At 66.7% G+C, this 102,220-nt stretch carries 85 protein-coding genes, 2 tRNA genes and 1 pseudogene; 53 read left to right on the plus strand and 35 right to left on the minus strand.

The window, feature by feature from the left end; genetic code table 11:
- Nucleotides 1–38: 38 nt before the first annotated feature.
- Together LU671_RS21700 and LU671_RS21705 are read right to left on the minus strand one after the other, a co-directional pair.
- A tRNA-Val gene (locus LU671_RS21700) sits at nucleotides 39–115 on the minus strand.
- Nucleotides 116–416: 301 nt separating this feature from the next.
- Nucleotides 417–493: transfer RNA gene (locus tag LU671_RS21705), tRNA-Val, on the minus strand.
- A gap of 202 nt (nucleotides 494–695) precedes the next feature.
- On the opposite strand from LU671_RS21705, the gene LU671_RS21710 reads away from it, so the two are divergent.
- A complete protein-coding gene (locus LU671_RS21710) occupies nucleotides 696–1,979 on the plus strand; it encodes an NAD(P)/FAD-dependent oxidoreductase (protein ID WP_203647257.1) in 1,284 nt (427 codons plus the stop codon).
- 162 nt (nucleotides 1,980–2,141) lie between these two features.
- On the opposite strand, the gene LU671_RS21715 is transcribed toward LU671_RS21710, so the two are convergent.
- Entirely contained in the window at nucleotides 2,142–2,885 is a 744-nt protein-coding gene (locus tag LU671_RS21715; protein ID WP_203647258.1) for a peptidase C39 family protein, read from the minus strand.
- 154 nt (nucleotides 2,886–3,039) lie between these two features.
- Here LU671_RS21715 and LU671_RS21720 point away from each other — a divergent pair, with 154 nt between their 5' ends.
- Nucleotides 3,040–3,216: a hypothetical protein gene (locus tag LU671_RS21720; protein ID WP_232856857.1), complete on the plus strand. Its 177-nt coding sequence runs from the start codon at nucleotides 3,040–3,042 to the stop codon at nucleotides 3,214–3,216.
- Nucleotides 3,217–3,352: 136 nt separating this feature from the next.
- Here LU671_RS21720 and LU671_RS21725 read toward each other — a convergent pair whose 3' ends face one another.
- Together LU671_RS21725 and LU671_RS21730 are read right to left on the minus strand one after the other, a co-directional pair.
- On the minus strand, nucleotides 3,353–4,105 hold the full coding sequence (locus LU671_RS21725) for a TerC family protein (RefSeq protein WP_232856858.1): 753 nt from the start codon (nucleotides 4,103–4,105) through the stop codon (nucleotides 3,353–3,355).
- 15 nt (nucleotides 4,106–4,120) lie between these two features.
- The gene (locus tag LU671_RS21730; protein WP_198745280.1) at nucleotides 4,121–4,360 is read right to left on the minus strand and encodes a hypothetical protein; all 240 of its coding nucleotides are present in this window, start codon (nucleotides 4,358–4,360) and stop codon (nucleotides 4,121–4,123) included.
- 132 nt (nucleotides 4,361–4,492) lie between these two features.
- On the opposite strand from LU671_RS21730, the gene nhaR reads away from it, so the two are divergent.
- The 3 genes from nhaR to LU671_RS21745 all read left to right on the plus strand — a co-directional run bounded on the left by nhaR (nucleotide 4,493) and on the right by LU671_RS21745 (nucleotide 7,526).
- Entirely contained in the window at nucleotides 4,493–5,386 is an 894-nt protein-coding gene (gene nhaR / locus LU671_RS21735; RefSeq protein WP_203647262.1) for a transcriptional activator NhaR, read from the plus strand.
- Nucleotides 5,387–5,541: 155 nt separating this feature from the next.
- Complete coding sequence (gene sstT, locus LU671_RS21740) at nucleotides 5,542–6,753, plus strand: serine/threonine transporter SstT (RefSeq protein ID WP_232856859.1); 1,212 nt, start codon at nucleotides 5,542–5,544, stop codon at nucleotides 6,751–6,753.
- Between the two features lie 131 nt (nucleotides 6,754–6,884).
- Complete coding sequence (locus LU671_RS21745; RefSeq protein WP_232856860.1) at nucleotides 6,885–7,526, plus strand: YceH family protein; 642 nt, start codon at nucleotides 6,885–6,887, stop codon at nucleotides 7,524–7,526.
- 1 nt (nucleotide 7,527) lies between these two features.
- Here the strand turns inward: LU671_RS21745 and LU671_RS21750 are convergent, their stop codons facing one another.
- Nucleotides 7,528–7,719 (minus strand): hypothetical protein, encoded by a 192-nt coding sequence (locus LU671_RS21750; protein WP_110738951.1) that lies wholly within the window; start codon nucleotides 7,717–7,719, stop codon nucleotides 7,528–7,530.
- Nucleotides 7,720–7,901: 182 nt separating this feature from the next.
- Between LU671_RS21750 and LU671_RS21755 the strand changes: the two genes are divergently transcribed.
- The 3 genes from LU671_RS21755 to LU671_RS21765 all read left to right on the plus strand — a co-directional run bounded on the left by LU671_RS21755 (nucleotide 7,902) and on the right by LU671_RS21765 (nucleotide 9,597).
- Nucleotides 7,902–8,366, plus strand: a complete 465-nt coding sequence (locus LU671_RS21755; RefSeq protein WP_203647265.1) for a nuclear transport factor 2 family protein — start codon at nucleotides 7,902–7,904, stop codon at nucleotides 8,364–8,366.
- Between the two features lie 222 nt (nucleotides 8,367–8,588).
- Nucleotides 8,589–8,867 (plus strand): hypothetical protein, encoded by a 279-nt coding sequence (locus LU671_RS21760; protein ID WP_198745276.1) that lies wholly within the window; start codon nucleotides 8,589–8,591, stop codon nucleotides 8,865–8,867.
- Nucleotides 8,839–9,597, plus strand: coding sequence for a zeta toxin family protein (locus tag LU671_RS21765; RefSeq protein ID WP_232856861.1), 759 nt, complete (start codon nucleotides 8,839–8,841; stop codon nucleotides 9,595–9,597). Before LU671_RS21760 ends, LU671_RS21765 begins: the two co-directional genes overlap by 29 nt.
- 177 nt (nucleotides 9,598–9,774) lie before the next feature.
- Here the strand turns inward: LU671_RS21765 and LU671_RS21770 are convergent, their stop codons facing one another.
- Nucleotides 9,775–10,836: a sigma-54 interaction domain-containing protein gene (locus LU671_RS21770; RefSeq protein WP_198745274.1), complete on the minus strand. Its 1,062-nt coding sequence runs from the start codon at nucleotides 10,834–10,836 to the stop codon at nucleotides 9,775–9,777.
- Between the two features lie 328 nt (nucleotides 10,837–11,164).
- Here LU671_RS21770 and LU671_RS21775 point away from each other — a divergent pair, with 328 nt between their 5' ends.
- The 5 genes from LU671_RS21775 to LU671_RS21795 all read left to right on the plus strand — a co-directional run bounded on the left by LU671_RS21775 (nucleotide 11,165) and on the right by LU671_RS21795 (nucleotide 15,612).
- The gene (locus LU671_RS21775; RefSeq protein WP_203647268.1) at nucleotides 11,165–12,232 is read left to right on the plus strand and encodes an ABC transporter substrate-binding protein; all 1,068 of its coding nucleotides are present in this window, start codon (nucleotides 11,165–11,167) and stop codon (nucleotides 12,230–12,232) included.
- Nucleotides 12,233–12,247: 15 nt separating this feature from the next.
- Nucleotides 12,248–13,471: a lipase family protein gene (locus tag LU671_RS21780; RefSeq protein WP_232856862.1), complete on the plus strand. Its 1,224-nt coding sequence runs from the start codon at nucleotides 12,248–12,250 to the stop codon at nucleotides 13,469–13,471.
- 15 nt (nucleotides 13,472–13,486) lie between these two features.
- A complete protein-coding gene (locus tag LU671_RS21785) occupies nucleotides 13,487–14,656 on the plus strand; it encodes an LLM class flavin-dependent oxidoreductase (protein ID WP_232856863.1) in 1,170 nt (389 codons plus the stop codon).
- Between the two features lie 321 nt (nucleotides 14,657–14,977).
- Nucleotides 14,978–15,250 carry a type II toxin-antitoxin system ParD family antitoxin gene (locus tag LU671_RS21790; RefSeq protein ID WP_186713448.1) on the plus strand — a complete coding sequence of 91 codons (273 nt, stop codon included), beginning with the start codon at nucleotides 14,978–14,980 and terminating at the stop codon, nucleotides 15,248–15,250.
- Complete coding sequence (locus LU671_RS21795) at nucleotides 15,247–15,612, plus strand: type II toxin-antitoxin system RelE/ParE family toxin (RefSeq protein ID WP_232856865.1); 366 nt, start codon at nucleotides 15,247–15,249, stop codon at nucleotides 15,610–15,612. Before LU671_RS21790 ends, LU671_RS21795 begins: the two co-directional genes overlap by 4 nt.
- Nucleotides 15,613–15,743: 131 nt before the next feature.
- Here LU671_RS21795 and LU671_RS21800 read toward each other — a convergent pair whose 3' ends face one another.
- Nucleotides 15,744–16,475 carry a class II aldolase/adducin family protein gene (locus LU671_RS21800; protein WP_232856867.1) on the minus strand — a complete coding sequence of 244 codons (732 nt, stop codon included), beginning with the start codon at nucleotides 16,473–16,475 and terminating at the stop codon, nucleotides 15,744–15,746.
- A gap of 15 nt (nucleotides 16,476–16,490) precedes the next feature.
- The gene (locus LU671_RS21805) at nucleotides 16,491–17,537 is read right to left on the minus strand and encodes an ABC transporter substrate-binding protein (protein WP_232856868.1); all 1,047 of its coding nucleotides are present in this window, start codon (nucleotides 17,535–17,537) and stop codon (nucleotides 16,491–16,493) included.
- A 319-nt stretch (nucleotides 17,538–17,856) separates the two neighbouring features.
- Between LU671_RS21805 and LU671_RS21810 the strand changes: the two genes are divergently transcribed.
- The 8 genes from LU671_RS21810 to LU671_RS21845 all read left to right on the plus strand — a co-directional run bounded on the left by LU671_RS21810 (nucleotide 17,857) and on the right by LU671_RS21845 (nucleotide 31,439).
- On the plus strand, nucleotides 17,857–19,089 hold the full coding sequence (locus tag LU671_RS21810) for an acyl-CoA dehydrogenase family protein (protein ID WP_232856870.1): 1,233 nt from the start codon (nucleotides 17,857–17,859) through the stop codon (nucleotides 19,087–19,089).
- A gap of 162 nt (nucleotides 19,090–19,251) precedes the next feature.
- The gene (locus LU671_RS21815) at nucleotides 19,252–21,033 is read left to right on the plus strand and encodes an ABC transporter ATP-binding protein (RefSeq protein ID WP_232856873.1); all 1,782 of its coding nucleotides are present in this window, start codon (nucleotides 19,252–19,254) and stop codon (nucleotides 21,031–21,033) included.
- The gene (locus LU671_RS21820) at nucleotides 21,026–22,858 is read left to right on the plus strand and encodes an ABC transporter ATP-binding protein (protein ID WP_232856875.1); all 1,833 of its coding nucleotides are present in this window, start codon (nucleotides 21,026–21,028) and stop codon (nucleotides 22,856–22,858) included. The genes LU671_RS21815 and LU671_RS21820 overlap by 8 nt, the downstream gene beginning before the upstream one ends.
- A gap of 274 nt (nucleotides 22,859–23,132) precedes the next feature.
- Nucleotides 23,133–24,281 (plus strand): LLM class flavin-dependent oxidoreductase, encoded by a 1,149-nt coding sequence (locus LU671_RS21825; protein ID WP_232856877.1) that lies wholly within the window; start codon nucleotides 23,133–23,135, stop codon nucleotides 24,279–24,281.
- An 11-nt stretch (nucleotides 24,282–24,292) separates the two neighbouring features.
- The gene (locus tag LU671_RS21830; protein ID WP_232856879.1) at nucleotides 24,293–25,360 is read left to right on the plus strand and encodes an ABC transporter substrate-binding protein; all 1,068 of its coding nucleotides are present in this window, start codon (nucleotides 24,293–24,295) and stop codon (nucleotides 25,358–25,360) included.
- The gene (locus tag LU671_RS21835; protein WP_186713457.1) at nucleotides 25,357–26,415 is read left to right on the plus strand and encodes an ABC transporter substrate-binding protein; all 1,059 of its coding nucleotides are present in this window, start codon (nucleotides 25,357–25,359) and stop codon (nucleotides 26,413–26,415) included. Before LU671_RS21830 ends, LU671_RS21835 begins: the two co-directional genes overlap by 4 nt.
- 208 nt (nucleotides 26,416–26,623) lie before the next feature.
- Complete coding sequence (locus LU671_RS21840; RefSeq protein WP_232856881.1) at nucleotides 26,624–28,864, plus strand: TonB-dependent receptor; 2,241 nt, start codon at nucleotides 26,624–26,626, stop codon at nucleotides 28,862–28,864.
- Nucleotides 28,865–28,997: 133 nt separating this feature from the next.
- Nucleotides 28,998–31,439: a TonB-dependent receptor plug domain-containing protein gene (locus LU671_RS21845; RefSeq protein ID WP_232856883.1), complete on the plus strand. Its 2,442-nt coding sequence runs from the start codon at nucleotides 28,998–29,000 to the stop codon at nucleotides 31,437–31,439.
- A 342-nt stretch (nucleotides 31,440–31,781) separates the two neighbouring features.
- On the opposite strand, the gene LU671_RS21850 is transcribed toward LU671_RS21845, so the two are convergent.
- Nucleotides 31,782–42,608, minus strand: a complete 10,827-nt coding sequence (locus LU671_RS21850; RefSeq protein WP_232856885.1) for a peroxidase family protein — start codon at nucleotides 42,606–42,608, stop codon at nucleotides 31,782–31,784.
- Between the two features lie 658 nt (nucleotides 42,609–43,266).
- Between LU671_RS21850 and LU671_RS21855 the strand changes: the two genes are divergently transcribed.
- The 4 genes from LU671_RS21855 to LU671_RS21870 all read left to right on the plus strand — a co-directional run bounded on the left by LU671_RS21855 (nucleotide 43,267) and on the right by LU671_RS21870 (nucleotide 48,363).
- On the plus strand, nucleotides 43,267–45,003 hold the full coding sequence (locus LU671_RS21855) for a type I secretion system permease/ATPase (RefSeq protein ID WP_110739527.1): 1,737 nt from the start codon (nucleotides 43,267–43,269) through the stop codon (nucleotides 45,001–45,003).
- A gap of 6 nt (nucleotides 45,004–45,009) precedes the next feature.
- Nucleotides 45,010–46,347 (plus strand): HlyD family type I secretion periplasmic adaptor subunit, encoded by a 1,338-nt coding sequence (locus tag LU671_RS21860; RefSeq protein WP_203647281.1) that lies wholly within the window; start codon nucleotides 45,010–45,012, stop codon nucleotides 46,345–46,347.
- Between the two features lies 1 nt (nucleotide 46,348).
- Nucleotides 46,349–47,677 carry a TolC family outer membrane protein gene (locus LU671_RS21865; protein WP_232856889.1) on the plus strand — a complete coding sequence of 443 codons (1,329 nt, stop codon included), beginning with the start codon at nucleotides 46,349–46,351 and terminating at the stop codon, nucleotides 47,675–47,677.
- Nucleotides 47,678–47,754: 77 nt separating this feature from the next.
- The gene (locus LU671_RS21870; RefSeq protein WP_203647283.1) at nucleotides 47,755–48,363 is read left to right on the plus strand and encodes a hypothetical protein; all 609 of its coding nucleotides are present in this window, start codon (nucleotides 47,755–47,757) and stop codon (nucleotides 48,361–48,363) included.
- 6 nt (nucleotides 48,364–48,369) lie between these two features.
- Here the strand turns inward: LU671_RS21870 and LU671_RS21875 are convergent, their stop codons facing one another.
- Nucleotides 48,370–49,152 carry a FecR domain-containing protein gene (locus LU671_RS21875; protein WP_232856890.1) on the minus strand — a complete coding sequence of 261 codons (783 nt, stop codon included), beginning with the start codon at nucleotides 49,150–49,152 and terminating at the stop codon, nucleotides 48,370–48,372.
- Between the two features lie 503 nt (nucleotides 49,153–49,655).
- Between LU671_RS21875 and LU671_RS21880 the strand changes: the two genes are divergently transcribed.
- The 6 genes from LU671_RS21880 (at nucleotide 49,656) to LU671_RS21905 (ending at nucleotide 54,554) form a co-directional block, all read left to right on the plus strand.
- Nucleotides 49,656–50,030 carry a hypothetical protein gene (locus tag LU671_RS21880; protein ID WP_232856891.1) on the plus strand — a complete coding sequence of 125 codons (375 nt, stop codon included), beginning with the start codon at nucleotides 49,656–49,658 and terminating at the stop codon, nucleotides 50,028–50,030.
- Nucleotides 50,031–50,181: 151 nt separating this feature from the next.
- Nucleotides 50,182–50,526, plus strand: coding sequence for a metalloregulator ArsR/SmtB family transcription factor (locus tag LU671_RS21885; protein WP_110739533.1), 345 nt, complete (start codon nucleotides 50,182–50,184; stop codon nucleotides 50,524–50,526).
- A 21-nt stretch (nucleotides 50,527–50,547) separates the two neighbouring features.
- Nucleotides 50,548–51,831 (plus strand): arsenic transporter, encoded by a 1,284-nt coding sequence (locus LU671_RS21890; RefSeq protein WP_069017405.1) that lies wholly within the window; start codon nucleotides 50,548–50,550, stop codon nucleotides 51,829–51,831.
- Between the two features lie 15 nt (nucleotides 51,832–51,846).
- Nucleotides 51,847–52,317: an arsenate reductase ArsC gene (locus LU671_RS21895; RefSeq protein WP_232856892.1), complete on the plus strand. Its 471-nt coding sequence runs from the start codon at nucleotides 51,847–51,849 to the stop codon at nucleotides 52,315–52,317.
- 486 nt (nucleotides 52,318–52,803) lie between these two features.
- On the plus strand, nucleotides 52,804–53,334 hold the full coding sequence (locus LU671_RS21900; RefSeq protein ID WP_203647287.1) for a hypothetical protein: 531 nt from the start codon (nucleotides 52,804–52,806) through the stop codon (nucleotides 53,332–53,334).
- A 356-nt stretch (nucleotides 53,335–53,690) separates the two neighbouring features.
- Nucleotides 53,691–54,554, plus strand: coding sequence for a sensor domain-containing diguanylate cyclase (locus tag LU671_RS21905; RefSeq protein WP_203647288.1), 864 nt, complete (start codon nucleotides 53,691–53,693; stop codon nucleotides 54,552–54,554).
- A 106-nt stretch (nucleotides 54,555–54,660) separates the two neighbouring features.
- Here the strand turns inward: LU671_RS21905 and bla are convergent, their stop codons facing one another.
- Entirely contained in the window at nucleotides 54,661–55,536 is an 876-nt protein-coding gene (gene bla / locus LU671_RS21910; RefSeq protein ID WP_332880092.1) for a class A beta-lactamase, read from the minus strand.
- Between the two features lie 205 nt (nucleotides 55,537–55,741).
- Between bla and LU671_RS21915 the strand changes: the two genes are divergently transcribed.
- The 4 genes from LU671_RS21915 to LU671_RS21930 all read left to right on the plus strand — a co-directional run bounded on the left by LU671_RS21915 (nucleotide 55,742) and on the right by LU671_RS21930 (nucleotide 57,481).
- Complete coding sequence (locus LU671_RS21915) at nucleotides 55,742–56,059, plus strand: hypothetical protein (RefSeq protein ID WP_203647290.1); 318 nt, start codon at nucleotides 55,742–55,744, stop codon at nucleotides 56,057–56,059.
- 99 nt (nucleotides 56,060–56,158) lie between these two features.
- On the plus strand, nucleotides 56,159–56,542 hold the full coding sequence (locus LU671_RS21920; protein ID WP_232856893.1) for a tautomerase family protein: 384 nt from the start codon (nucleotides 56,159–56,161) through the stop codon (nucleotides 56,540–56,542).
- 50 nt (nucleotides 56,543–56,592) lie between these two features.
- Nucleotides 56,593–56,811 (plus strand): hypothetical protein, encoded by a 219-nt coding sequence (locus LU671_RS21925; RefSeq protein WP_232856894.1) that lies wholly within the window; start codon nucleotides 56,593–56,595, stop codon nucleotides 56,809–56,811.
- 16 nt (nucleotides 56,812–56,827) lie between these two features.
- Nucleotides 56,828–57,481, plus strand: coding sequence for an HD domain-containing protein (locus LU671_RS21930; protein WP_232856895.1), 654 nt, complete (start codon nucleotides 56,828–56,830; stop codon nucleotides 57,479–57,481).
- 124 nt (nucleotides 57,482–57,605) lie between these two features.
- Here the strand turns inward: LU671_RS21930 and LU671_RS21935 are convergent, their stop codons facing one another.
- Nucleotides 57,606–58,067 (minus strand): Lrp/AsnC family transcriptional regulator, encoded by a 462-nt coding sequence (locus LU671_RS21935; protein ID WP_232856896.1) that lies wholly within the window; start codon nucleotides 58,065–58,067, stop codon nucleotides 57,606–57,608.
- 129 nt (nucleotides 58,068–58,196) lie between these two features.
- Here LU671_RS21935 and LU671_RS21940 point away from each other — a divergent pair, with 129 nt between their 5' ends.
- The 6 genes and pseudogenes from LU671_RS21940 (at nucleotide 58,197) to glsB (ending at nucleotide 64,324) form a co-directional block, all read left to right on the plus strand.
- Nucleotides 58,197–59,432, plus strand: a complete 1,236-nt coding sequence (locus LU671_RS21940) for a Zn-dependent hydrolase (RefSeq protein WP_232856898.1) — start codon at nucleotides 58,197–58,199, stop codon at nucleotides 59,430–59,432.
- 37 nt (nucleotides 59,433–59,469) lie between these two features.
- Nucleotides 59,470–60,675: a diaminopropionate ammonia-lyase gene (locus LU671_RS21945; RefSeq protein WP_232856900.1), complete on the plus strand. Its 1,206-nt coding sequence runs from the start codon at nucleotides 59,470–59,472 to the stop codon at nucleotides 60,673–60,675.
- Between the two features lie 196 nt (nucleotides 60,676–60,871).
- Nucleotides 60,872–62,041: a MerR family transcriptional regulator gene (locus tag LU671_RS21950; protein ID WP_232856902.1), complete on the plus strand. Its 1,170-nt coding sequence runs from the start codon at nucleotides 60,872–60,874 to the stop codon at nucleotides 62,039–62,041.
- Nucleotides 62,042–62,066: 25 nt separating this feature from the next.
- Nucleotides 62,067–62,624 (plus strand): annotated as a pseudogene (locus tag LU671_RS21955) (HD domain-containing protein); the annotation flags it as partial.
- Nucleotides 62,625–62,633: 9 nt separating this feature from the next.
- Nucleotides 62,634–63,140, plus strand: a complete 507-nt coding sequence (locus LU671_RS21960; protein ID WP_232856930.1) for a GNAT family N-acetyltransferase — start codon at nucleotides 62,634–62,636, stop codon at nucleotides 63,138–63,140.
- Between the two features lie 266 nt (nucleotides 63,141–63,406).
- A complete protein-coding gene (gene glsB, locus LU671_RS21965; RefSeq protein ID WP_028691427.1) occupies nucleotides 63,407–64,324 on the plus strand; it encodes a glutaminase B in 918 nt (305 codons plus the stop codon).
- 7 nt (nucleotides 64,325–64,331) lie between these two features.
- Here glsB and LU671_RS21970 read toward each other — a convergent pair whose 3' ends face one another.
- The gene (locus LU671_RS21970) at nucleotides 64,332–65,366 is read right to left on the minus strand and encodes an AraC family transcriptional regulator (RefSeq protein WP_232856903.1); all 1,035 of its coding nucleotides are present in this window, start codon (nucleotides 65,364–65,366) and stop codon (nucleotides 64,332–64,334) included.
- 283 nt (nucleotides 65,367–65,649) lie between these two features.
- Between LU671_RS21970 and LU671_RS21975 the strand changes: the two genes are divergently transcribed.
- Nucleotides 65,650–66,552 (plus strand): SphA family protein, encoded by a 903-nt coding sequence (locus LU671_RS21975; RefSeq protein WP_232856931.1) that lies wholly within the window; start codon nucleotides 65,650–65,652, stop codon nucleotides 66,550–66,552.
- 183 nt (nucleotides 66,553–66,735) lie between these two features.
- Here the strand turns inward: LU671_RS21975 and LU671_RS21980 are convergent, their stop codons facing one another.
- The 8 genes from LU671_RS21980 to LU671_RS22015 all read right to left on the minus strand — a co-directional run bounded on the left by LU671_RS21980 (nucleotide 66,736) and on the right by LU671_RS22015 (nucleotide 80,285).
- On the minus strand, nucleotides 66,736–68,013 hold the full coding sequence (locus LU671_RS21980) for a DSD1 family PLP-dependent enzyme (RefSeq protein WP_442964141.1): 1,278 nt from the start codon (nucleotides 68,011–68,013) through the stop codon (nucleotides 66,736–66,738).
- A 15-nt stretch (nucleotides 68,014–68,028) separates the two neighbouring features.
- Complete coding sequence (locus LU671_RS21985; protein ID WP_232856904.1) at nucleotides 68,029–69,423, minus strand: D-arabinono-1,4-lactone oxidase; 1,395 nt, start codon at nucleotides 69,421–69,423, stop codon at nucleotides 68,029–68,031.
- A gap of 15 nt (nucleotides 69,424–69,438) precedes the next feature.
- Nucleotides 69,439–69,795 (minus strand): c-type cytochrome, encoded by a 357-nt coding sequence (locus tag LU671_RS21990; protein WP_232856905.1) that lies wholly within the window; start codon nucleotides 69,793–69,795, stop codon nucleotides 69,439–69,441.
- 302 nt (nucleotides 69,796–70,097) lie between these two features.
- A complete protein-coding gene (locus LU671_RS21995; protein ID WP_232856906.1) occupies nucleotides 70,098–74,330 on the minus strand; it encodes a hemagglutinin repeat-containing protein in 4,233 nt (1,410 codons plus the stop codon).
- Between the two features lie 39 nt (nucleotides 74,331–74,369).
- Nucleotides 74,370–76,043: a ShlB/FhaC/HecB family hemolysin secretion/activation protein gene (locus tag LU671_RS22000; protein ID WP_442964142.1), complete on the minus strand. Its 1,674-nt coding sequence runs from the start codon at nucleotides 76,041–76,043 to the stop codon at nucleotides 74,370–74,372.
- A 799-nt stretch (nucleotides 76,044–76,842) separates the two neighbouring features.
- Nucleotides 76,843–78,168, minus strand: a complete 1,326-nt coding sequence (locus LU671_RS22005; protein WP_232856908.1) for an MFS transporter — start codon at nucleotides 78,166–78,168, stop codon at nucleotides 76,843–76,845.
- Between the two features lie 28 nt (nucleotides 78,169–78,196).
- A complete protein-coding gene (locus LU671_RS22010) occupies nucleotides 78,197–79,267 on the minus strand; it encodes a C45 family autoproteolytic acyltransferase/hydolase (RefSeq protein ID WP_232856909.1) in 1,071 nt (356 codons plus the stop codon).
- A gap of 100 nt (nucleotides 79,268–79,367) precedes the next feature.
- Nucleotides 79,368–80,285 carry a LysR family transcriptional regulator gene (locus LU671_RS22015; RefSeq protein ID WP_110739646.1) on the minus strand — a complete coding sequence of 306 codons (918 nt, stop codon included), beginning with the start codon at nucleotides 80,283–80,285 and terminating at the stop codon, nucleotides 79,368–79,370.
- A 186-nt stretch (nucleotides 80,286–80,471) separates the two neighbouring features.
- Here LU671_RS22015 and LU671_RS22020 point away from each other — a divergent pair, with 186 nt between their 5' ends.
- Nucleotides 80,472–82,193 (plus strand): amidohydrolase, encoded by a 1,722-nt coding sequence (locus LU671_RS22020; RefSeq protein ID WP_232856910.1) that lies wholly within the window; start codon nucleotides 80,472–80,474, stop codon nucleotides 82,191–82,193.
- Between the two features lie 24 nt (nucleotides 82,194–82,217).
- Here LU671_RS22020 and LU671_RS22025 read toward each other — a convergent pair whose 3' ends face one another.
- Entirely contained in the window at nucleotides 82,218–82,793 is a 576-nt protein-coding gene (locus tag LU671_RS22025) for a hypothetical protein (protein ID WP_110739648.1), read from the minus strand.
- Nucleotides 82,794–82,935: 142 nt separating this feature from the next.
- Between LU671_RS22025 and LU671_RS22030 the strand changes: the two genes are divergently transcribed.
- The 9 genes from LU671_RS22030 (at nucleotide 82,936) to LU671_RS22070 (ending at nucleotide 92,304) form a co-directional block, all read left to right on the plus strand.
- Nucleotides 82,936–83,394, plus strand: coding sequence for a GNAT family N-acetyltransferase (locus LU671_RS22030; RefSeq protein ID WP_232856911.1), 459 nt, complete (start codon nucleotides 82,936–82,938; stop codon nucleotides 83,392–83,394).
- Between the two features lie 279 nt (nucleotides 83,395–83,673).
- Nucleotides 83,674–85,176, plus strand: coding sequence for a glycine betaine/L-proline transporter ProP (proP, locus tag LU671_RS22035; RefSeq protein WP_203647303.1), 1,503 nt, complete (start codon nucleotides 83,674–83,676; stop codon nucleotides 85,174–85,176).
- A gap of 148 nt (nucleotides 85,177–85,324) precedes the next feature.
- Nucleotides 85,325–85,780 carry a (2Fe-2S)-binding protein gene (locus LU671_RS22040; RefSeq protein ID WP_203647304.1) on the plus strand — a complete coding sequence of 152 codons (456 nt, stop codon included), beginning with the start codon at nucleotides 85,325–85,327 and terminating at the stop codon, nucleotides 85,778–85,780.
- Nucleotides 85,780–88,023 (plus strand): xanthine dehydrogenase family protein molybdopterin-binding subunit, encoded by a 2,244-nt coding sequence (locus LU671_RS22045; protein WP_232856913.1) that lies wholly within the window; start codon nucleotides 85,780–85,782, stop codon nucleotides 88,021–88,023. The genes LU671_RS22040 and LU671_RS22045 overlap by 1 nt, the downstream gene beginning before the upstream one ends.
- A 17-nt stretch (nucleotides 88,024–88,040) precedes the next feature.
- Complete coding sequence (locus tag LU671_RS22050) at nucleotides 88,041–89,375, plus strand: c-type cytochrome (RefSeq protein ID WP_232856916.1); 1,335 nt, start codon at nucleotides 88,041–88,043, stop codon at nucleotides 89,373–89,375.
- A 169-nt stretch (nucleotides 89,376–89,544) separates the two neighbouring features.
- A complete protein-coding gene (locus LU671_RS22055) occupies nucleotides 89,545–90,561 on the plus strand; it encodes an XdhC family protein (RefSeq protein WP_232856918.1) in 1,017 nt (338 codons plus the stop codon).
- A gap of 177 nt (nucleotides 90,562–90,738) precedes the next feature.
- The gene (locus tag LU671_RS22060) at nucleotides 90,739–91,320 is read left to right on the plus strand and encodes a hypothetical protein (RefSeq protein WP_232856919.1); all 582 of its coding nucleotides are present in this window, start codon (nucleotides 90,739–90,741) and stop codon (nucleotides 91,318–91,320) included.
- A gap of 65 nt (nucleotides 91,321–91,385) precedes the next feature.
- Nucleotides 91,386–91,940 (plus strand): lipocalin family protein, encoded by a 555-nt coding sequence (locus LU671_RS22065; protein WP_232856920.1) that lies wholly within the window; start codon nucleotides 91,386–91,388, stop codon nucleotides 91,938–91,940.
- A 58-nt stretch (nucleotides 91,941–91,998) separates the two neighbouring features.
- Nucleotides 91,999–92,304 (plus strand): NIPSNAP family protein, encoded by a 306-nt coding sequence (locus tag LU671_RS22070; RefSeq protein ID WP_232856921.1) that lies wholly within the window; start codon nucleotides 91,999–92,001, stop codon nucleotides 92,302–92,304.
- A gap of 61 nt (nucleotides 92,305–92,365) precedes the next feature.
- Here the strand turns inward: LU671_RS22070 and LU671_RS22075 are convergent, their stop codons facing one another.
- From LU671_RS22075 to LU671_RS22120, 10 genes are all read right to left on the minus strand, one after another.
- Nucleotides 92,366–92,632, minus strand: coding sequence for a hypothetical protein (locus tag LU671_RS22075; RefSeq protein WP_232856922.1), 267 nt, complete (start codon nucleotides 92,630–92,632; stop codon nucleotides 92,366–92,368).
- 71 nt (nucleotides 92,633–92,703) lie between these two features.
- Nucleotides 92,704–93,258 (minus strand): EndoU domain-containing protein, encoded by a 555-nt coding sequence (locus tag LU671_RS22080; protein WP_203647312.1) that lies wholly within the window; start codon nucleotides 93,256–93,258, stop codon nucleotides 92,704–92,706.
- 79 nt (nucleotides 93,259–93,337) lie between these two features.
- Entirely contained in the window at nucleotides 93,338–94,120 is a 783-nt protein-coding gene (locus LU671_RS22085) for a glycoside hydrolase family 19 protein (protein ID WP_232856923.1), read from the minus strand.
- A 96-nt stretch (nucleotides 94,121–94,216) separates the two neighbouring features.
- Nucleotides 94,217–94,603, minus strand: coding sequence for a hypothetical protein (locus tag LU671_RS22090; protein WP_186732609.1), 387 nt, complete (start codon nucleotides 94,601–94,603; stop codon nucleotides 94,217–94,219).
- A gap of 31 nt (nucleotides 94,604–94,634) precedes the next feature.
- Nucleotides 94,635–94,808: a hypothetical protein gene (locus LU671_RS22095; RefSeq protein WP_225933215.1), complete on the minus strand. Its 174-nt coding sequence runs from the start codon at nucleotides 94,806–94,808 to the stop codon at nucleotides 94,635–94,637.
- A 43-nt stretch (nucleotides 94,809–94,851) separates the two neighbouring features.
- On the minus strand, nucleotides 94,852–95,157 hold the full coding sequence (locus LU671_RS22100; protein WP_232856924.1) for a hypothetical protein: 306 nt from the start codon (nucleotides 95,155–95,157) through the stop codon (nucleotides 94,852–94,854).
- Nucleotides 95,157–95,429: a hypothetical protein gene (locus tag LU671_RS22105; RefSeq protein WP_050706449.1), complete on the minus strand. Its 273-nt coding sequence runs from the start codon at nucleotides 95,427–95,429 to the stop codon at nucleotides 95,157–95,159. The genes LU671_RS22100 and LU671_RS22105 overlap by 1 nt, the downstream gene beginning before the upstream one ends.
- 87 nt (nucleotides 95,430–95,516) lie before the next feature.
- Nucleotides 95,517–96,125: a DUF2589 domain-containing protein gene (locus LU671_RS22110; RefSeq protein WP_050706450.1), complete on the minus strand. Its 609-nt coding sequence runs from the start codon at nucleotides 96,123–96,125 to the stop codon at nucleotides 95,517–95,519.
- A gap of 11 nt (nucleotides 96,126–96,136) precedes the next feature.
- On the minus strand, nucleotides 96,137–96,625 hold the full coding sequence (locus LU671_RS22115) for a DUF2589 domain-containing protein (protein ID WP_232856925.1): 489 nt from the start codon (nucleotides 96,623–96,625) through the stop codon (nucleotides 96,137–96,139).
- A 196-nt stretch (nucleotides 96,626–96,821) separates the two neighbouring features.
- Nucleotides 96,822–97,862 carry a helix-turn-helix domain-containing protein gene (locus LU671_RS22120; protein ID WP_232856926.1) on the minus strand — a complete coding sequence of 347 codons (1,041 nt, stop codon included), beginning with the start codon at nucleotides 97,860–97,862 and terminating at the stop codon, nucleotides 96,822–96,824.
- Nucleotides 97,863–98,086: 224 nt separating this feature from the next.
- Here LU671_RS22120 and glpT point away from each other — a divergent pair, with 224 nt between their 5' ends.
- Nucleotides 98,087–99,439 (plus strand): glycerol-3-phosphate transporter, encoded by a 1,353-nt coding sequence (gene glpT, locus LU671_RS22125; protein ID WP_203647318.1) that lies wholly within the window; start codon nucleotides 98,087–98,089, stop codon nucleotides 99,437–99,439.
- 177 nt (nucleotides 99,440–99,616) lie between these two features.
- Here the strand turns inward: glpT and LU671_RS22130 are convergent, their stop codons facing one another.
- Both LU671_RS22130 and LU671_RS22135 read right to left on the minus strand, forming a co-directional pair.
- On the minus strand, nucleotides 99,617–100,345 hold the full coding sequence (locus LU671_RS22130; RefSeq protein ID WP_232856927.1) for a DUF1353 domain-containing protein: 729 nt from the start codon (nucleotides 100,343–100,345) through the stop codon (nucleotides 99,617–99,619).
- 95 nt (nucleotides 100,346–100,440) lie between these two features.
- Complete coding sequence (locus LU671_RS22135; protein ID WP_232856933.1) at nucleotides 100,441–102,003, minus strand: mechanosensitive ion channel family protein; 1,563 nt, start codon at nucleotides 102,001–102,003, stop codon at nucleotides 100,441–100,443.
- Nucleotides 102,004–102,220 lie beyond the last annotated feature (217 nt).

Here is a 102,220-nt window from a genome sequence, read left to right on the forward strand (position 1 = left end):
CAAAAAGGGCGATCCTTGCGGATCGCCCTCTTCTGATTTGGTAGGCACAATTGGACTCGAACCAACGACCCCCACCATGTCAAGGTGGTGCTCTAACCAACTGAGCTATGTGCCTGTCGTGTGGTGCGCATATTAGTGATCGAATGCGTACCTGTAAAGCGTTTTTTTCAAAAAAATCAAAAACTTTGCGAAACTGCTTAATGCCAGCCCTGCCAGGCGACGCAATCCCTGTAGGAGCGGCCTTGTGCCGCGAAAGGGCTGCGTAGCGGCCCCAGTATTTTTGCGTTAAAGCAGAAATTGCCGGGGCTGCTACGCAGCCCTTTCGCGGCACAAGGCCGCTCCTACAGGGGCCGTGCATGGCCGTAGAGCACCAGAATGCAAAAAGGGCGATCCTTGCGGATCGCCCTCTTCTGATTTGGTAGGCACAATTGGACTCGAACCAACGACCCCCACCATGTCAAGGTGGTGCTCTAACCAACTGAGCTATGTGCCTGTCGTGTGGGGCGCATTCTACCCGATCCAGATACCCTGTCAACACTTTTTTTCACGCTAAGCTACTGAATCTTAAACTATTTATAGGAAGGCCAGGTTTCAGGGGGGCGTAAAGGATTTTCACCGGACGACTAGCGGGTGTTTATTATTATTGATAGCATCGGTACATTCGTTAAAAATATAAAACACGAGGTTCCTCGAGCATGGCTAACACCCCCTACCCCCAGTCCTACTACGCCGCCTCGGCCAACCCGGTGCCGCCACGTCCGGCGCTGCAGGGTGAGGTGGAAACCGATGTGTGCATCATCGGCGCCGGCTACACCGGCCTGTCCAGCGCCCTGTTCCTGCTGGAGAACGGCTTCAAGGTGAGCATCGTCGAGGCCGCCAAGGTCGGTTTCGGCGCTTCGGGCCGCAACGGCGGCCAGATCGTCAACAGCTACAGCCGCGACATCGACGTCATCGAACGCACCGTCGGCCCCAAGCAGGCGCAACTGCTGGGCCAGATGGCCTTCGAAGGCGGGCGTATCATCCGTGAGCGCGTGGCCAAGTACGACATCCAGTGCGACCTGAAGGACGGCGGCGTGTTCGCCGCGCTGACCAGCAAGCAGATGGGCCACCTGGAATCGCAAAAACGCCTGTGGGAGCGCTTCGGCCACAACCAGCTGGAACTGATGGACCAGAAGCGCATCCGTGAAGTGGTGGCTTGCGACAGCTATATCGGCGGCATGCTCGACATGAGCGGCGGCCACATCCACCCGCTGAACCTGGCCCTGGGCGAAGCCGCCGCGGTCGAGTCGCTGGGCGGCATCATTTATGAGCAAACCCCCGCCGTGCGCATCGAGCGTGGCGCCAACCCTGTCGTGCATACCCCGCAGGGCAAGGTCCGCGCCAAGTTCATCATCGTCGCCGGCAACGCCTACCTGGGCAACCTGGTACCGGAACTGGCGGCCAAGTCGATGCCGTGCGGCACCCAGGTGATCACCACCGAGCCGCTGGGCGACGAGCTGGCGCGCACCCTGCTGCCGCAGGACTACTGTGTCGAGGATTGCAACTACCTGCTCGACTACTACCGCTTGACCAGCGACAAGCGCCTGATCTTCGGCGGTGGCGTGGTGTACGGCGCGCGCGACCCGGCGAACATCGAGGCGATCATCCGTCCGAAGATGCTCAAGGCCTTCCCACAGCTGAAGAACGTCAAGATCGACTACGCCTGGACCGGCAACTTCCTGCTGACCCTGTCGCGTCTGCCGCAGGTCGGTCGTATCGGCGACAACATCTATTACTCCCAGGGTTGCTCGGGTCACGGCGTGACCTACACCCACCTGGCGGGCAAGGTGCTGGCCGAGGCCCTGCGCGGCCAGGCCGAGCGCTTCGACGCGTTCGCCGGCCTGCCGCACTACCCGTTCCCGGGTGGCCAGATGCTGCGTGTGCCGTTCAGCGCCATTGGTGCCTGGTACTACAGCCTGCGCGATCGTCTGGGCTTCTAAGACAGTTCGGGGCCGCTTTGCGGCCCTTTCGCGGCACAAGGCCGCTCCTACAGGGGATCGCATTCTTCTGTAGGAGCGGCCTTGTGCCGCGAAAGGGCTGCAAAGCAGCCCCGGCAAGTCCAAGTCGGACGCCAATTATCAACATATTGAAAGGGCTGGGTCTCAATTCCCGAGACTGGTGACCGCCTGCTTCGCCGCGATCTCCTGCCCGGCACGGGCCAGCTCGTCCGCCGCCTGCAACCAACGCTGGCGATCCACCTGGGCCGGCAGTTGCCGTGGCGACTGCAGCAGCACCGCCCAATTGCCCTCCTTGGCCCACGCCGACTCGAAATCATCGAAGGCCATCAACTGGCGCCGATGCATCCCTGAGCGCAGCAGCACCCGCTGCTTGTAGCGGTCGTAGCCGATCAGCACCGCATAGCGCGGCTCGCTCCACCAGGCCGAACCTTCCTGATAACGCAGCAGCACCGGATAGCCGGCGGCCACTTGCGCAAGCAGCGCGTCCAGGTGCTTGTCCAGCGGGTAGACCACCCGACCGTACTCGCGGGCTACCCGGGGAATGCCGGTGTCCAGCGATTCGGCGGCCTTGGGCAGGCCCAGCGCCTTGTCGAGCAGGCCCGGGGTGATCGGCGCGCCCTGTTGCGACAGCACCGCAGCCAGGGCCATCGAGCCGCTGTGGTTGGCGTTGCCGCGATAGAACGGCACGCTGCTGATCTCGACCCGCTGTGGCAGGCCCTTGAGCGCAGCCGGCGGCGTGCCGGCGCAGCCAGACAGGGTCGCCGCCACCAGGCAGGCGACCAGCAGGCGACGTGGGCCCAGGGCCCGAAACTTGGAGAGCTTTTGCAACGTGGACACTCGCTTGTTCCGCGGCCAGGCAGGCGGCGCCCGACCAAGAACCCCGATCATAGGATGCCGGCGTCCGCGGGTATAGCCCGGCGCGGTCTTGGAACGAAACGGCCCAAGGACTAGACCTTCGGTCAATGGAACGTCACAGCCGACAGGCTAGACTGAAGCTGTGTCTGGATGGCGAGCACGGCTCGCCAGAGAGAAGGAGGCACACATGAGCCTGACAATGGCAATTCTCGTGTTGGTCGGCATGTGGCTCAGCGTCGCGGCGGCCATGCTCTGGGGGGTGTTGCGCATCGTGCGCCGACATTCCCATCCTCATCACTTGCCACCACAAGCCGTGGCCAAACAGCCCGTGCGTCGCGCACGACGCCATGCCGGGGCGCATTGACCTGAAACCTTCCTGAAAAGCATCGCGGGGCAAGCCCGCTCCCACGCCCTGCACCATTCCCCACCAAGAATGATTCCTGGCGTGGAATGGTGCAAAGCGTGGGAGCGGGCTTGCCCCGCGATGGCCTCAGTCGAGATCAGCCCTCGGCCGCCTCACGCTTCAAACGTGCCCGACGCGCCAGGATGTTGAGGATCTCGATCGCCGTCGAGAACGCCATGGCCGCATACACATACCCTTTCGGTACATGGGCGCCAAAGCCTTCGGCGATCAGGGTCATGCCGATCATGATCAGGAAGCCCAGGGCCAGCATCACCACGGTCGGGTTGTCGTTGATGAACTTGGCCAGCGGGTCGGCGGCCACCAGCATCACGATCACGGCGCTGATCACGGCGATGATCATGATCGGCAGGTGCTCGGTCATGCCCACGGCGGTGATGATGCTGTCGATCGAGAAGACGATGTCCAGCAGCAGGATCTGGAAGATCGCCGCGGTGAAGCCGATGGTCACGGCGTTGCCGGCCTTGGACTCTTCCTTGGCGCCATGGGGGTCGACGCTTTCGTGGATCTCCTTGGTCGCCTTCCACAGCAGGAACAGGCCACCGGCGATGAGGATCATGTCCTTCCACGAGAACGTGTGGCCGAACACCTCGATCACCGGCTCGGTCAGCTGGACGATCCAGGCCACGGTGCTGAGCAGCGCCAGGCGCATGATCAGGGCCATGCTGATACCAATGCGGCGTGCCTTGGAACGGTAGGCCTCAGGCAGCTTGTTGGTGAGGATCGAGATGAAGATCAGGTTGTCGATGCCGAGCACGACCTCCATGGCCACCAGGGTGGCGAGGGCAACCCAGGCGGTGGGGCTTGCGGCGAGTTCCAGCAAATATTCCATTGGTCAGTCCTGCTCTCAGATGTCCTGGGTGTCTTTCTTGTCGTCTTCGGCCTTGGCCTTCTCGGCATCGCTGCCGATGGCGTCGCTCAGGGCCTGCTGGGCGGCGTCGTTGGTCTTGTCGATGGCCTGCTTGGCGGTTTCGGCGGCCTGGTCGAGCATCTGCTGGGCGGATTTCTCGGCCTGGTCGCAGCCGGACATGGCGAACAGGGCCAATACCAGCACCAACGGTGTACCAATGGATTTGAGTTGTAGCATGAGGTCCTCGCTTGTCGAATTCCGGGCGGCGCGTCGTGCGCCTGATGGGGAGGCATTCTAAAGAGGCTGAAACATCCGGAAAATTCGTTTTTTCGGCGTGTATACTTCGGTTTTTCCGAACTGAGACAGGCCATGCTCAACTACCGTCAGCTCCATTATTTCTGGGCCGTGGCCAAGACCGGCAGCATCGCCCGCGCCAGCGAGCAGCTGAACCTCACCCCGCAGACCATCAGTGGGCAGATCAGCCTGTTCGAGCAGACCTGGAACCTGGAGCTGTTCCAGCGCGTCGGCCGCCAGCTGGAGCTGACCGAGACCGGGCGCCAGGCGCTGGTCTACGCCGAGCAGATGTTCCAGATCGGCGGCGAGCTGGAAGCCATGCTGCGGGCCGGGCCGCAGGAGCAGATCCTGTTTCGCGTGGGGGTGGCCGACGTGGTGCCCAAGTCCATCGTCTACCGCCTGCTGGCGCCGACCATGGAGCTGGACGAGGTTCTGCGCATCAGCTGTCGCGAGGACAAGCTCGAACGGCTATTGGCGGACCTGGCGATCCAGCGCCTGGACCTGGTGATCTCCGACAGCCCCATGCCCAGCCACCTGGACATCAAGGGCTACAGCCAAAAGCTCGGCGAGTGCGGCCTGAGCTTCTTCGCCACGCCCGCGCTGGCCGAACGCCTCGCCCGGCCCTTCCCCGCCTGCCTGGACGACGCGCCGTTGCTGATCCCCGGCCAGGAGACCGTGGTGCGCAGCCGGCTGTTGCGCTGGTTGGCCGAGCAGCAGGTGCAGCCGCGCATCGTCGGCGAATTCGACGACAGCGCGCTGATGCAGGCCTTCGGCCAGTCGGGCAGCGGCATCTTCGTCGCCCCCAGCGTGATCGCCGAGGAAGTCTGCCGCCAGTACGGGGTGCGCCTGATCGGCCAGACCGAGGCGGTGAACGAGTCGTTCTACGCCATTTCGGTGGAGCGCAAGGTCAAGCACCCAGGGATCCTGGCGATCACCGAGGGCGCGCGGCGGGAGCTGTTCCACTGGTAACCCGACGGGTACACAGGGTGCGTGGGAGCGGGCTTGACCCGCGATTCAGGCGAAACCGCTTCGGCCAGTGATCGCGGGGCAAGCCCGCTCCCACGCTATGCCCCGCAGGTCTGTGATAAAGTCGCGCGCTTTCACGTAATCGGATTGCGCTGCACATGACCCCCATCCTCCGCCTCATCAACCGCACCGGCCTGGTGACGCAGATCTGCATCGGCCTGGTGGCCGGCATTCTCCTCGCCCTGCTCGCCCCCGCCGTGGCCCGTGACCTGGCGTTCCTCGGCAAGGTCTTCGTCAGCGCCCTGAAGGCCGTGGCGCCGGTGCTGGTGTTCATCCTGGTGATGGCCTCGATCGCCAACCACCGCCATGGCCAGGAAACCCACATCCGCCCGATCCTCTGGCTGTACCTGCTGGGCACCTTCGCTGCGGCGGTGGTGGCCGTGGCGGCGAGCATGCTGTTCCCGTCCAACCTGGCGCTGACCACCAGCGATGCCGCGCTGAGCGCCCCCGGCGGGATCGGCGAGGTGCTGCAGAACCTGCTGCTCAGCGCCGTGGACAACCCGGTCAACGCACTGCTCAACGCCAACTTCATCGGCGTGCTGACCTGGGCCATCGGCCTGGGCGTGGCCCTGCGTCATGCCAACGACACCACCCGCACCGTGGTCGAGGACCTGTCCAACGGCGTCACCCTGATCGTGCGCGTGGTGATCCGCTTCGCCCCGCTGGGCATCTTCGGCCTGGTCAGCGCCACCCTGGCGCAATCGGGCCTGGACGCGCTGCTCGGCTACCTGCACCTGCTCGGTGTGCTGATCGGCTGCATGCTGTTCGTGGCGCTGGTGATGAACCCGCTGATCGTGTTCTGGAAGATTCGCCGCAACCCCTACCCGCTGACCCTGCTGTGCCTGCGCGAGAGCGGCATTACTGCCTTCTTCACCCGCAGCTCGGCGGCCAACATCCCGGTCAACCTGGCGCTGTCGGAAAAGCTCGGCCTGCATGAGGACACCTATTCGGTGTCTATCCCGCTGGGCGCGACCATCAACATGGCCGGCGCGGCGATCACCATCACCGTGCTGACCCTGGCCGCCGTACACACCCTGGGCATCCCGGTGGACCTGCCGACCGCGGTGCTGCTCAGCGTGGTGGCGGCGGTCTGCGCCTGTGGCGCCTCGGGCGTGGCCGGTGGCTCGCTGCTGCTGATCCCGCTGGCCTGCAGCCTGTTCGGCATCCCCAGCGAGATTGCCATGCAGGTGGTGGCGGTCGGCTTCATCATCGGCGTGCTGCAGGATTCGGCGGAAACCGCGCTGAACTCCTCCACTGACGTGCTGTTCACTGCGGCGGCGTGCCAGGCCATGGAGCAGCGCAGCGCCTGAGGCCGCTGTCGCGGGTCAAGCCCGCTCCCACGCCCTGTGGGAGCGGGCTTGACCCGCGATGCCCCCGGTGATTGCTTAAGCTCGGCGCTTTACCTAGGCTAGTGGCCTTTTCCTCGCAATGAGACAGGGCCATGTCAGAACACGAATCCACCGGCGAAGGCCGTTTCAGCAGCATCGAGATCCGCGTGCTCGGCTCGCTGATCGAGAAGCAGGCCACCAGCCCGGAAACCTACCCCCTGACCCTCAATGCCTTGGTCCTGGCCTGCAACCAGAAGACCAGCCGCGAACCCGTCATGAACCTCTCCCCCGGCCAGGTCGGCCAGGCCCTGCGCGCCCTGGAGAACCAGGAAATGGCACGCCTGCAGATGGGCAGCCGCGCCGACCGCTGGGAGCAGCGGGTCGACAAGGCCCTGGAGCTGGTACCGGCGCAGCTGGTGCTGATGGGGCTGATGTTCCTGCGCGGCCCGCAGACCCTCAGTGAGCTGCTGACCCGCAGCAACCGCCTGCACGAGTTCGATGACACCGAACAGATCCAGCACCAGCTGGAGCGCCTGATTTCACGCGGTCTGGCCCTGCACCTGCCACGCCAGGCCGGCCAGCGCGAAGACCGTTACACCCACGCCCTGGGCGACCCGGCCGAGATCGAGGCGATTCTCGCCGCCCGCCAGCAAGACGGCGGCACCCGCTCCGCCAGCGCGGCGGACGAGCGCATCGAAGCGCTGGAAGCCCGAGTGGCGGCGCTGGAGGCGCGCCTGGCCCAGCTCGAAGGTTGATTCAGGGCTTTTCGGCGTCGGGGAAATTGCGGCAGCTCTTGCGTTCGGCCAGCTCCCGCTCACTGGGGCGCTGGTCGACGAACACGGTGCGGCCGTCGGCGTAGATTTCCAGGTAGCCCCAGTGCAGGTCCTGCTCGGTCTGCCCGGGCTTGGGCGGGACGAGCCACCAGGGTTCGCGGCTGATCAGGTTCATGAGTGGGCTCCAGTGGGGCTGGCGGTAACTTGTGCGGTAACTATAGACAGCCAGGCCTGGCACTCCCGCGCGGATTGTTCCTCCGAGGACAATTATGAAGTGCCCGGCGCACCGATTCTCCCTGCCCGGCGACGGGTCTAATCTCGGTCCTGCAAACCCACTTCCCGCAAGGATCGACCACGATGTCCCGCCCACCACTGCCCCCCTTTACCCGTGAAACCGCCATCGAGAAGGTGCGCCTGGCCGAAGACGGCTGGAACAGCCGCGACGCCGCCAAGGTGGCCCTGGCCTATACCCTCGACACCCACTGGCGCAACCGCGCCGAGTTCTGCAGCAGCCGCGAAGAGGCCCAGGCCTTCCTCACCCGCAAGTGGAACCGCGAACTGGAGTACCGCCTGATCAAGGAGCTCTGGGCCTTCACCGACAACCGCATCGCCGTGCGCTACGCCTATGAGTACCGCGACGACAGCGGCCAGTGGTACCGCGCCTACGGCAACGAGAACTGGGAGTTCGCCGAGGACGGCCTGATGCGCAACCGCCACGCCAGCATCAACGAGCAGCCCATCAGCGAGGCCGAGCGCAAGTTCCACTGGCCGCTGGGACGCCGCCCGGACGATCATCCTGGGCTGAGCGACTTCGGTTTCTGAGGAGCGACGCCGGATCTGCGGGGCCGCTCGACGGCCCCGTTTCAGCTTTAGGAAACGGACTACGTGAGCCTGGGAAACCGTGAGCGCAGCGTTGTGCCAGACTGCAGGGCAACTCCACTCCAGGACAGCCCGATGACCCTCCTTGATGCCTTTTTACAGTGTCGGCGCTATGATGCTTCCCATGTGCGCAAGCGGTTTCGCGTTGCGCGGAGGTGTCCAGCGATGGCAGCAAAAGCGAAGAAAGTCTCCGAACGAGACCTCGATGCCCTTGAGCAACAAATCCCCCTGCACGCCAGCGAGGCCACGCATTCGGCCTACCTGCGTGCCCTGCAGGCCAGCCAGCGCGGCGTCCTGTGTGTCGATGAGGGCGAACTGGTGCGCGTCGAGGCCGATGGCGCCCGAACCGTGCTGGGCAAGGCCAGCCCCCGGCGCAAGGTGCGGGTCGGCGAGGTGATCAGCGTGCGCAGGGTCGATGACGAGACGGCCGGCGGGCGTGCCTAGACTGCGAGTTTTCGCGGGGCCCAACGGCTCGGGCAAGAGCACCATCAAGGCCAGCCTGCCTGCGGCGCTGACACGCCTTTTCGTCAATGCCGACGAACTCGAGCACGAAGCGAAAGACACCGGCTTCATCGACCTCGCCCCGTTCGGCATTCAGGCCACCCAGGCCGAATTACACGCCTTCCATCTCAAGCATCATCTGATCGCATCCCGGCAGCTGGCTGCGCAGGCGCGGCTGCTGCAACTGCTCGATAACCGGATCGACTACCGCGCGGTGCCGGTGGACTCGTACTTCGCCTCGGTGATCGCGGATTTCATTCGCCAGCGCCTGCTGGAGGCAAAGCAGAGCTTCACCTTCGAAAGCGTCATGTCGCACCCGAGCAAGATCGAATTCATGCGCCTGGCCCAGGCCCAGGGCTATCGCACCTACCTCTACTTCGTCTCGACCGAGAACCCGCGGATCAATATCGAGCGGGTCGCCATTCGCGTGCGCGCCGGCGGGCATCCGGTCAGGGACGACCTGGTACGCAGCCGCTACGAACGTTCCCTCGACCTGCTGCCCGAGGCCATCGCCGCCAGCCATCGCGCCTACGTGTTCGACAACTCCGGCCAGAGCGCGGTTTGGCTGGCAGAAATCACCGATGGCGTGCAGCTGGAATACCGTAACGAAGAAATTCCCGACTGGTTCTTCGAATCCTATGTGGATGAAGTCGAGCGGCCGGCAGAGGTGTAACGATATCCCAAGCCATCCACGACTCCTGTAGGAGCGGCCTTGTGCCGCGAAAGGGGTGCGAAGCGCCCCCAGAACTTGTGCCTCAAGCTGATATCGCCGGGGCCGCTACGCGCCCCTTTCGCGGCACAAGGCCGCTCCTACAGGGAAACGCGCATGGGCTGTCATTCGCCACCACACTCAGCGCCCTCCGAGTTCCCCGATCTTCTCCAACCGTGCCCGCACGATATTGCGGCTGATGTTCAGCAACCGCCCGGTCTGCAACTGGTTGCCATGGCAATAACGGTACGCCGCGCGGAACACGGTCTCCTCGATGTGTTCGTACAGGTCCGGAATATTCTGCTCGAACAATGCAAGCAAGGCGCTTTCCAGGCTCACCGGCGCCACCGCGCCCGGCGCTGGCAACCCGGTCACCTCCGGCTGCCCCAGCGCCTGTGGGCGCATGTCCACCAGGTGCAGGTCCCCCGGCGCCACCTGCTGCTGGCGGCACACCAGCAGCGCATGGTGAATGGCGTTCTCCAGTTCGCGGATGTTGCCCGGCCAGCTATGCGCCAGCAGCTTGCGCTCGGCCTCGATGCTCAGGCTGGCGCGCTCGTAACCCAGGCGCCGGCAATGCTCCTCGATGAAGAACTCGGCCAGCGGCAGGATATCCCCGGGCCGTTCGCGTAGCGGCGGTAGACGGATGGTCGCCACGTGCAGGCGGTAGAACAGGTCTTCACGAAAGTGCCCGGCCACCACGGCGTCGGCCAGGTTGACGTTGGTCGCCGCCACCAGGCGCACGTTGATCGGCACCGGGGTGCGCGAGCCGAGGCGCACCACTTCACGCTCCTGCAGTACCCGCAGCAGCTTCACCTGCATGTTCAGCGGCAGGTCGCCGATCTCGTCGAGAAACAGCGTCCCGCCGTTGGCGGCCTCGAACCAGCCGGCCTTGTTCGAGGTGGCGCCGGTGAAGGCGCCCTTCTCGTGGCCGAACAGCTCGCTCTCCACCAGGGTCTCGGCGAAGGCGCCGCAGTTCACCGCGACGAAAGGCTCACCATGACGGCGACTGAGCTTGTGGATATGGCGGGCCACCAGCTCCTTGCCGGTGCCGGTCTCACCAATGATCAGGGTGTTGGCTTCGCTGGGGGCCAGGCGCTCGATGCGGCTGAGCAGCTCCTGGGAGCGCGGGTCCTTGAACACGAGCACGGTGGCGCGCACGGATTTGGTCAGCTCGCGGGCATTGGGATGGGTAATCAGCGACATGGGGGCATTCCTGGCAGTGTGTGCGCGCCCTCATAGTGCATGAAACAAGTTAGACCGAAAAATTATTAATAAATATTTATATATTCGATTAGTGAATATATAGAAAACCAATCGTTGCAGTGCTGCTGGAGCAGCAACCGGTCAGCAACGGCCTGCCTGCCGATCAGCACCCCGGACCGCGCGCCAATGCCTTCGCTGTAGCGCGTAGCCCTTGTCGCACAAGGGCTGCAGCCCTGCCCGCAGCGCCCTGGCATGCATTTCGCTCCTGCCTGACAAACGCCTGGGCCGCCCAAACACGCGGCCCGCACACTGTCGGGAGCGCAACATCATGAAAATCCTCTGGCGCCATGGCCTCGCCCTGCTCGGCCTGCTGTTGAGCCTCACCACCTGGGCCGGCGAGGCGCCCAAATCCGTGCGTATCGCCATCGTTGCCTTCACCCAGGGAGGCGTGCCGGTGTTCGGCGGCATCCCCGGGCGGGTGATCGAGGATGGCTGGCTCGCCCAGCAACTCGCCCAGCGCGGCATCAGCCTGGACTGGGTCGCCCTGCCCCACGCCGGCGCCGGTCCGCAGATCAACGAAGGCTTCAGCAACGACAGCCTGGACTTCGCCGTGCGCGGCGACCTGCCGTCGGTGATCGCCGGCGCCGGCAACGTGCCGGGCAAGCTGGTGGTGCCCGGTGGCAGCGGCAACAACGTGTACCTGGTGGTGCCGGCCAACTCCAGCGCCCGCAGCATCCAGGACCTCAAGGGCAAGCGCCTGGCCCTGCACCGTGGCCGGCCATGGGAGTTCGCCTTCAGCAACTTCCTCGTAAGCCAGGGGCTGCAACTGAACGACTTCAAGATCGCCAACCTCAACCCGCAGGTTGGCGCGGCGGCGGTGTCGGCGGGCAAGGTGGATGCGGCGGTGCTGCTCAACGAAGCCTATGCCCTGGAAGACAAGGGCGTGGCGCGCATCCTCTGGTCGACCAAGCAAGGTGCCGACGACTGGCGGCTGGTCTCGGACCTGTGGGCCACCGACCGCTTCGTCGAGCAGCACGCCGACCTCACCCAGCTGGTGGCCACCGCCTGGGTCAAGGCCGCCTGGTGGATCTCCCAGGAGCAGAACCGCGACGCCTACTACAAGTTGTCGTCCCGCGCCGGCGTGGCCGAGAGCGTGCTGCGCCGCGACGACCAGGACGACCCGGTGGCCTGGCAGGCGCGCTGGGCGCCGAAGAGCGATGCCCAGCTCAAGGCCCACTACCAGGCGCTGGCCCGCTATGCCCTGGACAACCGCCTGATCCGCACGCCCTACGACATCGGCCCGGACCTGGCCACCGGTTTCACCCGCCAGGCCCTGAGCGACCTGCAGCTCACCCATTACTGGCCGTCCCTCGACGCCCAGCTCAGCCAACACTGATCAAGAGATCCGCCCATGAAACTGCCCGTTACATTCGCCCTGGGGTTGTCAGCCCTGGCCTTGTCCATCGCCGCCGTGGCCGCCGACACCTTCGCTCCCAAGCCCGACCCGCAGCAGGGCGACGGCCGGGTCTCGGCCTTCTACACCTGGAGCAAGGCCATCCCGGCCACCCCCGGCAAGCTGCTGCGCAGCGAGCCGCTGGACAGCGCCCTGAGCCTGCCCAACGCCGCCAGCGCGCAACGCATCCTCTACACCTCGCTGGACGGCATCGACGGCAAGACGCCGATCGTGGTCTCCGGCGCGCTGTTCATCCCCAAGGGCAAGGCGCCCGCCGGCGGCTGGCCGGTGGCCAGCTGGGGCCATGGCACCGTAGGCGTCGCCGATATCTGCGCGCCGTCCTGGGCCGGCCGTTCGTACCGTGATGTGCAGTACCTCAACCGCTGGCTCGACAAGGGTTATGCCATCGTCGCCACCGATTACCAGGGCCTGGGCGTGCCCGGCGGCCACCCGCTGCTGAACAACCGCATGGCCGCCTACGGCATCCTCGACGCGGCCAGGGCCGTGGTCGCCGGCGTGCCGGGCCTGGCCAACAAGGTGCTGATCGTCGGCCAGTCGCAAGGCGGCGCCGGGGCCTTCGCTGCCGGTGCCTATGCGGCCACCTATGCGCCGGACCTGGGGGTGAAGGGCAGCATCGGCACCGGGGTGATCTACACCATCGGCGCGAAGAACGTTGGCGAGCAGGATGTGAACAAGGTCGACCCGGCGCTGGCCTACGGTTTCTACACCCTGCTGGCGGCGCAGCAGTACGACCCGAGCATCGACCCGCGCGACTTCTACACCGACAAGGCCCTGCCGCTGTTCGAGCAGGCGCGCAGCAGTTGCCTGTCCGCCCTGGTCAGCGATGTGGTCGGCAGCGGGCTGACCCCGGCCAATGCCAAGAAGGACTACCAGGGCGACCAGCTCAAGGCCTGGCTGGCCCAGGTGTCGTACCCCACCCTCAAGCTGGCGCAACCGATCTTCATCGGCACCGGCGCCGAGGACAAGACCCCCGCCGCCAGCACCCAGGTGGCGCTGATGCAGGACGCCTGCAAGGCCGGCTCCGTGGTCCAGGGCCACCTGTACAAGGGCCTGGGCCACAGCGAGACGGTCAACGCCTCGCTCAGGGACTCGATCCCGTTCGCCCGCCAGGTCATCAGCGGCCAGCCTGTCACCCCGATCTGCAACCCCAGTGTCCAGTAAGCCAGGAGCGCGACTATGAGCCTTGAATTCTTCACCCGCCTGCCGCTGCACGGCGAGACCCAGTTCCTCCCGGGCGACCCGCGCAACCGCGGCGACTGGCATGCCGGCGGCCCCAGCACCGGGGCCGTCTCGGGCTTCGCCGTGGGCGATCACTTCAGCTACATCGACTACCTCGGCCAGGTGGCCCGCGCCGCCGAGATCAACGGCTTCGGCGGCGCGCTGATGGTCAACGCGCCGACCGGCGAGGAGCCGTGGACGGTGTGCTCGCTGCTGGCCCGCGAAACCCGCACGCTGAAGTTCGTCACCGCCTTCCAACCCTACCACTACACGCCTTGGGTGGCGGTGCAGCAGGCCGCCACCTACCAGCGCGCCACCGGCAACCGGCTGGTGTGGAACATCATCAACGGCGGCTCGGACGCGATCCAGCGCCAGGTCGGCGACTTCGAAGGGCACGATGAGCGCTACGCCCGCGCCACCGAGTTCATGGACGTGGTGCGCGGTTACTGGCACAACCCCGACTTCCACTACCAGGGCCGCTACTACAGCGCCGAAGGCGGTGGCCTGCGCGGGCCGTTGAAGAAGGCCGAGCTGCCGCTGATCTGCACCGCGGGCTCGTCCGAGGCGGCCCGGGAGTTCGCCGCCCGGCACGCCGACTTCTACCTGATGCGCGCCGAGCACCCCGACGAAATCGCCGCGCTGATCGCCGACATCCGCGCACGCGCCTTGAAGCACGGGCGCCGCGATATCCGTTTCGGCCTGTCGATCGATGTCATCACCCGCGACACCGAGCACGCCGCGCTGGCCGAGGCCAAGCGCTTCCTCGACGAGGGCGTGGCCAAGGGCACGGTCAAGGCCCGCGCCGCCCATGCCGGGCTGCGCACCGCGCGCAAGCTGAGCTACGAGCACGAATACGCCGAGCAGGACGAAGCGCGGGCCTTCGACGACTTCTTCATCCATCCCAACGTGTGGACCGGTTTCGGCTACATCGGCATCCCGCCGGGCTGCGCCCTGGTCGGCAGCCACGCCAACGTGGTGGCGCGGATCCGCGAATACCATGCCATCGGCATCGACCTGTTCTTCCTCGCCGGCTACCCACACCTGGAGGAGGCCTACCGCCTCGGCGAACACATCCTGCCGCATTTCCGTGAGCAACGCGCCCCGCTCACCCGTCCGAGCCAGGCCTGACCTCGGCGCAGCCAGAGCGCTCGCTGTTCAGTGCCTGGCGCTTCGGGAATATCTGGCTAAAAGGCTGGGCACTGCCCCCTGTAGGAGCGGCCTTGTGCCGCGAAAAGGACGCGCAGCGGTCCCGGGAGCTGCGCACTGGCCTAGATTGTCGGGGCTGCTCTGCAGCCCTTTCGCGGCACAAGGCCGCTCCTACAGTGCGCCCAACCGCAGGCGCAGGTGGCCTGCAGGATGCCATAGATCGGTTGTTCTGCCGTCACCTTTGGCGTTTGAGGCAGGGATATGGCATAAATCGCCATATCCCTTCATTACCTGGAGCACAGCATGGCCACTCACAATGTGATTGTCCCAGGCCCCATGGAGCAGACCATCGAAGAACTTGTGCAAACGGGTCGCTACCAGAACTTCAGCGAAGTGGTGCGTGCGGGCCTGCGCATGCTCATCGATCACGAAGCTCAGGAGCAGGCGCGCCTCGAGGCCCTGCGTACCGCTGCCAGCATCGGCATCATGCAACTGAACGCCGGTCAGTTCGATGAGGTCGACCTGGACAATCTGGATGAGTACCTGGGGAGCCTGGGGCAGGCTGACAAAGAATGACCACAGCAACGATCCGCCTGTCTCACGCGGCTCGTAATGACATCAGCGAAATTCTTCGTTTCACCCAGGTGCAGTTCGGTGACGCTGCACGGCGACGCTACCAAGGGCTGCTCCAGGCGGCATTGCGTTCGATCAGTGAAGCACCGGAGCAAGCGGGCAGTTGCAAACGTGCGGAGGTCGCGGCTGGCCTGCGCAGCCTTCACCTGATGCATTGCCGCAGCGTGTCCAAGGCAGGACGAGTCGCACGCCCCAGGCACCTGATCCTCTATCGACAACAGATGGATCAGGTCGTCGAAGTCGTACGTGTCCTTCACGACGCGATGGAGCTGTCGAAGCACCTCCCGCAAGATATCCCCCGCTGAACGGACGACGCTCACGGGCGAGCGGAACAATCACCTCCCCCGATGCACACTCGGCGAGTGCCAGGAATAGGGGCAGTCGGGAGTGGTGAGGTTCTCGAGGATCTTGACCTCCATGCGCGAAAGGTGGGGTATCAGTTGCGACGGTCGATGCCGGGCACCAGGCCCAGTTCGCTGGCGCGCTCGTACAGGCCGCTCATCTTCCACTGCTGGGTGAGCACGCCCGGGCCGTAAGGACGCGAGCCGCCGAGGGCGTCGGCGAGCAGCTGGATCTGCGCGCCCTCCTCCAGCAGCAGGATGAATTCGGCGGTGGCGCGCAGGCCCTGCTTACCCCACACGGTGGCGCCGCCGTTGGCCTCGAGAATGGCCAGGTTGAACGGGTTGGCGGCGATCTGCTCAAGGATGAAATCCACCTCGGCCTGGCGGCGGTCGATGTACACCGGCAGCTCGCGGGCCAGCTGGTAGCGCTGCACCGGCACGTAGTGGAACGGCAGGCTGCGGTGGGTCTGGGCCCAGGCGCCGAGGTACGGGCTGTGCACGTGGGACACGGTGGTGATGTCGGCGTGGGTCTGGAACAGCTTGGTGTAGCGGCCCAGTCCTCCCTTGCCCTTGCCAAGTAGGACATTGCCGGCGAAGTCGCTGACCGTCGCCTCCAGCGGCTTGCGATAACTCCACGGGCCGCCGTAGTTCACCGACACCAGCAGTTCCTCGCCGGGTACCCGCTCGATGAAGCCGACGGTGCCGTTGGCGGTGATGGTGCGGGTTTCGCGGAACACGCTGAAGGCCGCTTCGGCCTCGGCCAGCACCTGGTCGGTGAAGGCTTGCAGCTCGGTGCTGAGGGGGCGTTCGTTGATCAGTACGGTCATGGTCGGTCTCCGGTATCAGGCGCGGCGCTGGGCCAGCAGGTCATGGGCGGCTTGCAGGGGACGGTGGTCGACCCAGTCGGCGAGGTCGAAGTCGCGTTCCAGGAAGCCATGCAGGTTGAGGAAGGTCTTCTGGGTGTCGAGGTAGGCCAGGCGCTGGGGCGACAGGTCCGGTGCCAGGGTGGTGTGGAAGTCGCCGCGATAGGCTTCGGCCACGCCCTGGCTGCCGGCGCGGGTCTCGTCCTCGAGAATGCCGTTGAGCGCGTCGCGGTTGCCGGCGGCCCAGTCGGCGGCGCGCAGGGTCTGGGCGAGGAAGCGCGTCACCAGGTCGAAATGCTCGTCGAGCAGGCTCTGGTGCACGGTGATCGGCCGCGGCGTGCCGTTGTTGATGCGGTGGCGCGGATCAGGCAGGGCATCGAGGTCGATGCCCACCACCAGGCCCAGGCGGCGGGCGGCATCGGCGGCGGCGGCGCCCTTGACGTACACCGCATCCACCTCACCGCGCACCAGCGGATCCAGGCCCGACCACAGCCGTTGCAGGCCCAGTTGCGGGGTGCCGGCATCGAACTGGTCGAGCAGCGCCACCTCCACCAGATGCACGTCATCGAAGCCCAGGCCGGCCGAGGCCAGCGCGCCTTTGTAGCCATGCAGGCTCATGGCCCGGGCGATGCTGCCGGGGCGGTTGTCGCCCCAGGCCGGCAGGGCCAGGCGCTTACCGCGCAGGTCTTCAGGGCGGCGGATGTCGCTGTCGGGGCGGACCAGGATGGTCTGCCACTCCTCGATCCAGGTCAGGCCGATCAGCCGTGTCGGCGCACCGGCGGCGCGGGCGGCCAGGGCCGGCAGGTTGCCGCCCTCGCGGAACAGGCCGGGAAGCTGGTGATCGTAATGGTGATGGCCGAGCTGGCGGGCCTCCTGCAGGGTATCGATGGGCAGGCCGTCGGCGGCGAATTCATCTTGCAGCCAGCCGAGCTTGTAGGCGATGCCCGAGGCAGTGGGTACCGGGCAGCGGGTGAACCAGAGGCGCTCCAGGGTCTCAGGTTTGGGAGTGGCTTGAGCGAGGGTCATGGGTGGCTCCTTGGACGTCGTGCAAGGACCGTTGCAGCGCTCGTGCCAAGGGCTGGGATGCCCGGAATACCGGGCTTTTCGGTGATGGCCAGGGTGGCGACTGCTGACCAGGATGCAGGATTGCGGCGCGGGTGTTGCCTGATCAGCAGAAGCGACGATCAGAGGTGCTGCTGGAGCAGCAAGGGTGCGCTGAAAGCCCGGTACTGCGTGGACTTCAGGGCTGTGGCAAAGAAGTTGCTCTGGCGTTTGCAGGCATCGCGGGGCAAGCCCGCTCCCACACCGACCCGCGATGGGCCATACACTGCCACCGAGGTAACCCATGACCACCATCGAACACCCGCCAGCCCGGCGCATCACCCGCGAATCCGAAGCCATCGACATCGCCCGCCAGGTCGCCGGCGAAATCGCCGCCCTCGCCGCCGACCCGGGCAACAACCGGCCACTGCCCCGCCGCCAGGCCGAGCTGCTGTCGAGCAGCGGCCTCACCGCCATCGGCGTGCCCACGCAGTTCGGCGGCCTCGGCGCCTCGGTCGCGACCATCGTCGAGACCGTGCGCCTGATCTCCACCGCCGACGGCGGCGTCGGCCAGCTGCTGCAGATCCACAACGTGATGCTGCGCGGCGTGCTCGGCGGCTACCCCGACGAGGTCCGCGACCGCGTGCTGGCCGATGTGCTGGCCGGCAAGCGCCTGGGCAATGCCCTGGCCGAGGTCGGCGGCAAGAACAAGTTCGCCCTCAAGACCCGCGTCGAACGCCGCGCCGACGGCAAGCTGGTGCTCAATGGCAGCAAGTTCTACTCGACCGGCGCCTACCTGGCCGAGTGGATCTCGCTGACCGCCGCCAGCGAGGACGGTGGCGCCGGCGTGCTGCTGCACCGCGACACCCCCGGCCTGACCCTGGTCGATGACTGGGACGCCTTCGGCCAGCAGCATTCGGTGAGCGGCACGGTGAAGTTCGACGAGATCGTCCTCGACGAACGCTTCGTCACCTTGCGCAGCGGGCCGATGAAGCGCACCGGCCTGACCTTCCCGCAAATCCTTCACGCCGCCATCGACAGCGGCATCGCCGCCGGCGCCCTGCAGGCGGCGGTGGATTACCTGCGCGAGCACGCCCGGGCCTGGGTCGAGAGCGGCGTCGAACGGGCCAGCGACGAGCCGCACATCATCCGCCAGGTCGGCGAATACGCCGTGGCCCTGCGCGGCGCCGAGTCGGTGCTGCGCGAGGCGGCGCGGGTGTTTGACGCCCATGAGCGCGACCCGGCGGACAAGGCGCTGGAGGATGAGCTGATCCTCTCGGTGGCCACCGCCCGGGCGCATGCCGATGGCGCCGCGCTGAAGATCGCCAGTGACCTGTTCTCGCTGCTGGGGGCCAGCGCCTCGCTGAGCAAGTGGAACCTGGACCGGTTCTGGCGTGATGCCCGGGTGCACACCACCCATGACCCGATCCGCTGGCGCCTGCACAACGTCGGTAACTACTACCTCAACGGGGTGGATCCGGGGGAGTACACGGCGGTGCTCAATGCCAAGGAAGCGCAAGGCGCTACACGTCGCTGAGAGGTTGCGCCCTTGGGGCTGCTGCGCAGCCCTTTCGCGGCACAAGGCCGCTCCTACAGAGACCGCGCGATTCCTGTAGGAGCGGCCTTGTGCCGCGAAAGGGGCGCGCAGCGCCCCCGGCGACCTCGAAGACCTCCCGCCACCACCAGACCCGAGCCCTGCATGACCTCCAGACACCCCCTCCTGCGCGCCCTGGCCATCTACCGCGAGATGCCCTGGCGCTTCACCCTGGTCACCACCCTGTACATCGCCGGCAACCTGGGCCTGGCCTGGCAGCAATGGCTGATCGGCCACGCGGTCGACGATGTCGGCGCCGGCCGCGCCGTCACCCGCCTGGCCGACGGCAGCCTCGACGCCAGCCTGGGCTGGCACTGGCTGTGGACCCTGCTGGCCATCGCCCTGGCCCGCGGCCTGCTGCAGTACGCCGCCGTGGTGCTGTCGCTGGTGCTCAGCCAGGCCCTGCTGACGCGCCTGCGCGAACGCATTCTCGAACAGGTCCAGGCCCTGCACCTGGGCTACCACTGGCAGCATGGCATGGGCGAGCTGGTGACCCGCACCACTCGCGATGCCGACAAGGTGCGCGATGCGCTGATCACCTTCTGGCGGCAGATCGTCGAGACGCCACTGGTGGTGCTGGCGGCGGTCGGCCTGCTGGGCTGGTACGACCCGCTGCTGGGCCTGGTGCCGTTGCTGCTGACCGGTGCCGGGCTGTGGCTGTTCGTACGTCAGACCGAGCGCCTTGTCACCCTTGATCGGGCAGTTGCCTCGGCGTATGACCAGGTCAGCCAGGATCTGGCCGAAGGTATCGGCGGCGTGCGGGTGATCAAGGCGTTCGGCCTCGAGCAACGGCGCATCGCTCGTTTCGCCGAGCAGGTGACACTGTTCAGCGGCCACGCCCGTGCGGCGCTGGCCTACGCCAGCTCGCGCATTCCGTTGCCGCAGGCGGTGGTCGCCCTCGGCCATGTATGGATCCTGGTGTACGGCGCCCACCAGGTGGCCGCCGGCCGCCTGGGCTTCGGCGAGCTGGTGACCTCGCTGCTGGTAGCCACCACCCTGGTGTTCCGCATCGAAGGCATCGGCCGGGTCATGCAGACCTTCGCCGACGCCCGCGCCAGCGCCGAACGCATCTGGCAACTGCTCGACGAACGCCCCGCCATCATCAGCGGTCAGTGCGCACTGCCCGAAGGGCCGTTGGGCCTGAAGCTGGAGCAGGTGCGCGTGGCCGCGCCGCAGGCCGGCCGCGACCTGCTGCACGGCTGCTCGCTGCAACTGCGCCCCGGCGAGGTGGTGGCGCTGGTCGGCGCCACCGGCAGCGGCAAGAGCCTACTGGCCAGCCTGCTGCCGCGCCTGGCCGAGGTGGACGGTGGCAGCGTGCGGGTCGGCAGCGACGCTCACGGCTGGCACGATGTGCGCGACCTCGACCTGGCGGCCTTACGCCGCCGGGTGCAGGTGCTGGCGCAGGAAAGCTTCCTGTTTTCCGACTCGCTCGCCGCCAACCTGCGCCTGGCCGCGCCCGACGCCAGCGACAGCGAGCTGCGCGAGGCCCTGCGCCAGGCCGCCGCCGAGGACGTGCTGGAGCGCCTGCCCCACGGCCTGGATACGCCACTGGGCGACCGTGGCGTGACCCTTTCCGGCGGCCAACGCCAGCGCCTGTGCCTGGCCCGCGCCCTACTCGGCGCGCCCGACATCCTGTGCCTGGACGACGCCACCAGCGCCCTGGACGCCCAGAGCGAGCGCCGCGTGCTCGACAACCTGCGCCGTCAACGCAGCCAGACCGGCCGTGCGCCGACCCTGCTGTTGATCACCAGCCGCCTGTCCACCCTGCTGCTGGCCGACCGCGTGCTGCTGCTCGACGGCGGGCGCATCAGCGCCAGCGGCAGCCACGCCGAGCTGACGGCGAACAACGCCCATTACCGCGACCTGCTGGGGATCGAGCATGGCTGAAAGCGATATCGACATCGAACAGCGCCTGGCCCGCCAGGCCCTCGACCGCGGCATGCTGGGCCGTTTGCTGCCGCTGCTGCGGCCGATCCGTGGGGCGATCCTGAGCGTGATCGGCCTGGAGCTGCTGCTGGTGTTCACCGTGTTCCTGCGGCCGTGGTTCGTCCGCGAGCTGCTCGACCGCGGGCTGATCCAGAACGCCGGCCACTGGCTGCTGGACGAGCGCCTGGTGCTGTGGCTCGGCCTGGGCCTGGCCGCCAGCTGGCTGGGCCGCTTCCTGCTGGCGGGCATCTCGCAGTTGATTGCTGGCGGTGCCGCCATCGGCGTGCTCAACACCCTGCGCGTGCAGGTGTTCGCCCATGTCCAGGCGCTGTCGGTGAGCTACTTCGACCAGACCCGCGCCGGGCGCATCATCGCCCGTGCCGACCGCGACGTCGACGCGCTGGAGCCGTTGCTGGTGCAAGGCCCGCCGGAGCTGCTGGGCGCCCTGTTGCGCTGCGGCCTGGCCGGGGTGATGCTGTGGCGCATCGAGCCGAGCTTCTTCTACAGCCTGGCGGCCACCGTGCCACTGCTGGCACTGGCCACCTGGCGCTTCAAGCGGGTGTCGCAGCGCAACTGGGCCAAGGTCGCCGAGCAGCGCAGCCGCTTCACCGCGCACCTGGTCGAAAGCGTCAGCGGCGTGCGGCTGATCCAGCAGTGCGGGCGCGAGGCCAGCAACCAGCGGCGCTACCGGCAGCTGCTGGAGGTGTTCAACCAGGCGCTGATCCGCGGAAGCCTGCGCACCGGCTGGTTCGCGCCGTTCACCGCACTGCTGGGCACGGCGGGCATGGCCGTGCTGTTGCTGGTGGGCGCCTTCGGCCTGGCCGAAGGCCGGGTGAGCGTCGGCCAGGTGGCCGAAAGCCTGTTCTACGTGTTCCTGTTCCTCGGCCCGCTGCAGGAGCTGTCGGACCTGTTCGAGCGCTACGCCACCGGCAGCGCCTCGGCGCAGCGCATCTTCCTGCTGCTCGACACCCGCGCCCAGGTGCTCGACCCCGCGCAACCACAGGCGCTGGGCCGGGCCCGTGGCCAGGTGGACTTCGCGCAGGTCGGCTTCGCCTACAACACCAGCGCACGCCCGGTGCTCGACGGGCTCGAGCTGCATATCCCGGCGGGCGAAGTGCTGGCCATCGTCGGCCCCTCGGGGCATGGCAAGAGCACCCTGGTGCAGTTGCTCACGCGCTTCTACGACGTGCAGCGCGGCGCGGTGAAGCTCGACGGCATCGACCTGCGCGAGCTGGCCCAGCACGACCTGCGGCGCAACGTCGGCGTGGTGCTGCAGGACAACGTGCTGTTCAGCGGCACGCTTCTCGACAACCTGCGCCTGGCCCGGCCCGGCGCCGACGACGCCCAACTGATCGCCGCCGCCCGCGAACTGGGTGCCGACGAGGTGCTGGAGCGCCTGCCGCTGGGCTACCACACCGAAGCCGGCCCGCTGGGCAGCCACCTGAGTCACGGTCAGCGCCAGCTGGTGTGCCTGGTGCGCGCCTATCTGGCCGACCCTGCGGTGCTGGTGCTCGACGAAGCGACCTCGGCGGTCGACGTGCACACCGAGCGGCGCATCCAGCAGGCGCTGCGCCGGCTGTGCCAGGGCCGCACGGCGATCATCATCGCCCACCGCCTGGCGACCATTCGCGACGCCGACCGGATCGCCGTGGTGCGCCATGGGCGGGTGGTCGAGCTGGGCCGGCATGCCGCGCTGGTGGAGGCCGGCGGGGTGTATGCAGGGTTGTACGCGGCGTATCTGCGCAGTGCCGGGGAGCAGGTTGGCGGAACCACGCAACCCGTGTAGGAGCGGCCTTGTGCCGCGAAAGGGCTGCACAGCAGCCCCAGGATCTCAGGGTAACGCACATATCGCCGGGGCTGCTGCGCAGCCCTTTCGCGGCACAAGGCCGCTCCTACAGGGAAATTGCGTTCCCCTGCTGCTCACCGGGCAACGGCTGCTGCCTGACTGCTGCCACAGCAGCACCCCACCCTTGCCACCCCACGCCGTTCCGGCCCTGCAGTGCCATGGCACAGCCGTTGCACCACCCTCCCCATCGACCACCTCCCCTTCAGGAGCCCCCATGACCACCGAATTCTTCTGGCGCCTGCCCCTGGGCACCGACGGCCCGCAACTCTCCACCGATCGCCACACCCGTGGCAACCCGCAGCACCGCCCGGGCCACATCGCCCCCGGCCGCCTGCCCAGCGGCGAGGCCGACGGCTTCACCTACATCGACTATATCGCCCAGGTGGCCAAGGCCGCCGAGCTGGCCGGTTTCGAAGGCGCCCTGCTGCCCACCGGCCCCGAGCCATGGATCGCCGCCGCGGCCCTGGCCCGCGAAACCCGGCGCATCCGCTTCCTGATCGCCTTCCAGGCCACCTGGACCCTGCCGGCCTACGCCGCGCAGCAGGCGGCGATCCTGCAGAACCTCAGCGGCGGGCGGCTGGACTGGAACATCATCACCGGCGGCAACCCGGCCAGCCAGCGCGCCAACGGCGACTTCCTCGAACACGACCTGCGCTACAAGCGCACCGGCGAATTCCTCGACGTGATCCAGGGCCTGTGGGCCAACGACAGCTTCTCCTACGAAGGCGACATCTACCGCCTGGAGCACGGCAGCCTGCCGCCGGGCCTGGCCCACGAGCGCAAGCCCGGGGTGTACTTCTCCGGCTTTTCCGACGCCGCGCTGGAGGTCGCCGCCCGCCACGCCGACGTCTACCTGAACTGGGCCGAGCCGATCGACAAGCTCAAGCCGCATCTCGAGCGGGTGCGCGAACTGGCCGACAAGCAGGGCCGCACGGTGCGTTTCGGCCTGCGCGTCGACCTGTTCGCCCGCGAAACCGAAGAGCAGGCCTGGCGCGAGCTGCGCCAGCAGTTCGAACGCCTCGAAGGCAAAAGCAGCGCCATTGCCAAGGGTTTCGCCAGCGGCTCCGACTCGGTCGGCGGCGCGCGCCAGGCAGCCTATCACCAGCACCTGCAGGACTTTGACGAACTGAAGCTGGCGCGCAATCTCTGGGCCGGCTTCGCCAAGGCCAAGCCCGGCCCGACCGTGGGCCTGGTGGGCAGCCACCAGAACATCGCCGAGCGCCTGGCCGAATACCGCGACGCCGGCTTCTCGACCTTCATCCTGGCGGCCAACCCGCACCTGGAAGAGGCCCTGCGCATCGGCCAGGAAGTCCTGCCGCTGGTGCAGCAGGCCGCCGCCACGCCGCTCAAGGCCAGCGCCTGAGGAGAACGACCATGAGCCAACCCCTCGACACCCTCTGGTACACCCGCTGTCCGGTGCCCACCGGCCTGGGCATCGCCGTGCAGCAAGGCTGGCTGCAGCAGGACCTGTCCGCTCTGGGTACCCGCGTGCAGTCGCTGCGCGAAGCCGACGAACAGGCCGTGCGCGAATCGCACTTCGACCACACGCTGCGCAACTCGGTGCGCCACGGCGGCAGCATCCCGGCGATCTGGGCCCGCGCCCAGGGCCGCGAGACCCGCGTGATCGGCCTGTCCTGGGCCGACGAGGCGCAACTGATCCTGACCCGCCCGGACAGCGCCATCCACACGGTGCAGGACCTCAAGGGCCGGCGCTTCGGCCTGCCCGACTGGAGCGCGGCGCAGATCGACTTCACCCGCGCCCAGGCCCTGCGCGGCCTGGAAAACGCCCTGAAGCTGCACGGCCTGCAGGTGGGCGACCTGCAACTGGTCAACTACCGCTACCACGGCACCTTCAGCGACCGTCCGGTGCGCAATGTCGCCGGCACGCCGGTGTCCACCGGCCAGGGCGAGGGCCGCAACCTGGAGCTGGCCGGCCTGCTGCGCGGCGAGGTGGACGCGATCTTCCTCAAGGGCGCCAGCGCCGTGCAACTGGCCCACGCCTTCGGCCTGCGCACCGTGATCGACACCGGCAGCCACCCCGACCCGCTGATCCGCAGCAACAACGGCACGCCGCGCACGCTGGCGGTGGACAGCCATCTGCTCGAACGGCACCCGCAGGTGGCCCGCACGCTGCTGTCCAGCGTGCTGCGCGCCGAGCACTGGGCGCAGCAGCACCCGGACGAGACCCGTCGCTACCTCGCCCGCGAAACCAACAGCAGCGAATACTGGGTCGGCGTGGCCTATGGCAATGACGCCCACCTGCGCCTGCGCACCGCCCTGGACGAACAGGCCATCGACGCGCTGCAGGACTTCGTGCAGTTCCTCGCGCGCTGGCGCTTCATCCCGGCCAGCTTCGCGGTGCGCGACTGGATCGACCGGCAGCCGCTGGACGCGCTGCTTGCCGCCCCTTCTGCCATGGACAGGAAACCCGTCGCCTTATGAGCAAGCCCCTGGAAACCCTCTGGTACACCCACAGCCCGGTACCCACCGGCCTTGGCATCGCCGTGCAGTCCGGGCGCCTGGCCCAGGCCTTCGCGCCGTTCGGCACGCGCATCCAGTCGCTGCGCGAGTCCAGCGAGCGCGAGGTGCGCGAGGCCCACTACGACCACCACCTGCAGAACTCGGTGCGCCACGGCGGCAGCATCCCGGCGATCTGGGCCTACGCCAGCGGCGTCGAGACCCGGGTGCTGGGGCTGAGCTGGATCGACGAGGTACAGCTGATCCTCACCACTGAAGAAAGCGGCGTACGCGGCATCCGCGACCTGAAGAACCGCCGCTTCGGCCTGCCCAAGTGGGCCAACGTGCAGATCGACTTCACCCGCGCCCAGGCCCTGCGCGGCCTGGAGAACGCGCTCAAGCTCGAAGGCCTGAACGTGGCCGACGTCGAGCTGGTCGACTACCCCTACGGCGGCACCTACAGCGATGAACCCAAGCAGCATTTGTACGGCTCGGAGGTGGCACTGGACACCCGCCGCGTGAGTCGGCGCAACAACGAGCTGATCGGCCTGCTGCGCGGCGACATCGACGCGATCTTCCTCAAGGGCGCCCACGCGGTGCAACTGGCCCACGAGTTCGGCCTGCGGGTGGTGGTCGACACCGGCAGCCACCCCGACCCGCTGATCCGCAGCAACAACGGCACGCCACGCACGCTGACAGTGGACACCCACCTGCTGCACGAGCATTTCGAGGCCAGCCGCACCCTGGTCGACACCGTGCTGCGCACCGAGCAATGGGCCTGGGCCAACCCCGAGGACACCCGGCGCTTTCTCGCCCGCGAGCTGAACACCAGCGAGTACTGGGTGGCGGCGGCCTATGGCGAGGATGCCCACCGGCGCCTGCGCACGGCGCTGGATGGCCGCTCCATCGCGGCGTTGCAGGACTTCAGCGAGTTCCTTCATCGCTGGGGGTTCATCCCGCGGCGCATCGATGTGCGCGAGTGGATCGATTCGAGCGTGCTGGAGCAGGTGATCGGCTCCACCTCGCGATTGGCTGTCTGATCGCATCACGGGGGGCGTGGGAGCGGGCTTGCCACGCGATTGGGGCGGCCCTGCTGCCCCAGCAACACCCGCCAAACACCCCACTGCTGCAGCATCCGCACCGGCCGCTTGAAAGACCAATAAATACGAATAAAAACAGTGTATTACGAGCTTGGCACAGTCCCTGCTCTGTCCTCCCCAACAACGCGTTCACTCGGGGAGATTCCACATGCACCAGCGCCATCCACTAGCCCGCCAGATCAGCCTCGCGCTACTGCTCGGCAGCACCGCCAGCCACACCTTCGCCGCCGACGAGAACAAGACCGAGCCGGCCCTGGAGACCGTCACCGTCACCGCCCAGCACCGCGAACAGACCCTGCAGGAAGTGCCGGTGGCCGTGTCGGCGATCAAGGGCACGCAACTGGTCGCCGACGGTGTGCGCTCGATGGGCGACATCACCACCTTCGTGCCCAACGCCTCGGCCAAGAACCCCGACGGCGACGGCCGCCCGCGCTGGTACATCCGTGGCCTGGGCACCGGCGACACCGGCGCGGCGACGGTCTACCCGGTGGGCATCTACGCCGACGACGTCTACCTCAACGCGCCCATCGCCGGCGGCGGGCCGCTGTTCGATCTGGAGCGCATCGAGATCCTGCGCGGCCCGCAGGGCACCCTGTACGGCAAGAACACCACCGCCGGCGCGGTCAACGTGATCTCGAAGAAACCGACCTTCGACACCGACGGCTATGGCACGGTCGGCTTCGGCAGCAAGAACGAGCGCATCCTCAACGGCGCCCTCGGCGGTACCCTGGTGGACGACAAATTGGCCGGCCGGGTGTCGCTGTATTCCGAGGAACGCGACGGCTTCCAGCACAACGATTTCGACGGCAACAGCTACGGCGACGTCAACAAGAAGGCCGTGCGCCTGCAGTTCCTCGCCCAGCTCAACCCGGACCTGGACGCCCTGCTGAAGATCCACAGCCGCCAGTTCAAGGGCGACGGCAGCAACGGCTCGCTGCCGGTGGGCAGCTACTACAACGTCGGCTACCAGCGCCCCAACGGCCGCGACATCTCGCTCAACGTCAACGAGGACTACCGCCTCGACCACGACGGCGCCTCGCTGACCTTCAACTGGTACCTGGGCGACTACACCCTGACTTCGATCAGCGCCTACGACGACATCCGCAACCGCTCCACCACCGACGCCGACTACACCCCCTACGAGGTCAATGGCGCCTCGATTACCGACAACCGTTATCGCCAGTGGTCCCAGGAACTGCGCCTGGCCTCGCCGGAGGACCGTTCTCTGCACTGGCTGCTCGGCGCCCACTACTTCCACGAAGACCTCGACAGCGCCTCGCAGCGCATCGTCACCCCGGGCCCGACACCCAACGGCAGCGGCTCCAACCAGGTCGGCAGCACGGCGTTTCGCGACCTGGGCTTCGACCATCGCACCGACAGCTACGCGCTGTTCGGCAACGTCACCTACGACTTCACCGACGACTTCAGCGTGACCGGCGGCCTGCGCTGGACCCAGGAGAAGAAGGACATCGACCTGGACCTGGTGCAGCTGACCCGCGCCAGCGCCAACGGCCCGCTGATCCCCATCGCCGGCGTTGGCAGCAACGGCAACCGCCAGCAGGACAAGACCTGGGAAGCCTGGACCTACGACCTGACCCCGGAATACCGCATCAACGACAACCTGCGGGTGTTCTTCCGCTATGCCCATGGCTTCCGTTCCGGCGGTTTCAACACGGGGCTTTCCACCAGCCTGGCGCAGCTGACCACGGTCGATCCGGAAGAACTGGACGCCTACGAGCTGGGGCTCAAGTCCGAGTGGTTCGACCGGCGCCTGACGGTCAACGCCAACGTCTTCTACTACGACTACTCGGACATCCAGGTAAACCTGCTGACGGTCAACAACGGCGTGCTCACCACCGCCCTGACCAACGGCGCCAAGGGCAAGGTCAAGGGCGCCGAGCTTGAGATCGAGGGTCAGCCCACCGAACGCCTGCACCTGCGCGCGGCCGTGTCGTTCCTCGACACCGAGTACACCGATTTCAAGAACACCAACCCCACCACTGGCGCGGTGACCGGTGACTACAGCGGCAACAGCTTCGTGCGCTCACCACGCAACGTGGTGTCGCTGGGCGCCGACTACACCCTGGCGCTGGACGTGCCCGGGCGCGTGGTGGCTGGTGGCGACGTGAGTTTCCGCGACAAGGAGTACTTCCTCGCCGACCGCCAGAGCAGTGCCGACGAGACCCTCAGCCAGCCGCACTACACCCTGGCCAATGCGCGCCTGAGCTGGTTCAGCGCCGACGACAAGCTCAGCGTCACCGGCTTCGTCAACAACCTTACCGACCGCCGCTACCAGGTGCATGGCCGGCCCAACGGTGGTGCCGGGCAGTACGTGATCACCTACGGCGACCCGCGCACCGTGGGGATGAGCGTTACCAGCCGGTTCTAGGTCGCCCTTTACGGCCCTATCGCGGGGCAAGCCCGCTCCCACGCCAACGCTGGCGTTGCAGGTCTGGCGTGGGAGCGGGCTTGCCCCGCGATAGGGCCGGCACAGCCCACACATCTTCTCAGCAGGAATCCCCATGCCCCACCACACCCCCTTGGCCCTGAGCCTGGCCATCGGCAGCCTCGCCGTGCCCGCGCTGGCCGCCGAATCCACCGACCGCCTCGACACCGTGGTCGTGGTCGGCACCCACCGCAGCGACCTCACCGCCCTGCAAAGCGCCGCCCCGGTGGACGTGCTCAGCGGCGAAAAGCTCCAGGAAACCGGCGCCCGCGACCTGTCCGGCGCCCTCACCGCCCTGTCACCCTCGTTCAACTACCCGCAATCACCACAAGGCGCCTTCGCCGGTTCCATCGCCCAGGGCGCCTCGCTGCGCGGCCTGGCCTCCGACCAGGTGCTGGTGCTGGTCAACGGCAAGCGCCGCCACACCAGCGCCAACGTCACCCGCCAGGGCCTGGCCAACGGCCGCGGCGCGGCGGCGGTGGACCTGAGCCTGATTCCGCTGGCGGCGGTCGAGCGGGTGGAGATCCTGCGCGACGGCGCCGCCGCCCAGTACGGTTCGGACGCCATCGCCGGGGTGATCAACATCGTGCTCAAGGAGCGCGACGAAGGCGGCAACCTCGGCTACCGCTTCGGCGGCTACGACAAGGGCGACGGCCTGCAGCGCAAGCTCAGCGGCTGGAAAGGCTTCGCCCTGCCCAACGACGGTTTCCTCACCCTGGCCTTCGACGCCGGCAGCCAGGACCCGGCCAGCGACACCCGCGACGACAACCGGATCTTCTACCCCGGCTCCACCAGCACCAACACTGCGCGCGAGCAGAACAACCGCTACCGCAACTGGCGCTGGGGCTCGGGCAATGTCTCGGACCAGTACAACTTCACCGCCAACGCCGAAATGGGCCTGGGCGATGGCCTGAGCGCCTATGGCCTGGCCACCTACGCGCACAAGAACACCGACGCCGAGAACTTCTTCGACCCGCCCACCACCCTGCGCAGCAACTACGGCAGTGTGGCCCTGGCGCGCTACCCGGACGGGCGCCTGCCGATCACTCGCTACGGCCTGGAGGACCATGCCGTCACCGGCGGCCTGCGCTACGAGGACGAGACCCTCGGGCACTTCGACCTGGCCCTGAACCATGGCAACAACCGCCTCGACTCCACCGACCGCGATGCCATCAACCCCAGCTGGGGGACGGCCAGCGCCTCGACGATCTACACCGGCCGGCGCGAGGCCGACCAGACCAACCTGACCCTGGACTGGACCCGCGACTTCGCCACCGACCTGCTGTTCAAGCCACTGACGGTGTCCGCCGGCCTGGCCTGGCGCGAGGAGAACTACCAGCTCAGCGCCGGCGACGCCCAGGGCTGGCAGAACGGGCCGCTGTTCAACACCGTCGACCCACTGACCGGGCGGCGCATCCCCGGCTACTATTCGGGCATTACCCAGGTCGACGCCGCCTCCCTCGACCGCCGGGTGATCGGCGCCTACTTCGACCTCGAAGGGCAGATCACCGAGCAACTCCAGGCCGGCTTCGCCCTGCGCAGCGAGCACTACTCCGACTTCGGCGACACCACCAACGGCAAGCTGTCGCTGCGCTACGACTTCACCCCCGAGATCGCCGCCCGGGCCAGCGCCAGCACCGGCTACCGCGCACCGTCCCTGGTGCAGTCGGGGCTGTCGTCGTTCAGCGTGCAGGTGGTCGAGCAACCGCCGGGTAGCGGCAACTGGGTCGAGGTGCAACAGCGCACCCTGCGCGCCGACAGCCCCGAAGCGCAACTGCTGGGCGGCAAGGCGCTCAAGCCCGAGGAGTCGACCAACTTCTCGGTCGGCCTGGTGTGGCGCCCGCTGGCCAACGCGTCGCTGACCGTCGACGCCTATCGCATCGACATCGACAACCGCATCACCCTGTCCGACCAACTGCCGGCGTCGGTGGTCGGGCCGATCTTCGCCGGCACGCCCTACGCCAATATCCAGAGCGCGGCGTTCTACAGCAACATCGCCGACACCCGCACCGACGGCATCGAACTGGCCGGGCACTACCAGCTCGACCTCGGCGCCTGGGGCCGGCTGGACCTCAACGGCGGCTATGCCCGCACCAACACCCGCATCACCGGGCTGGACGATGTCGGCGGCATTGCCGGCAACCAGATCATCGGCCGCAACACCCAGGGGCTGATCGAGGACGGCACGCCCAAGGACAAGCTGACCCTGAGCGCCAACTGGCAGTACCAGGGCTGGAGCGTGACCGTGGCCCAGCGCCGCTACGGCCAGTGGCAGAACCGCAACGCCGCCAACCCGGCGCTGGACCAGACCTTCGGCGCGCAGTGGGTGACCGACCTGGACGTGGCCTACCGTTTCGGGCTGGGGCTGACCTTGTCGGTGGGTGCGATCAACCTGTTCGACAGCCACCCCGACAAGCTCGAGGGCGCGCAGCTGTATGGTGTGCAGAAGTATTCGATCACCAGCCCCGAAGGGGCGCAGGGGGCGTTCTACTACACCAGCCTGAGTTATGACTTTTGAGCGGGTGTGGGGGGGCTGGTGCCAGGCGATAGTCTTGCAGCGCTCTCGAGATCGAGCGCCGCCCGCGCGGCGCATCGCGACGCAAGGCCGCTCCTACATCTGTTTCGGGCCAGTCAATCCTGTGCCATTACCGGGTACGCCTTGTGGGTATGACGCGGTTTCAGCGTGGGCACCACTGGCGCCTCACCTGTCTCAAGACATGCACCAAGGCGGGCAACCATGGCCTGACAGGTTCGGCACGTTGCAACAAATGTAGGAGCGGCCTTGTGCCGCGATGCGCCGCGCGGGCGGCGCTCGATCGCATAGGCGCTACAACTCTCTCGCCAAACACATCGCCCTCCCTCAAGACGCGAGAATAAAGTCCGCCACCGTCACACTGGTCGCATCCCCCACCCCGACCAGGCGGATGGAGTCAGGCCCACCGAAACTGACCAGCGTATCGGCGCCCACATCGGCAATGCTGACACTGACGGCAAAGCTCGCCGCGGTAATGCTCAGCGCCGTGATATCCAGCCGGTCCTGCCCCCCTGCCGGGGCGGCGTCGAAGCCGAACACCTGGTCGGTACCGAAGCCTGCCGCGAACTGGAAGATATCGTTGCCGTCGTTGGCCACCAGCGAGTCGTTGCCGGCACCACCGCTGACGATGTCGTCACCGGCCCCGCCATTGACGAAGTCGTTGCCGTTGCCGCCCTGCACGACATCGTTGCCGCCACCGCCCAGCACCGTGTCGTTGCCGTCGCCGCCGACCACCACATCGATGCCGACACCACCGTCGAGGTTGTCGTTGCCCGCTCCGGCCTGCAGCGTGTCGTTGCCGACACCGCCATTGAGCGTGTCATCGCCCTCCCCTGCGTCGAGACTGTCGTCGCCGCCGCCCCCGTTCAGGCTGTCGGCGCCGAGGCCACCGATCAGCTGGTCGTTGCCGGCATCGCCGTTGAGCGTGTCGTTGCCGGCGTTGCCGACCAGGGTGTCGTTGCCGCCGTCGCCACTGAGGGTGTCGTTGCCGGCACCACCGGTGATGACGTTGTTCAGCCCGTTGCCGCTGCCGATGAAGTTGCCGACGCCGGTGTAGGTCAGGTTCTCGACGTTGGCGCTCAGGCTGTAGCTGGCCAGCGCGGTCAGCACGGTGTCGATGCCGCCACCACCCGCCTCGACCACCACATCCGAGGTGGAGTCGACGATATAGGTGTCGTTGCCGGCACCGCCCACCATACGGTCACCGCCGGCACCGCCATCGAGCTGGTCATTGCCGGCCCCGCCGGTGAGGGTGTTGGCCAGCGTGTTGCCGAAGCCTGTGAAGTTGCCGCTGCCAGTGAAGGTGAGGTTCTCGATGTTGGCGCCGAGCTGATAGCTGAGCAGGCTGGTCTGCACCAGGTCGGTACCACCCCCAGCCGCCTCGACAACGCTGTCGCCGGCATTGTCGACCACGAAGGTGTCGTTGCCGAGGCCGCCGTCCATGGCATCCGCGCCAAGGCCACCGTTGAGGGTGTCGTTGCCGTCCTCGCCGAACAGCAAGTCAGCGTCGTCACCGCCGTTGAGGATGTCGTTGCCCGCCCCACCAAACAGCTGGTCCACCGCGCCCAGGCCATTGAGCGTGTCGTTGCCGCCCAGGCCGCGCAGCACATCGTTGCCAGCGCCGCCGGTGAGTGTGTTCGCCGCATTGGTGCCCACCAGGGTGACGCCGGTCAGCAGGCGCACCGCCGTGGTCGCGGCGGAGGTCACGGTTTCCTGGGCGCCGAAGCCGTCGGTGTAGCGCACGATCACCCGCAGTTGCTGGTTGCCCTGGGCGAAGCCCGGGGTGTAGCTCGCCGTGGTGGCGCCGGCGATGTCGACGAAGATGCCGCCCACGCCCTGCTGCCACTGGAAGCTGAAGGCGCCCAGCCCGTCGAGGTCGGCGATGCCGGCGGTCGAGGCGGTCAGCAACTGCCCCTGGTCCGGCGTGGTGTCGCTGATAAGCACCGTGCCGGTCGGCGCGTCGTTGACGTTGGCCACCGGGCCGAGGATGTCGGAGGCGGCGCGCTCGGCCACGCCGAAGGTGTCCACGTAGCCCACCTGCACCCGGACATGCTGGCCGACCTGGGGCTGGCCAAGGGTGAAGGTACTGGCGGTGGCACCGGCGATATCGACCCAGCCCGCGCCGTTGTTCATCTGCCACTGGAAGGTGAACGGCGCGCTGCCGATGCCGTCGGCGTCGACGATGGTCGCCGGGTTGGCGCTCAGCACCTGGTTCTGCACCAGCAGCCCGGCCACGGCGGGCCCGCTGCTGGGCGCGCTGTTGGCCGAGGAGTCGACGATCTCCAGGGTGCCCTTGGCGTCCTGGTACACCGCCCGCACGCGGATGTTCAGGCCGGCGACATCGTCCGCCACCCGGTAGGTGCTGCCGATCGCCCGCGAGACCTCGCCGGCGGCGACGAAGGTAATGTCCTCGTAGACGCCCGTGCCGGGGATGTTCTCCACCTGCCAGTAGTAGGCCACCGGCCCGCTCAGCGCGCCGCTGGGGTTGCTCGCGCCCTGGTTGTCGGCGTCATGCACCGCCAGGTCGCTGACCCGCAGCAACTGCCCGGCCACGGGCGTGTCATCGCGCAGACCGGTGGCATCGTCGACGATCGCCAGGTGGCCGCTGGGGCCGTTGTTCAGCGCGCTGCCCACGCCGGAAGCCTGGGCGCCGTCGGCGAACTGCAGACGCTCGATGCCGGTCAGGCGATCGACGCCGTCGCGTCCGACCACCGTGTCGGTGACGATCACCGTGTTGCCTTCGACGACGATGCGGTAGTCCGTGGCGATGCCGGAGAACAGCGCGGTGTCGTACTGGTCGGTACCGCTGAGGATCTCCCGCACGATCACCAGCTGGCCGGGGTTGTAGGTGCCCTTGAGCATCAGTGGCACCATCGGCTCCATGCTGTCGAACGAGGCGATCTCCGGCCCGCTGCCGTCGCTGTTGGCCCGCACGCTGATGCGCACGTTCAGCCACTTGTCGCCGTCGAGGATATCGTCGCCGCCACGCCCTTCGATCAGGTCGCTGCCACTGCCACCAAGGATGATGTTGCCGCCGTCGTAGAAGGTCGCGCCAACAGGCAGCAGCCCGGCCAGGCCGTTGATCAGGCTGATGTTGGTGAGGACGCTGCCGGTGGCCCCGGCGGTCGGCAGCGAGGTGGCGTCCTCGTTGTCGCCGCGCAGGAAGTCACCGTGCGCCGAGCCCGACAGGCCTTCCATGATGTCGAAGCGCACCAGCGCCGAAGCCCCCGAGCCCGGTACCGGCGGCACATCGAAGAAGCGGTCGCTGTAGTCGACGGTCACGCCCTGGGCCAGCCCCTTGAAGGTCGCCCAGTCATAGCCGGAGCCGCCGATGTAGCGATCGCCGAAACCGAGGCTGCCGACCATGATGTCGTCGCCGCCTTCACCGTTGAACTTGTCGTTCTCGTTGCCGCCGACGAACACGTCGTTGCCGATCACCGGATCGTTGCCGAGAGGGTCGAAGTTGTCGCCGGGGGCGCCGTCCGAGGTGCCCTTCTCGATCCAGTCGTCGCCTTCGTTGCCCATGTCCTGCTCGTTGGCCTTGCTGCCGAGGATGAAGTCGTTGCCCTGGCCGCCGATGGCCTCGGAAGCATCCTCGCCGGTGACGATGAAGTCATTGCCGAAGCCGCCGATGATCAGGTTGACGCCATTGCCGCCATGCAGCACATCGTTGCCGTCGCCGCCCTGGATGTTGTCGTCGCCGCCCATGTCGCTGATGATGTCGTCACCGGCACCGCCGCGCAGCTGGTCGTTGCCGTAGCCGCCTTCGATACGGTCGTTGCCGCCGTCGCCCCAGACCGTGTCGTCGCCTTCGCTGGAGACGAGGATGTCGTCGCCCTGGGTGCCGCCCAGCACGATGTGCTGGTCACCGGCATAGCGGATGTAGTTGCTGTCGGGCCCTTCGGTCAGCGGGCTGTCGCGGAACACCACCTGCTGGCCGTTGTCGCCAAGCGGGTCGGCGTTGCCCAGGCCGTCGTTGTACTGCTTGCTGCGGTCCAGCTCCAGGTAGAACCCGGGGTCGGAGAACACCAGGCCCGGCAGGTGCGTGGCCGAAGTGTTGGCCATGATCAGCTTGGCGAACGAGTTGCTTTCCAGCTCGGCGTTCATTGACAGGCCGGCGGTGCGCTCCAGGTAGTAGAAGCGGTCACCGTCCTGCAGTTTCTCCAGCTGGTTCTCGAACACGAAGTTGAAGGTGCTGCCGAGCATGCCGCCGAACGGGGTCTTGGCCTCGGCCAGGCCGCCAATCCACAGGTCGATGGCATCGACGCCGGTCACGGTCACGCCCTTGAGGTCATCGACAGTGCCCAGCACCCCGTCCTTGCCCGCCAGCGTCACGTTGGCCCAGCTGCCGCTGCCGTTGAGGAAGTCCAGGCGGTCGGACGGCGCGTCCGCGCCACCGAACACCAGGGCCAGGGCCGCGGCGCGCTTGCCGTCGAGGGTGGTGGCCGAGGTGATGGAGCCGTGGGTGCCGTAGGCGGCGATGAAGTTGATCAAGGACTCCGGGTGCTTGAGGTGCTGCACCAGGTCGACCCAGCTGGTGTACGGCTTGAGCTGGGTATCGCCGGTCTGCCCGAAGATGTCGCGGCGCACGGCGTTGAGCGAGGGGATGCCGACATCGCGGCCACGGGCGATGTTGATCGCCGGCAGGTCCAGCGGCAGGCCGAGCAGGTTGTTGCGCAGCGCCTCGGTGACGAACTCGTCGATCTCGTTGCCGGCCTGGCGGGTCACCCCGCGCACGATGGCACTGGTTGCCTCCTCGGGGGTCACGCCGCTGGCGGCGTAGGCCAGCGGGTTGAGGAACGCCGCGATCAGGCCCATCTGCTGCTCGGGGTTGGCGCTGGCCGGGTCGCCGATCACCTTGAAGTCGATGTCGAAGCGGTCGACGGTCTCGGTCAGCATCGAGTGGCCGAAGCGGTACACGGTGTGCGCGAACTCGGCGACGATCGAGGCATCGAGGTCGACGTCGTAGACCTGGGTCGGGGCGAAGAACAGGTCGACGCGCGGCTGGATGGTCCGGGCGAACTCCTCGAACACCAGGTGCTGGTACTGCATCTCGGTGCCGAACTTGGCCGCCTGGAACAGTCGCTCGCCGTTCCACACCAGGGCGTCGATCTCGGCCTGGCTGACGGGCAAGGCGCTGACCGGGGTCAGCAGCCACTCGTTGAGGAAGGCCAGGTCGCCCGAGTCGAGCACGGTGTCCTGGGTCTGCGCCACCAGCCGGTTGTGCTCTGAGTGGAAGATCGCATGCACGGCGGTCAGGCCGATGTTCTCGTTGACCCGGCCATCGCCGGCGATGTAGTGGGCGTCCAGCAGTTCGTTGTCGTAGGCCAGGTTGGCACCGGTGTGCGGATTGACCGGCACGGCGTTGCCGGTGGCGCTGTCGGCATCCGGCGCGAGCACGCCACCGATGGATACCGGCACGGCATTGTGAGCGATGTCGGCAAGGAACTGATGGCCGGTGCGCACGGCATTGGTCAGGTCGATCGGCGCCAACGGGTTGCCTTCGACCAGCACATCATCGGCGGTGCCGCCCAAGCCGTCGGCGCCCTTCATCACCACCATCGGATAGCCATGCGGCCCCTTGATGAAGTTGCCGTAGGCATCGGTGGCCAGCAGCGGCACGTTGTCGACGTCGGCGTCGGTCAGGTGGATGCCGAGGATGTCGTTGGCCTGGGCCTTGACCACCTTCCAGGTGGCCATGCCACCGATCTCGCTGTCGTCAGCGGTGCCGAACTTGCCGTCGGCGCCCAGGTCGCGGTTGGTGATAAGCCGGCCGGTGGCGATGGGGCCGCTGGCGCTGAGCTGGTAGCCGCGCAGGAACACCTGGTGCGAGGGGTGCGAGCTGTAGGTCTGGTTCTGGTCGACGAACGGCGTGGTGGTGTTGGTGTGCTCGTGAATGTCGTCGGCGTTGCCGAGGATGCCGTCCGGCCCCGGCAGGTTGGTGGCCCGGGTCAGCACCATGAAGTTGGCGGCGCCGCCCGGCACGTACAGCGGGTCGTCCGGCTGCAGGGGAATGAAGATGGTTCCCGAACCGCCCTTGGTGACCAGGTCCAGGCCGTGGTCGAAGAATTGGCCGAAGAAGGTCATCCAGGCGTTGAACGGCGCCGACAGCCCGGCATCCGCCGAGGTGTTCTCGAACAGGAAGACATCATGGTCGTCGCCGGTGCCGAACTGGCCGTCCATGCCGGGGCTGGCGACGACCCGCACACCGTCCTTGAGCTGGTCGTCGTTGCCCGGCGTGCCGAAGTCCAGCACGCCGTTGGCGCCGGGGTCGTAGGCGCTGGCGTAGGCCGCCGGGTTGTTCGAGGTCTGGTCGACGATCAGGTTGCTGATGGTGCGCGGCTCTGAGTCGAACACGTAACCGCTGGTCTGCTGGTACGACGAGCCGGGGATGGCCGGCGAGCCGGGGCCGAAGAACCCGGCGGGCGCGCCCTCGGCGGTATTGAACACCGGGTCGGTCAGGCGCGGGAAGACATTGTCGGCGGCGCCATACTCGGTATGGTCATGGCCATTGAGGTTCATCAGGTTGTTGTTAGAGCCGTCGACCGCGCGCAGGCCCAAGGGCGCGCGGATGTTGGGGATCAGCGAGAGGATGTCCTGCCCGGCGGCATCCGCTTCGGCGATCTTGATCTGGGCGAGGATGAAGTTGAGGTCGGAACGGACCATGTGCAGGCCCTCGCCCCCCGCGCTGGCATCGACCACCGGCGTCGGCGCGGTCGGCACCACCGGCGCGCCGGCCTCGACCACGGTGGTGGGCGCGCTGAACAGCACCTCGGTGGTGCCGTGGGCGTCCTGGTAGATCGCCTTGACCCGCAGCGACAGGCCGACCAGGTCCGGCGACACCTTGAACGCGGTGCCATCGGCGCTCTGGAACGCCAGGTCGCCGGCCGGCAGCAGGATGATGTCCTCGAACACACCGCTGCCGGGGTCGGCCTCGAACTGCCAGTAGTAGGACACCGAAGCATTGGCCAGGGTGCCCAGCGGGTTGCCCGCCGTGACGTTGTCGCCGTCGCGCACCCCGGCCATGCTCACGCTGAGGATATCGCCCACGGTGATCGCGCCACCGTTGCCGTCACTGAGGTTCGGGCTGCCGGTCGGCTGCGCGTTCAGCCCCGGCACCAGCACGCGCTGGGCATCGGCGAACTGCAGGCGCTCGATGTGCAGCAGGGTATCGGTGCCGTCACGCCCGGCCACGGTATCGGCCACGGTCCACACATCGTCCGCCAGGTCGGCGGTGCCGCGGGTGTCCTGGGTCACCACGTACTCGGCCTGCACCCCGGAGAACACCGCGGTGTCGAAGGCCGCGCCGCCAGTCGAGGTGCCGGGCAGGATTTCCCGGATGGCCTTGAGCTGGCCGGGGTTGTAGGTGCGGTCGAGCATGAACGGGATCATCTCGACCATGCTGTCGAAACTGGCGATTTCTGGCCCTGTGTGGTCGAGGTCATCGGCGGCGTAGACCGCGATACGCACGTTGAGCCACTTGTCGCCGTCGATCAGGTCGTCGCCGCCACGGCCCTCGATCAGGTCGCTGCCATTGCCGCCCAGCAGGATGTTGCCGGTGGCAAAGCCGGTGGTCGGCAGCCCGGCGTCGGCGAGGAACTGCGCCAAGCCGCGGATCAGCGCGACATTGCTCAGGGCGCTGCCGGTGGTGCCGCCATGGTTGAGGATGGTGACCGCATCGACGTCGTCGCCCTTGAGCACGTCGGCAAAGCGCGAACCGGACAGCCCCTCGACCTCGGCGAAGCGATCGAGGATCGACGCTGGCGAAGCGCCGACCGGGTTGAACACCCCGGCGTTCTGGTTCGGCGCGTTGCCATGGGGCTGCGCCAGCGCGGCCAGGCTCAGGTCGGCGGTGACGCCGACCTGGTCGTTCTTGTAGGTGATCCAGTCGAAGCCGGACATGCCGTCCATCTTGTCCTGGGCATCGCTGCCGACAAAGATGTCGTCGCCGCCCTCGCCGATCATTTCGTCGAAGCCGCCGCCCCCGACGAAGATGTCGTTGCCCACCACTTCATCGGTAAGCAGCGGCGCGAAGTTGTCGCCCGGCGCGCCGTCCTGGGTGCCCTTCTCGATCCAGTCATCGCCTTCGTTGCCGGTGGGCGGCAGGTTGGTCTTGGCGCCGAGGATGAAGTCATCGCCCTGGCCGCCGAAGGTGGTGCTGATGTCCTCGGTGGTGATGATGAAGTCCTGGCCGTCGCCGCCGAGGATCAGGTTGCCGGCGGCGAGCATGCTGCCGGCGACGATCACGTCGTTGCCGGCGTTACCTTCCAGGCGGTTGTCGCCGAACGAATCGGTGATGATGTCGTCGCCTGCGCCACCGAGCACGGCATCGTTGCCGGCGCCGCCCTCGAGGTAGTCGTTGCCGCCATCGCCATAGAGCGTGTCGTCGCCTTCGCCGGAAAGGATGATGTCATCACCCGAGGTACCGCCGAGCACCACGTGGTCCTCGCCGGTGTAGTGCAGGTAGTTGTCGTCCGGCCCGACGGTGTCGGGGTTGTCGCGAATGACCAGCGGCACGATCTCCACGCCGTTGATCTCGATCCCTCCGGTGGGGTCGGCGCGACCGTCGCCGCCAAGACCGGTGAACTGGTTGGCCTGGTTGACCTCGAGGGTGAAGGTCGGGGTGAGGAACACGGTGTTGGACAGGTGGGTGACATCGGAGTTGGCCATGATCAGCTTGGCGAACGAGTTGTTCTCCAGCTCAGCGCCGAAGTTAAGGCCCGCGGTACGCGACAGGTAATAGAAGCGGTCGCCGTTCTGCAGGGCCTCCAGCTGGGTCTCGAAGACGAAGTTGAAGGACGAGCCGAGCATGCCGCCGAAAGGCATCTTCTGCTCGGCCAAACCGCCGACCCAGAAGTCGATGGCGTCGACCCCGGTCACCGTCACCCCGCTCAGGTCGTCCGCGGTGCCCAGCACGCCATCCTTGCCGGCCTTGGTCACGTTGGCCCAGGCGCCGCTGCCGTTGAGGAAGTCCAGGCGGTCGGACGGCGCGCCGCTGCCGCCCAGCACCAGGGCCAGGGCGGCGGCGCGCTTGTCGGCCAGGGTGGTTGCCGAGGTGATCGAGGCGTGCGTGCCGTAGGCGGCGATGAAGTTGACCAGCGACGCGGGGTGCTTGAGGTGGTCGGCAAAGTCGACCCAGCTGATGTAGGGCTTGAGCTGGCTGTCGCCGGTCATGGCGTAGAACTCGCGGCGCGACTCGTTGAGCGAGGGGATGCCGGTGTCGCGGCCACGGGCCAGGTTCAGCGCCGGCAGGTCCAGGGGCAGGCCGAGCAGGTTGTTGCGCAGCGCCTCGGTGACGAATTCGTCGATCTCGTTGCCGAGCTGGCGGGTCACGCCACGGATGATCGCCCCGGCCGCTTCATCGGCGGTGGCGCCGCTGCCGGCGAAGGCCAGCGGGTTGAGAAAGGCGGCGATCAGGCCCAGTTGCTGGTCCGGGTTGTCCGGGTCGCTGAGGATCGGGTTGAACGCCGGGTCGAAGCGGTCGACGGTCTCGGTCAGCATCGAGTGGCCGAAGCGGTACACCACATGGGCGAACTCGGCGAGGATCGCCGGGTTGATCGAGGTGTCATAGCCGCTGGGGGCGAGGAACTCGTCGATCTGTGGCTGGATGGTGCGGGCGAACTCCTCGAACACCAGGTGCTGGTACTGCATCTCGGTGCCGAACCTGGCCGCCTGGAACAGGCGTTCGCCATTCCACACCAGCGCCGCCACCTCGGCGGGCGTGGCGGGCAAGGCGGCCACATCGTCGATCAGCCACTCGTTGAGGAACGCCAGGTCGCCCGAGGCGAGGATGGTGTCCTTGGTCTGCTGGACCAGGCGGTTGTGCTCGGCGTGGAACACGTGGTGCACGGCGGTCAGGCCGATGTTCTCGTTGACCCGGCCGTCACCGGCAATGTAGTGGGCGTCGAGCAGTTCGTTGTCGTAGGTCAGGTTGTTGCCGCCCGGGCCCATGGGCTGGGCATTGCCCACGGCACTGTCGGCATCGGCCTGCAGCACCCCGCCGACCAGCACCGGCTCGGCGTTGTGGGCGATGTCGTCGAGAAAACCATGGCCGCTGCTCACGGCATTGACCAGGCTGATGGGCGCGGCGCGGTTGCCTTCGACCAGCTGGGTGACGTCGTCGGCGGTGCCGGCAATACCGTCGGCGCCATTGCCCACGCGGATCACCACCTGCGGCATGCCGTTGGGTCCGCGCAGGAAGTTGCCATAGGCGTCGGTGGCCAGCAGTGGCACCCGGTGCACGTCGGCGTCGGTCAGGTTGATGCCGAGGATGTCGCGGGCCTGGGCCTTGACCACGGCCCAGGTGGCCATGCCGCCGTTCTCGCCGTTGCCATCGTCGCTGGTGCCGAACTTGCCATCGGCGCCCAGGTCACGGTTGGTGATCAGCCGCCCGGTGGCCACCGGGTGACCAGCCGCGTCGAGGGCGTACTCGCGCAGGAACACCTGGTGCGAGGGGTGCGAGCTGTAGGTCTGGCTCTGGTCGACGAAGGGCGAAGTGGTGTTGGGCTGGCCGTCGTCGGCGGTACCGACCACGCCATCGGCGCCGGCAGTGCGCACGGCACGCGGCAGCACCATGAAGTTGGTCGGGCTGTTGGCCACGTACAGTGGGTCGTCCGGTTGCAGCGGGATGAACACCATCTGGCTGCTGCTCTTGGTGACCAGGTCCAGGCCGTGGTCGAAGAACTGGCCGAAAAAGGTCATCCAGGCGTTGAAGCCGGCGGTCAGGCCGACGTCCGGCGACTGGTTGGGGATGAAGAACACCTCTTTGTCATCGGCGGTGCCGAACACCCCGTCGATGCCGGGGCTGAGCACCGGAGCGGCGCCGCCGTTGGCGTCGACCGCGGCCGGGTTGTTGGCGGTCTGGTCGACGATCAGGTTGCTGATGGTGCGCGGCTGGCTGTCGCTCACCGTGCCGGTGCCGGCATACGCCGCGCGGTACTGGGCATCCATCAGGCGCAGGAAGGCGTTGTCCGAGGCGCCGAACTCACTCTGCCCGGTCACCAGGTTGTTGTAGCTGCCATCGACGGTGCGCAGGCCGAACGGCACCTGGCTGTTGGGCAGCAGGTCGATGAGGCTGGCGCCCTTGGCGTGGGCCTCGGCGATGAAAATCTGCTGGAGGATGAATTGCAGGTCGGACTTGCTGAAATTGGCCATGATGGTTGACCTCTGTCTGTCGGGAGCGAGGCGCAGGCGCCCGTCGCGCCCGGTCGGTGGCGTGCACGGTCATGCAGTTGGTTTTTTTATGGCGAATACGGGTGCGCGACAGCGTTACCCGTCGTGCGGGCTACGTGCCTCGGATTCGCGAAGGTTCAGGGCTCGCCGTCGCTCAGGCGCGGCGCTCCCGGGCCCGGGGCGGGCCATGGTTTCTCGAATGGCAGGGGAACGTCCTGTAGAGCCCATTCACTCGGTACAAGAACAGGAGACGAGTCATGTTCTGCTCCCACAGGAATGTCGACAAGGATTCGCGAGGGGTCGGGGCGACAGCTGGCCTGCGGCGAAAGTTCCCACGAACTGATTAAGACTAAAGTTGCGTGGCAAAATATTGTCAATATCTCGTCAGCAAAAAATGTCGCGCATCGATAATGCTTATCAAGCCACTGTTTTTAATAGGAACTTGAAGGAATCAATAGAGCAAAAAGATATTACAAGATATTTCTACGCAACCTACTCTGCTGTTTGTGGGCTCCCTGCAGCGTATTTGGAATAACCCGCCAAAAGAGCGACAAAACCTTCTGCAGGCCAGCAACCACAAGGCTTTTAGCCCGACCACCGCAACGGCGGCCGGCATTTTTCGCAGAGGGAGGCTCCCCCGATGACCAGGCAGACAGGTACCCGCTCCGAGCTGGCCGAGGCACTGTTTCAACTGCGACGCAGTTTCTATGCCCTGGCGGTGTTCAGCGGGGTGATAAACGTCATGATGTTGACGCCCGCCGTGTACATGCTGCAGGTATACGACCGCGCGCTGGTCAGCCGCAACCTCACGACCCTGGGCATGCTGACGGTGCTGGTGGTGGGGCTGTTCCTGCTGATGACCACCCTGGAGATGCTGCGCAGCCGGGTGCTGGTGCGGGTCGGCAACCGCCTGGACATGGCGCTCAACCGGCGCCTGTTCAGCGCCGCCTTCGAGCGCAACCTCAGCCGTGCCGGCGGCAGCCCCGGCCAGGCCCTGCAGGACCTGGCGCAGGTGCGTCAGTTCCTCACCGGCAACGGCCTGTTCGCCTTTTTCGACGCGCCCTGGACACCGATCTACCTGCTCGTCGCCTACCTGATCCACCCGCTGCTCGGCCTGGTCACGCTGGTCGGCTCGCTGATCCTCGCGGCACTGGCCTGGCTCACCGAAAAGGCCACCAAGCAGCCCCTGGGCGAGGCCAACCACGCCGCCCTCGCCTGCGCCCATTACGCCAACAACAACCTGCGCAACGCCGAGGTTATCGAGGCCATGGGCATGCTGGCGTCGATCAGCCAGCGCTGGTTCCAGAGCCACCTGCGCATCCTGCAGATGCAGACCCTGGCCTCCGACCGCGCCGCCGTCATCGGCAGCATCGGGCGCTTCGTGCGCATCACCCTGCAGTCGCTGATCCTCGGCACCGGGGCCCTGCTGGCGATCGAGGGCAAGATCACCCCGGGCATGATGATCGCCTGCTCGATCCTGACCGGCCGGGCCCTGGGCCCGGTGGAACAGGTGATCGCCGCGTGGAAGCCACTGCTCGGCTGCCGCCTGGCCTGGGGCCGGCTCAACGGCTTGCTGCAGGACTATCCGCAGCGCCCGCCGAGCATGTCGCTGCAACGGCCGCTGGGCATGCTGGCGGTGGAGAACGTGTATGCCGGCGCGCCCGGCACCGGCAGCACCATCCTGCGCGGTGTCAGCCTGGGCCTGACCCCGGGTGAAAGCCTCGGGGTGATCGGCCCGTCAGCCTCGGGCAAGTCGACCCTGGCGCGGTTGCTGGTCGGGGTGTGGCCGGCCCAGGCCGGCAAGGTGCGCCTGGACGGCGCCGACATCTTCACCTGGAACAAGCGTGAACTGGGCCCCTGGCTCGGCTACCTGCCCCAGGATGTCGAGCTGTTCGAAGGCAGCATCGCCGACAACATCGCCCGCTTCGCCGAGGTGGACAGCGAGGCGGTGATCCGCGCCGCCAAAAGCGCCGGCGTGCACGACATGATCCTGCGCTTTGCCCAGGGCTACGACACCCGCCTGGACAGCGACGGCGGCCCGCTGTCCGGCGGTCAGAAGCAGCGTATCGCCCTGGCCCGCGCGCTGTACGGCGAACCCAACCTGATCGTGCTGGACGAACCGAACGCCAACCTCGACGACCTCGGTGAGAAAGCCCTGGTCGACGCCCTGGCCGAACTCAAGGGCCGCGGCGCCACGGTGGTGCTGATCTCGCACCGCCCCAACGTGCTCTGCGCCGTCGACAAGGTGCTGATGCTGCGCGACGGCGCCGTGCAGATGCTCGGCAGCCGTGAAGAAGTGTTCGCCGCCCTGCGCACGGCCAGCGTGATCCCCGCTGGCGCCGCGACCCCGCTGGCCGCCGTCAAGGTACGGGAGTGACCGATCATGATCCATTCCATGCAAACCGAACTGCTTCCGGCCGACGCCAACCCGATCGACCTCGACGTCGGCAAACCCGTGCGCTGGGGCCTGTGGCTGGTGCTCGCCGGCTTCGGCGGTTTCCTCCTGTGGTCATGGCTGGCGCCCCTGGACGCCGGCGTGGTCGCCACCGGCACGGTCAAGGTCACCAGCAATCGCAAGGCCGTGCAGCACCTGACCGGCGGCACCGTCGAGGCGATCCTGGTGCACGAGGGTGAGCGGGTGAACAAAGGCCAGGCGCTGGTGCGCCTCGACGCCCTGCATGCGCTGGCCGAGCAAGGCGCGGTCAGCGCCCAGTACATCGTCAGCAAGACCGTGGAGAATCGCCTGGAGGCCGAACGCGACGGCCACGACACGGTGACCTTCGCCCCTGCCCTGCTGCGCCAGTTCGAAGACGATCCGCGGCTGTTGGCGGCCATGGACCTGCAACAGCACCTGCTGGCGACCCGGCGCGCGGGCCTGGCCGGCGAAATCGGCATCCTCGAGGAGAACATCGCCGCCTCGGCGGTGCAGCTCAAGGGCCTGCAGCAGGTGTATGGCGCCCGCGCCTCGCAGATCGGCTTCCTCGGCCAGGAACTGCAAGGCACGCGCATGCTCGCGGCCGAAGGCTATGTACCGCGCAACCGCCTGCTGGAGCTTGAGCGCAGCAACGCCGACCTCTCCGCCGGCCAGGCCGAGAACCTCAACAACATCGCCCGGGTGCGCAGCCAGATCAACGAGCTCAGGCTGCGCGTCCTGCAGCGCCGCCACGACTACCTCAAGGAGGTGCAGTCGCAGCTGACCGACACCGCCAAGGAAAGCACCACCCTGGCCGACCGCCTGCGCGCCCTGGACTACGAAGTGACCCATACGATCATCCGCGCGCCCATCGACGGCATGGTCCAGGCCTTGAGCATCGCCACCGTCGGCGGGGTGGTCCAGCCCGGCAGCCGGATCATGGAGATCGTCCCGCTCGACGAGCCACTGCAGGTCGACGCGATGATCCCGGTGCAGGCCATCGACCGCATGACCCCGGGCCTGGCCGTGGACATCGCCTTCCCCGCCTTCAACCACGCCAGCACGCCGAACATTCCCGGGCGCGTGCTGACCGTCTCCGCCGACCGCCTGCTCGACGAGGAGAGCAAGCAGCCGTTCTACCTGGCCCAGGTGGAAGTCACCGCCGACGGCATGGCTTTACTCGGCAGCAACCATATCCGCCCCGGCATGCCCGCCACCGTCACCATCAAGACCGGCGAGCGCAACCTGCTGAGCTACCTGCTCAAACCCCTGCTCGAACGCGTCGACGCCGCGTTCAAGGAGCAATGAGATGAATCGCCATTGCCTTGGCCTGTGCCTGCTGACGCTGGCGTTGCCGGCCGGCGCCATGGACCTCAAGCAGGCCTGGGACCTGCTGCAGTACCAGGGGCCGATCTACCGCGCCGCGGTGCATGAACAGCAGGCCGGCCTGGAAAACCGCGCCATCGGCCAGGCCGGCCTGCTGCCGCAGGTCAACGCCTCGGCCTACGCCAACCGCATCGACGGCAGCCAGCGCCAGCACGGCATCGACTACGACCTCGACTATGACGCCACCGGCGCCAACCTGCGCCTGCGCCAGCCGCTGTTCAACAAGCAGAAGATGGCCGAATACCGCCAGGGCCAGCAACGCGCCGACTACAGCGTGGCGGTATTCGACGCCAAGAGCCAGGACGCCGCCGTGCGCCTGGCCGACAGCTACTTCGACGTGCTCCTGGCCAGCGAGACCATCACCCTGGCCCGGGCCAAGCTCGGTGCCTTCGAGGAGCAGCTCGGCTCGGCCAGGCGACGCATGCAGCTTGGAGCCGGCACCATCACCGACATCGACGAGTCCCTGGCCCGGCGCGACCTTGCCGAGGCCGAGCTGATCGAGGCCCAGGACAACCTGGCCAACGCCAGCCGCAAACTGGCCGAGTACATCGGCGAGACACCCGTGTCGCTGACCACCTTGCAGGCGGACTTCGCCACCCCGCCGCTGCTGCCGGACAACCTGCGCGACTGGCTGGCCAGGGCCCAGGCCGACAGCCCGGTGATCCAGGCGCGCCGGCACAGCTACGCGCTGGCCGAGGAAGAGGTCAAGCGCGCCAAGGCCGGCCACTGGCCGACCCTGGACTTCGTCGCCGGCTACACCGCTGGCAAGAGCCAGTCGATCTCCGAGCTGAACCAGCGCAACCACTACAGTTCGATCGGCCTGGAGCTGAACATCCCGCTGTACAGCGGCGGCGGCGTCAGCGCGCTGAGCCGCCAGGCCAGCGCCAACAGCGCCAAGGCCCTGGACGAGCTCGATGCCACGCGACAGGAAGTCATCACTGGCACCACCCGCGAGTTTCGCGGCGTGCAAAGCGGCGCCCTGCGCGTGCACGCGCTGGAAAAGGCGGTGGCCTCCAACGAACGCTCGCTGCTATCGGCACGCAAGGGTTTCAGTGCCGGCGGCACCAGCACCAACGCCGATGTGCTCGACGCCGAGGAGCTGCTGTTCGTGGCACGGCATGACCTGTTCGAGGCCAAGCTGCGCTACCTGATGTCGCGCCTGCGCCTGGCCTCGGCGGTGGGCAGCCTGGGGGATGACGACATCGACCAGATCAACCGGTACCTGGGGCCGGAGTTGTTGGTGAACAACTAGATTGAGATACAGCCCGCGACATCGGCCCACAGTTTGGCGATACTGCTCAGCCCTCATCCATGAAAAGGACTTCGCTGATGAAGCGACTGCTTGCCCTCACCCTCCTCACCCTGGCCATCGCCGGCTGCGACAAGGCCGACCAGACCACCGCGGCGACCGGCCAATGCGCCAAGGACACCGACTGCAAGGGTGAGCGCATCTGTGAAAGCGGCCAGTGCGTCAACCCGCAGCCTCAGGCCGCGCTATTGGCCAAGCCTACCGTCAGCGCACCGCTGGCGCCGAGCATTGCCTATGAGCCGCTGCCGATCAGCGACGAAGGTGCCGGTCCGTTCAGCGTCCAGGGCATGGAAATGGGCACCGCGTTGAACTACCAGTCCCGGGCAGGCGTGATGAACGTCATGGAGTCCGTCGTCGCCGACGCCGAAGGCACCGGCTACGTCGCCATCGAGAAAGCCTACGCCTTCGGCCCGAGCCGCTATGTGCTGGTGGTGTCCACGGGCGAAGGCGGCAATGCCTGCCCGGCGTCCACCTATGTCTTCAGCTTCGATACCAGCGGCGAGTACGTGGACGGCAAGGCTGAGGTGGACGGCTGTTCGGAAATGGTCGAAAGCATGGCCGAAGGCAACAAGCTGACCATCAAGAAGGATGGCGCCGCGACCGTGGTGTACAACGGCCAGGTGAAGTGAGTGGGCTCAGGCCGGCACCACGTTGGCCCAGTACCCCAGTACCCGCTGGATCCGAACCGGCAGGGTCTCGGTCAGCAGCATCAGGCTGGCATCCGGTTGGTCGAGGGACAATGACCTGCTGACCTGCAATCGCGCGATCTGCGGGTCGCACCTGAGCACGCCTGGGCGATAGTTGTCGAGTTCCTCGAGCACCTCGGCCAGGGGCATGCGCTCGGCCACCAGGTGTCCATGGGTCCAGGCTCCGGCCCCAGTTGGCAGTGCGACCCTCGGGGTACTGCCCGTGTCGCCGAACAGTTGCTGCCACCCGGCTTCCAGTGCCAGCGGAGCGGCCGAACCCCACGCGATCGATGCCACGCCATCAAGCATCTGCACCAGGGTCGCGGATGCTTGTTGCTGGACGATCAAGCGCGCCGCCTGCCCCGGCATGATCCGTACCTGGGTGGTTCGCAGGCTGACACCGGCGCCCTGTGTCACCTCCAGCAGCACCCGCCCACGTTGCAAGGTCACGGCGCGGCCAGCGTTGTCCAGTGCGCTGCGGCTGTCCAGTAGCACCGAAAGGCCCGGTGCCAGTCGCCAACCGCGTCGTTGTCCGGTGCCGGTGGCGCAATCGCTGAACAGCGTTGGCAGCGCGCCACCTTGGTTCACGCCATAGCCACTGGCGAGAAGTACGCCGGTCGCGGTCAGGCTGCCGAGCAGCGTTCGCCGCGACACCTTCGCCCGGCCACCCTGGGGCTGGGAGTCACGGTTCTGGATCAGGTCCAGTGCCGGGTCGCGGTGGGTTGAAGACATGCGGCGACTCTCTGGGGAGGGCGAAAGGTGCTTATGATAATTCTTATCATTTACTTTTTGCCAGTTGCTCTGACTCGCTCTGGGGGTGTTCGCCGTAACCGTTGCAGCGCCTATCAGATCGAGCGCCGCCCGCGCGGCGCATCGCGGCACAAGGCCGCTCCTACATTTGTTGCAACGTACCGAACCTGTCAGGCCATGGTTGCCTGCCTTGGTGCCCACGCTGAAACCGCGCGGTACTCACAAGGCGTACCAGGTGATGGCACAGGATTGACTGGTCCGAAACAGATGTAGGAGCGGCCTTGTGCCGCGATGCGCCGCGCGGGCGGCGCTCGATCTGATAGGCGCTGCAACGGTTACGGCGAACACCTTGAGGACAAGAATCGGGACAAACGCCCCTCCAGAACTTTTTCCATTTTCCCGGTCTATTGGGTGAGTGCATTCCTCGGTTGCTCCAACAGCCACCGAACGCACGCTCACCCGCCATTCAGAGGTTGTCTTCTCTCATGAAATTCCCTGCCCCATGCATGCTGCTCGTTGGCCTGTTCGCACTCGCGGCCGCAGGCTCGGCATCCGCCGCACCGATGAAGACGTCGACACCTCACACCCTCGACCTGGCGGACCGCCAGGCCAGCGAAAACCCTTGGCCAAGCCTGGCCAGCGCACCCTCGGCAGCGCTGCTGGCCCATGACGACCGCTACCGGCACGACGAGCGCTGGCACGATCACCGCGACGACTGGCGTCGGGAACAGTGGCGCCGCGAACAATGGCGCCGGGAGCAGCACCGCCGGGAAATGGAACGCCAACGCTACTGGGAACGCCATCACGAGCGCGCCTTGCGTCATCGCTATGACGACGACCACCGCTACTATCGCCGCTGAACAGCCCACGCGCTGCCTGCTTCCCTCTGGAACAAAACATAACGTGCTGATTTAGCTTGCACAGCGTGGGAGCGGGCTTGCCCCGCGATGGGGTTGCGCGATACATACGAAAATACGTATATTCGATTTTCCATATGTATAGGCCATCACCATGCTCACGCCTCCTGAGGTATTCAAATGCCTCGCCGACGAGACTCGCGCCCGTGCCACCTTGCTGATCGCCCAGTCGGGCGAGCTGTGCGTCTGCGAGTTGATGTGCGCCCTCGGCGACAGCCAGCCGAAGATCAGCCGCCACCTGGCCCAACTGCGCAACTGCGGCCTGTTGCAGGACCGCCGCCAGGGCCAGTGGGTGTACTACCGCCTCGCCCCACAGCTCCCCGCCTGGGTGCATGACCTGCTGCAACTGACCCTGCGAGCCAACGAAACCTGGCTGCACGACAACACCACCCGCCTGCAGCACATGGACGGCCGCCCGCAACGCGCCGCCTGCTGCTGAACCTGCCCCCGGAAAACACCCATGCTGATCGCGATCGCGGTATTCGTCTTCACCCTGGTGCTGGTGATCTGGCAACCCCGTGGCCTGGGCGTGGGCTGGAGCGCGGCACTCGGCGCGCTGATCGCCCTGGCCGTCGGCGCGGTCTCGCTGCAGGACATCCCGGCGGTCTGGGCCATCGTCTGGAACGCCACGGCCACCTTCATCGCCATCATTATCATCAGCCTGCTGCTCGATGAAGCCGGCTTCTTCGAATGGGCCGCCCTGCATGTGGCGCGCTGGGCCAATGGCAGCGGCTACCGCCTGTTCGCCTTCTGCGTGCTGCTGGGCGCGGCGGTGTCGGCGCTGTTCGCCAACGACGGCGCCGCGCTGATCCTCACCCCCATCGTCATGTCGATGCTGCTGGCCTTGCGCTTCTCGGCCGCCACGACCCTGGCGTTCGTCATGGCCGCTGGTTTCATTGCCGACACCGCGAGCCTGCCGCTGGTGGTGTCGAACCTGGTCAATATCGTCTCGGCGGACTATTTCGGCCTGGGCTTCGGCGAGTACGCCGCGGTGATGGTCCCGGTGAACCTGGTCAGCGTCGCCGCCACCCTCGGCGTGCTGTGGCTGTTCTTCCGTCGCGACCTGCCGCGTCACTATGCCCTCGATGCGCTCAAGGCCCCCGAGGCGGCGATCCATGACCGCGCCACCTTCGTGGTCGGCGGCTGGATGCTGCTGGTACTGCTGGTCGGGCTGTTCGCCCTGGAACCGCTGGGCGTGCCGGTCAGCGCGGTGGCGGCGGTGTGCGCGGCGATGCTGTTCGCCGTCGCCGCCCGCGGCCATCGCATCTCCACCCGTCGCGTGCTGCGCGAGGCGCCCTGGCAGGTAGTGATCTTCTCGCTGGGCATGTACCTGGTGGTGTACGGACTGAAGAACGCCGGCCTCACCGACCTGCTCACGCAACTGCTCGACCGCCTGGCCGCGCACGGCCTGTGGAGCGCCACCCTCGGTACCGGCCTGCTCGCCGCCTTGCTGTCGTCGGTGATGAACAACATGCCCAGCGTGCTCATCGGCGCCTTGTCGATCCAGGCCAGCGATGCCCAGGGTCTGGTACGCGAAGCGATGATCTACGCCAACGTCATCGGCTGCGACCTGGGCCCCAAGATCACCCCCATCGGCAGCCTCGCCACCCTGCTCTGGCTGCACGTGCTGGAGCGCAAGGGCATGCGCATCACCTGGGGCTACTACTTCAAGGTCGGCATCCTGCTGACCCTGCCGGTCCTGTTGATCACCCTCTCGGCCCTGGCCTTGCGCCTGAGCCTTTGATACCCGGAGCGCCCCATGCGAGTCCTGTTCATGTGCACAGCCAACAGCTGCCGCAGCATCCTCAGCGAAGCCCTGTTCAACCACCTGGCGCCGCCGGGCTTGCAGGCCGTGAGCGCCGGCAGCTTTCCCCGGGGCCAGGTGCTGCCGCGCAGCCTGAGCACCCTGCAACAGGCCGGCATCGCCATCGAGGGGCTGAGCAGCAAAGGCAACGACGCCTTCGCGGACAACCCGCCGGACATCGTCATCACCGTGTGCGACAAGGCCGCCGGAGAAACCTGCCCGGTGTACTTCGGCCCGGCGCTGAAGTGCCACTGGGGACTGGCGGACCCGTCCGAGGTGGTGGGCGACGAGCAGACCATCGACGCCGCCTTCCGCGCCACCCTGGCGCATATCGAACGGCGCTGCCGGGCGTTTCTGGCCCTGCCATTGGCCAGCCTCGGGCGCGATCAGCTTGCGGTTGAGCTGGAGAAGATCGGCAGGCTTTGAGCGCTGGTCCTTTCGAGGTGTTCGACGGTAGCTTTGCAGCGTTCTTGAGATCGAGCGCCGCCCACGCGGCGCATCGCGGCACAAGGCCGCTCCTACATCTGTTTCGGGCCAGTCAAATCTGTGCCATTACCTGGTCCGCCTTGTGGTTACGACGCGGTTTCAGCGTGGGCACCACTGCCGCCTCACCTGTTTCAAGACATGCACCAAGGCGGGCAACCATGGCCTGACAGGTTCGGCACGTTGCAACAAATGTAGGAGCGGCCTTGTGCCGCGATGCGCCGCGCGGGCGGCGCTCGATCTCACAGGCGCCGCAACACGCTCGTCGAACCCCAGGGAAAATGGCAATCTAAGCAACAGGATGTTCAAGGGAGTCATGGCAGCACTGGATCGCATATTTCATGGTCTTCACCAGCAAGGGTTGCTGCGCCTGGTCGAACGCCAGGCCAGCCAGGCCGATGGTTCCTGAACGCTAGGAAAACGCTGCACGTGTTCAAACTGACCGCGAAATACCTGGCCCTCATCGGTGTCTGTACGCTGGCGAACGCCCTCCTCTACCTGAACAACCTGTGGGTGTTCTACAAGGAAGGGGAAGAGTTCTACTACCTTGGACTGATCATCCTCGGCCTGGCCCTCGTTGCCTTGCCGGCGTGCCTGCTCTGGGGCATCGGTGTCCTGCGCCGTGAGCCGGTGCATACGCTCCACAGCCGCAGCCGGCGCCTGATCACCCTGCTGGCCTGCTCGGCCCTGGCTCTTCAGGCGTCGCAGGCGGTAATGGACTATGTCCACCTGGATCGATACGGCCTCACCGAGGCGTACCTGTGGTCCAGTGGTAGCGAGAACTTCAACCTCATCTCGATGCGTGGCAAGGCGCTTTGCACGATAAGCACCAAGACCGGCGTACACTTCGAGGATGTGAACGGAGATGGCTTCCCGGACATGATTCCCGAACAGCATCAGCCCATGCGTTACTTGCCGGCGAGCGACACGTTCGACAATTGCCCGTTCCTCGGTGGCTAGGTGAGGCAACATGGGCGATCCGGCGCTGCTCCACGAGTCAACCTGCACACAACATGAGCGTCGTACAAACGCGTTCCTTCAACTTCTGCCACGCCCGGTCTACTCAGCCGAGGCATAACCCGGCACCCGCCTGCGCAACAACCATCGTCGAGCTGCTGGGGCGGTTGCCGTTTCCACCCGACAGGGGCACTGAAGCAGCCGACAGTCTGCTTGCCCACAGGTAGTGTGCCGCGCCCCCGAGCCTGTGTATGCTGCACGGGCGCGGCAAGCGGCCCCCGGCGGCTTGCAGGACCTCGCGCCGCCGCCCTGCGTGATCGGACCATGACCGGGCTACCCGTATCGGACACCCCTGCCCTATGCCCGTCGACCTGCAAGCGCTCTACCCCAGGCTGATCCACCTGATGCTGGACACCGTGTTCGTGGTCGACCGGGACGACACCATCGTGTTCGTGAGCAACGCCTGCGAAGCCTTGCTCGGCTATCGCGCCGACGAACTGACCGGCACCCCGATCACCCGCTACATGCACCCGGACGACCTGGAAACCACCCGCGCCTCGATCGTCCGGGTCATGGACGGCACCCCGCACTTCGACTTTCGCAACCGCTATGTGCGCAAGGATGGCGAGATCGTGCATATCCTCTGGGCGGCCTTCTGGTCCGACGAGGTGGGCGCGCGGATCGGCGTCGCGCGCAACATCACCGCCCTCACCCAGGCCGAGCAGGAACTGCGCTTTCTCGCCCATCACGACCCGCTGACCAAGCTGACCAACCGCTCGCTGTTCAACGACCGCCTGGCCTCCGCCCTGCGCGCCGCCCGTCAGCAGCAGCGACGGCTGGCCCTGCTGTTCCTGGACGTCAACGACTTCAAGGGCATCAACGATGTGCACGGCCACGCGGCCGGCGACCGCGTGCTGTGCACCATCGCCCGACGCCTGCAGGACAGCGTGCAGGAAGCAGACACCGTGGCGCGGATCGGCGGCGACGAGTTCATCGTGCTGCTGACCGATGTGCCGTCGGAGGACGCCGTGTACGAGGTGGTCGAGCAGATCGCCATGGTCATGGAGGAGCCGCTCGGGGCCGAGTTCGGCGATGTCAGGATGCCGTCCTGCAGCATCGGCGTGGCCTGCTATCCCAGCGATGGCGAGGATGCCGACACCCTGCTCAGCCATGCCGATGGCGAGATGTACCGCAAGAAGCGGCGGCGAGTGCGGGTGGGGTGATGGCCTGTTGTGGCCTCATCGCGGGGCAAGCCCGCTCCCACGCTGATGAGCACGCGCAACCACTCGTGGGAGCGGGCTTGCCCCGCGATGTGGCCCGCACACTTGCTCAGCCCTTCCAGGCCTCCACCACGATCCGCGTGGCCGCCGCAATCGTCTCGCTGTTCCACGGCGCGTCCTGTTTCGTAGCACGGCTGAACACCACCAGGATCCACGGCGCCCGGCCCTTGGGCCAGATGACCGCGACATCGTTGGCCACGCCATAGTCACCCGAGCCGGTCTTGTCGCCCACCACCCAGTCCTTCGGCAGCCCGGCGCGAATGCGCGTGTCGCCGGTGGTGTTGCCCTTGAGCCAGGCCTGCAGCTGTTGTTGCGCGGCGGCGGGCAGGCCATCGGTGAGCAGCAGGCGCTGCAGGGTCATGCCCATGGCCAGGGGCGTCGTGGTGTCACGCGGATCACCCGGCAAGGCGGTGTTCAGCGTCGGCTCGTTACGGTCGAGGCGGAAGGTCGGATCGCCCAGGCCACGGACGAACGCCGTCAGCCCGGGTGGACCACCGACCAGCTCGAGCAGCAGGTTGCCGGCGGTGTTGTCGCTGTACTGCACCGCGGCGGCGCACAGTTCGGCGACGGTCATGCCAGGCCCGACATGCTTTTCGGTGACCGGCGAATAGACCACCAGTTGCTCGGCGCCATAAGCGATGCGCCGCGCCAGCAAACCCGGCTCGGACGCGCTGCGGTGCAGGACGGCACCGGCAAGGACGGCCTTGAAGGTGCTGCAGAAGGCGAAGCGCTCTTCGCCACGCCAGGCCAATTGCCGACCGCTGCCGGTGTCCAGGGCCCACAGGCCGATGGTACTGCCGCTGGCCGCCTCGAGCTGTTGCATCGCCTGGCGCAGCGAATTGTCCGCCCAGGTGGGCAGGGTCAGCAGGGCCGAGCAGCCGAGCGCGCCCTGGAGCACGCGGCGGCGGCTGAGGGTGGGGATCATGCAGGCATTCCTTAAGAAAATGAGCAAAACGCGAAGGCTAGAACGTTTTAGCACCTGAGCCAAGCACCGCCTTGTCCCTCCAGCAGGACCAGCCATGCCGTGGGAAAGCGGATTCTTTTCGCGCCACTGCCCTGGCCACCCTTGCGTTGACCGGCAAAAGGCAGGACAGTAACCGGGTGTTCCCGCAATGAAACGGAGATTCGCCTTGACTACCGATCGCCTGAGCCTGCTCCAGTTCGAGCAACTCAGCCTGAAGCCCGCCGCCGCCAGCCAGTTCGCCCTCTCGCTGAAGGACCTCGAACAGCTGACACTCCCCGAGCGCTACGCCTATCGTGCTGCCCACTACCTGGGCGACATGGCCGAGGCAGAGAACAGCCAGCAGCTGGCTGTCGCCAAGGAGCAGGGCATCGGTTTCACCCAGGGCCTGCTCACCGCCGCGGCCATCGAAGACGCCCTGGCGAAAAGGCTGATCGAGGTCTTCAATAACGCGAGCGAGCGCGCCTCCAAGCTGCTGCCACAGTAACGGTAGTTGCCTTCCCGAGCCCGGCGCCTGTCCGGGCTCATGCCTGATCCTGCCCTACCAGCTTCTGCGTCTCGCCTGGCCATCGTCCAAGGAGTCCACATGCCACTGGTACGCATCGATATCAAGCGCCACCCCGACCCGGCTCATCTGCGCACACTCGGCCAGATCGTCTACGCCTGCATGCGGCGAACGATCAATGTGCCCGAACACGACAATTTCCAGATCCTTACCGAACACGATGGCGAACACCTGGTGAGCGACCCGCAGTACCTGGGCATCCAACGCTCCGACGGCCAGGTGTTCATCCAGATCACCCTCAACGAAGGCCGCACCCTGGAGCAGAAGAAGGCGCTGTACCAGGCCATCGCCGAAGGTTTCGAGCGCGAGGCCGGGGTGCGGCCGCAGGACGTGTTCATCAACCTGGTCGAGGTGCGCAAGGAGAACTGGTCGTTCGGCAACGGTATCGCCCAGTACGCCAGTTGACGGCAGTGGGCTGCCTGGCACCGTCCTTACCATGGCCGCAGGAGCCTCCGATGATCAGCGAACTGTCCGTTCATGTCCTGTTCCGCAGCCTGTGCTATCCGCTCGGTTGGCCACTGGTGAAGCTGGCCACGCTGGGCAGGTATCCGTCCAGGGGCGCCTGGTACACCGAGCGCGCCGAGGCCGAGTGGACAGCTGCCATCGGCCTTGTCGTACTCTTGCTGCTACTGATGCTGTTGCTGGGACAATTCGACATTGCGCCTTTCCCCTGATCCGCTGGAGCCCTCGTTGACCAACACGCCCTTCTTCCCCTTGCAGGCCCTCGCAGCCGAGTTGCTGCCCCACCTGCCCGCCGACAGTAACGACGGCTCCCATGACCTCGCCCATCTGCAACGGGTCTGGAGCAATGTCCGGCGTATCCAGGCCAGGGAGGGCGGCGACCTCGAAGTGCTGCTCGCCGCCACCGTGCTGCACGATTGCGTGGCGGTGGAAAAGAACTCGCCCCTGCGTGCGCAGGCCTCGACGCTTTCGGCCGAACGCGCCGCCGCGATCCTTGCCGACATGGGCTGGCCGCAACCGCGCATCGAGCAGGTGACCCATGCGGTGATGACCCACAGCTACTCGGCGGGCCTTTCGCCGCAGAGCCTGGAAGCGAAGATCCTCCAGGACAGCGATCGCCTGGACTCCATGGGCGCCGTCGGCATCGCCCGCTGCTTCTATGTGTCCGGGCGCATGGGGTCGGCGCTCTACGACGTCGAGAACCCCACCGCCGCAGGCCGGGACTATCGCGACAACCGCTTCACCATCGAGCATTTCCAGACCAAGCTGCTCAAGCTTGCCTCGGGCTTGCAGACCGGTGAAGGCGCGCGCCTGGCCGCGCTCAGGCATCAGCGGCTGGCGTCGTTCCTGGCCGAATTCATGGAGGAAATCGGGGTGGAATGATACCCGTCCCGGTCTACTGCTCGTGGAACTGGGCAACGGCCAGGAGCACGACCGCAAGGAGTGGCCTGCGGAGCGCTTCGTGTACCTTTTGCAAAGCGGCTGAATCGATCACGTCGGCATCGACTCAGGCCGCAGGCACCTGCATGCCTGTCTTCACATTGCTCATCGACACCAGTGTCTTGAACCGCTTGACATTGTTGCTCTCGAAGAACAGCGCTCGCGTCAGCTGGGTGTACTGTTCCATGTCTCGCACCAGCATGATCAGCACGAAGTCGCATTCCCCCGCCACGTAATAGCACTGCTGCACCTGCGGGCAGGCCATGAAGGTGCGCTTCATGGCGTCGAGCAGGTCGAGTCGCTCGTTCTCCACCTCCACTTCGGTGATCACGGTCAGGCTGTAGCCCAAGGCGGCAGCGTCCACCTGGGCCACGGTGCGCTGGATCACACCGTCGTGGGTGAGTTTCTTCAGCCGGCGATTGACCGCAGCTGACGACAGGTTCACCTGCGCGCCCAGCTCGATCTGCGAAGTGCTGGCGTCACGCTGCACGGCGTCGAGCAGTGCGCGGTCGAAGGCGTCGAGGCTCATGGCATGAGTCCTGAAAGGTGTACGAAAACGCAATGAAATTACGTTTCATACCCAAAAATCAATATTTCAGTTCGCAACTACTAAATACCATTTCAGCAACACCGCATGAAACGCTTACCGGAGAACCCCATGAGCGAGCTGCACCTCAATGGTCCGAAACTGTTGGAGCAAATCCAAGATTTGGGCAAGATCGGTGCCGATACACTCGGCGGCGGTCGGACCCGCATCGCCTTCACCGACGCCGACAAGGCCGGCCGCGACCAGCTGGTGGCCTGGATGCGCGAGCTTGGACTGGAGATCGACGTCGATCGCATCGGCAATATCTTCGGCACCCTGCGCGCCTCCAACGATATCGCGCCACTGATGATCGGTTCGCATATCGACAGCGTCACCAACGCCGGCGCGCTGGACGGCTGCTACGGCGTACTGGCCGGGCTGGCGGTGCAGCGTGCCTACCGCGAAGCCGGCGTGCTGCCAGCGCGGTCGATCACCGTGGCGGCCTTCAGCAACGAGGAAGGCGTGCGCTACCAGCCGGACATGATGGGCTCGCTGGTTCATGCCGGCGGGCTGGCGGTACAGGCGGCGCTGGACACGCTCGGCAGCGATGGCACGCGCCTGGGCGACGAGCTGCAACGCATCGGCTACGCCGGCGACCTGGAGCCTGGTGCCATCGTGCCCCACGCGTATCTCGAGCTGCATATCGAACAGGGCCCGATCCTCGAAGCCGAGCAAACGCTGATCGGGGTGGTGGAAAACCTGCAAGGGATTTCCTGGCAGCAAGTGACGGTGACAGGCAACGCCAACCATGCCGGCACCACCCCGACCCGGCTGCGACATGACGCAGGTTACGTAGCCTGCGCCGTGGTCACCGAACTGCGGCGCCAGGCGCGCGACAGCGGCACGACGCTGGCCACCACCGGTTGCATGCGCTTCGAGCCCGATGTGATCAATGTGATCCCGCGTCGCGCCACCTTTACCGTCGACCTGCGCGATCCGGACGAACAGCGCCTGCAACAGGCCGAGACACACCTGGCAGATCTTCTGCGGCAACTTGCCGAAGCCGAAGGCGTGGTCATCGAAACCGAGCAAAAAGTACGTCTGGAGCCGGTGATTTTCGATGCCACGCTGGCAAGTGCCATCGAGGCCAGCGCCGGGCGCCTGGGCCTGAGCCACCGGCGCATGACTTCCGGCGCCGGCCACGATGCGCAGATGATCGCGCGTATCGCCCCAGCGGCGATGATCTTCGTGCCCAGCCGTGGCGGTATCAGCCACAACCCGCGTGAGCACACCGACGACGACCAGTTGCTCGATGGCGCACGGCTACTGCTGGACGTGGTCGTTCAACGCCTGAGCGTCATGCGCTGAAGCCTGCCCCCTCGCCGCCTGTCGAAAGGAGATCCCCATGCTGTTCGCCAACCCCAACGCCATACGCACGCCCTACCCCGCCTCCCTGCAAGCCCTGATGAGCATTCGCCGGGCCAACGAAAGCCGTCAGTGGCTGTCGCACTGGCCGCAGTTGCGCGCCACCGGCACCCCGCTCTATAACCTGCCAGACCTTGCCGCCGAGCTGGGTGTCGGGCAGGTGCTGGTCAAGGACGAGTCGGTGCGCTCGGCGCTGGGCAGCTTCAAGGCACTGGGGGCGCCCAACGCCCTGGTACGCCTGATCCTGCGCACCTTCCCCGAGCTTGGTTTCAGCGCCGCCGGCCTGTTCGCTGGCCAGCACGCCACTCAGCTGGACGGTTTCAGCGTGGTCAGCGCTACCGACGGCAACCATGGACGAGCCCTGGCAGCCGCCGCTCAGAGCATCGGCTGCCGTTGCATCATCGTCCTGCACGCCCAGGTCAGCGTCGAACGGGAACAGGCCATCGCCGCCCATGGCGCGCAGATCGTGCGGATCGAGGGCAATTACGACGCATCGGTGGCGCATGCCGCGGCACTGGCCCAGGCCCATGGCTGGCAGGTGGTCTCGGACACATCCTACGATGGTTACGAACAGATCCCGGGGGACGTGATGCAGGGCTACGGTACCCTGGTCGCCGAGCTCGTCGAGCCCGCCGGGCAGGCTCCGACCTTCACCCATGTGTTCCTGCAAGGGGGCGTGGGAGGGTTGGCGGCGGGCGTCGTCAGCTACCTCTGGGAGCTTCATGGCGAGGGACGCCCGACCTTCATCGTGGTTGAGCCCGAGCAAGCCGACTGCCTCCTGCAAAGCGCCATGGCCGGGCAAGCGCGTGCCGCCAGCGGCTCGGTGGACTCGTTGATGGCCGGACTGGCCTGCGGGCAGGCATCGCCGCTGGCGTGGCGATTCCTGCAACCGAGCGTCGATTTCTTCATGACCCTGGAAGACGTCGATGCGGTTGCCGCAATGCGCCGCCTGGCACAGGGCAGCGCCCGAGACATCCCGTTGCTCGCCGGTGAGTCGGCGGTGGCCGGACTGGCGGGGTTGACCCGTTTGATGGCACAGCCTGGCCTGGCAACCCAGGTGGGACTCGGTCGCAACTCGAGGGTGCTGTTGATCAGCACCGAAGGGGCCACGGCACCAAGCCTGTACGCAGAGCTGGTGGGCGAGACGGCAGCGTCGGTGCTGGCACGACAGCAGGCCTGGGGTTGAGTGCCGCCGGCCAGGCCTCATCGCGGGGCAAGCCCGCTCCCACGCAGGTGATGCCGACAACGCCGTTGCCTGCGTAATGGCGCGATCCCAAAGGTTGGGAGAACGCCTGAAAAAAATACCCGTATCTGCGAGAACCCGCTTTACCTGTCTATAACTTCATGGTTCATCATCGCCCCACTGCATGAGGGGAAGACCGGTGTATCGCATTTCCGAACTGGCGGCGAAGGTGGGCCTGAGCCGCTCCACGCTGCTCTATTACGAAAAACTCGGGCTGGTGACGTCACGGCGCCAGGCCAATGGATATCGCACCTACAGCGAACAGGACCTGCAGCAACTGCGGCTGTTGCAGCAACTACAGTCCGGCGGCCTGAGCCTGAAGCAATGCCAGGCCTGCCTGGAAGCGCGCCTGGACCGCGCAGCCCTGCTCGAACGCCTGCACACGCTGGACGAGGAGATCGCCGCCCGGCAACGCTCGCGTGACCTGCTCGCGGCGATGCTCGGCTTGTCGTCCATGCGCCCCTGGCACCAGGCCCTCGAGCGGCAGGCGCCCGGCGCCCACCTGGCGTGGCTGCGCCGGCAGGGATTCAATGAAAAACAGGCCCTGCGCCTGAAATGGCTGTCCCGCGACATGAACGAACACGACCGCTACATGGCCGACTTCGAACGCATTTTCGATGGCCTCGATTACCTCGGCCCGGGCTCGGCACAGGATTCACTCAAAGCACTGCACGCCCTGCCCCAAGCCCCCGCGACACTGCTGGACATCGGCTGTGGTCGTGGCGCCTCCAGCGTGCTGCTGGCCGAACACAGCCAGGCGCACATCACTGCGCTGGACAACGACGAGCACAGCCTGGGCTGCCTGCGCGCGACCCTGGTCGCCAAGGGCCTGCAGGCGCGGGTCACGCCGATTTGCGCGAGCATGACCCAGCTGCCGTTCGCGCCCCGGCACTTCGACACGATCTGGGCCGAGGGCTGCGCCTACATCATGGGCTTCGACAACGCCCTGGCGTACTGGCGCGCCTTTCTCAAACCCCAGGGTTACCTGGTGGTCAGCGACCTGGTGCGGGTGGCCGACCGGCTCACTCCCTCGGTCGAGGCGTTCTGGCAGGCCGCCTACCCCGACCTGCACAGCGTCGACACGCGCCTGGCCGCCATCGCCCGCCTGGGCTATCGCACCCTGTCGCACTTCCCCTTGAGCGTGCAGGCCTGGAGCCACTATCTGGAGCCGCTGCGCGAACGCGTGGCCAGCCTGGCGGACGAGGACTTCGCCTCCCAGGCCCTGGCCGACATCCGCCGCGAACTCAAGATCCACGAAAACCACCTGGGCGAGTACGGGTATCATCTGTTCGTCATGCAGACGCGCTGAACCCGCCCCAGGACATGGAGTCACCATGAACATCGAAAAACTGCAGAACCGCCTCGCCTTCCTGCGCCAGGCCGAACAACTCAAGAGCGTGATCCGCAGCGCCCACACCTCCAGCGGCCGCGCCGAAAGCACCGCCGAGCACACCTGGCGGCTGTGCCTGATGGCCATCACCTTCGCCGACGAACTGGGCGATCTCGACCTGCTCAAGGTGCTGAAGATGTGCCTGGTCCACGACCTGGGCGAGGCCATCAGCGGCGACGTCCCGGCCGTCAGCAAACAGGGCTTCCCCGACAAGAACCGGCAGGAACGCGAAGACCTGCTGCACCTGATGTCGAGCCTGGACGCCGCCCTGCGCGACGAGATCATGGCGTTGTGGGAGGAATACGAGGCCGCCACCTCGGTCGAGGCGCAGGCGGTCAAGGCCCTCGACAAGCTGGAAACCCTGCTGCAACACAACCAGGGCCGCAACCCGCCGGGCTTCGACTATGCCTTCAACCTCGACTACGGCAAGCGCTATACCGCCGCCACGCCGCTGTTCGAGGCCCTGCGCGGCCTGATCGACGCCGACACGCGCCGGCATCTCGACAATGGCATCAGCCTGCGCGACGAGCGCCCGGAGGACACCGCCACCATCGGCCAACTGACCGAGGCCGCCTTTGCCAACGCCGAACACAGCAGCCACACCGAGCAGTTCATCGTCGCTGCCCTGCGTCAGGCCGGACAACTGACGGTGTCGCTGGTGGCGGTGGAGGCCGGCGCCATCGTCGGCCATGTGGCGATCTCCTCGGTAAGCCTGTCGTCGGGCGCCAAGGGCTGGTACGGACTGGGACCGGTCTCGGTGCTGCCGCAGCGTCAGGGCCAGGGCATCGGCTCGGCGCTGATCAACGCCGCGCTGGCCCGCCTGCACGGGCTGGGTGGCCAGGGCTGCGTGGTGCTGGGCGACCCAGGGTACTACGGCCGCTTCGGTTTCAAGGCCCAACCGGGCCTGAGCTTGCCGGGCGTGCCGGCCGAGTACTTCCAGGCCCTGGCCTTCAGCGGTGATGTGCCGAAGGGCAGCGTGCAATACTCCACGGCGTTCGAGGCAACCGCCAACGCGTAAACGCGATCACTGTAGGAGCGGGCTTGCCCCGCGACGGCGTCGGCAGCCACAACCTTGTCACCCGTGCCGACGCTATCGCGGGGCAAGCCCGCTCCCACGCTGAAACCCTGTTCCCTGCGCGACAGCGCAGCCCGGAAGGGCTGTGTGATCTCCTACAGGTTGCGCATCAGCACGCGAGCCAACGCGAACAGATGTGCTCCGCAGCCAGCAACCATCGTCTACCTGAACGTTTTCGAACGCGCCTTTCCTTCGCACCAGGTTTCCCGATGCAAGCACTCCTGCAAGAGATCCTCGACCACGTCCGCCCCCTGCTCGTCCAGGGCCAGGTGGCGCAATACATCCCCGCCCTCGCCCAGGTCGACCCGAACCAGCTGGGCATCGCCGTGCAGAGCCTGGACGGCCAGTTGCACTGCGCGGGCGATGCCCACACGCCGTTCTCGATACAGAGCATCTCCAAAGTGTTCAGCCTGGTGCAGGCGATCAACCACAGCGGCGAGGACATCTGGTCGCGGCTGGGCTACGAGCCTTCGGGCCAGGCGTTCAACTCGCTGGTGCAGTTGGAGGTGGAAAAAGGCCGGCCACGCAACCCGTTCATCAATGCCGGGGCGCTGGTGATCTGTGACATCAACCAGTCGCGCTATGCCACGCCCACCCTGTCGATGCGCGACTTCGTCCGCCGCCTGGCGGCCAACCCGCGCATCGTCAGCGACACGGTGGTGGCCGAGTCGGAATACCAGCACCGCGCGCGCAACGCGGCCATGGCCTACCTGATGCAGGCCTTCGGCAACTTCCACAACGATGTCGACGCGGTGCTGCGCAGCTACTTCCACCACTGCGCGCTGTCCATGAGCTGCGCCGACGTGGCCCGCGGCTTCGCCTTCCTGGCCAACAGCGGCTACTGCCCGCACAGCGGCGAGCAGGTGCTCAGCCCGCGCCAGGCACAGCAGGTGAATGCGATCATGGCCACCAGTGGGCTGTATGACGAGGCCGGCAACTTCGCCTACCGGGTCGGCCTGCCAGGCAAGAGCGGCGTGGGCGGCGGCATCGTCGCGGTGGTGCCAGGGCGCTACAGCATCTGCGTGTGGTCGCCAGCGCTGAACGCCTCGGGCAACTCGCTGGCGGGGCTGCGGGCGCTGGAGCTTTTGAGCGAGCGGATGACCGGGTCGGTGTTCTCGGCGGTCTGAGCGCCCCCTACAGGGCCGGGCTGTCGCGCCAGGCCGAGGGGCTCTGTCCGGTCCAGCGCTTGAACGCCCGACGAAAGCCGCGCACATCGCTGTAGCCGAGCGCCTCGGCAATACGTTCGATGGGCATGTTCGGGTTGCCCAGCAGGCTCGTCGCCCGCGATTGGCGCACCTGCTCCTGCAAGCCTTCGAAGGTCACGCCGTGCTCGGTCAGGTGCCGGCGCAGGGTACGGCTGCTCATGTTGAGGTCGGCGGCGACACTGTCGATCCGGCAGCCGTCGGGCAGGTCGCGGGCGATGGCGCGCTCCACGCTCTGCAGCAGGCTGGCCTTGTGCTGCAGCGGCGCGCACTCCAGCTCCAGCAGTTTGAGCGCCTGGCGCAGGGCGACCGGCTGATGCCCGGGCAACGACTGGTCGAGCCAGCGGCTGGCGATCACCATGCGGTTGTGCAGGCAGCCGAACGCTACTGCCGGCCCTAACAGATGCACGTAAGTGTCCCGGTAGGCCGGCGCGGGATGGGTGAACTCGAAACGCAGCGGCTGGAACTCGGTACCGATCAGCGTCCGGCCGTAGACCATCAGGCTGGCGAAGAACTCCTCCACCGCGAACACCTGGATCTCGGCGTAGGGCAGCCGGCAGTCGACCTCGATAAAGGTCTCCCGCTCGTCCTCGTGAAGACTGTAGACCGCGATGCCGCCGCTGGCGTGCTGGTAGCGCGCGCCCACCTCGAAGGCATCGCGCAAGGTCCTGCACAACGACAGCACGTGGCCGAGCAGGCCCAGGGTGCCCAGTACATTGCGATGCCCGACCCACAGGCCGAGGCCCTGCCCGGGCAAGGCCTGCAGGGTGCGCTGGATCAGTGCCACGGCCTGGCGACAGGCGATGCGCTGGGCCGGGTCCTGCAGCTCGGCCGGGGTGAAGCCCAGGCCTCGGCACAGCCGCTCGCCGTCCAGGCCACGGTCGCTGGCGAGCTGGAGCAAGGTCTGCAACATGAACGGCGAGGCCAGCGCCAGGTCGAGTTGCGGGTCAAGGGGGGTACTGGGCATGAAAGGCTGCTCCCGGGCCGAGGCGCCTGAGGTTCTTGTTGTCGGGGGCACTGCGCTCGGCGCCGTCATGATATCGCGCAGGGACGCGCCCCGACGGCGAGAGTAACAAAATATTGCAGAGTGTCCGGCAAAGCCCCCCTGCCTGTCCGGCACGGCCCTGCGCCCCCAGGCGGCCAGCGCTTATTTGTATAGGGCGGCACAACGCCGCTCGCCCACAACAATAAGAACGAGCCCGACCATGAACCCGACCCGCCTCGCCTGGCTGCCCCCGGCAGCCGCCTGCATGCTCAGCGCCAGCCTCGCCCTCCCGACCCATGCCACCGAAAACGGCGTGGACAACATCGGCCCCGGCACCGACGGTTTCTTCGTCCTGCCGCTGAACGTCGACCAGCTGCCGGCGCACATGTTCGCCTTCAATCTCTACTACAACCACTACCAGGCGCGAAAACTGGACATCAGCTCGCTCGGCGGCAAGGTCGAGCAGGTGAAGATCACCTCCGATGCGATCATCCCGCGGCTGGACTACCTCAGCCCGCTGCGCCTGTTCGGCGGGCGGGTCGGCGGCTACGTGGCGCAGCCCTACATGCGCCAGCAGGTGGCGATGTTCGGCCAGCGCAGCCGCCGCGAGAGCCAGGGCGACGTCACCATCGCACCGATCATCCTGTGGGACATGGGCGCGGACCTCACCCTGGGCGCGGCGCTGGAGATCACCCTGCCCACCGGCGACTACGAAGCCACGCGCATGGCCAACACCAGCAACAACTTCTACACCTACAAGCCGCTGCTGTCGGCGACCTGGCTGCCCAGCGAGCGTAGCGAGCTGTCGGTCAAGGCCACCTACAGCTTCAACGAAGAGAACCATGACACCGACTATCGCTCGGGGCAGCTGTTCCACTTCGACTATTCGGCCAGCTATCGGGTGACCGACAACCTGCGCCTGGGGGTCAATGGCTACTACGTGAAGCAGACCACCGACGACAAGCAGTTCGGCCGGACCGTGAGCTTCATGGGTGAGGATGTCGATGATGGGGTGCGCGGGCAGGTGTTCGCCATTGGCCCGGCGCTGCATTACACCTTTCTTGAGTACGCCAGCATCGAGGCGCGCTGGGCCAAGGAGTTCGCGGTGCGCAACAGGCCGGAGGGGGAGATGTTGTGGGTCAAGCTGAGTTTGCCGTTTAGTTTGTGAGGCCCGATCAGTTGCTAATTTCAGCGTTTACGTCTTGATCGCCGGGGCTGCTTTGCAGCCCTTTCGCGGCACAAGGCCGCTCCTACAGGGAGTGCGGTCGCCTGTAGGAGCGGCCTTGTGCCGCGAAAGGGATGGCCGCCCATTCAGGGAAATGCATGAATTTATGGACTGCGCAGCAACCCGCTACGCATACACCGGCCAGCGCTCGACAATCCGCCCATCGCGTACCGCCAGCAGGTCGCCGAACTGCAGCAGGATGGCCTCGGACTGGGTCGGGCGCAGGAACACCTGGTCGTCGACCTGCAGGCCCACCGCCGCCGAGCCGTTGAGCATTTCCTGGTTGGAGCTGCGCCCATAAAGGCCGTTGAAACGCAGTCCCCTGGGCGACTCGGGCTCGGCCAGCCAGTTGCCGCCATAAATGAAGAAGGTCTCGCGCTGATTCGGGTCCCACCAGGCGAACAACGCCGACTTGCCGTCCAGCGCCGGAATCTGCACCGCACCCGTGCGCTTGATCACCGGCGTGGCAATATAGGCCGCCGGCTGGTGGTCCTGCAGCGACGGCAGGTCATAGTGGGTGGGCTTGAGCAAAGCCGAACCCACCGATACCTCGCTACTGGTGCGCTCGTACTCGTGCATCCGGTAGCTAGGGCTGCCGGCGGTGTTGAGGGTCAGGTCCGTACGCCACAACCCGGGATAACGGCTGCGGGCGTGGTCGACGAAGCCGTCGTACAAGCCCATGACCTTGGCGAACAGCGCCTGTGGCGATCCGAGGATACCCGGCACGCCCATGCCGACGAAGGGGTCGTAGCCCATGAAGCCGGCGAAGGCCAGGTGCCGGGGATTGGCGGCGATGATCGCCAGCATCCGCTCCAGCTGCGCCGAGTCCTTGACTCCGCCCCGGTGCAGGCCGACATCCAGCTCGATGTTGATCCGCAGCCGGGTGCCCAGTCCCTGGGCCAGCGCCAGGTACTGTTGCAGGCGCTCGGGGGTGTCGAGCAACCATTGCAGTTGCCTGGCCGGGTCGAAAGCGCCGCGGTGCTCTTCGTAGAACAGCTGCGCCGAACGCACCGGCAGCGGCTTGCCCAGCAGGATGTCGGCCTCCGGGAAGCGCAGCACATCGTGGTTGAGAAACGGCTGGTGGAACGACATCAGCCGGCGGGTATCGGCACGCCGGGCGATGTAGTCGAGCAACTGCGGCGAGGGCAGCGACTTCTCCACCAGGCGCAGCTGCTTGCCGGCACGGCGCACCGACTGGGTCACCACATCGATGTTGTGGTCCAGGCGGTCGAGGTCGATCAGCATCACCGGGCGCATCGGCCCGTGTTCGCGCAGCTCGCGCTGCAACCTGGCGAAATAGTCATCGTGCGGTGCCCCTTGGGCGCCAGGGCGCAGCCAGGCGCCGGCAGCGGCCAGCAGCACACCGGCGCCCGCTGCGCCGACCAGGAATTTGCGTCTGTTCATCACCTCTCCTTGTGCTCAGGCAACGCCGAGGATCGAGGCCAGGTGGCCATTGAGGAACTTGCCTGTCGGGTCCAGCGCCTGACGCACCTCGGTGAATGCCTTCCAGCGCGGATACAGCGGCTGCAGGGTGCGCGCATTGAGGGTGTGCAGCTTGCCCCAGTGCGGGCGCCCGGCGTATTTCCAGAAGATCGGCTCGATGGCGGCGAAGAAGTTGTGGTGGTCCATGCTGTAGTGCTGGTGCACCGAGATCGAGCAGCTGTCGCGCCCTTCGAACATGCTCAGCGGGATATCGTCGGCCTTGACGTAGCGGTACTCGATGGGGAACCAGGTTTGCAGGTCGCGCTCACGGATCAGCGCGAGGATCTCGCGCAGGCAGGCCGGGCCGTGCTCGGCGGGCACCGAGTACTCCATCTCGTTGAAGCGCACGTTGCGCACATTGGCGAAGATCTCGTACGAGTCACCGACCCGCTCGTCGAAGCTGGCGACATGCCGCAGGCTGTTGAGCAGTACGCGCCGGGCTTCGGGAAAGTCGCTGCCGTACTTGTCGAGCTTCTCGATCAGGCTGACGAATTCGTTGCCACTGCCGCCGGCCGTATCCTGGTCAGCGGTGGCGGCATCCTTGGTTTCATTGAGGGCGATGGACAGCGCATAGTCGGAATGGGTGATTACCAGCATTTCCCAATGCTGGTTTTCCCGGGTGTTCTTCTCCACGTCCTCCAGCAACTCGTCGGTGCGAGCGATCCATTGCCGCTCGCGCAGACGGAAAGCCTCGCGGTTCTGCAGGCGGATCCGGGTGGCCACGCCCAGTGCGCCGAGGGACACCCGCGCCGCGGCGAACACCTCGGGGTGGCGATGGCTGTCGCAGTCGAGGACCTCGCCGCTGGCCGTGACCAGTTGCAGGCCGGTGACCTTCGAGGAATACGAGCCAAAGCCGACGCCGGTGCCATGGGTCGAGGTGGCGATCGCGCCGGCCAGGGTCTGGTAGTCGATGTCGGCCATGTTCGGCAGCGCCTGGCCGACCGCCTTGAGCGCCGCGCCCATCGCCGACATCGGCGTGCCGGCAGCGAACTCGGCCTGCAGGGTGGCGGGGTCGTGGTCGAGCAAACCACTGAAATAGCCGAGCGACACTAGAGTGCCGTCGCTGGGCACCAGGGCGCTGAAGGAATGCCCCGAACCGACCGGACGCACCCTGCCGGGGGCCTGGCGGATGGCCTGGGCCAGTTCGTCAAGGCTCTGCGGCGCCAGCCGCGCCTCCGGCAGGCAGCTCTGCGCGCCGGACCAGTTGCGCCAGGGGATCAGCCGCGGCGCGCGCAGCAGTTGCGCCAGTGCCGGGTTGGCGGAAAGCGCGAGCAACGCGCAGGCCGCGCCGGAGTGTTGCAGCCAGCGACGACGGGAAAGGTGAATCGTCATGGGAGTACCTTGCGCTCAGTGGAGGGGCTGGCCGGACATGTAGCCGATCAGGGCAAGGAACTGCGCCTCGCTGCACTGCATGCAGAGGCCCATGGGCGGCATGCCCTGGTAGCCGTTGATGCTGTGCTCCAGCAGGCGGTCGACGCCCTGGGCCAGGCGCGGGGCCCAGGCCGCCGCGTCGCCTGCCAGGGGGGCGCCGGACGCTGGGTTGGCGTGGCAGGTCTGGCAGGTGCTGGCGTACAGCGCGGCCAACGCAGGGTCCGCGGGGGGGGCCTGGGTGACGGCGGGTTTGCTGTCGTCCCGGCAACCGCCGAGTAGCAGGGCCAGGGTGGTCAGGACGGCTGCAGGTAGCAGCGGTGGGAAAAGCGGCATGGTGCTCCCCTCTTCTACCGTGCTTGGGCACGGCGTTTTCTTGTGGTGGGTAGGAAGCAACAGTAAGGCGGGGACAGGCTGGGGGTTCAGGGCAATGGCGGACAGCGAGGGGGGTGGGATCGGACAATCCTGCGCAGGGCAAGCAGCAACAGGCAGCCCTTTAAAGGTGTTGAAAATTGGCGTCCGACTTGGGCTTGCCGGGGCTGCTTTGCAGCCCATCGCGGCACAAGGCCGCTCCTACAGGGGTACGCGTTCGCCTGTAGGAGCGGCCTTGTGCCGCGATGGGCCGCAAGGCGGCCCTGTCAGCCCTTGTTGGTCAGGCCGTCAACCTGGCCTTCGACCGTCACCGGCCCGACCTTCAGCTTGCCGCCTTCCAGCGACACGCTGGGCAGGCCTGCCTCCGGCAGCTTGGGCAGGTCGAGGGTTGCCTTGACCTGGTAGCCGAGCGGCTTGACCTCGGCCCCGAGCGTGGTACCGCCCTGCTCCACGCCCTTGACCTGCAGCCCCAGCCCACGCTGCGCCGCGATGCCCGAAGCCTGCGTGACCCCGGCCTTGCGCACGAACTCGCCCTGGGCATTGAACGATGGCGTGTAGTCGAAGCCTGGCTTCTCCTGGCCTTCCTTCGCCTCGCCCGGCTTGCCGGCCAGGCCCGCGCCCAGGTCGACCCGCACCGAGGTGGTGGTGTCCTGGCGTTCCGCGACCGTCAACCCGCCCGCCAGCTTGCCGCCGACCTGCTGGCCGTCGACCCGGGCGCCGCTGAGTTGCGCCGCACCGGCACTGTTCAGAGTCACATCGCCAGCGGTGATATGGCTGTTCTGCTGGGTGGTGGCCTGCAGATGGTCCACCTGCACCTTGCCGCCCAGGTCGAAGTCATGGGACGAGCTGACCTGTTGCCCGGCGTCCGCCGGTGTATTTCGGCTCAGGTTGCTCCCGGCCTTCACCTCGACGCCCCAGTTGGTACGGCCCTGGGTGGACTGCGCCGACTCCAGCGCCAGGCCACCCTCGCCTGCGCCGACGTTGACGGCCGTGGCACCGACCTGGGTGCCCTGCAGATGCACCGACTGGCCGGCCAGGTCCACGTTGCCACGGCTGTTCAGCTGACCGCCGGCCAGGGTCTGCGAGCGTTCGTTGGTCTGGCCCACATTGAAGTTGCCGCCCAGCTTGCCGCTCAGGTCACGGCCCTGCTCACCGGTAGCCGCCTTGCCGCCGAGGTTGAGGCCACCGCCCAGATGACTGCCGCTGACGGTCCGGGTGTCGCTGGCGGCCTGCAGGTCGAGGGCGCCACCGGCCTTGAGTTCGACCGGGCCGTTCGCGTCGATGCGCGTGCCCTGCAAGGTCTGGTCGCCAGCACTGCCCAGGCGCACCAGGCCGTTGCCGCTGATGCTCGCCACCTGGGCCTTGCTGTCGACACTGTGCTCGCCGGCATGGTCGAGCTGGAACCCAGCACCCAGGTCGACCTTGTCCCCCACCGGCAAGGTGCCCACGGTCAACGAACCGCTGCCAGCGAGGCTGCCGGTGTCGCGACGCGCATGATTGCTGGCCTGGTCCAGGGCCAGCTTGCCGCCGGTGTTGACCGCCACCGCGCCCTGGCCACCGTCGAGACGGCTGCCTTCGAAGCGGGCATCGCCACCGACCTGGAGGTTCAGGCCCTGGTTGCCACTGAATGTACCGACCACGGCAGTGGATGTATCTTCGCTCAGGTGCTTGCTGCCACCGGAACCGTTGGCGGTCACGTTGAGGTCCTCGCCGGTCTTGGTGTAGATCCGGGCGGACACATCGGCGTTCACCTGCTGCTCGCTGCGGCTGTGGGTGTTGCTGGCCGCGTCGGCCTGCAACGAACCGGCCTTGATGTCCAGCGCGCCGCCGTTGGCGTTGTAGCGGGTGCCCTGGTCCTTCAGCGCGCCGGCCACGTCCAGCTGCACGCCCTGGCCGTTGAACTGGCTGACCACCGCGGTGCCGGTCTGCTCGCCCTGTTGCTGGCTGGCATGGCCCACGGCCAGGTCGACGCCCAGGTTCGGCGTGCCGAGCTTGCCCAGGGCGGCGGTCAGCGAAGTCTTGCCGTCCAGCACGTCCTTGACGTCGTTGAGCGGCAGCTTGCCGTCGAGCGCATCCTTGACGGACACCTTGCCGTCCACCACGTCCATGACCGCCCCGGCGATCGGCCGGGCGATGTCCTTGTACTCGACGTTGACACCGACATCCGCTGTCCAGCTGCTCTGCTGGTGGCTGCTGCTGGTGGTGTCGCGGGCCGCACGGTTGTCCACCTGGCCTGCGCTGATGCTCAGGGTGCCGGCGCTGTTCACCTGCGCGCCTTCGCTGGCCAGTGTGTCGGCCTTGATTTTCACGCTGCCGGCGCTGTCGAGGCCGGTGGTCTTCGCCGTGGTGCTGCTGGAAGTGTCCTGCTGGGTGCCATGGGCGAAGTCGACCCCGGCGCCGGCACGGTCCAGGCCGGCGGTAAGGTAGACGCCACCGCCGGTGTGGCTGCTGTCGCGGGACTCGCTGCGGCTGTCCTGCTCGGCCAGCAGCGACACCTGCTTGCCGGCCAGGGTGGTATCGCCCGCGGTGGACTTCACCGCGGCGCCCTTGACGCTCAGGTCACCGCCGGCGGTCAACTGAACTTCGCTGCCGCTGAGGCTGGAACCCTGCTGGCTGACCTGGCTGCCACTGGTGCTCTGACGATCGCTCGCATAGCCGACGCCAGCACGATACTGCCCGGAGCCCGGCGCGCTCTCCTTGGCCGACGCAACGAAGCCACGGCTGCTGCTGGCGCTGTTGTGTTCGCGGGTGTCCTGGGCCGAGGCGACCTTCAGATCCCCCGCCGCCTCGGCGTTCAGCGCACCGGTGGCCTTGACCGTCGAGCCGACCACGTCGATGCCCTCGGCGCTGCTCAGGCCGACGCTGCCACCGGCCACCAGCTCGCTGCGCACCGCGGTGCTTTCCCAGCTGTTCTGCTTGGCTTCGTTGTGGCTGACGCCGAAGAACTTGCTCTGCTGGTTCTGGCTGTCACGCTGGTCGGTGCGCGAGGCGTTGCTGATCTGCACCTGCTTGCCGGCGATGCGGATGTCCTGGCCACTGGTCAGCTGGGCACCTTCGGCCAGCACCGAGGCCTTGGCGTGCAGTGCGATGTCGCCACCCTTGAGCTGGCTGGTGACGCTGCGCTGGGTTTCATTGCGGTTGTCCCAGTCGGCCTTCCAGAAGCCCTTGGTGTGCTTGCCCTGGTCGGTCTGCACCTGGCGCTCGGTGGCGGCGGTCAGGCGCAGGTCGGCACCGCTGTCCAGGCGCAGTTTGCCGGGCGCCTCGAGGCTGGCGGCGCTGAGGGTGAGGTCCTGGCCGGCGTGCAGCCCGGCATCACGCTGGGCCACGACCCGGGTGGCGTGCTCGCGGGTGTCGCTGTCGGTCTGGGTGCGCTGGTAGGTCTCCCAGTCGATGCCCAACGCGCCGCTGCGCCAGTTTTCGCGTTTTTCCTGGAGCTTGCGGCTTTGCACGGTGCTCAGGGTGAGATTGCGTCCGGCGTCGAGCTTGACGTCGCGCCCGGCCACGTCGGCAGCGGCCAGGGTCAGGTCCTGGGCACCATGCAGCTCGACATCGCCCTGGCTGCTGCGCACGCCGGCACGGGTCGCCTGCAGCGAGTCGGCCACGGCGGCGCCGCTGATATTCAGGTCACCCGCCGAGTCGATACGCACGCCGTCGCGGCCGTCGATCTGCCCCGACCCGACCCGCACACCGGCACCCTGCGCGGTACTGACGATATTGATGCGCCCGGCCTGCATCGCGCCGAACAGGCTGGCGTCGATACGTTGCTCGCTGGCTGCGCCGCGGTCGACGACCTTGGCCTGGCCGCTGACGTAGTCCACCTGATTGCGGCCCACGGTGAGGTTGAGTTGGTCGCGGGCATCCAGACGACCCTGGCTGTCGATGCGCGGGGCGATCAGGTTGACCGAGCCGCCGTCGTTGCGCAGGCCGGCGCCCTGCACCTGCAACTGGCCGTTGGCGTCCTGGGTGCCCAGGGCCTTGAGCCGGCCCGCGTCCAGTTCAGGACGGCCCACCACCAGGCTGGCATTGGGCGCGTTGATGAAGCTGGCGCCGTTGACCGAGATGCCGTTGGGGTTGGCCAGCACATAGTCGGCGGCGCGGCCGAAGATTTCCTGGGCGCCATTGATGGCGGAGGCGTTGCGGCTGACCACTTCGTTGAGGATCACGCTCGCCGCCTGGCCCTGGAACTGCGGGTTGGCCGCCAGCTCACCGGCCAGCTGCGAGTGGCCGGCCTGCAGGGCGTTGTTCAGTACCAGGCCCTGGCGGTCGACGTTGTAGTCAAGGAACTGGTTGTGCGACAGGCCCGCGCCGTTGGGCGCGACGATATTGACGATGGGCACGCCGCCCTGGGTCTGCAACTGTGCCGTGCCCCCGGGGCCGGGGGCGACCACGACGCCGCCGGCCAGCGCCTGGGGCAGGCTCGCGGCCAGGAACAGGCTGGCTATCGCCCAGCGCAGCTTGCCTTGCGGGGACAGGTTGAAGGTAAAGGGGGTCTTGGGCATAGGTCACTCTCCATGTCGGTACTGCTAATTCGGTGCGACTCAAATCTGCACGGCGGCCCTGAACAGCCAGACTTCAGGCTCGCGGTGGTAACCGCTGGGGGTGGTCAGGCTGCGCTGGTAGTCAACGTCCAGCTGCAGCGCCTTCCAGCTCAGGTTCAGGCCCAGGCTCGCGCCGCTCAGGCGCTGGCTGGCGGCGCCGTGATCGGCCTTGATCCAGCCGTGGTCCAGCCCCAGCCGCGGGGTGATGGTCAGCGGCCCCTGGGGCTGCAGCGGCAGGCGCAGGGTGTTGCGCCACACCGCCCCGCTGGCCCCGGACAGGCTGCTGAGGCGATAGCCGCGCACGGCGGAATCGTCGGTGCCGAGCAACTGCTCGATGGCTGGCAGCGGGTCGGGGCTGTACTGCAGGTTGAACTGGCTCTGCCACTGCCAGGGTTGGCCCAGCAGCTGGCCATTGCGCCACTGGCCGAGGCCGGCGCGGTACTTGCGAAACTGCGCCATGGGCAGGTCGGGCACCGGCCGATCGGCATCGTCGTCGGCGCCAAACCAGTGCAGTCCCTGGGCGTAGTTGAGGTCCAGATTCCACACCGCGCTGTCGAGCCAGAACAGATTGAGCCCGGCCTCGGCCACCGTCAGCGTCGGGCTCTGCACGTCCAGGCGGACCTTGGCGAATTCGCTGTCGACGTCCTTGTGCGCCAGTTGCAGGCTGGCGCTCAATTGATGGCGCTGGTCGCGCCACAGCACGCGCTCGCCGCGCAGGCTGAGCTGGTCGGTGATGCCGGTGCTGTGCAGGGTCAGGGTGCTGAGCTTGATCGGCGAGCGGTACTCGGCATGGCTGGCGAACAGGCTGAAGGTCCAGTAGCCATAGGGAATCGCGTAGTACAGGCTGGCGTTGCGGCTGTAGCGGTCGCCCTGGTTGAGGGTGTCGCTGGCCGACAGGCTGAGCAGGTCATTGAGCGCCAGCGGGTTGTCCAGGCTCATGCTGAGCACGCTGCGGTCACGGCCAGTGCTGGCGCTGCCGAGATTGTCCAGGCCCAGGCCCACGGAAACCCGTGGCAGGCCGGCGCTGCGCGGGCGCAGGATGATCCGCGAGGCGCCCGGCTGGCTGCCGGGGGCGATGTCGGCGGTGAGGTCGACCGAACGCAGGCGGTTGAGCTGGTCCAGGCCCTGCTCCAGGTCGCGCAGGTTCAGCGGCTCGCCAAGCATGCCGGGGAAGGCCCCGGCCAGGGACACCGGCAGGCGCTGGTCGGCCAGTTCGATGGCCTCCAGGTAGCCTTCGTCCACCAGGATGTCCAGCGACTGCCCGGCCGCCGGGGCGCTGCTCAGGTAGGGGCGGCTGGCGATATAGCCCTTTTCCAGGTACAGCGCGGTGATGCCCGACAGCAGCTGGTTGATCTGCCCCACGCCCATGCACGCGGCCACCAGGGGGTCGATGCGGGCATCGAGGGTGGCGCGGTCGATCAGCGTGACACCGCCGATGCGCACCCCGGCCAGCGGCCAGCAGCGCGCATCCGGGGCCGAGGCCTTGGGTGTCTGTGGGGTGGTGTCGGGCGCGGTGAACGCGCCGCGTTGCAGTTGCCGGCGGCGTTGTTCCAGTTGCAGTTGCTGCAGGTCGTGTTGCTGCTGTTGCTGTTGGCGCAGCACTTCCTGGCCGGGGGTAAATGTCTCGGCATGCAGGTTGCCGGCGCACAGGCAAGCCAGTACGACAGACAGCATTAATTGACGACGATCAACAGCAGACAGGTACGACATACAACACCCATTCGCAGGCAAAGGCACAGCGAGAATCGCAGTACTTGGAACTTCCCAGCACGGTCACCGAGGGTTATCGGCACACGCGCAATAACTTTAGAAAGTTGAGCGTTGTTTGTTGAAACGCTCGCGGAAAAGTTAACGACTGCTAATTACCACATGGCTACGGGCATGACCGCATGGTCACTTGATAGCCCTTGGTAAAGCGGGTATAGGGGCTGACGCGATCGAATTGTCCAACAATCGAACTGAATGACTGTCTGGCCCCACGGTACTTGTAGACACGAGCGGGAGACACCGGACTTTAGTCGTAGGGGGGATAGTGGGGCAACTTTATGGTTTGCGGGCAGATTGGGCGAGAGACAAGTTGGCTGAAAATTGCGCAAAAGTTGCGCTGAGGAATGGGGAGTAATTGTTCTGGAATTGAGGTGTTCGACGAGAGTATTACAGCGCCTATTAGACCGAGCGCCGCCCGCGCGGCGCATCGCGGATGAATCCGCTCCTACATTTGTTGCAACGTGGCCATGCCTGATAGGCCATGGTTGTTTGCCTTGTTTGCACGACGCGGTTTTTCGGTGGGCATTGCCGCCGCCCCACCTGTCTCAAGACAGGCGCCAAGGCTGGCAACCATGGCCTGACAGGTTCGGTACGTTGCAACAGACGTAGGAGCGGATTCATCCGCGATGCGCCACGCGGGCGGCGCTCGATCTGATAGGCGCTGCAAGACTATCGCCTGCCACCCACCGCTCTCACACAATCCCCCTCACCGCTCCAACGCCGAACCGCGCAACAATCCCCCCTCTTCACTCCCCTCGCCCAGCCCATCGATCTGCGCCATGCTCAGCCGCGCCGTCTCCTTCAAGCCCAACGAACACAGCGCCACCAGCGCCAGCGCCGCCGCCCCGTACAACGCGACGCCCAGTGGGTCATGCCCGTTGAGAATCAGGATCGCCGTGGCAATGCTCGACGCCGTCCCGCCCCCCAGCGCCGCGCCGACCTGGTAGCTGGCGGAAATGCCCGAGTAGCGCATTTCCCGGGGAAACTGCTCGCCCAGGAACGCCGGGATCGGCCCCTGTGTGGCGCCCATCAGTGCACCGACCAGGCTATAGGCGACCAGGGCGATACCGAAGTGGCGCATGTCCACCAGGGCAAAAAAGGCGAACAGGCCCAGCGCCATGACCAGCGCCCCGAACACCATCACCACGCGCCGCCCCAGGCGGTCCGACAGGTGCCCGAACAGCGGCGCCGACAGCACGATGGCCACCGACAGGGTCAGGTCGAACATCAGGGCCTCGGTGCTGCCGTACCCCGCCTGGGTGGCGTAGGTCAGGAAGAACGTGCTGCCGATGTAGGCGATGGTGCAGTAACCGAAGGCGATACCAGTGCACAGCAGCAATTGCCGTGGCCGTTGCCGCAGGGCTTGCGCCAGGGGCGCCCGCACGGGTTTGACGGTGGATGCGGTCAGCGGCGTCTTCAGCCGTGCATACAAGCCGATCAGCACCAGGGTGCCTCCCAGCCAGAACGGGATCCGCCAGGCGAAGTCCACCAGGTTGTCATCGAACGCGGCGCTGACCAGGGCGAATACCGCCGCACCGAGAATGCCGCCCACGCCGATGCCCATGCTGGTGAAACTGCCCCACAGGCCGCGCCGGCCAGGCGGCGCCGACTCGATGCCAAACAGCGCGGCGCCACCCCACTCGCCCCCGGCGGCAAAGCCCTGGACCAGGCGCAACAGCACCAGCAGGATCGGCGCAACCACACCAAGGCTGGCATGCCCCGGCAGGCAGCCGATGAGGAAGGTGCTCAGCCCCATCAACAGCAAGGTGGTGACCAGTACCTTCTGCCGACCGACGCGGTCGCCGAAATGGCCAAACACCAGGCCGCCCAGGGGCCGGGCGAGGAACCCCGCGCCGAAGGCACTGAACGCCACCAGGGTGGCGGTCAGGTGGTCCAGACCGGGAAAGAACACCTGGGGAAACACCAGCGCGGCGGCGGTGCCATAAATGATGAAATCATAGAATTCGAGGGCCGTGCCCAGGCCGGAAACGCAGAAGGTACGCAAGGCGGAGCGGGAAGGTTGTGCATGCATTGTTGTTGTTCTCGTGATGCGGATGGGCTCAGAAACGTTGGCAGCCGGCCTTGGCCAGTTGTAGCGGGGTGCCGGCGACGTAGTCGAGATGGCCGTGCTCGGTGTCGATGGCCACGCTGAGCAGGGTTTCCCAGCGCTCGGTGTCGGGCAGCGCCAGGTCCGGATGGAAGCAGATCGGCGCGGCATCGCCCGCAGCGCCGCACATGGCCTCGGCACGGGCACGCGGGTCGGCGCTGGTCATCTGGCCGACCACCTGTTGCAGATGGGCCAGCCGGCCCTCGGTCTCGGCCCGGTCGGCGACCTGCTCACCGGTACTGAGCTGCGGGTCGAGGAAATGGTTGGTGTGCAACAGCCAGCCATCCTCGCGGGGCAGCACCAGCGCCGTGCGCTCGGGACTCAGCTCGATGCTCACCGCACGTGGGCTGCGGTCCTCGCGGGAGAACACAGTGAGCACGGTGGAGGCGCTGACCCGCGCCGAACGGGCCAGTTCGATGGCCTCGTCGACACTGCGAGCCTCCTCCAGCAGCCGTCGGGCGATGGCATGCACCGGCACGCCGCCGGCGGTGTTGTCGCTGCGGTGGTGAAGGATGTTGAAGTGCAGGCCCAGGCCCGCGCTGTTGATCCCCAGCTTGGCCAGCATGCCAAACTCGCAGAACAGCTTGACCGCCAGGCCCTGGCGGCTGCGCAGGGCCAGCATCAGGCCATGGGGGCACAGGCTGTCGTGCCAGTCCCAGGTCTGCAGGGTCTGCGGCGCACGCGGGCCACGGGGGGCGTGCACGGTGGTGGAGCATTCGCTGTGGCGGGTGCGTGCCGCCAGCACCTCGGTGCGGGCGTTGAGGCTCGCCAACTGCCACAACGGCAGGCCGCTGCCACTGGCCAGGCCGGTGATTTCCGCCGCCAGGTCCGGGCTCCAGGCCTCGAGGGCGGCCAGGCTGTTCTCGCCGATGCGCTGCGCTTCGCCCAGCGTCACGCCGACGCGGGGAAAGAAGTCCAGGTACAGCTGGGTGGTCTCGCCGATCTGCCCGGCAAAGCGCTCGCCGACCTGACGGCCGCGGGCATGGGGATCGAGGGTATCGGTGACGCAGGTATGAATCTTCACGGCGGCTTTCCTGATGGGACGCAAGCGGCAAGCCTAGCGGCGAGGCCCCACCCCGATCATCGCCAGGCCCCGCACAACTTTTGTGCCCGCCAGGAAAAACTCAGGCGCGCAGGCCCTGCCCGCGCAAGTGCTCATGCAACAGGGCGATGAATGCCTGCACCTTGCGCGTATTGCGCCGATGCGGCAGGTACAGCACATGCACCCAGGGACCGAACGCGCTCAGCGCCCGCCAGTAATCAGGCATCACCTCCAGCAGTTGCCCATTGGCCAGGTAGGGTGCCGCGCACCAGGTGGGGATGAACTGCAGCCCCTGGCCATCGAGCAGGCAGGCCAGCAGGAAGTCGAAGTTGTCGCTGACCAGCCTGGCCGTCGGCTGGCGCACGCGCTGGGTCTGGCCCTCGTGCTCGATCCACCAGAAGCTGCGGTTGAGCAACGGGTGGCGCAGCAGCAGCCAGTCATGCTGGGCGTAGTTGTCCAGGTTGATGACCTCGCCGCGTCGGGCAAGGTAGTCCGGGCTGGCGCACAGGATCACGCGGTTCTCGATCAGCGGCTGGGCGATCAGCTCGGGCTGGTCGGTGGGACCGTCGCGCAGCGACAGGTCGTAGCCGCCGTCGATCAGGTCCTCGTTGGCATCGTTGAGGTTCACCTCCAGGCGCACCTGCGGGTGCTCGCGCATGAAGCGGCAGCACACCTGGTTGAGAAAGGCCGGGCCGAACGACGGTGGTGCGGTGATGCGCAAGGTGCCGCGCAGTTCATGCTGCAACTGCTCCACTTCTTCGGTGACCCGCTGCAGATGCATCAAGGCCTGTCGCGCGCCTTCCAGGTAGAGGGTGCCGGCTTCGGTCAGCGCCATGCGTCGGGTGGTGCGCTCGAACAGGCGCACCCCCAGCTCGGCTTCCAGATGGGCGACGGCCTTGGTGATGGCCGACGGCGTCTTGCCCAGCTGCTCGGCGGCACGGCTGAAGCTGCCGTGTTCGGCGGCGGCGACGAAGATGGTCAGGGCCGTCATTTTGTCCATGGTTGCTTCCTGGTTGGCACACTTGGGGCGCCGTGGAGTATCCATGGATTCATGCGCAGGCGGCAATCGATGGGGAGCAGCAAGCACTCTTTCCAGAACGCGAATAAAGTTGTGCCTGCCGTGCCGTTTAAACACCCTTCCCGCTTGGCTAGCCTGCCGCCTCCCCCATCAAGCACGAGGCATCGCATGAAGCAGTTCCTGAAGATCGCGCTTGGCGCCGGCCTGGCCTGCGCCGCCCTGCCCGGCTTCGCCGCCGTCGACCTGATCCTGCACAACGCCAAGGTCTACACCGCCGAGCCGGGCCAGCCACTGCAGCAAGCCGTGGCGGTGGAGGGCGAGAAGATCGTCGCGGTGGGCTCCGACCAGGCCGTGCTGCGCCTGAAGGTCGATGGCACGCGGACCATCGACCTGGGCGGCAAGGTGCTGATGCCCGGCCTGCTCGACTCCCACTCCCATGCCATCAAGGGTGGCCTGCAGCTGGAGTTGGCCGACCTGGCCGGTGTGCAGATCCCCCTCGACGCGCTGGAACAACGCCTGCGCCAGTGGCGTGAGGACGGCAAGGCACGACGCGGCGAGTTCCTCAGCGTCGGCGGCTTGCCGCCGACCTACTGGGACGACCTGGCCGCGCTCGAGCAGCGCTTCAACCAGGGCGAGTGGGCCGACCAACCGATCCTGTTCGCCGCCAACGACATGCACACCGGCTGGGCCAACCGCGCCATGCTCACCCGTGCCGGCATCGATGCGGCAAAGATCGCCGCCCTGCCAGCCGTGGCCCGCAACACCATCGGCCAGCACTCGGACGGTACGCCGAACGGCTTTCTCGTCGACGCCGGGCTGTACCCGGTCACCGACCTGCTGCCGGCACTGACCCACGACACACTGATGAGCGCCGGGCGCCAGGCCCTGGCGCACTATCGAAGCCTGGGCGTCACCGGCTGGATGGACCCGCTGGCCAACGAGCTGCCCGGTGCCGACGTACACAACGATTCGCTCGGCGTGCTGCCGGTGTACAGGGCCCTTGCCCTGCGCGGCGAACTGACCGCCCATGTGGCCGCGCTGCTGATGGCCGATTCCAAAGCCCGTCCGGCCGACCTGGATGAGCTGGACAAGGTGCGCCGGCAGTTCCTCGGCGTACCCAACCTCACCCTGCCCGGCATCAAGGTGTTCGCCGATGGCGTCGCCGAGATGCCGGCGCAGAGCGCGGCGATGCTCAAGCCTTACCGCAACTCGGGGCAGCACGGCGAACTGCTGCTGGACCCGGCGCACTTCGGCGAACTGGTGAGCGCCGCCGACGCCCGTGGCTGGCTGGTGCATGTGCACGCCATCGGCGACCGCGCCGTGCGCGCGGCGCTCGACGGCGTGGCCCAGGCCCGCCGTGATCGCGCCAGCGGCATCGCGCACTCGATCACCCACCTGCAGATGGTCAACCCGAAAGAGTACGCACGCTTCAAGCAGCTGGACGTGATCGCCTCGATGCAGTTGTACTGGGCCAGCGCCGACGAGGCCAATCTGGAGCTGGTCAAACCCTACGTCGATGCCATGGCCTTCCTGCACACCTTCCCGGCGCACTCGCTGCTTGCCCATGGCGCCACCATCGCCGGCGCCAGCGACTGGCCGATCAGCACCCCTGACCCCTGGCAGGCCATCTACCAGGCCATCAGCCGCGTCGGCCCCAAGGGCGTGCTCAACGCCGCCGAGGCCCTCGACCGCGAGACGATGCTCCAGGCCTATACCCTCAACGCCGCCCGGGCCATGCGCCTGGAACGGCAGATCGGTTCGCTCAAGGCCGGCAAACAGGCCGACATGATCGTACTCGACCGCGATATCTTCAGTGTCGCACCCCAGGCGCTGCGCGACACCCAGGTGCTGCAGACCTGGTTTGCCGGAAAACCCATCTACACGCGCTGAGCCAGCTTGCGCGGGTCGGGTCGATCAACCGTCCATGCTCTTGGTCAATGCTTCGCTGCCCTTGGGCGGGTAGACCACCTCCCGGGTATCGAGGTCGCGAATCTCGGAGGTGATGGTGATGGTCATCGTCTCTCGCCCGGGCGGGCCGTTGATGGCATCGACGGTGTCAAAATCGACGATGTAGCGCTTGCCTGCACGGAACTCGACGTCGCGCGCGGTGAAACCGCATTTGCCGCCACCGGTGCCCAGCGCGTTCATCGAGGCCCAGCACCAGCTCAGCGAGTGCTTGCCCGGCGTCAGCCGCAGCGCCTGCTTGCCCGCGATATCGAGGATCGAGCGGCGCCCGGCCCCCTCGAGCAACTGGTCATCGACATGGGTGGCCAGCAGCAGGCGATGGAACGGCACGCCCAGGGCGCGGTAGCGGATGGTGGCGAAGTACACGACCGGCGCGTCGGCCTGGTTGCCGGACAGATCATAGGGCGTCATCGTCTCAGGCGCCCAGTCACCCTGGTACTCCTTGTAGTGGTAGTTGGAGCAGGCTCCGAGCAGGGCGGCCAGTGACAGGGCGACAACCGATTTGAGGCAGGACGACAGACGCATGGTTCTTCCTTGGTGAATACAGGCGCAAGGATAGCGGCTGCGCACCCTTAAAATCAAAACGCCATCATCCTCGTCGATCACGCACCGCGGTGTATGCTTCGCGCAAAGGTCCGCCCCTCCTGCCCCTGAAAAGGACATCGTCATGCGCCGCCTGGACTGGCTGAAACACCACATGGCCCACAGCGATACCCTCGCCCAATGGCTGCACCAACAGTTCCACTATGAATACGCGGACGTGCCGCTGGCCGACTGGCAACGCGAATTCGCCGAAGGCCAACACAACGGTCAATGGCAATGCCTGGTTGCCCTGGACGGCGACCGCCTGCTGGGCAGTGCCGCCCTGGCCAGCGACGACCTGCCCGGGCGCCGCGACCTCGGCCCCTGGCTGGCCTGCGTGTTCGTCGCCCCAGAGGCGCGTGGGCAAGGGCTGGCGGAGCAACTGATCGAAGGTGTCTGCGAGCATGCCCGCAGCAACGGAGTTGCCACGCTCTACCTGCATACCCATGACCAGGATGCGTATTACGCCAAGCGCGGCTGGACGCACATGGAACCGTTCGAGGCCTGGGGGCATAGCCATTGGTTGATGTCTCGCACGCTCTGACCAGCGCCGTCCTCAAGCCATGCGCCCTCCCCTGTGTAGGAGCGGCCTTGCGCCGCGAAAGGGCTGCAAGGCAGCCCCAGGATCTCAGCGCAGACGCATAATTCGCCGGGGCCGCTTTGCGGCCCTTTCGCGGCGCAAGGCCGCTCCTACAGAATTCGCGCATGGTTTACCCCACGCAAATGCCCCAGCAGGGAATTATTTAGCGCGCCGTTGTATCTGACCCTAGGTACAAGGCTGGCCAAACCATGGCCATGCCCCAAGCCTCAAGGACAACGGCCCATGAAATCACGCAGGAAACCCGTCAAGCCCATCGGTTTGAAGGACATCACCATCGTCGACGACGCCAAGATGCGCAAGGCCATCACCGCCGCCGCCCTGGGCAATGCCATGGAGTGGTTCGACTTCGGTGTCTACGGCTTCGTCGCCTATGCCCTGGGCAAGGTGTTCTTCCCCAACGCCAGCCCCGGCGTGCAGATGATCGCGGCCCTGGCCACCTTCTCCGTGCCGTTCCTGATCCGCCCGCTGGGCGGGCTGTTCTTCGGCGCCCTGGGCGACCGCTACGGACGCCAAAAGGTGCTGGCCGCGACCATCGTGATCATGTCGCTGAGCACCTTCGCCATCGGCCTGATCCCCTCCTACGCCAGCATCGGCATCTGGGCGCCGATCCTGCTGTTGCTGGCGAAGATGGCCCAGGGCTTCTCGGTGGGCGGCGAATACACCGGCGCGTCGATCTTTGTCGCCGAGTACGCCCCGGACCGCAAGCGCGGCTTTCTCGGCAGCTGGCTGGACTTCGGCTCGATCGCCGGCTTCGTCCTCGGCGCCGGGGTGGTGGTGCTGATCTCGACGGTGCTCGGCGAGGAGCAGTTCCTCGAATGGGGCTGGCGCCTGCCGTTCTTCCTGGCCCTGCCGCTGGGCCTGATCGGCCTGTACCTGCGCCATGCACTGGAGGAAACCCCGGCGTTCCAGCAGCACGTCGACAAGCTTGAGCAAGGCGACCGCGAAGGCCTGGCCAGCGGCCCGAAAGTGTCGTTCAAGGAAGTCGCCACGCAGCACTGGCGCAGCCTCCTGACCTGCATCGGCGTGGTGATCGCCACCAACGTCACCTACTACATGCTGCTCACCTACATGCCCAGCTACCTCTCGCACAACCTGCACTACAGCGAGGACCACGGTGTGCTGATCATCATCGCGATCATGGTCGGCATGCTCTTCGTGCAGCCGATCATCGGCCTGCTCAGCGACAAGTGGGGACGCAAGCCGTTCATCATCATTGGCAGCGTCGGCCTGTTCCTGCTGGCGATCCCGGCGTTCATGCTGATCACCAGCGGCAAGCTGGCGGTGATCTTCGCCGGCCTGCTGATCCTCGCCGTGCTGCTGAACTTCTTCATCGGCGTGATGGCCTCGACCCTGCCGGCGATGTTCCCCACCCATATCCGCTACAGCGCCCTGGCCAGCGCCTTCAACATCTCGGTGCTGATCGCCGGCCTCACCCCGACCTTGGCCGCCTGGCTGGTGGAGACCACCGACAACCTGTACATGCCGGCCTACTACCTGATGGTCATCGCCGTGATCGGCCTGCTCACCGGGCTGACCATGAAGGAGACCGCCAACCGCCCGCTGCGCGGCGCCGCCCCGGCCGCCTCGGACATCGAGGAAGCCCGCGAGCTGCTGCAGGAGCACCACGACAACATTGAGCAGAAGATCGAGGACATCGACGCACAGATCGCCGAGCTCGAGGCCCGGCGCCAGACCCTCGCGCAACAGCATCCGCGCATCGATTGAGGCTACTTGCGCATTCCGCCGGATTGCTTGCCTGATCCTCTGAATCTGTGGGGTGTATCGGTTGCGCAATGGGCCCCTGTGCTAGCGTTTCTGGATTGGGGAACAGCGTATTCCCCGCTTCCACAACCGATGATCAGCAGGTGAGCCCATGGAACTACGAATCAACCAGCAGACCTACCAGGTCGAGGCTGACGCCGACACGCCCTTGCTCTGGGTGATCCGCGACGACCTGGGCCTGACCGGCACCAAGTATGGCTGCGGCCTGGCCCAGTGCGGCGCCTGCTCGGTGCTGGTGGACGGCAACGTGGTGCGCGCCTGCGTCACCCCGGTGGCCGGCGTGGTCGGCCGCGAGGTCACCACCATCGAGGCCATCGAAAACGACGCGGTTGGCAAGCGCGTGGTCGCCGCCTGGGTCGAGCACCAGGTGGCCCAGTGCGGCTACTGCCAGTCCGGCCAGGTGATGGCGGCCACCGCGCTGCTCAAGCACACGCCCAAGCCCAGCGCTGCGCAGATCGACGCGGCCATGGTCAACCTGTGCCGCTGCGGCACCTACAACGCCATCCATGCCGCCGTGCACGATCTCGCCGAAGGGGGTAAAGCCTGATGAGCACACGCATCGATACCCCCGAAGACTTGCTGAAACTGCCAGCAGGCGAAACCGTCAACCTGTCGCGCCGGCGCTTTTTGGTCGGCACCACCGTGGGCGCGCTGGTGCTCGGCTTCGGCCTGCCAGTGGGTGCACCACGCGTACAGGCCGCCAGCGCCACGGAGCGCGGTACCCAGGTGCCGGCTTTCCTGGAGCTGCGCCCGGACGGCAGCGTGCGTCTGCTCAGCCCATTCATGGAGGGTGGGCAAGGCGTCAACACCGCCATGGCGCAGATCGTCGGCGAGGAGCTGGACCTCGAGCCTGCCCGTTTCCTGGTCGAAAGCGCGCCCGCCGGCGAAGCCTACGTGGTCATGGAAAACGGCCTGCGCATCACCGGCGGCAGCATGTCGGTGCGCATGAGCTACCCGACCATGCGCCGCCTCGGCGCCCTGGCCCGGGCCATGCTGCTGCAAGCCGGCGCCCAGCAGCTGGGCGTGCCGGTGAGCGAGCTGACCACCGAGCCGGGCAAGGTGGTGCATGCCGCTTCGGGCCGTTCGCTCGGCTACGGTGAACTGGCCGAAACGGCCATGGACCTGCCGGTGCCGGACCCGGCCAGCGTCACCTTGCGCGACCCCAGCCAGTTCCGCTGGATCGGCAAGCCGGTGCAACGCCTCGACGCCTACGACAAGTCCACCGGCAAGGCCATCTACAGCATCGACATCAAGGTCGACGGCATGCTCCACGCCGCCGTGCAGCATGCGCCGCGCCTGGGCATGAGCGTCGGCGGACTGCGCAACGAGGAACAGGTCAAGGCCATGAAGGGCGTGCACTCGGTGCACCAGCTGCCCGGCGCGGTGGCCGTGGTCGCCGAACGCTGGTGGCACGCCAAGCGCGCGGTCGAAGCGCTGCAGGTGGACTGGAAGGAGGCGGCTGCCGACAGCCAGGTGCGGCCAATGCCCGCCGATTTTTCCACTGACGGCTGGCGCGACCACCTGGCCGCCCAGACCGGGCCGAGCCGCGACGAGGAAAACCAGGGCGACGTAGCTGGCGCCCTGGCCAGCGCCAAGACCACCGTCGAGGCCACCTACCACAACCAGTACCTCAACCATGCTCAGCTGGAACCGCCCTCCGCCACCGCCCGTTTCAACCCCGACGGCAGCCTGGAGGTGTGGCTGCCGAACCAGGCCCAGGACATGTTCCGCGACGACATCGCCAAGCGCACCGGCCTGGACCCTGCGCGGATCACCCTGCACTCGCCACTGCTCGGCGGCTTCTTCGGCCGCCACTTCCTGTACGACTCGGCCAACCCCTACCCGCAGGCCATCGCCCTGGCCAAGGCCGTGGGCCGGCCGGTGAAACTGATCTGGAGCCGCGAAGAGGAGTTCCTGCGCGATGCCATGCGCCCCATGGCTGTGGTCAAGTTCCGCGCCGGCCTGGACGACAAAGGCCTGCCGGTGGCCATCGAGGCGATCAGCGCCACCGAAGGTCCGACCGAGGCGCTCGCCGGCAAGCAGGGTGACAAGGTCGACCCCACCGCCCTCGAAGGGCTGTCGGGCAAGGCCTACGCCATCGCCAACAAGCGCATTGCGCAGATCTACGTCAAAGGCCCGGCCATGCTCGGCTACTGGCGCTCGGTGGGCAACTCGCTGAACGACTTCTTCTACGAGTCGTTCCTCGATGAACTGGCCGACAAGGGCGGCCATGACCCCTACGAGCTGCGCCTGCAACTGCTGCAGGGCAACCCTCGCCTGACCACCCTGCTACAGGCGGTGGCGGAATTGTCCGGCGGCTGGAAACGCGGCCCGTTCACCGCCGAGGACGGCAGCAAGCGCGCCCGTGGCGTGGCCATGGCCTCGCCGTTCGGCTCGGAGGCGGCGGTGATCGCCGAGGTATCGCTGGAGGGCGGCCAGGTCAGGGTGCACGACATCTGGCAGGCCATCGACCCAGGCAGCATCGTCAACCCGGCGATCATCGAAGCCCAGGTCAACGGCGCGGTGTCCCTCGGCTTGTCCCAGGTGCTGCTGGAGGAAGCGGTGTGGCTCAACGGCATGCCACGGGCGCGCAACTATGACCTGTACCCGGTGCTGCCGCCATCGCGCATGGCCCGGGTGCATGTGCGCATCGTCGAGAGCGGGGCGAAGATGGGCGGTATCGGTGAGCCACCGCTGCCGGCGGTGGCGCCCGCGGTGGCCAACGCCGTGGCGCAGCTCACCGGCCAGCGCGTGCGCAGCATGCCCCTGAGCCGCCATACCTTCAGCTGACACGACAAGGACAGCCCATGAACAACAGCCGATTCGCAAGAACCGCAGGCTGGCTGGCCTTGCCGTGCCTGGTCGCGGCAGGCCTGCTGGCCTGGTACGCCACCCGCGAGCCCGCCTCGCCCTTCAGCGCCACCGACAGCGCCGACGCCGCCCTGGTCAGCCGTGGCGAGTACGTCGCCCGGCTCAGCGACTGCGTGGCCTGCCACAGCCTGCCGGGCAAGGCACCGTTTGCCGGCGGCCTGGAAATGGCCACGCCGCTGGGCGCCATCCATGCCACCAATATCACCCCGGACCGCGAGCACGGCATCGGCGCCTACAGCCTGGCCGACTTCGACCGCGCGGTGCGCCAGGGCGTCGCGCCGGGTGGGCGACGGCTGTACCCGGCCATGCCCTACCCGTCCTACGTCAAGCTCAGCGACGACGATGTGCGGGCGCTCTATGCGTTCTTCATGAAGGGCGTGCAGCCGGCCGCCGAGGCCAATGTCCCCAGCGACATTCCCTGGCCGCTGAACCTGCGCTGGCCCATCGCCCTGTGGAACGGCCTGTTCGCGCCGACCAGCGCCTATGCGCAGAAGGCCGACCAGGACCCGCTGTGGAATCGCGGCGCCTACATCGTCCAGGGCCCCGGCCACTGCGGCAGTTGCCACACACCTCGGGGCCTGGCCTTCAACGAGAAGGCCCTGGACGAGAGCGGCGCACCGTTCCTCGCCGGCGCCCTGCTCGATGGCTGGTACGCGCCGAGCCTGCGCCAGGACCACAACACCGGACTCGGGCGCTGGAGCGAGCCGGAGATGGTGCAGTTCCTCAAGACCGGACGAAACAAGCACGCGGTGGTGTACGGCTCGATGACCGAGGCGTTCAACAACTCCACGCAGTTCATGAGCGACGACGACCTGAACGCGATCGCCCGCTACCTCAAGTCGCTGCCCGGCGACCCGGGGCGTGACGGCGCACCCTGGCAGTATCAGGCGGTAGCCGCGGGGCTCGACACGCCGGGGGCGCATACCTACGCGACCCGCTGCGCCAGCTGCCATGGCCTGGACGGCAAGGGCCAGACCGAGTGGATGCCGCCGCTGGCGGGTGCCACCTCGATGCTGGCCGCGGAAAATGCCTCGGCGACCAACATCACCCTCAACGGCTCGCAGCGCATCGTCGCCGCCGGGGTGCCGGATGCCTACCGCATGCCGGCGTTCCGCGAGCAGTTATCGGACCAGGAGATCGCCCAGGTGCTGAGCTTCGCCCGCAGTGCGTGGGGCAATCACGGCGGCGCGGTAGAGGCCAAGGCGGTGGGCGCGTTGCGCGGGCATACCGACCCGGCCAGCAGCAGCCCGATCATCCTGCATATGCGCTGAGCAGCGCTGTGGGAGCGGGTTCACCCGCGAAGCCGGTGACGCGGTGGATGGCACCGGCTCTGCCGGTGTTCGCGGGTAAACCCGCTCCCACAGGGATCGTGTCAGCTTTTAGACATTGAGCAAGACCGTTGCTCCCACAGGCACTCGGCAACACGAGGTTTCATACACCATGGAAAGCATCGACCTGCTGGTCCTGCGCACCACCCATGACTGGCTCCAGGCCGGCCACCGCGTGCTGCTCGCCACCGTCGCCCGCACCTGGGGCTCGTCGCCGCGTCCGGTCGGTTCGATGATGGCCCTGCGCAACGACGGTCGGGTGGTCGGCAGTGTATCCGGCGGTTGCATCGAGGACGACCTGATCCACCGCTACACCACCGCCTACGGCGGCCCCGGCCTGCCCGAAGGGGCACCCGAGGTGATCCGCTACGGCATCAGTGCCGACGACGCCCACCGCTTTGGCCTGCCGTGCGGCGGTACGCTGGAGCTGATCCTCGAGTTCATGCCCGCCGCCGCCTCGCTGCGACAACTGCTGGGGCAACTCGACAACGGCCAGCTGATGCGTCGCCAACTGACCCTGGCCGACGGCGCGGTCAACCTCGAACCCACCGCCACCCCGGAACAGTTCCGTTTCGACGGCCGGCAGATGACCAACACCCTCGGCCCCGGCTACCGCATGCTGCTGATCGGCGCCGGGGCGCTGGCCGAGTACCTGGCGACCATGGCCCTGTTCAACGGCTTCCGGGTGGCGGTGTGCGACCCTCGGCCCGAGCACATGGCCACTTGGTCGGTCGCCGGCGTCGAATACCTGAAGGGCATGCCGGACGATGTGGTACGCGACTTCAAGGCCGATCTGCGCACCTGCATCATCGCCGTCAGCCACGATCCCAAGCTCGACGACCTGGCGCTGCTAGAGGCCCTGCATGGTCCGGCATTCTACATCGGCGCCATCGGCTCGCGACGTAACAGCCAGCTGCGCCGCGAACGGCTGATCGAGCACTTCGGCGAAACCGAGCAGTCGCTCGAACGGCTGCATGGGCCCATTGGCATCTACATCGGCAGCAAGACCCCGGCGGAAATCGCGGTGAGCGTGATGGCCGAAGTGCTGGCGGCGAAGAACGCCGTGAGCTTGCCGGGGGCGGTGAGTGTGTCCAAGGCCAAGCGCGAGCGTGATCATCAACCTTTGTAGTGCCTGAACCGGCCTCATCGCGGGGCAAGCCCGCTCCCACGTTGGTACCGCTGCCTGACAGTCGTGGGAGCGGGCTTGCCCCGCGATGAGGCCAGCATTGGCCACACACCTGCCAACCAGTGTCTATGCTTCTTCTCGCATACACCCACCGGTATCGACCACAAGGAAGACAGGCCAATGACTGCCACCCTCGCACGCGCTGTTGCTTTCGCCTCGCTAGTGTCCGCCGCCAGCCTCACCGTCCACGCCGCCGAACTGCCCATCGCCAGCGAAGCGCTGGAAAGCCATGTCACCACTGAAGTGACCAGGATCGACCTGCCCAACCGCCAGGTCACGGTGAAGGGTCCCCACGACAAGGACGTGACCTTCCAGCTCACCGAACAGGCCAAGGCCCTGCCCAATCTCAAGGTGGGCGATCAGGTCGATATCAAAGTGACCCGTGCCATCGCCTATGTGCTCAACACCAATGTCGGCGGCGCTCCCAAGGCCTCCGAGGAATCGGGCACCATCCGCGCCACCAAGGACAACCCCAACCCGGGTGGCGAGGCGTTCCGTCAGGTCAAGGTCACCTCGCAGATCAAGAAGATCGACCTGAACACCCACGAAGTCACACTGCTGCCACCGGAAGGCAAGCTGCAGGTGGTCAAGGTCGAGGACCCCGAACTGCAGGCACGCATGAAGAATCTCAAGCTCGACCAGACCGTAGAAGCCATCTATACCGAAGTGCTGAGCGTGGAGACCTCACGCCCAGCCCAGTAAAACCTTTGGCCGGCCCGCGCATCGAACATCATGTGAGCCCTTCCCCCCCCTTCAGGAGGTTTCCCATGGCGATGCGCCTGGCCGTGCCGTTTTGCTGCTGCCTCACCCTCGTGCTCATGGGCTGCACCAGCGCCCGCGATGAGCCGCCGCCCACCACGCAGCAGGTCGAACTGCAGCGCTACCAGGGCACCTGGTACGAACTGGCGCGCCTGCCGATGTTCTTCCAGCGCCACTGCGTGCAGTCCGAGGCCCATTACGGCCTGCGCGAGGACGGCCGTATCGACGTGACCAATCGCTGCCTGGAGCAGGACGGCCAGTGGAACGAAGCCCTAGGCGTCGCCGAGCCGCAGGTGGCCGGACGCACCGACAAGCTCTGGGTACGCTTCGACAACTGGCTCAGCCGCCTGGCACCGAACCTGACAAAGGGCGAGTATTGGGTGCTCTACCACGACCCGGACTATCGCGTGGCACTGGTCGGCCACCCGAACCGCGAGTACCTGTGGCTGCTGTCGCGCTCAGCGACCGTCAGCGCCCAGACCCGAGAACAGCTGCTGGAGCTGGCACGCCGGCAGGGCTATCCCACCGACCAACTGATCTGGCGACAACCAGCCCCCCAGTGACGGCCGCCATCCGCCCCTGTAAGGTGAGCCACCCGGCTCACCCAAAGGATTGCGTGCAATGATCACCTGCCACCTCAAGTACATCATCGACCCCTACCAGATCCCGGCCTTCGAGGCCTACGGCAAGCTGTGGATCGGCCTGGTCAACCGCATGGGCGGCACCCACCACGGCTACTTCCTGCCCAGCGAAGGCGCCAACAATGTTGCCTACGCCCTGTTCAGCTTCCCCAGCCTGGCCGCCTACGAGCAGTACCGCACAGCCTCGGAAACCGATCCGCAGTGCATCGCCGCCTTCGCCCTGGCCAACGAGCAACGCTTCATCCTCAGCTACGAACGCAACTTCCTGCGGCCAGTGCTCGATTGACCTTCACAGGCCCGCGAAAAACCTGGTACGCATCACCGGCGTGCAGGCCCGGCGCAGGGTTTCAATAACGCGCTTTCGGCTGCCAACCCTGGAGGGTATCGATGAAACTGTCCAAAGGCAGGCGCAGCGCAGGCCAGTCCTCCCTGTAGTGGTGTTCGATCACCACGGCGTCCTCTTCGAAGGCAACGTGGTAGGCGTTGCCGCTGTAGGCCTCCACCACTCGGTTGCGACGTGCGGCCAGGGCCTTCTCGAGCAAATGCTCAAGTGCCACGGCCGTCACCTCGTCGTCGAGAAACTGCTGCAGGCCTGGGGGGCGGGGATTGGACATGAGCAGGCTCCTTTGCCAGGGATACGGAAGAGCCGGGCATGATGCCCGGCCCTGGTGAGGGTGACGCAGGATCAGTAGTCAGGATAGGCGGTGGTCACCACCGTGCCAGCCCCATTCAGATATCCGACGATGTTGAACGATGCGCCAGGGTTGCCCGCCACGCAATGCGCCCCCGACGGCCCGCGGAACTCGTTGCCGTTCAGCGAGGTGCGGTTGTTGTAGGCATTCTGGATGGCCGCCACCACATTGGCTTGCGAGCAGCTGTCCGGGAACATGGTGGAGATGGACTTGCTCGCGGTCACGCCGTTCTGGGTGATGTTGAAGCTGCGCAGGACATAGATCCCGGCCGGCCCGACCGGCGTATTGGTGGTCGCCGCGGTGAAGGCCACGGTGGCGGGCAACTGTCCGCCAGGCCTGCTGTGGAAGCCCTTGGCCCGGTTGTTGGCCACCTCGCCGCAGAACACATGCTGTTGATTGACCGCCGGCACGCCGCCCGAATTGGGCTGTGGACATGCCACGGCGGCCTGGGCGGACGCCACCGGCACCAGGCTGAACGCCAGGCTGCCGATGACCGCCAGCCCAGCCAGCGCGACGCGTGCATGTGGGAACACGAAAGTCTTTTTCATCATGAAGCTCCTTTTTTACGGTGACAGGACGTTGTTGTCCTCGGGTTCCGCCGCTGCCGGCGAAAAGGGGGAATGGGGTTCAGCCGACCAGCAGCCACCTGGCCCGGGCGAGGTACGCGGCGCGGTCGTCCAGGCCGTTGAAACCGCCATTGACCCGGCGGGTAACCTCACGCAGGTCATCCTTGTCGGCCCAGTCGTTGAGCTTGCGGTTGGCCCAGAACCAGCCGGCGACGTCCACCGCCAGGGCCGGGTCGCTGCTGACCAGGGAGGGGTCGTCCTTGTTCTCGAAATCGCGCTTGCAGTACTGGCCGTACTGGCGGTAGTTGGCGCGACCGGTCAGCTGGATCAGCCCGCGCCCCTTGAAGCGCGGCCCGTCGCCCGGTTGCAGGTTGCCCAGGTCCTTGCGGCCCTCGTAGGCACTCCCGCTGGCCAGCTCCTCGGTGTAACGCAGGCAGCCGCTCTCATGGGCGATCTGGGCAAGGAAGTGGGCGATGCGCAGCGGCGTGTCTATGCGGTAGCGGGTCAGCACGTCGAGCACCGGCTGGTGGAAGGCATCGATACGTGCGCCGCTGGCATTGATCAGCGCCAGCCACAATTTGGGCGCGACCAGCCCACCGGGCAGGCCCACGCGCAAGGCGGCCAGGGTCGCATCGCCCGGCGCCACCGGCTTGCCCTGCGGGCTGCCGACAAGCTGCTGGAAGTTGTCCAGCGCACTGCGCGTGCCGCCCCCCCACAGGCCATCGATGCCAAGCGCGCAGCTGAAGCCGCGTTGACCGCTGTTGAGGTTGAGCAGCAGCTGCAGGCTGCGCACATCGGCGGTGGCGTTGTTGCCGCCCGTCCCTACGGTGTTGGTGATGCACATGGTCAGCTCCTTTTTTCGGGCAAGCCGCTCCCCGTGGGGCAGCGGCCAGGCCGTGCCTTGATGGCGAAGCGAATGGATGTCGGTTGCTTGTGGCGGCTACCTGGCGGGCGGCACCAGGGTGGCGCTGTAGGCGAGCTTGTTGGCCTGGGTGAACAACTGGATCTGCAGGCCGTCACTGCCCTGGCGACTCTGCAGGTAGCCCAGGGTCAGCGGCCCGCAGCGGCCCGCCCCACCGCCTTTGAGGCTGTAGCTGCGCTCCGGCCCGTCTGCGCCGTTGAACTCCAGGGCGAAATCGCACGCCCATCCCGCGCCGAAGCGCACCTTGCCGGCGTTCTTGCCCAAGCCCGCGCCAGGATCGATGTTCAGCAGCACCGGCACGTTGGTGCCGTTGTCCTTGAATGTGCCCTGGTACTCGTCGGCCCACGCCGATCCCAGGCCGGCCAGTGCAAGGGCACCGGCCAGTGCGGTTGCCAGATGTCTCATGGTGACTCTCCTTGTTGGGTGATTCATGGGTTCAGAACGCCAGCACCAGCCCCGCCCACTTGGCGATGGCCAAGGCCAGGTCGGGCTGGATCGCCCCCAACGCCACCAGCGCCGACAATGCGGCCGCGCCGATGGCGCACAGCACGCGTTTGCCGGTGGACATCCGAGCCGGTTGGCCTGGTTTGTTCTTGAGAATCGTGCGCATGGTTCGGGTCTCCTGGGTTGAAAGCAGCAAACGCATCGAGCGCTCAGTCGGCCTGGCCATCACCGGGCCTCCCGTAGTGGCCGAACAGCTCGCCATCGAGGCAAACGACAATCGCCTCACCGGCATCGCCGGGCACGTTGATACTCAGCTCATGCAAGGTTTCATTGCGCCGTGGCGCGCGACCGACACGCAGCGCCAGACTCCCCGGCGCATCGCCGGGCTCGAGGGTGGCGGCCAGCACCACCTGCATCTCTGCGATCCGGATCCCCGGCCAGCGTTGCCCGGTGGCGTGCCGCGCGCACTGCACGGCGCCGCCCAGCGCGTGGACGAACTCTGCGAAGTGGTTCATCACGAGGCCTCCTGTTCGTCGGCCAGCCAGAACGGCCGACGGGCGAAGCCCACGTGGTAGATGAGTGACTGCAGCACCACCTGGTGCTCGCCGATGTTGAGCAGGTTGAAGGTTTTCTCGATGCCGACGATGCGCCCCTTGGGCGGTTCGCTGAGGCAGCGGTTGAGCAGCGCGGTCTGCGCCTGGATCAGCTCGTGCGACGTCAGCTTCTCCGGATCGGTGCTGCCGACGACGATGCGTTTCACATATCCCACGTCCGTTAGATCGAACATCACGGAACTCCTTTCCGGAAAAGTCTGACGGCCAACCCCTGGCTAGCGCTCACACGACCACAGGGCTGGCATTGGGCCGATCACCGCTTACTGCTGGGTGATGGCTTTGGGCGCGACCGACTGCGAGATCATGTCCAGCACCCGGGCCAGTCCTTCCGGCATACCGTCGTCGGCCGCGTGGACCTCGACGTGATACTTGGCCGACTGGTCGGTCGAACGGGTGTTCTCCTTGTGCGAGGACACCGAGCCGGAGATGTTGACCTTGGCGCTGAACGGCCCCCAGCCCACGCTGGCCTCGGCCGACATCGCCGCCTGGGCGTCGGTGGCTTCGCGCGATTGCTCGGAGTTCTTCACCTCCATGTCGAAGGTGATGTCGACCTTGTTGATCGACAGGTTCGGCACCTTGACCACCGCCAGCAACGGGACTTCGAGCTCCACCCGTTCCATCGGGATGGTGCCGTCGTCGGGCTTGCTGGTGGACGGACGGTCGAAGCGGAAGCTGACCGTGCGCACATCCCCCACCGCGTTGGGGTCGGTCGGGTTGTTGGGGTCAGGCAGGAAGCCGATCACCTTGATGAAGTCGGCGGTGGCATTGGCCAGGCGGACCTGGGCGTCGCAAGCGGCTGTGAGAGGACCGCCGATCAGGTCGCCCATAGGCAGGCCGCGGAACTGGTCACCCATCGAGAAGTTAGCCATTTGTGTTTCTCCTAGATCAATTTATCGAGGTTTTGCAGCAGCCGAGCCATCCCCTCCGAAGGGGGCTGGGTTTCGACTTTGAGGGTGACGCGCGCCAGCGGCCCGCCTTCACCATTGCGGCGAACGCCCAGGTCGACGTTCAGAGCCTTGTGGGTCTCGCTCGGCCAGCCCGAGTCGTCATCACCGGCAGTCGCCGGGCCGACGTTCGCGGCCGAACCGTCATCGGCGTTCAGCCCTACCTCGAACGAGATTTCCATGTCCTTCACGGCCATCAGCCGCGCCCCCACCAGCGACAGCAGCGGGACCCGTACCACGCGCTCCTCGCCTTCCTTCGCCTCGGGCGAATGGGACGGCAGGCGCACATCGATGCTGACCGGCCGGTTGTCCTCGTCGAAGTACTGGCGCACGGTCGACACCTGGAAGCGCTGGATCTTGTCCTGCGCCTCGGCGACCGCGCCGGCGATGCTCTGGATGAGGTGATGGAGGGATTGATTCGCCACGACCGACGCTCCTTGTCTCATGCGGTGCCGATGCCGTCCGGGTGGCTTCGGTATGCCCCACGCGTTGCAGGGTTCAGGCCCTGACGACGGCACCGGGTTGGATGGATGGTTGGGTTACCAGGTGAGCCCAGATTACGGATGGGCCTGGGGCGTGTCCGGGGGCGTGCGTCCCGGAAATCGGGTCAGCCGTCCCGAATCAATGACTGGCCAACTCGCGCAGCCAGCGCGCCATCGAGGGCGGCTCGCCGACTCGCGCATCCGGGCAGGCCAGCTCGCCTCGCTGCAAGGCGGTACGCGCCGCGCGTGGAGACAGGCCGAAGGCCTTGCGGAACACCTTGCGCAAGTGCGCCTCATCGGTAAAACCATGGTCGTAGGCCAGGTCGCCGATGCGCCGCCCGGCATTGCCGGGCTCGCCCAACGCTTGCAGGTAGCGGCGCAGGCGCCGTTGCAGCAGGTAGTGGCGCACCCCGCCGAATCGCTCGAATGCCCGATACAACTGACTGCGCGAGGTACCCATGGCCTTGGCCAGCACCGTCGGGGTAAGGTCGTTGCGTTGCAGGTTGCGCTCGATGTAGCTGCGCGCCCGTCGGCCGAGGTCGCCCTGTGTGGGCGAGGCCCTGACCTGGCGGCAAGCTGCCGCGCTGATCAGGCAGGCACCGATCACTCCCACCAGCGGCTGGCCCAGGTGTAGCAATTGGTCCTGGGTCAGTTGCGGCGCGGCCGTGGCGAGCGACGACAGCAGGCTGGCGAGCAGGCGCCCCATCGGGCTCTCCCGTCCCAGGCGCAGGCCATGCAACTGCCATGTGGGGTGCGCCAGCGCGGTACGGGGTATCACCAGGCTCAGGCCTTCGCCGCCGGCCATGGCAAAAGCCGCCGGCTGTGTCAGGTCCAGCACCACCACATCCCGCGCCCGCACGCGCATGCCATTGCCAGCGGCCAGGCCACGTTGCAGCGGCAGGTGCAGCACATAGTGATCGAGGTCGCACCCGTCCAGACGGTGCGCGTCACGGCCATAGCGGGCGCCCTCCAGGTAACCACGGCACAACAAAAATCGCTGGCAATGAAAGACCTCGAGCGAGGCACTGAATGCATCGCCTGCCCTGGTCGCCGTGCTGAAGAGCACGTCGGCCGCCAGGCGCCAGGCACGCAAGTGCTCCGTTGTGATGTGCAGGAGGGGCAGTTGCGTGTCGCGGGGGGCGGTGCTGGTGCGCTCGGCTTGCGTTACGTGAATATCCATGTGTTTCGGCTCTTCTATCCATAGTCGAGCCGGAAAAGTGGTTCACTTCCGATTAGCCTGTAGCCTTTTGCCATTATTCGTGTCAGGTATCTGCCATCAACCTGTCGTCGAGAAACACGGCAATTTTCACAAAACAACACCTGCTCCCCGCGAAACAGATATTTTTTCTGTAACGAAAATGTAAAATTCGTTTTCGCATACCTATAACAAGTTGGGAGCTTCACATGTTTGCCTTCTTCCGCCCTGCCGCGCACCAGGCGCCGCTGCCCGACGAGCGCGTCGACAGCACCTATCGTCGCCTGCGCTGGCAAATCTTCGCCGGGATCTTTTTCGGCTATGCCGGCTACTACCTGCTGCGCAAGAACTTCTCCCTGGCCATGCCCTACCTGATCGAGGAAGAGGGCTACACCCGTGGCCAGCTGGGCGTGGCGATTTCCGCCATCGCCATCGCCTACGGCCTGTCCAAGTTCCTCATGGGCCTGGTCTCGGACCGCTCCAACCCGCGCTACTTCCTGCCCTTCGGCTTGCTGATCTCGGCCGGGGTGATGTTCATTTTCGGTTTCGCGCATTGGGCCACGTCCAGCGTGACGATCATGTTCGTGCTGCTGTTCATCAACGGCTGGGCCCAGGGCATGGGCTGGCCGCCGAGCGGGCGGACCATGGTGCACTGGTGGTCGCAGAAAGAGCGCGGTGGCGTGGTCTCGGTGTGGAACGTCGCCCACAACGTCGGCGGCGGCCTGATCGGCCCGCTGTTCCTGCTGGGCCTGGGCTGGACCAACGACTGGCACGCCGCCTTCTACGTGCCCGCCGCCGTGGCGGTGCTGGTGGCCGTGTTCGCCTTCGCCACCATGCGTGACACCCCGCAGTCGGTCGGCCTGCCGCCGGTCGAGCAGTACAAGAACGACTACCCGGAAGGCTACGACGAAAGCCACGAGCAGGAGTTCAGCGCCAAGCAGATCTTCGTCGAGTACGTGCTGCGCAACAAACTGCTGTGGTACATCGCCCTGGCCAACGTGTTCGTCTACCTGCTGCGCTACGGCGTGCTCGACTGGGCGCCGACCTACCTGAAGGAAGCCAAGCACTTCAGCGTCGACACCACCTCGTGGGCGTACTTCTTCTACGAGTGGGCCGGCATCCCCGGCACCCTGCTGTGCGGCTGGATGTCCGACAAGATCTTCCGCGGCAACCGCGGCCTGACCGGCATCGTGTTCATGGCCCTGGTGACCGTCGCCACCCTGGTGTACTGGCTCAACCCGCCGGGCAACCCGACCGTCGACATGATCGCGCTGTTCTCCATCGGCTTCCTGATCTACGGACCGGTGATGCTGATCGGCCTGCAGGCGCTGGAGCTGGCGCCGAAGAAAGCCGCCGGCACCGCGGCCGGCTTCACCGGCCTGTTCGGCTACCTGGGCGGCTCGGTCGCGGCCAGCGCGGCGATGGGCTACACCGTCGACCACTTCGGCTGGGACGGCGGCTTCGTGCTGCTGGTGAGCGCGTGCGTGCTGGCGATCGCGTTCATGGTGCCGACCCTTTGGCACACCAAGGCGGCAAGTGCCAGTCGTGAGGCGGTGGCCTGATCACTGTGGGGCGCGCCTTTGAATTGGCCCGGATGAGCGGCCTTGCGCGCTTCACTTGAGAAGGTTTGTCGTTTATCGGGGCCGCTTTGCAGCCCTTCGCGGGCAAGCCCGCTGCCACAGCGGTTCGCGCAATACCTGTGGCAGTGGGCTTGCCCGCGAAAATGATGTTTGACCGCGCTACAGGTTCGAGACGGGTAGCTTCTCGATCTCATCCAGGCTGGGGTTGCTCCGCTCGATCTCACTGCGCATCTTGTCGAAGGCCGCCTGTGTGGCTGGCGGTTGTACCTCGCGCACTTCGACCACTGCGCCTACGACCTCGTCTATCGACTCACTTGTGAACAGTCCATCCGATACGGTTCTGGATATCACTCGACCGTCGCTTATCAATTCAGCCTCCTTGCCAGGCGGCAGCGCCGCTTTGAATTGCGCAAACTCAGTGTCAAAGGTTGTCGTCCGTGTTCTGGGGATCTTGACGAACTCCGGCTCCGCCCAGCGCGGTCCGAAGTGATACACCGCGCCATACATGACCTTGGCTTGAGTCTCTCCGATTCCAGCAGCTCTCATGCCTGTATAAAAAGCCCTATGGGTATCCTGCCAGCTCCTTGTTCGCTTCACGCACGCCACATCGTGGATGATGGCCGCCTGCCGATACTGGCCATCCAGCGGCCCCCCAACCACGCCCCAGGCTACTTTCGGTATCGAAGCGCCATCGGATATCGTGTCTTTGGGCGCCAGCCAGAACAGTTTCCCCGGCCTGGGCCCGGTATAGGTGAAGTCCTGAAGCAAGCGAATATCTCGATTGGTCTTCATTAACTCGACATTGAGGGGGCTGGAAAACTTGCCCCAATCCTGGGCGATAGCACCTGAGCTGAGCACGAGCATCACAGCCAGTAGTTCCACTCTCATCTTGACACCTCCCTGTTCATGCAGACTGACAGACCCTTCCAAGAATAGAATCAAAAAGCCACCACTGCCTTTTCGCCGCCAGCCGGCCTCTCGGATTAGCCAGGCATATCGGGCTTCGCCGCATCCGGCGCCTGCGCCGGCGCGCTGTACCAGCGCTCGGGCGGCACCCACTTCTCCTGTGCCGGGTCGCCCAGGTAATGCGGCGACATGATCTGCACGCCGTATTCGTTGAATACATCCTGGATATTGGCGTGCAACAGGCTCAGCAGCTCTGCCCGCGGCCTGGGCTCGCTCGGCACCGCCTGGGCGACCAGGCGGTATTCCGGATAGAAGTCCGACAGCCCGGTCTGGAACACCTGCGGCCTGGGGCTGGCGAGGATGCCGTCGGTGCGCCGCGCCGCCTCGGTCAGCATCGCCTCCACCTGGCGCCAGGGCGTGTCGTAGCCAATGGTGACCACGGTATCGACGATATAGCCCGCCCCCTGTACCGCCCTTGAATAGTTGCGGGTCACGGAACCTGTGATCATCGAGTTGGGCAAGGTCAGCACTTCGCCCAGCCCGGTGCGGATGGTGGTGTTGAACATCCCCACCTCGGTCACCGTCCCCTCGTGCTCGCCGACCCGCACGTACTCACCGGCCTTGAGCGTGCGCGAATAGGTGAGGATCAGCCCCGCCGCCGCTTGGCCGACCACGCTGGAGGCGCCCAGGGAAATCATCAGGCCCAGCAGCACCGACAAGCCCTTGAACGCATCGGTGCCCGAACCCGGCAGGTACGGGTAGGCCATCACCAGGGCGAACAGCCAGATGGCCAGGGAGGTCAGGCGCGTGGTCGGTTGCAGGGTCTCGCCGGTCAGCCAGGGCACGCTGCCGGGGCGCGCCAGGCGCTCCAGCAGGCGGCGACTGAAGCTGCTGATGCCACGGGCGATGAAGAAGATGGTGATCGCCACGGCGATGCCCGGGATGGCATGGACGATCCCGTCGAGCAGGTAGCGCAGCAGGTCGAGCAGGTGCAGGTTGAGGCTCTCGCCCCAGGGGCGGGTGTAGGGGAAGCGCGACAGCACGAAGCTCAGCCACTGGTAGCTGAACAGCGCCACCAGCAGCCAGTAGAACAGGCGCAGCAAGCGGTCGACCAGGGCATAGACGTACTGCATGTCGAACAACGGCAGTTGCCCCACCTTGAGCTGGTAAGCCCGGTTGCGCATCAGCCTGGGCAAGAGGCCAGTGAGCTTGCGCCGGGCAACATGAGTGGCCTTGAGCAGCGCGAGGTAGATCAGCGTGGCCAGCAGCGAGTAGCCCAGGGCCACGAACAGGAAATGCAGGCTGCGCGCCTCGCCGGTTTCGTCCACCACCTGGCGCAACACCATGGCGGCCTGTTCGGCGGCCGCCCGGGTATCGCCCGAGCCGCCCGGCAGGTCCTGCGGGGCGACGATGAAGGCGCGCCGGTCACCGATCAGGACCAGTTGGCTGTCCATCATCGGATCGACCCGCACCTGCAGCCCCTCGGCACCGCGCAGGGCCTCGTCGACCACCGCCCGGGCGCGCTGCGCTCGCACTGTCGGGGGTTCGCCGAGCACGCTGGCGTGGAAGGTGAAGACCGTGCGGTTGGCCACCGTCAACTGCGCCGCGACAGGTGCTGTGCCATCGGCGTCGTCGGCCATGGCGGCGGGGATCAGCGACAACAGCGACAACAGCAGGTAGTACAGGCATTTCATCAGGCAGCTCCCTGGCCTTGCGTGACCTATAGCACGCAAGCGTAGCTGCTCGTTGCGGGGGCTTCAGGCTGCCTGGTGTCCGCCGCAAGCCTTGCAGCGCCTATCAGATCGAGCGCCGCCCGCGCGGCGCATCGCGACGCAAGGCCGCTCCTACATTTGTTGC

Origin of the sequence: Pseudomonas sp. NMI760_13 (genome assembly GCF_021283245.1) — a bacterium.
Classification (GTDB): domain Bacteria; phylum Pseudomonadota; class Gammaproteobacteria; order Pseudomonadales; family Pseudomonadaceae; genus Aquipseudomonas; species Aquipseudomonas peradeniyensis.

Excerpts from the sequence above, each read along its gene's own strand:
- LU671_RS21710 (WP_203647257.1), top strand. The coding sequence starts at position 696 with ATGGCTAACACCCCCTACCCCCAGTCCTACTACGCCGCCTCGGCCAAC.
- LU671_RS21715 (WP_203647258.1), bottom strand. The coding sequence starts at position 2,885 with ATGATCGGGGTTCTTGGTCGGGCGCCGCCTGCCTGGCCGCGGAACAAG.
- LU671_RS21720 (WP_232856857.1), top strand. The coding sequence starts at position 3,040 with ATGAGCCTGACAATGGCAATTCTCGTGTTGGTCGGCATGTGGCTCAGC.
- LU671_RS21725 (WP_232856858.1), bottom strand. The coding sequence starts at position 4,105 with ATGGAATATTTGCTGGAACTCGCCGCAAGCCCCACCGCCTGGGTTGCC.
- LU671_RS21730 (WP_198745280.1), bottom strand. The coding sequence starts at position 4,360 with ATGCTACAACTCAAATCCATTGGTACACCGTTGGTGCTGGTATTGGCC.
- nhaR (WP_203647262.1), top strand. The coding sequence starts at position 4,493 with ATGCTCAACTACCGTCAGCTCCATTATTTCTGGGCCGTGGCCAAGACC.
- sstT (WP_232856859.1), top strand. The coding sequence starts at position 5,542 with ATGACCCCCATCCTCCGCCTCATCAACCGCACCGGCCTGGTGACGCAG.
- LU671_RS21745 (WP_232856860.1), top strand. The coding sequence starts at position 6,885 with ATGTCAGAACACGAATCCACCGGCGAAGGCCGTTTCAGCAGCATCGAG.
- LU671_RS21750 (WP_110738951.1), bottom strand. The coding sequence starts at position 7,719 with ATGAACCTGATCAGCCGCGAACCCTGGTGGCTCGTCCCGCCCAAGCCC.
- LU671_RS21755 (WP_203647265.1), top strand. The coding sequence starts at position 7,902 with ATGTCCCGCCCACCACTGCCCCCCTTTACCCGTGAAACCGCCATCGAG.
- LU671_RS21760 (WP_198745276.1), top strand. The coding sequence starts at position 8,589 with ATGGCAGCAAAAGCGAAGAAAGTCTCCGAACGAGACCTCGATGCCCTT.
- LU671_RS21765 (WP_232856861.1), top strand. The coding sequence starts at position 8,839 with ATGACGAGACGGCCGGCGGGCGTGCCTAGACTGCGAGTTTTCGCGGGG.
- LU671_RS21770 (WP_198745274.1), bottom strand. The coding sequence starts at position 10,836 with ATGTCGCTGATTACCCATCCCAATGCCCGCGAGCTGACCAAATCCGTG.
- LU671_RS21775 (WP_203647268.1), top strand. The coding sequence starts at position 11,165 with ATGAAAATCCTCTGGCGCCATGGCCTCGCCCTGCTCGGCCTGCTGTTG.
- LU671_RS21780 (WP_232856862.1), top strand. The coding sequence starts at position 12,248 with ATGAAACTGCCCGTTACATTCGCCCTGGGGTTGTCAGCCCTGGCCTTG.
- LU671_RS21785 (WP_232856863.1), top strand. The coding sequence starts at position 13,487 with ATGAGCCTTGAATTCTTCACCCGCCTGCCGCTGCACGGCGAGACCCAG.
- LU671_RS21790 (WP_186713448.1), top strand. The coding sequence starts at position 14,978 with ATGGCCACTCACAATGTGATTGTCCCAGGCCCCATGGAGCAGACCATC.
- LU671_RS21795 (WP_232856865.1), top strand. The coding sequence starts at position 15,247 with ATGACCACAGCAACGATCCGCCTGTCTCACGCGGCTCGTAATGACATC.
- LU671_RS21800 (WP_232856867.1), bottom strand. The coding sequence starts at position 16,475 with ATGACCGTACTGATCAACGAACGCCCCCTCAGCACCGAGCTGCAAGCC.
- LU671_RS21805 (WP_232856868.1), bottom strand. The coding sequence starts at position 17,537 with ATGACCCTCGCTCAAGCCACTCCCAAACCTGAGACCCTGGAGCGCCTC.
- LU671_RS21810 (WP_232856870.1), top strand. The coding sequence starts at position 17,857 with ATGACCACCATCGAACACCCGCCAGCCCGGCGCATCACCCGCGAATCC.
- LU671_RS21815 (WP_232856873.1), top strand. The coding sequence starts at position 19,252 with ATGACCTCCAGACACCCCCTCCTGCGCGCCCTGGCCATCTACCGCGAG.
- LU671_RS21820 (WP_232856875.1), top strand. The coding sequence starts at position 21,026 with ATGGCTGAAAGCGATATCGACATCGAACAGCGCCTGGCCCGCCAGGCC.
- LU671_RS21825 (WP_232856877.1), top strand. The coding sequence starts at position 23,133 with ATGACCACCGAATTCTTCTGGCGCCTGCCCCTGGGCACCGACGGCCCG.
- LU671_RS21830 (WP_232856879.1), top strand. The coding sequence starts at position 24,293 with ATGAGCCAACCCCTCGACACCCTCTGGTACACCCGCTGTCCGGTGCCC.
- LU671_RS21835 (WP_186713457.1), top strand. The coding sequence starts at position 25,357 with ATGAGCAAGCCCCTGGAAACCCTCTGGTACACCCACAGCCCGGTACCC.
- LU671_RS21840 (WP_232856881.1), top strand. The coding sequence starts at position 26,624 with ATGCACCAGCGCCATCCACTAGCCCGCCAGATCAGCCTCGCGCTACTG.
- LU671_RS21845 (WP_232856883.1), top strand. The coding sequence starts at position 28,998 with ATGCCCCACCACACCCCCTTGGCCCTGAGCCTGGCCATCGGCAGCCTC.
- LU671_RS21850 (WP_232856885.1), bottom strand. The coding sequence starts at position 42,608 with ATGGCCAATTTCAGCAAGTCCGACCTGCAATTCATCCTCCAGCAGATT.
- LU671_RS21855 (WP_110739527.1), top strand. The coding sequence starts at position 43,267 with ATGACCAGGCAGACAGGTACCCGCTCCGAGCTGGCCGAGGCACTGTTT.
- LU671_RS21860 (WP_203647281.1), top strand. The coding sequence starts at position 45,010 with ATGATCCATTCCATGCAAACCGAACTGCTTCCGGCCGACGCCAACCCG.
- LU671_RS21865 (WP_232856889.1), top strand. The coding sequence starts at position 46,349 with ATGAATCGCCATTGCCTTGGCCTGTGCCTGCTGACGCTGGCGTTGCCG.
- LU671_RS21870 (WP_203647283.1), top strand. The coding sequence starts at position 47,755 with ATGAAGCGACTGCTTGCCCTCACCCTCCTCACCCTGGCCATCGCCGGC.
- LU671_RS21875 (WP_232856890.1), bottom strand. The coding sequence starts at position 49,152 with ATGTCTTCAACCCACCGCGACCCGGCACTGGACCTGATCCAGAACCGT.
- LU671_RS21880 (WP_232856891.1), top strand. The coding sequence starts at position 49,656 with ATGAAATTCCCTGCCCCATGCATGCTGCTCGTTGGCCTGTTCGCACTC.
- LU671_RS21885 (WP_110739533.1), top strand. The coding sequence starts at position 50,182 with ATGCTCACGCCTCCTGAGGTATTCAAATGCCTCGCCGACGAGACTCGC.
- LU671_RS21890 (WP_069017405.1), top strand. The coding sequence starts at position 50,548 with ATGCTGATCGCGATCGCGGTATTCGTCTTCACCCTGGTGCTGGTGATC.
- LU671_RS21895 (WP_232856892.1), top strand. The coding sequence starts at position 51,847 with ATGCGAGTCCTGTTCATGTGCACAGCCAACAGCTGCCGCAGCATCCTC.
- LU671_RS21905 (WP_203647288.1), top strand. The coding sequence starts at position 53,691 with ATGCCCGTCGACCTGCAAGCGCTCTACCCCAGGCTGATCCACCTGATG.
- bla (WP_332880092.1), bottom strand. The coding sequence starts at position 55,536 with ATGATCCCCACCCTCAGCCGCCGCCGCGTGCTCCAGGGCGCGCTCGGC.
- LU671_RS21920 (WP_232856893.1), top strand. The coding sequence starts at position 56,159 with ATGCCACTGGTACGCATCGATATCAAGCGCCACCCCGACCCGGCTCAT.
- LU671_RS21925 (WP_232856894.1), top strand. The coding sequence starts at position 56,593 with ATGATCAGCGAACTGTCCGTTCATGTCCTGTTCCGCAGCCTGTGCTAT.
- LU671_RS21935 (WP_232856896.1), bottom strand. The coding sequence starts at position 58,067 with ATGAGCCTCGACGCCTTCGACCGCGCACTGCTCGACGCCGTGCAGCGT.
- LU671_RS21940 (WP_232856898.1), top strand. The coding sequence starts at position 58,197 with ATGAGCGAGCTGCACCTCAATGGTCCGAAACTGTTGGAGCAAATCCAA.
- LU671_RS21945 (WP_232856900.1), top strand. The coding sequence starts at position 59,470 with ATGCTGTTCGCCAACCCCAACGCCATACGCACGCCCTACCCCGCCTCC.
- glsB (WP_028691427.1), top strand. The coding sequence starts at position 63,407 with ATGCAAGCACTCCTGCAAGAGATCCTCGACCACGTCCGCCCCCTGCTC.
- LU671_RS21970 (WP_232856903.1), bottom strand. The coding sequence starts at position 65,366 with ATGCCCAGTACCCCCCTTGACCCGCAACTCGACCTGGCGCTGGCCTCG.
- LU671_RS21975 (WP_232856931.1), top strand. The coding sequence starts at position 65,650 with ATGCTCAGCGCCAGCCTCGCCCTCCCGACCCATGCCACCGAAAACGGC.
- LU671_RS21980 (WP_442964141.1), bottom strand. The coding sequence starts at position 68,013 with ATGAACAGACGCAAATTCCTGGTCGGCGCAGCGGGCGCCGGTGTGCTG.
- LU671_RS21985 (WP_232856904.1), bottom strand. The coding sequence starts at position 69,423 with ATGACGATTCACCTTTCCCGTCGTCGCTGGCTGCAACACTCCGGCGCG.
- LU671_RS21990 (WP_232856905.1), bottom strand. The coding sequence starts at position 69,795 with ATGCCGCTTTTCCCACCGCTGCTACCTGCAGCCGTCCTGACCACCCTG.
- LU671_RS21995 (WP_232856906.1), bottom strand. The coding sequence starts at position 74,330 with ATGCCCAAGACCCCCTTTACCTTCAACCTGTCCCCGCAAGGCAAGCTG.
- LU671_RS22000 (WP_442964142.1), bottom strand. The coding sequence starts at position 76,043 with ATGCTGTCTGTCGTACTGGCTTGCCTGTGCGCCGGCAACCTGCATGCC.
- LU671_RS22005 (WP_232856908.1), bottom strand. The coding sequence starts at position 78,168 with ATGCATGCACAACCTTCCCGCTCCGCCTTGCGTACCTTCTGCGTTTCC.
- LU671_RS22015 (WP_110739646.1), bottom strand. The coding sequence starts at position 80,285 with ATGGACAAAATGACGGCCCTGACCATCTTCGTCGCCGCCGCCGAACAC.
- LU671_RS22020 (WP_232856910.1), top strand. The coding sequence starts at position 80,472 with ATGAAGCAGTTCCTGAAGATCGCGCTTGGCGCCGGCCTGGCCTGCGCC.
- LU671_RS22025 (WP_110739648.1), bottom strand. The coding sequence starts at position 82,793 with ATGCGTCTGTCGTCCTGCCTCAAATCGGTTGTCGCCCTGTCACTGGCC.
- LU671_RS22030 (WP_232856911.1), top strand. The coding sequence starts at position 82,936 with ATGCGCCGCCTGGACTGGCTGAAACACCACATGGCCCACAGCGATACC.
- proP (WP_203647303.1), top strand. The coding sequence starts at position 83,674 with ATGAAATCACGCAGGAAACCCGTCAAGCCCATCGGTTTGAAGGACATC.
- LU671_RS22040 (WP_203647304.1), top strand. The coding sequence starts at position 85,325 with ATGGAACTACGAATCAACCAGCAGACCTACCAGGTCGAGGCTGACGCC.
- LU671_RS22045 (WP_232856913.1), top strand. The coding sequence starts at position 85,780 with ATGAGCACACGCATCGATACCCCCGAAGACTTGCTGAAACTGCCAGCA.
- LU671_RS22050 (WP_232856916.1), top strand. The coding sequence starts at position 88,041 with ATGAACAACAGCCGATTCGCAAGAACCGCAGGCTGGCTGGCCTTGCCG.
- LU671_RS22055 (WP_232856918.1), top strand. The coding sequence starts at position 89,545 with ATGGAAAGCATCGACCTGCTGGTCCTGCGCACCACCCATGACTGGCTC.
- LU671_RS22060 (WP_232856919.1), top strand. The coding sequence starts at position 90,739 with ATGACTGCCACCCTCGCACGCGCTGTTGCTTTCGCCTCGCTAGTGTCC.
- LU671_RS22065 (WP_232856920.1), top strand. The coding sequence starts at position 91,386 with ATGGCGATGCGCCTGGCCGTGCCGTTTTGCTGCTGCCTCACCCTCGTG.
- LU671_RS22070 (WP_232856921.1), top strand. The coding sequence starts at position 91,999 with ATGATCACCTGCCACCTCAAGTACATCATCGACCCCTACCAGATCCCG.
- LU671_RS22075 (WP_232856922.1), bottom strand. The coding sequence starts at position 92,632 with ATGTCCAATCCCCGCCCCCCAGGCCTGCAGCAGTTTCTCGACGACGAG.
- LU671_RS22080 (WP_203647312.1), bottom strand. The coding sequence starts at position 93,258 with ATGAAAAAGACTTTCGTGTTCCCACATGCACGCGTCGCGCTGGCTGGG.
- LU671_RS22085 (WP_232856923.1), bottom strand. The coding sequence starts at position 94,120 with ATGTGCATCACCAACACCGTAGGGACGGGCGGCAACAACGCCACCGCC.
- LU671_RS22090 (WP_186732609.1), bottom strand. The coding sequence starts at position 94,603 with ATGAGACATCTGGCAACCGCACTGGCCGGTGCCCTTGCACTGGCCGGC.
- LU671_RS22095 (WP_225933215.1), bottom strand. The coding sequence starts at position 94,808 with ATGCGCACGATTCTCAAGAACAAACCAGGCCAACCGGCTCGGATGTCC.
- LU671_RS22100 (WP_232856924.1), bottom strand. The coding sequence starts at position 95,157 with ATGAACCACTTCGCAGAGTTCGTCCACGCGCTGGGCGGCGCCGTGCAG.
- LU671_RS22105 (WP_050706449.1), bottom strand. The coding sequence starts at position 95,429 with ATGTTCGATCTAACGGACGTGGGATATGTGAAACGCATCGTCGTCGGC.
- LU671_RS22110 (WP_050706450.1), bottom strand. The coding sequence starts at position 96,125 with ATGGCTAACTTCTCGATGGGTGACCAGTTCCGCGGCCTGCCTATGGGC.
- LU671_RS22120 (WP_232856926.1), bottom strand. The coding sequence starts at position 97,862 with ATGGATATTCACGTAACGCAAGCCGAGCGCACCAGCACCGCCCCCCGC.
- glpT (WP_203647318.1), top strand. The coding sequence starts at position 98,087 with ATGTTTGCCTTCTTCCGCCCTGCCGCGCACCAGGCGCCGCTGCCCGAC.
- LU671_RS22130 (WP_232856927.1), bottom strand. The coding sequence starts at position 100,345 with ATGAGAGTGGAACTACTGGCTGTGATGCTCGTGCTCAGCTCAGGTGCT.
- LU671_RS22135 (WP_232856933.1), bottom strand. The coding sequence starts at position 102,003 with ATGGCCGACGACGCCGATGGCACAGCACCTGTCGCGGCGCAGTTGACG.